The 115,343-nt window shown below is 67.0% G+C and carries 95 protein-coding genes, 2 tRNA genes and 1 riboswitch (1 of these 98 running past the window's edge); of the genes, 39 read left to right on the top strand and 58 right to left on the bottom strand.

Features of this window, described 5'->3' with window-relative positions; translation table 11 throughout:
* On the bottom strand, window positions 1-503 hold the 5' portion of the coding sequence (gene glf / locus RM50_RS05385; protein WP_043450708.1) for a UDP-galactopyranose mutase. It extends 685 nt beyond the left edge of the window; 503 of the gene's 1,188 nt are visible here — the first part of the coding sequence; the start codon lies at window positions 501-503; the stop codon falls past the left edge of the window.
* 210 nt (window positions 504-713) lie between these two features.
* Here glf and RM50_RS21055 point away from each other — a divergent pair, with 210 nt between their 5' ends.
* Window positions 714-2,984, top strand: a complete 2,271-nt coding sequence (locus RM50_RS21055) for an FHA domain-containing protein (RefSeq protein ID WP_240471880.1) — start codon at window positions 714-716, stop codon at window positions 2,982-2,984.
* A 1,468-nt stretch (window positions 2,985-4,452) separates the two neighbouring features.
* Entirely contained in the window at window positions 4,453-4,824 is a 372-nt protein-coding gene (locus RM50_RS21050) for a hypothetical protein (RefSeq protein ID WP_240471879.1), read from the top strand.
* Between the two features lie 98 nt (window positions 4,825-4,922).
* Here the strand turns inward: RM50_RS21050 and RM50_RS05375 are convergent, their stop codons facing one another.
* Window positions 4,923-5,408 (bottom strand): hypothetical protein, encoded by a 486-nt coding sequence (locus tag RM50_RS05375; protein ID WP_043450707.1) that lies wholly within the window; start codon window positions 5,406-5,408, stop codon window positions 4,923-4,925.
* 231 nt (window positions 5,409-5,639) lie between these two features.
* On the opposite strand from RM50_RS05375, the gene RM50_RS05370 reads away from it, so the two are divergent.
* Window positions 5,640-5,888 carry a WhiB family transcriptional regulator gene (locus tag RM50_RS05370; protein ID WP_003804966.1) on the top strand — a complete coding sequence of 83 codons (249 nt, stop codon included), beginning with the start codon at window positions 5,640-5,642 and terminating at the stop codon, window positions 5,886-5,888.
* 171 nt (window positions 5,889-6,059) lie between these two features.
* Here RM50_RS05370 and RM50_RS05365 read toward each other — a convergent pair whose 3' ends face one another.
* The 4 genes from RM50_RS05365 to RM50_RS05350 are packed head-to-tail and all read right to left on the bottom strand — an operon-like array spanning window position 6,060 to window position 14,405.
* Window positions 6,060-7,526, bottom strand: coding sequence for a sensor histidine kinase (locus tag RM50_RS05365; protein WP_043450705.1), 1,467 nt, complete (start codon window positions 7,524-7,526; stop codon window positions 6,060-6,062).
* A 27-nt stretch (window positions 7,527-7,553) separates the two neighbouring features.
* Window positions 7,554-12,407, bottom strand: coding sequence for an NAD-glutamate dehydrogenase (locus RM50_RS05360; protein ID WP_043450703.1), 4,854 nt, complete (start codon window positions 12,405-12,407; stop codon window positions 7,554-7,556).
* Window positions 12,408-12,462: 55 nt separating this feature from the next.
* Entirely contained in the window at window positions 12,463-13,767 is a 1,305-nt protein-coding gene (locus RM50_RS05355) for an AAA family ATPase (protein ID WP_043450701.1), read from the bottom strand.
* Window positions 13,764-14,405 (bottom strand): hypothetical protein, encoded by a 642-nt coding sequence (locus RM50_RS05350; RefSeq protein WP_043450700.1) that lies wholly within the window; start codon window positions 14,403-14,405, stop codon window positions 13,764-13,766. Before RM50_RS05350 ends, RM50_RS05355 begins: the two co-directional genes overlap by 4 nt.
* A gap of 152 nt (window positions 14,406-14,557) precedes the next feature.
* On the opposite strand from RM50_RS05350, the gene RM50_RS05345 reads away from it, so the two are divergent.
* The gene (locus RM50_RS05345; RefSeq protein ID WP_018768505.1) at window positions 14,558-14,773 is read left to right on the top strand and encodes a helix-turn-helix domain-containing protein; all 216 of its coding nucleotides are present in this window, start codon (window positions 14,558-14,560) and stop codon (window positions 14,771-14,773) included.
* Here the strand turns inward: RM50_RS05345 and RM50_RS05340 are convergent.
* Window positions 14,770-15,348 carry a hypothetical protein gene (locus RM50_RS05340; protein WP_043450698.1) on the bottom strand — a complete coding sequence of 193 codons (579 nt, stop codon included), beginning with the start codon at window positions 15,346-15,348 and terminating at the stop codon, window positions 14,770-14,772. The genes RM50_RS05345 and RM50_RS05340 overlap by 4 nt on opposite strands.
* 139 nt (window positions 15,349-15,487) lie before the next feature.
* Here RM50_RS05340 and RM50_RS05335 point away from each other — a divergent pair, with 139 nt between their 5' ends.
* Together RM50_RS05335 and RM50_RS20845 are read left to right on the top strand one after the other, a co-directional pair.
* Entirely contained in the window at window positions 15,488-16,363 is an 876-nt protein-coding gene (locus RM50_RS05335) for a LysM peptidoglycan-binding domain-containing protein (protein WP_052259978.1), read from the top strand.
* Between the two features lie 99 nt (window positions 16,364-16,462).
* Window positions 16,463-16,963, top strand: coding sequence for an Rv3235 family protein (locus RM50_RS20845; RefSeq protein ID WP_043450697.1), 501 nt, complete (start codon window positions 16,463-16,465; stop codon window positions 16,961-16,963).
* Window positions 16,964-17,058: 95 nt separating this feature from the next.
* Here the strand turns inward: RM50_RS20845 and secA are convergent, their stop codons facing one another.
* The 7 genes from secA to mtrA form a co-directional block, all read right to left on the bottom strand.
* Window positions 17,059-19,800: a preprotein translocase subunit SecA gene (gene secA / locus RM50_RS05325; RefSeq protein ID WP_043450694.1), complete on the bottom strand. Its 2,742-nt coding sequence runs from the start codon at window positions 19,798-19,800 to the stop codon at window positions 17,059-17,061.
* A gap of 83 nt (window positions 19,801-19,883) precedes the next feature.
* Window positions 19,884-21,110 (bottom strand): winged helix-turn-helix domain-containing protein, encoded by a 1,227-nt coding sequence (locus RM50_RS05320; RefSeq protein WP_043450693.1) that lies wholly within the window; start codon window positions 21,108-21,110, stop codon window positions 19,884-19,886.
* Between the two features lie 32 nt (window positions 21,111-21,142).
* Window positions 21,143-21,868, bottom strand: coding sequence for a ribosome hibernation-promoting factor, HPF/YfiA family (gene hpf / locus RM50_RS05315; protein ID WP_043450750.1), 726 nt, complete (start codon window positions 21,866-21,868; stop codon window positions 21,143-21,145).
* Between the two features lie 190 nt (window positions 21,869-22,058).
* Window positions 22,059-22,727 carry a ComF family protein gene (locus tag RM50_RS05310; RefSeq protein ID WP_240471878.1) on the bottom strand — a complete coding sequence of 223 codons (669 nt, stop codon included), beginning with the start codon at window positions 22,725-22,727 and terminating at the stop codon, window positions 22,059-22,061.
* A 396-nt stretch (window positions 22,728-23,123) separates the two neighbouring features.
* A complete protein-coding gene (locus RM50_RS05305; RefSeq protein WP_043450691.1) occupies window positions 23,124-24,839 on the bottom strand; it encodes an LpqB family beta-propeller domain-containing protein in 1,716 nt (571 codons plus the stop codon).
* Window positions 24,836-26,608: an MtrAB system histidine kinase MtrB gene (gene mtrB / locus RM50_RS05300; RefSeq protein WP_240471890.1), complete on the bottom strand. Its 1,773-nt coding sequence runs from the start codon at window positions 26,606-26,608 to the stop codon at window positions 24,836-24,838. Before mtrB ends, RM50_RS05305 begins: the two co-directional genes overlap by 4 nt.
* 151 nt (window positions 26,609-26,759) lie before the next feature.
* Window positions 26,760-27,434: an MtrAB system response regulator MtrA gene (mtrA, locus tag RM50_RS05295; protein ID WP_018768515.1), complete on the bottom strand. Its 675-nt coding sequence runs from the start codon at window positions 27,432-27,434 to the stop codon at window positions 26,760-26,762.
* Between the two features lie 705 nt (window positions 27,435-28,139).
* Between mtrA and RM50_RS05290 the strand changes: the two genes are divergently transcribed.
* The 6 genes from RM50_RS05290 to RM50_RS05265 are packed head-to-tail and all read left to right on the top strand — an operon-like array spanning window position 28,140 to window position 34,066.
* Window positions 28,140-29,162, top strand: a complete 1,023-nt coding sequence (locus RM50_RS05290; RefSeq protein ID WP_052259977.1) for a hypothetical protein — start codon at window positions 28,140-28,142, stop codon at window positions 29,160-29,162.
* Window positions 29,152-29,790, top strand: a complete 639-nt coding sequence (locus tag RM50_RS05285) for a DUF4129 domain-containing protein (protein ID WP_043450686.1) — start codon at window positions 29,152-29,154, stop codon at window positions 29,788-29,790. The genes RM50_RS05290 and RM50_RS05285 overlap by 11 nt, the downstream gene beginning before the upstream one ends.
* Window positions 29,787-31,007 (top strand): DUF4350 domain-containing protein, encoded by a 1,221-nt coding sequence (locus tag RM50_RS05280; protein ID WP_156133839.1) that lies wholly within the window; start codon window positions 29,787-29,789, stop codon window positions 31,005-31,007. Before RM50_RS05285 ends, RM50_RS05280 begins: the two co-directional genes overlap by 4 nt.
* A complete protein-coding gene (locus RM50_RS05275; protein ID WP_043450684.1) occupies window positions 31,004-32,014 on the top strand; it encodes an AAA family ATPase in 1,011 nt (336 codons plus the stop codon). The genes RM50_RS05280 and RM50_RS05275 overlap by 4 nt, the downstream gene beginning before the upstream one ends.
* Window positions 32,014-33,306, top strand: coding sequence for a DUF58 domain-containing protein (locus RM50_RS05270; protein ID WP_043450681.1), 1,293 nt, complete (start codon window positions 32,014-32,016; stop codon window positions 33,304-33,306). The genes RM50_RS05275 and RM50_RS05270 overlap by 1 nt, the downstream gene beginning before the upstream one ends.
* 46 nt (window positions 33,307-33,352) lie before the next feature.
* Complete coding sequence (locus tag RM50_RS05265) at window positions 33,353-34,066, top strand: DUF4166 domain-containing protein (RefSeq protein WP_043450679.1); 714 nt, start codon at window positions 33,353-33,355, stop codon at window positions 34,064-34,066.
* A gap of 12 nt (window positions 34,067-34,078) precedes the next feature.
* Here the strand turns inward: RM50_RS05265 and RM50_RS05260 are convergent, their stop codons facing one another.
* The 9 genes from RM50_RS05260 to RM50_RS05220 form a co-directional block, all read right to left on the bottom strand.
* Entirely contained in the window at window positions 34,079-35,071 is a 993-nt protein-coding gene (locus RM50_RS05260; RefSeq protein WP_052259983.1) for a hypothetical protein, read from the bottom strand.
* A 95-nt stretch (window positions 35,072-35,166) separates the two neighbouring features.
* Window positions 35,167-35,574, bottom strand: coding sequence for a chorismate mutase (locus tag RM50_RS05255; RefSeq protein WP_043450675.1), 408 nt, complete (start codon window positions 35,572-35,574; stop codon window positions 35,167-35,169).
* A 102-nt stretch (window positions 35,575-35,676) separates the two neighbouring features.
* Window positions 35,677-37,392, bottom strand: a complete 1,716-nt coding sequence (locus RM50_RS05250; RefSeq protein ID WP_043450673.1) for an ABC transporter ATP-binding protein — start codon at window positions 37,390-37,392, stop codon at window positions 35,677-35,679.
* Window positions 37,389-38,402, bottom strand: coding sequence for an ABC transporter permease (locus RM50_RS05245; RefSeq protein WP_043450672.1), 1,014 nt, complete (start codon window positions 38,400-38,402; stop codon window positions 37,389-37,391). Before RM50_RS05245 ends, RM50_RS05250 begins: the two co-directional genes overlap by 4 nt.
* Window position 38,403: 1 nt before the next feature.
* A complete protein-coding gene (locus RM50_RS05240; RefSeq protein ID WP_043450670.1) occupies window positions 38,404-39,495 on the bottom strand; it encodes an ABC transporter permease in 1,092 nt (363 codons plus the stop codon).
* A 127-nt stretch (window positions 39,496-39,622) separates the two neighbouring features.
* Window positions 39,623-41,263 (bottom strand): ABC transporter substrate-binding protein, encoded by a 1,641-nt coding sequence (locus RM50_RS05235; protein ID WP_043450668.1) that lies wholly within the window; start codon window positions 41,261-41,263, stop codon window positions 39,623-39,625.
* A 253-nt stretch (window positions 41,264-41,516) separates the two neighbouring features.
* A complete protein-coding gene (gene mnmA / locus RM50_RS05230; RefSeq protein WP_082006986.1) occupies window positions 41,517-42,650 on the bottom strand; it encodes a tRNA 2-thiouridine(34) synthase MnmA in 1,134 nt (377 codons plus the stop codon).
* Window positions 42,651-42,772: 122 nt separating this feature from the next.
* Window positions 42,773-44,002 (bottom strand): cysteine desulfurase family protein, encoded by a 1,230-nt coding sequence (locus RM50_RS05225; protein ID WP_043450665.1) that lies wholly within the window; start codon window positions 44,000-44,002, stop codon window positions 42,773-42,775.
* Window positions 44,003-44,047: 45 nt separating this feature from the next.
* A complete protein-coding gene (locus RM50_RS05220) occupies window positions 44,048-44,713 on the bottom strand; it encodes a helix-turn-helix transcriptional regulator (protein ID WP_043450663.1) in 666 nt (221 codons plus the stop codon).
* An 87-nt stretch (window positions 44,714-44,800) separates the two neighbouring features.
* On the opposite strand from RM50_RS05220, the gene RM50_RS05215 reads away from it, so the two are divergent.
* Window positions 44,801-45,223, top strand: a complete 423-nt coding sequence (locus RM50_RS05215; RefSeq protein WP_043450662.1) for a DoxX family membrane protein — start codon at window positions 44,801-44,803, stop codon at window positions 45,221-45,223.
* A 112-nt stretch (window positions 45,224-45,335) separates the two neighbouring features.
* Here the strand turns inward: RM50_RS05215 and RM50_RS05210 are convergent, their stop codons facing one another.
* Window positions 45,336-46,025 carry a hypothetical protein gene (locus RM50_RS05210; protein WP_043450661.1) on the bottom strand — a complete coding sequence of 230 codons (690 nt, stop codon included), beginning with the start codon at window positions 46,023-46,025 and terminating at the stop codon, window positions 45,336-45,338.
* Between the two features lie 220 nt (window positions 46,026-46,245).
* On the opposite strand from RM50_RS05210, the gene RM50_RS05205 reads away from it, so the two are divergent.
* The 4 genes from RM50_RS05205 to RM50_RS05190 all read left to right on the top strand — a co-directional run bounded on the left by RM50_RS05205 (window position 46,246) and on the right by RM50_RS05190 (window position 49,394).
* Window positions 46,246-47,193 (top strand): J domain-containing protein, encoded by a 948-nt coding sequence (locus tag RM50_RS05205; protein WP_043450660.1) that lies wholly within the window; start codon window positions 46,246-46,248, stop codon window positions 47,191-47,193.
* A gap of 22 nt (window positions 47,194-47,215) precedes the next feature.
* Entirely contained in the window at window positions 47,216-47,683 is a 468-nt protein-coding gene (locus tag RM50_RS05200; RefSeq protein WP_043450658.1) for a tRNA (cytidine(34)-2'-O)-methyltransferase, read from the top strand.
* A gap of 219 nt (window positions 47,684-47,902) precedes the next feature.
* Window positions 47,903-48,511, top strand: coding sequence for a sigma-70 family RNA polymerase sigma factor (locus RM50_RS05195; protein WP_043450657.1), 609 nt, complete (start codon window positions 47,903-47,905; stop codon window positions 48,509-48,511).
* A 1-nt stretch (window position 48,512) separates the two neighbouring features.
* The gene (locus tag RM50_RS05190) at window positions 48,513-49,394 is read left to right on the top strand and encodes an anti-sigma factor (RefSeq protein WP_043450656.1); all 882 of its coding nucleotides are present in this window, start codon (window positions 48,513-48,515) and stop codon (window positions 49,392-49,394) included.
* Window positions 49,395-49,469: 75 nt separating this feature from the next.
* Here RM50_RS05190 and RM50_RS05185 read toward each other — a convergent pair whose 3' ends face one another.
* From RM50_RS05185 to RM50_RS05170, 4 genes are all read right to left on the bottom strand, one after another.
* Window positions 49,470-50,249, bottom strand: a complete 780-nt coding sequence (locus RM50_RS05185; protein WP_043450654.1) for a PIG-L deacetylase family protein — start codon at window positions 50,247-50,249, stop codon at window positions 49,470-49,472.
* A 4-nt stretch (window positions 50,250-50,253) separates the two neighbouring features.
* Window positions 50,254-51,201 carry an electron transfer flavoprotein subunit alpha/FixB family protein gene (locus RM50_RS05180; protein WP_043450653.1) on the bottom strand — a complete coding sequence of 316 codons (948 nt, stop codon included), beginning with the start codon at window positions 51,199-51,201 and terminating at the stop codon, window positions 50,254-50,256.
* A gap of 13 nt (window positions 51,202-51,214) precedes the next feature.
* A complete protein-coding gene (locus RM50_RS05175; protein WP_043450652.1) occupies window positions 51,215-52,006 on the bottom strand; it encodes an electron transfer flavoprotein subunit beta/FixA family protein in 792 nt (263 codons plus the stop codon).
* A 236-nt stretch (window positions 52,007-52,242) separates the two neighbouring features.
* Window positions 52,243-53,853, bottom strand: coding sequence for a S1C family serine protease (locus tag RM50_RS05170; protein ID WP_043450650.1), 1,611 nt, complete (start codon window positions 53,851-53,853; stop codon window positions 52,243-52,245).
* 282 nt (window positions 53,854-54,135) lie between these two features.
* On the opposite strand from RM50_RS05170, the gene RM50_RS05165 reads away from it, so the two are divergent.
* The 3 genes from RM50_RS05165 to RM50_RS05155 all read left to right on the top strand — a co-directional run bounded on the left by RM50_RS05165 (window position 54,136) and on the right by RM50_RS05155 (window position 58,606).
* Window positions 54,136-56,196 carry a TPM domain-containing protein gene (locus RM50_RS05165; RefSeq protein ID WP_043450648.1) on the top strand — a complete coding sequence of 687 codons (2,061 nt, stop codon included), beginning with the start codon at window positions 54,136-54,138 and terminating at the stop codon, window positions 56,194-56,196.
* Window positions 56,197-56,301: 105 nt separating this feature from the next.
* On the top strand, window positions 56,302-57,090 hold the full coding sequence (locus tag RM50_RS05160) for a PspA/IM30 family protein (RefSeq protein WP_043450647.1): 789 nt from the start codon (window positions 56,302-56,304) through the stop codon (window positions 57,088-57,090).
* An 88-nt stretch (window positions 57,091-57,178) separates the two neighbouring features.
* Entirely contained in the window at window positions 57,179-58,606 is a 1,428-nt protein-coding gene (locus tag RM50_RS05155) for a cryptochrome/photolyase family protein (RefSeq protein ID WP_043450645.1), read from the top strand.
* A gap of 40 nt (window positions 58,607-58,646) precedes the next feature.
* On the opposite strand, the gene RM50_RS05150 is transcribed toward RM50_RS05155, so the two are convergent.
* From RM50_RS05150 to RM50_RS05130, 5 genes are all read right to left on the bottom strand, one after another.
* On the bottom strand, window positions 58,647-59,579 hold the full coding sequence (locus tag RM50_RS05150) for a cytochrome b/b6 domain-containing protein (protein ID WP_043450644.1): 933 nt from the start codon (window positions 59,577-59,579) through the stop codon (window positions 58,647-58,649).
* Between the two features lie 137 nt (window positions 59,580-59,716).
* Window positions 59,717-59,790: transfer RNA gene (locus tag RM50_RS05145), tRNA-Met, on the bottom strand.
* A 135-nt stretch (window positions 59,791-59,925) separates the two neighbouring features.
* Window positions 59,926-59,999 (bottom strand) — tRNA-Met (locus RM50_RS05140).
* A gap of 120 nt (window positions 60,000-60,119) precedes the next feature.
* Window positions 60,120-63,098, bottom strand: a complete 2,979-nt coding sequence (locus RM50_RS05135) for a UPF0182 family membrane protein (protein ID WP_052259976.1) — start codon at window positions 63,096-63,098, stop codon at window positions 60,120-60,122.
* Between the two features lie 176 nt (window positions 63,099-63,274).
* Window positions 63,275-64,303, bottom strand: a complete 1,029-nt coding sequence (locus RM50_RS05130) for a YlbL family protein (RefSeq protein ID WP_043450742.1) — start codon at window positions 64,301-64,303, stop codon at window positions 63,275-63,277.
* A 274-nt stretch (window positions 64,304-64,577) separates the two neighbouring features.
* On the opposite strand from RM50_RS05130, the gene RM50_RS05125 reads away from it, so the two are divergent.
* Window positions 64,578-66,002, top strand: coding sequence for a zinc-dependent metalloprotease (locus RM50_RS05125; protein WP_043450643.1), 1,425 nt, complete (start codon window positions 64,578-64,580; stop codon window positions 66,000-66,002).
* 95 nt (window positions 66,003-66,097) lie between these two features.
* Here the strand turns inward: RM50_RS05125 and RM50_RS05120 are convergent, their stop codons facing one another.
* Genes RM50_RS05120 through nudC form a run of 3 tightly spaced genes read right to left on the bottom strand, consistent with a single transcriptional unit; the run spans window position 66,098 to window position 69,963 of the window.
* The gene (locus tag RM50_RS05120) at window positions 66,098-66,754 is read right to left on the bottom strand and encodes a M48 family metallopeptidase (RefSeq protein ID WP_052259975.1); all 657 of its coding nucleotides are present in this window, start codon (window positions 66,752-66,754) and stop codon (window positions 66,098-66,100) included.
* Entirely contained in the window at window positions 66,751-68,886 is a 2,136-nt protein-coding gene (locus RM50_RS05115; RefSeq protein ID WP_043450642.1) for an ATP-dependent DNA helicase UvrD2, read from the bottom strand. The genes RM50_RS05120 and RM50_RS05115 overlap by 4 nt, the downstream gene beginning before the upstream one ends.
* Window positions 68,887-68,940: 54 nt before the next feature.
* Window positions 68,941-69,963 (bottom strand): NAD(+) diphosphatase, encoded by a 1,023-nt coding sequence (gene nudC / locus RM50_RS05110; RefSeq protein ID WP_043450641.1) that lies wholly within the window; start codon window positions 69,961-69,963, stop codon window positions 68,941-68,943.
* A 142-nt stretch (window positions 69,964-70,105) separates the two neighbouring features.
* Here nudC and RM50_RS05105 point away from each other — a divergent pair, with 142 nt between their 5' ends.
* Window positions 70,106-71,470: a macrolide 2'-phosphotransferase gene (locus tag RM50_RS05105; RefSeq protein WP_043450640.1), complete on the top strand. Its 1,365-nt coding sequence runs from the start codon at window positions 70,106-70,108 to the stop codon at window positions 71,468-71,470.
* 115 nt (window positions 71,471-71,585) lie between these two features.
* Here the strand turns inward: RM50_RS05105 and RM50_RS05100 are convergent, their stop codons facing one another.
* Genes RM50_RS05100 through RM50_RS05090 form a run of 3 tightly spaced genes read right to left on the bottom strand, consistent with a single transcriptional unit; the run spans window position 71,586 to window position 78,924 of the window.
* Window positions 71,586-75,128 carry an ATP-dependent DNA helicase gene (locus RM50_RS05100; protein ID WP_043450639.1) on the bottom strand — a complete coding sequence of 1,181 codons (3,543 nt, stop codon included), beginning with the start codon at window positions 75,126-75,128 and terminating at the stop codon, window positions 71,586-71,588.
* A complete protein-coding gene (locus RM50_RS05095) occupies window positions 75,125-78,511 on the bottom strand; it encodes an ATP-dependent helicase (RefSeq protein WP_043450638.1) in 3,387 nt (1,128 codons plus the stop codon). The genes RM50_RS05100 and RM50_RS05095 overlap by 4 nt, the downstream gene beginning before the upstream one ends.
* The gene (locus tag RM50_RS05090; protein WP_043450637.1) at window positions 78,508-78,924 is read right to left on the bottom strand and encodes an MGMT family protein; all 417 of its coding nucleotides are present in this window, start codon (window positions 78,922-78,924) and stop codon (window positions 78,508-78,510) included. The genes RM50_RS05095 and RM50_RS05090 overlap by 4 nt, the downstream gene beginning before the upstream one ends.
* Window positions 78,925-78,987: 63 nt before the next feature.
* Here RM50_RS05090 and RM50_RS05085 point away from each other — a divergent pair, with 63 nt between their 5' ends.
* The 4 genes from RM50_RS05085 (at window position 78,988) to RM50_RS05070 (ending at window position 82,497) form a co-directional block, all read left to right on the top strand.
* Window positions 78,988-79,698, top strand: a complete 711-nt coding sequence (locus RM50_RS05085; RefSeq protein WP_043450636.1) for a 3'-5' exonuclease — start codon at window positions 78,988-78,990, stop codon at window positions 79,696-79,698.
* A 334-nt stretch (window positions 79,699-80,032) separates the two neighbouring features.
* Entirely contained in the window at window positions 80,033-80,986 is a 954-nt protein-coding gene (locus tag RM50_RS05080) for an ABC transporter substrate-binding protein (RefSeq protein WP_043450634.1), read from the top strand.
* Between the two features lie 12 nt (window positions 80,987-80,998).
* The gene (locus tag RM50_RS05075) at window positions 80,999-81,763 is read left to right on the top strand and encodes an amino acid ABC transporter permease (protein ID WP_043450633.1); all 765 of its coding nucleotides are present in this window, start codon (window positions 80,999-81,001) and stop codon (window positions 81,761-81,763) included.
* On the top strand, window positions 81,760-82,497 hold the full coding sequence (locus tag RM50_RS05070; RefSeq protein WP_043450631.1) for an amino acid ABC transporter ATP-binding protein: 738 nt from the start codon (window positions 81,760-81,762) through the stop codon (window positions 82,495-82,497). The genes RM50_RS05075 and RM50_RS05070 overlap by 4 nt, the downstream gene beginning before the upstream one ends.
* Before the next feature lie 147 nt (window positions 82,498-82,644).
* Here RM50_RS05070 and hemL read toward each other — a convergent pair whose 3' ends face one another.
* The 10 genes from hemL to hemE all read right to left on the bottom strand — a co-directional run bounded on the left by hemL (window position 82,645) and on the right by hemE (window position 93,668).
* Window positions 82,645-83,976, bottom strand: coding sequence for a glutamate-1-semialdehyde 2,1-aminomutase (hemL, locus tag RM50_RS05065; protein ID WP_043450628.1), 1,332 nt, complete (start codon window positions 83,974-83,976; stop codon window positions 82,645-82,647).
* 34 nt (window positions 83,977-84,010) lie between these two features.
* Complete coding sequence (locus RM50_RS05060; RefSeq protein ID WP_043450626.1) at window positions 84,011-85,087, bottom strand: LLM class flavin-dependent oxidoreductase; 1,077 nt, start codon at window positions 85,085-85,087, stop codon at window positions 84,011-84,013.
* Entirely contained in the window at window positions 85,084-86,067 is a 984-nt protein-coding gene (hemB, locus tag RM50_RS05055; protein ID WP_043450621.1) for a porphobilinogen synthase, read from the bottom strand. The genes RM50_RS05060 and hemB overlap by 4 nt, the downstream gene beginning before the upstream one ends.
* 60 nt (window positions 86,068-86,127) lie before the next feature.
* The gene (locus RM50_RS05050; RefSeq protein WP_043450619.1) at window positions 86,128-86,991 is read right to left on the bottom strand and encodes a uroporphyrinogen-III synthase; all 864 of its coding nucleotides are present in this window, start codon (window positions 86,989-86,991) and stop codon (window positions 86,128-86,130) included.
* Window positions 86,992-87,016: 25 nt separating this feature from the next.
* On the bottom strand, window positions 87,017-88,015 hold the full coding sequence (gene hemC / locus RM50_RS05045) for a hydroxymethylbilane synthase (RefSeq protein ID WP_043450618.1): 999 nt from the start codon (window positions 88,013-88,015) through the stop codon (window positions 87,017-87,019).
* Complete coding sequence (locus RM50_RS05040; RefSeq protein WP_043450616.1) at window positions 88,012-89,256, bottom strand: ferrochelatase; 1,245 nt, start codon at window positions 89,254-89,256, stop codon at window positions 88,012-88,014. The genes hemC and RM50_RS05040 overlap by 4 nt, the downstream gene beginning before the upstream one ends.
* On the bottom strand, window positions 89,253-89,954 hold the full coding sequence (hemQ, locus tag RM50_RS05035) for a hydrogen peroxide-dependent heme synthase (RefSeq protein WP_043450615.1): 702 nt from the start codon (window positions 89,952-89,954) through the stop codon (window positions 89,253-89,255). Before hemQ ends, RM50_RS05040 begins: the two co-directional genes overlap by 4 nt.
* A 110-nt stretch (window positions 89,955-90,064) precedes the next feature.
* Window positions 90,065-91,009 (bottom strand): hypothetical protein, encoded by a 945-nt coding sequence (locus RM50_RS05030; protein WP_156133838.1) that lies wholly within the window; start codon window positions 91,007-91,009, stop codon window positions 90,065-90,067.
* A 112-nt stretch (window positions 91,010-91,121) separates the two neighbouring features.
* Window positions 91,122-92,570, bottom strand: a complete 1,449-nt coding sequence (gene hemG, locus RM50_RS05025) for a protoporphyrinogen oxidase (protein WP_043450611.1) — start codon at window positions 92,568-92,570, stop codon at window positions 91,122-91,124.
* Window positions 92,571-92,573: 3 nt separating this feature from the next.
* The gene (gene hemE, locus RM50_RS05020) at window positions 92,574-93,668 is read right to left on the bottom strand and encodes a uroporphyrinogen decarboxylase (protein WP_043450739.1); all 1,095 of its coding nucleotides are present in this window, start codon (window positions 93,666-93,668) and stop codon (window positions 92,574-92,576) included.
* A gap of 159 nt (window positions 93,669-93,827) precedes the next feature.
* On the opposite strand from hemE, the gene RM50_RS05015 reads away from it, so the two are divergent.
* A complete protein-coding gene (locus RM50_RS05015) occupies window positions 93,828-95,144 on the top strand; it encodes a glutamyl-tRNA reductase (RefSeq protein WP_043450609.1) in 1,317 nt (438 codons plus the stop codon).
* Between the two features lie 121 nt (window positions 95,145-95,265).
* Here the strand turns inward: RM50_RS05015 and moeB are convergent, their stop codons facing one another.
* Window positions 95,266-96,465, bottom strand: coding sequence for a molybdopterin-synthase adenylyltransferase MoeB (gene moeB / locus RM50_RS05010; protein ID WP_043450607.1), 1,200 nt, complete (start codon window positions 96,463-96,465; stop codon window positions 95,266-95,268).
* Between the two features lie 84 nt (window positions 96,466-96,549).
* Between moeB and RM50_RS05005 the strand changes: the two genes are divergently transcribed.
* The 3 genes from RM50_RS05005 (at window position 96,550) to RM50_RS04995 (ending at window position 97,826) form a co-directional block, all read left to right on the top strand.
* Window positions 96,550-97,215 carry a TetR/AcrR family transcriptional regulator gene (locus tag RM50_RS05005; RefSeq protein ID WP_043450605.1) on the top strand — a complete coding sequence of 222 codons (666 nt, stop codon included), beginning with the start codon at window positions 96,550-96,552 and terminating at the stop codon, window positions 97,213-97,215.
* Between the two features lie 62 nt (window positions 97,216-97,277).
* Window positions 97,278-97,502 (top strand): DUF3107 domain-containing protein, encoded by a 225-nt coding sequence (locus RM50_RS05000; protein ID WP_043450603.1) that lies wholly within the window; start codon window positions 97,278-97,280, stop codon window positions 97,500-97,502.
* 21 nt (window positions 97,503-97,523) lie between these two features.
* Complete coding sequence (locus tag RM50_RS04995; RefSeq protein WP_043450601.1) at window positions 97,524-97,826, top strand: hypothetical protein; 303 nt, start codon at window positions 97,524-97,526, stop codon at window positions 97,824-97,826.
* 96 nt (window positions 97,827-97,922) lie between these two features.
* Here RM50_RS04995 and RM50_RS04990 read toward each other — a convergent pair whose 3' ends face one another.
* The 3 genes from RM50_RS04990 to thiO all read right to left on the bottom strand — a co-directional run bounded on the left by RM50_RS04990 (window position 97,923) and on the right by thiO (window position 100,274).
* Window positions 97,923-98,735 (bottom strand): thiazole synthase, encoded by an 813-nt coding sequence (locus RM50_RS04990; RefSeq protein WP_043450600.1) that lies wholly within the window; start codon window positions 98,733-98,735, stop codon window positions 97,923-97,925.
* Between the two features lie 4 nt (window positions 98,736-98,739).
* Window positions 98,740-98,976 carry a sulfur carrier protein ThiS gene (gene thiS, locus RM50_RS04985; RefSeq protein ID WP_043450598.1) on the bottom strand — a complete coding sequence of 79 codons (237 nt, stop codon included), beginning with the start codon at window positions 98,974-98,976 and terminating at the stop codon, window positions 98,740-98,742.
* Complete coding sequence (thiO, locus tag RM50_RS04980) at window positions 98,973-100,274, bottom strand: glycine oxidase ThiO (RefSeq protein ID WP_043450597.1); 1,302 nt, start codon at window positions 100,272-100,274, stop codon at window positions 98,973-98,975. The genes thiS and thiO overlap by 4 nt, the downstream gene beginning before the upstream one ends.
* Window positions 100,267-100,385, bottom strand: a riboswitch (TPP riboswitch). (Overlaps the previous gene by 8 nt.)
* A gap of 27 nt (window positions 100,386-100,412) precedes the next feature.
* Here thiO and thiE point away from each other — a divergent pair.
* The 4 genes from thiE (at window position 100,413) to RM50_RS04960 (ending at window position 105,555) form a co-directional block, all read left to right on the top strand.
* A complete protein-coding gene (gene thiE / locus RM50_RS04975; protein WP_082006980.1) occupies window positions 100,413-101,147 on the top strand; it encodes a thiamine phosphate synthase in 735 nt (244 codons plus the stop codon).
* 36 nt (window positions 101,148-101,183) lie between these two features.
* Complete coding sequence (locus RM50_RS04970; RefSeq protein ID WP_043450595.1) at window positions 101,184-102,701, top strand: RNB domain-containing ribonuclease; 1,518 nt, start codon at window positions 101,184-101,186, stop codon at window positions 102,699-102,701.
* 290 nt (window positions 102,702-102,991) lie between these two features.
* Window positions 102,992-104,674 (top strand): DEAD/DEAH box helicase, encoded by a 1,683-nt coding sequence (locus RM50_RS04965; RefSeq protein WP_043450593.1) that lies wholly within the window; start codon window positions 102,992-102,994, stop codon window positions 104,672-104,674.
* Window positions 104,675-104,682: 8 nt separating this feature from the next.
* Window positions 104,683-105,555 (top strand): DNA-methyltransferase, encoded by an 873-nt coding sequence (locus RM50_RS04960; RefSeq protein ID WP_043450590.1) that lies wholly within the window; start codon window positions 104,683-104,685, stop codon window positions 105,553-105,555.
* A gap of 19 nt (window positions 105,556-105,574) precedes the next feature.
* Here RM50_RS04960 and RM50_RS04955 read toward each other — a convergent pair whose 3' ends face one another.
* Window positions 105,575-106,423 (bottom strand): PHP domain-containing protein, encoded by an 849-nt coding sequence (locus tag RM50_RS04955; RefSeq protein WP_043450589.1) that lies wholly within the window; start codon window positions 106,421-106,423, stop codon window positions 105,575-105,577.
* Between the two features lie 66 nt (window positions 106,424-106,489).
* Between RM50_RS04955 and RM50_RS04950 the strand changes: the two genes are divergently transcribed.
* Entirely contained in the window at window positions 106,490-108,064 is a 1,575-nt protein-coding gene (locus tag RM50_RS04950) for an aminopeptidase P family protein (RefSeq protein WP_043450587.1), read from the top strand.
* Window positions 108,065-108,174: 110 nt separating this feature from the next.
* Here the strand turns inward: RM50_RS04950 and RM50_RS04945 are convergent, their stop codons facing one another.
* On the bottom strand, window positions 108,175-109,185 hold the full coding sequence (locus tag RM50_RS04945; RefSeq protein WP_043450585.1) for a general stress protein: 1,011 nt from the start codon (window positions 109,183-109,185) through the stop codon (window positions 108,175-108,177).
* A 77-nt stretch (window positions 109,186-109,262) separates the two neighbouring features.
* Here RM50_RS04945 and RM50_RS04940 point away from each other — a divergent pair, with 77 nt between their 5' ends.
* The 3 genes from RM50_RS04940 to RM50_RS04930 all read left to right on the top strand — a co-directional run bounded on the left by RM50_RS04940 (window position 109,263) and on the right by RM50_RS04930 (window position 112,443).
* Window positions 109,263-110,546, top strand: coding sequence for a magnesium transporter MgtE N-terminal domain-containing protein (locus RM50_RS04940; protein WP_026265667.1), 1,284 nt, complete (start codon window positions 109,263-109,265; stop codon window positions 110,544-110,546).
* Window positions 110,530-111,222, top strand: coding sequence for a DUF1003 domain-containing protein (locus tag RM50_RS04935; protein WP_043450584.1), 693 nt, complete (start codon window positions 110,530-110,532; stop codon window positions 111,220-111,222). The genes RM50_RS04940 and RM50_RS04935 overlap by 17 nt, the downstream gene beginning before the upstream one ends.
* Window positions 111,223-111,285: 63 nt before the next feature.
* The gene (locus RM50_RS04930; RefSeq protein ID WP_240471869.1) at window positions 111,286-112,443 is read left to right on the top strand and encodes an Mrp/NBP35 family ATP-binding protein; all 1,158 of its coding nucleotides are present in this window, start codon (window positions 111,286-111,288) and stop codon (window positions 112,441-112,443) included.
* 12 nt (window positions 112,444-112,455) lie between these two features.
* Here the strand turns inward: RM50_RS04930 and RM50_RS04925 are convergent, their stop codons facing one another.
* From RM50_RS04925 to sigE, 3 genes are all read right to left on the bottom strand, one after another.
* Complete coding sequence (locus RM50_RS04925; protein WP_043450582.1) at window positions 112,456-112,860, bottom strand: protein translocase TatA; 405 nt, start codon at window positions 112,858-112,860, stop codon at window positions 112,456-112,458.
* Between the two features lie 69 nt (window positions 112,861-112,929).
* Window positions 112,930-113,730: an anti-sigma factor gene (locus RM50_RS04920; RefSeq protein ID WP_240471867.1), complete on the bottom strand. Its 801-nt coding sequence runs from the start codon at window positions 113,728-113,730 to the stop codon at window positions 112,930-112,932.
* A gap of 88 nt (window positions 113,731-113,818) precedes the next feature.
* A complete protein-coding gene (gene sigE, locus RM50_RS04915; protein WP_043450580.1) occupies window positions 113,819-114,433 on the bottom strand; it encodes an RNA polymerase sigma factor SigE in 615 nt (204 codons plus the stop codon).
* Between the two features lie 229 nt (window positions 114,434-114,662).
* On the opposite strand from sigE, the gene RM50_RS04910 reads away from it, so the two are divergent.
* Window positions 114,663-115,295: an O-methyltransferase gene (locus RM50_RS04910; protein WP_043450579.1), complete on the top strand. Its 633-nt coding sequence runs from the start codon at window positions 114,663-114,665 to the stop codon at window positions 115,293-115,295.
* Window positions 115,296-115,343 lie beyond the last annotated feature (48 nt).

Genomic DNA, 115,343 nt, shown 5'->3' with positions numbered 1-115,343 from the left:
AAGTCCTTGGGATCGGTCTGCCACTGCTTGCCCGTGTAGTGCTTGATGAAAGCCTCGTACAGCGGGCGGCCGATCAGCTGGATGCCCTTGTCATTCAGGTTTTGCGGATCGGTGCCTGCCAGTTCCCCGGCCTGTTCCTGGATAAGCTCGCGGGCCTGGCCCGGGGTCATGTTGGCGCGGAAGAACTGGTTAATCGTGGCCAGGTTGATGGGCAGGGAGTAGACCTCGCCCTTGTGTACGCCGTAAACCTTGTGGACGTAGTCGGTGAACGTGGTGAAGCGGTTGACGTACTCCCACACGCGCTCGTTGGAGGTGTGGAAGAGGTGCGCTCCGTAGCGGTGCACCTCAATTCCGGTCTGCTCTTCCTTTTCGCTGTACGCGTTTCCGCCGATGTGATGGCGCCGGTCGAGGACAACGACCTTCAGGCCGAGCTCAGTGGCGGCCTGTTCTGCGATTGTCAGGCCAAAAAAGCCGGACCCTACGATGACAAGGTCAGCGGTCACAAAATCTCCTGGTTCGAATGCGGGCAGCGCAATGGTGCGCATTGTCTGCTGCTCTAGCCTACCCGAGGGACTGTGCGGCCCGTCGAATCAGGCCTCCCCCTGTGATGCTGCACACGACCCTAGCGTTTTATCCACATAGGGCGTGGTTCACCTGGGACGTGCTTTACCCCCTGGCTAGCGTGTGGGGAAACGTACGAAGGACGCCAACACATGACGCTTAATTGCACCTTGGTCGCCGGCCCGGGATCCCGCCTTCAGCAATCCCTGGAATTGTCCATCGATGCTCCCGGCGGCACGCCCGGCCACGCCATTCACGAACAATTGGCGTGCAAGTTCGGCGCGGGCACCGTCAATGTTGGTGGTGAGGACCTTCGTTCCCTCGTCGTCGGCACTCATCCCCTTGTCGAGGCGGCAGTGCTCGTCGACTGCGGGTCGGCGCCCGCCAGCACACGGACGCGGCGCCGGGCTGACGACGTTCCAGCCCAATTGGCCCTCACTGTGGACAGCGGAGCAGCAGCGGGAACCGTCGTACCGCTCCGCCGTGGCAGCTACAGCATCGGCCGCAGCGGTACGCGGGTCGTCATTCCGGACCCTGAACTCTCGCGTGAACATGCACGCGTCGTCGTCACGGAGACGAACATCATCCTGGTCGACCTGGACAGCGCCAACGGCACATTTGTTGACGGTGAAAGGATCCGCAACGCAGTCATCACCACCGATTCCCGCATCAGGTGCGGGCAGTCCTGCTTGTCACTGGTGTTCGCTGATCTGCCGGGAAGAGTTCTTGAAGACGCTGGCAGGTCGGTTGCGGAACCTATCGTGGTGCCAGGCCGCACCGACCCGGGCAACCGCCTGGGCCTGCTTCTGACCGCGATGCTCCCCCTGGCGATCGGAATCCTCCTGGCCGTATTTACAGGGATGTGGATGTTCCTGGTGTTCTCTGCTGCCTCGGTATTTTCCGCCCTGATACCGGCAGCCAACGGACGCCGCCAGCGGCGGCAATTGTCGCTGGCGGTACAGGAAGCCGTCCGGAAGGACAGGGAACGACGACGACGGTCCGCACCGTCCCTACCGCTGGTAGCTCTTGCGGCCGGGCAAGCTGCGGAGGCGCCCAGTCCTGAGTCCAACGAGGGCGTCTGGTTGCGGCTGGGGATGGCAGAACAGGCGGCGAACGTGCGAATTGAAGGCGCAGGCGATGTCAAACCCGTTCCCTCGGCCGGCATGGTGCCAGTCCGCCTCGACCCCGCCCGTCCGCTGACCACTGTGGCTGGCCCGCGCCGTGCAGTCGACGGCGCCATCAGGTCGCTGCTGATGCAACTGGCAGGGTACCCCTCCGGGTGCAGGACGCATGTCCTGATCCATGGACGCCCGGACGACCTGCCACTCGCTGCCCGGTTTCTTCCCCGGGTGACTCTGTTATCGGGAACCCTGGCTGGCGTGGACACAGTTAAGGGCAAACTTCCCCAAGGCTGCGAGCGCGGAGTCCTTCTGCTGTTGGGAGAAGGCCCCACGGTGGCCGGGAACTCCGTGTGTGAAGCCGCCCTTCAACAGGGGTGGGCTGTACTTCACTTCCAGCCGTCGGACGGAGTGTGCCCCGAGGCCGATGTCCTGTTGTCGGGGCGGAATTCAGTCCTCCGTATGGATGGCGACCAAACCCTCTTTGTCGCGGACCTTGCGCCGGAGGACGTGTTCACAAATTTCTGCCGGTCCCTGGCTGGCAGCGCTCGGCGGAAAGAGGAACAGCCGAACGGTGTGCCCACGGCGTGCAGCCTGCACGACGTCCTCCCCTTGACGGCCGCCGCCACGATCGAACGGTGGAACTCCAGTGGACAGGACGACAGCCTGGCGGTCCCCGTGGGTGTCAGCGCGGCGGGAACCCGAATGCTGGATCTCCGGTCGGATGGGCCACACCTACTGGTGGCGGGCACCACCGGCGCGGGAAAGTCCGAGCTCCTCCGGAGCCTCACGCTTGCACTGGCACTGAGCTACCCGCCCGAACGGGTCAACTTCTTCTTCATCGACTTCAAGGGCGGTTCCGGTCTCGGCCCGCTCAGCAGGCTTGTCCACTGCGTCGGGCTGCAGACGGATCTTTCCGTTCCGGAACTGGAGCGGACGCTGACATCACTTCGCGCCGAGGTCCAACTGCGGGAAAGACGCCTTGCTGCGGCGGACGTCCCCGACATCTCCATGTACCGGAACACACCGGGGGCCCACGAACTTGTCCTCCCGCACTTGATCATTGTGATTGATGAGTTCAGGATGCTCGTTGATGAAGCACCGGAGACCCTCCGTGAACTGATGCGCCTGGCATCCATTGGGCGGTCATTGGGCATCCATCTGGTCATGGCAACCCAGAGGCCCCAAGGAGCCTTGACCGCGGACATCCGTGCAAATGTCACCTCCAGCATCGCCCTCCGGGTGCAGTCCGACATGGAATCGGTCGACATCATCAATTCCCGCGGCGGCGGCCATCAGTGTTAACACCCCGGGCCGTGCCTTCCTGGCGCGGGGGACGGAGCCGGCGGAGGAGTTCCAGGCGGCGTCCTCCGCTTCCGGCGGAGGGGAATTCCGGATGCCGGGCATCGCCGTCCACCTGACAACCGATTGCCTCGCCCGGCCTCCGGCCCACCCGGTACCGGAGGCGCCCAGTCCACTGACTCCAGCACAGGCCGTGGAACCACTGGTGGCAATGGTGAGCAGCCTCTGCGCTGCCGGGGGCGTGCCGGATCCGAGGAAACCTGTCGTTCCTCCCCTGCCGATGGACCTGGAGGAAAGTGCTCCGGACTGTTCAGCCGGTTCTGCATTTTTTGAATCCTGGTGCCAAGCGCCCGAGCGCTCAAGTGGCCAGGTAAGGCTTGGCTTGATGGATCTACCTGGCAAACAAAAGGTGGAGTACTTGGTGTGGCGTCCTGAGGTCCATAGCCATGCGGCCTTTATCGGCGGCCCCGCTTCCGGGGCCGCAGGGTCCTTGGCAGCGATGATTGACCGTTTGATGGACAGCCCCAGTGAAACACATTTTTACTTCCTCGACGGGGCGGGAAGCTTCCTGGGGCTCGCCGGCGAAAGTCGGACAGGTGCGCATGCAGGAGTACACGATCTTCGGCGAGGGGTACGCGTGCTTGAGCGGCTTGTCGGGGAACTGGGCCGGCGCCTGGCCCAACCAGCGGCTGAGCACATACCTCTCACTGTCGCCATTTCAGGGTGGGGGTCCTGGGTTTCCGCTTTCCGGTCGGGGCCGTTGGCGTGGGCAGAGGATCTGGTCCATGACCTCGTCCGCGACGGCGCCATGGCGGGAATTACACTGCTGCTGTCGGGAGAGCGGGAGTTGGTTACCGCCAGATTCTTCGCTGCCGTTCCGAACCGCTTTTACTTCCCGGCTGGATCCACGGAGGAAAGCCGGGCACTGTGGCCCAGGATGCCTGCCACTGTGGCAGTCGAAGGCAGGGCAGTGGCCTTCGGTCCCATCGCTGGAGATGGCCCTGCTGTCTGTCAGCTTTACCGACATCCAGGTCGGGAGGGCGGTGACGTGAACGCTTCCAAACACCCGAAGGCCTTGTCACCGCCATTTCGCGTGGATCCCCTCCCCGCCGTCATCACAACAGGCCAGGTGGCAGCCTTGGCGGAACTGACGGTTGCACGCCCTTCGTCGTCGAAGCCGGGCAAGCCGGCACTGCAGCCAGTGGGCGGGAATCCACTTCGTCGGGGTGGGAGCAGCAGTGCGGGGCAGATCCAGGGGGGTGGCAGGCATCAGGAGGTACTCCTCGGAGTGGCCGGGGACGAGGTGGGCGCGGTCTCCGTCCGGCTTCCGCATGCCGGCGTCGTGGCTGTTCTTGGCAACCCCGGAAGCGGCAGGAGCAATACCCTGAAGTCCTTGGTGGCGCTTAACCCTGATCAGCCGTGGTGCCTGCCATCCGGATCTCCTACGTCCACGCAAGACTGCTGGGCGGACGTGCTCCTGCAGTCCGAGGGAGGCGTACTGCCACGGGAGACCGTTCTGCTCGTCGATGACGTCGACCTCCTTGCCCCGCCGGAGTGGAGGGCGCTGGAGCAGTTAAACGCCTTGGGCCATTCGCTCGTGGTTGCCGCCGCCTACAGCCCCGCCCTTATCCAGCGCGTTCCACTCATGATGGGTGCGAGGGCCTCAGGGGTGGGACTGCTGCTGGGCCCCCGATCCTTTGCCGACGGCGACTTCTACGGGGTCCGCTTCGAAGTGGAGCCGCACTCCCCGCCCGGACGTGGTGTCCTCATTTCCGGGGGCATGTCCCTCGCCCTGCAGGTGGCGTGGGGAGGCCCGGGAGAGAAGGCAGCCGGGCCTGGATAAGGGCACACGTCTTGAGAAGACAGGTCCCGGCCGTGGGGCACGGACCCCTAACCAGTGGTCAACGCCGGAAAAGACATCGACCGTCGACCGCGGCCACCTCAGAGGGCGGGAGGTGCGCTACCTGTCCGGGAGGCATGGGTGATCACTGGGGTGGAAAACAGGAGGACAATGGCGACGATCGCCGGAACCAGCATTGCCAGCCCGGGCAGGACCAGCCCGCTGGTCAGCGCCGGCACTCCAATGGTCAGGACGAACAATTGCGCTACCAGCGCAGCGGCCCGGGTCCAGCGGTACCCGCGGTAAAGAAAAACAGCCACAGCAAACAGCCACGCTGAAAAGGCCAGCAGGAGGCCGAGGGTGAAAACAGCTCCCCAGAATGACAGGACAGGGCTTCCAGAGAGCAACTCGTAGGCGTACCAGCCGGCAGCGGCGAGGAGGGCGGTGGCCTCGGCAGCTGCAACAATGGCCACCACTTTTGCCGCGCCGGGGACAGTGCCCGGCAGGTGACCGCCCGGAGGGGTCATCCCGTCGTGGCCGTCGGGAGAAGATGCGCTGCCTGCTGGTTCTGCGGGGGGTCTTGACACACTCGCACCCTACCGGACATAGTCGGACACTGGTGAGGGCCGGAGCCGCCACTGTGATGTATCGCTCAGGGTTTCGAGGGATATCGTGCGTTCTTACCCCTTGTTTACACAGCGTTAACATGACAGGCTTGAATGCAGATGACCAAGGGGGCCCCAAGGGCCCTTTTCCTTTGTAGCCACTAGTGAATAATTTCACAAAGGCTCTTCCCAGAAATGGAGCAACTGATCAGCATGGATTGGCGTAACCGCGCAGCGTGCCTCGACAAGGACCCGGAACTGTTCTTCCCCGTCGGAAATACAGGACCGGCCCTCCTGCAAATCGAGGAAGCCAAGAGCGTCTGCCGCCGCTGCCCGGTCGTAGACACTTGCCTGCAGTGGGCCCTTGAGTCCGGCCAGGACGCCGGTGTCTGGGGTGGTATGAGTGAGGACGAGCGCCGGGCCCTCAAGCGCCGTGCTGCCCGTGCACGCCGCGCTTCCTAGGACGGCCAGCCACACGTAGCCCGTCCGAATATGGCTTAAGCCAATCAGCCTGGCATTGCAAAGACCCCGGGACAATCCACTCTGGATTGTCCCGGGGTCTTTGCTTGGTTCAGCCTCCGGAGGCCCGGCTCGTGTTTCCGGAACTAAGCACCGGCCGTGCCGCGTCGGCGGCTACTTCCCGGCGAGGCTGAGCCGGATCTTAACCTCAGTCCCACCGCCGTCACGGCGTTCCCAAGTAATGGTGCCGCCCAGTTCGCTGGTTACCAAAGTGCGCACAATCTGAAGCCCCAGCCCCTCGACATGCGGGGTCTGCGGCAGTCCCACGCCGTCGTCGGCGATAGTCACTGTCAGTTCTTCACCGTCTTCGCCTTCGGAGCGGTCAGCAAGCAGCCACACTGTTCCTGCCCGGCCCTCGAGGCCATGCTCAACCGCGTTGGTGACCAGTTCGTTGATGACCAGGGCAAGCGGGGTGGCCAAATCGCTGGGAAGCTCTCCGAAGGTTCCCGAACGCTCGGTCCTGACCTGCTGCGACGGGGAAGCCACCTCAGCCGACAACCGGAACTGGCGCCCGATCAGCTCATCGAAATCAACGCTCTGGGTCAGGCCCTGCGACAAGGTTTCGTGGACCAGGGCAATGGTCGCGACCCGGCGCATGGCCTGCTCCAGCCCCTGCTTCGCCTCGTCGCTCACCATGCGCCTGGACTGCATCCGCAGGAGCGCGGCCACAGTCTGGAGATTGTTCTTGACCCGGTGGTGGATCTCCCGGATGGTGGCATCCTTGGTCACCAGCTCCATCTCACGCCGGCGCAGCTCAGAGACGTCCCGGCAAAGAACCAGCGCACCGAACCGCTGCTGTTCGTCCCGGAGCGGAATCGCCCGCAGGGACAGGCTCACGCCACGGGACTCGATCTCGCTGCGCCACGGCATACGCCCGGTAACCACCAGGGGCAGGGTCTCATCAACCATGCGCCGGTCCTTCAGGAGTCCGGCGGTGACCTCTGCAAGCGAGCGCCCTTCCAGGGATTCGCCGTCACCCAGGCGCCGGAAGGCAGAGACGCCATTGGGGCTGGCGTACTGCACGATGCCGTCGGCATCGAGCCGGATCAGCCCGTCCCCCACGCGCGGCGCTCCCCGGCGGGACCCGGTGGGCGAGGCAAAGTCCGGCCACAGCCCCAGCGTTCCCATCCGAAGCAGGTCGTACGCGCACTGGCGGTAGGTCAGCTCAAGCCGGGACGGCATCCGCGAACTGGACAGGTCCATGTGGGTGGTGACCACGGCAAGGGTCCGGCCGTTCCGGACCATGGGGACGGCCTCCACCCGCAGCGCCATTTCGCTGTTCCAGTTCGTTTCACTGGAGCGCTCAATGGACTTGCTGTGCCAGGCCTTGTCCACCAGTGGCTTCAGGTCGGAGCGGATCCCCTCCCCCACGAAGTCGCTGTGGAACGCGGTATGCGTGGTGGAGGGGCGCACATGCGCCAGGGCAATGTACCCAAGCTCGGGGTGGGGGAACCACAGCGCGAGGTCGGCAAACGCAAGGTCCGCGACCATCTGCCAGTCCCCCACCAGGAGGTGCAGCCATTCGGCATCGCCCGGCCCGAAATCAGCATGTTCCCTGATAGGGTCCGTAAAGATTGCCACTGCACCTCCATTTGCGACGCCGCACTGCTAGCGCCGGACGATTGACCTCAAGAGCCTCAATGCTACCGACAGTGAGGCCATGTCGTCGGCCTCAAGCGCATTCACTTCGTCGAACATGCTCTTCGCCCGGCCCAACTGCTCGGCGTTCTGCCCTTCCCAATCCTTGAGCCGCGCCTCGGGTGCATCAGTGGCGGACGTGGCGTCCAGCACCGCCGTCGTCATATCCGAGACGGTGGAGTACAGGTCATCCCGCAGCGCCGCGCGGGCCAAGGCCTGCCAGCGGTCCTGCCGCGGCAGGCTGCTGATACGCTCCAGCAGGGAATCCGCATGGAACCGGTTGAAGACGGTGTAGTAGACGGCCGCAATGTCCTCGACGCGGTCCTTCCGCGTCCGGGCAATCTTGGCGATATCCAGCAGCACGAAGCTTTCGAACAGCTCAGCCCAGCGCAGCGCGAGGTTCTCGGGAAGGTTCCATTCGCGTCCCTTCTCCAGCCACTCGGCCACCCGCTGCCGGTCATCGCCGCGCAGGTAGTCCAGGAGATGGGCACGCATCGGATCCATGAGCGGCTTGAACTCGCCCACAACGTCCGCGATGGGGCGCGAGACGCTTTCCTGGCTCAACAGCCACCGCACTGCCCGGTCGAGAAGCCGGCGGATGTCCAGATGGACCGTGCTCCAGTGCTCGGTGGGGAAGGAAGCAGGCAGGCTGTTCAGTTCAGCCACCATCGCATCCAGCTCATACACCTCCCGCAGTGCCACGAAAGCCTTCGCCACAGCCACTTCGCTGGCAGATGTCTCCTCCATGACCCGGAAGGCAAACGTGATTCCACCGAGGTTGATCATGTCGTTGGCCACCACGGTGGCGATGATTTCGCGGCGCAGCGGGTGGGTATCCAGCTCAGCGTCAAAGCGTTCACGCAGCTGGTGCGGGAAGTAGGAACGCAACGTGTCCTTGAACCAGGGGTCGTCCGCGAGGTCGCTGTCCCGCAGCGCTGAGGCAAGCTCGATCTTGGCGTAGGCGGCCAGCACCGACAGCTCAGGAGAGGTCAGGCCCTGCCCCTGCTGCAGCCGTTCCCGGAGCGCTTCCGTGGTCGGCAGCGCCTCCAGGTCCCGCTTCAGGTCTGCGCTTTTCTCCAGCCAGTCCATGAGCCGTTCATAGCTGGGGCTCCATTCGGCGACCCGCGTCCGGTCGTTCAGCAGCAGGATGTTCTGGTCGATGTTGTCCTCCAGGACCAGGCGGCCCACTTCATCGGTCATTGACGCGAGGAAATCAGCCCGCTCGGCGGCGGGCAGCTTGCCCGCGGCGACCATGCGGTCCACGAAGATCTTGATGTTCACTTCGTGGTCGGAGCAGTCGACGCCGGCCGAGTTGTCGATCGCGTCCGTGTTCAGAATGACCCCCTGAAGGGCGGCTTCAATGCGTCCGCGCTGGGTCATGCCCAGGTTTCCACCTTCGCCCACCACTTTGACCCGCAAGTCCCGGCCGTTGACGCGGATCGCGTCGTTGGCCTTATCGCCTACCGAGGCGTTCGTCTCCGAGCCCGCCTTCACGTACGTTCCGATTCCGCCGTTGTACAGCAGGTCGGCGGGGGCGAGCAGGATGGCGCGCAGGAGCTCGGGCGGGCTCAATTCGGTGGTCTCCGCCGGAAGTCCCAGCGCGGCGCGTACCTGGGGGGACACAGGAATGGACTTGGCCTGGCGGGCAAAGACCCCGCCGCCTTCGCTGATCAGCGACTTGTCATAGTCGTCCCAGGAGGACCTCGGCAGATCGAACAGCCGCTGCCGTTCCACGAATGAGCTTTCCTCGTCCGGGTTGGGGTCCAGGAAGATGTGGCGGTGGTCGAAGGCGGCCAGGAGGCGGATGTGCCGGGACAGCAGCATGCCGTTGCCGAAGACGTCCCCTGACATGTCTCCCACGCCCACCACGGTGAAGGGCTCAGTCTGAGTATCCAGGTCCAGCTCACTGAAGTGCCGCTTGACCGATTCCCAGGCACCCCGGGCGGTAATGCCCATGGCCTTGTGGTCGTACCCTACCGAGCCGCCGGAAGCGAAGGCGTCGCCCAGCCAGAATCCGTACTCCGCGGACAGTCCGTTTGCGATGTCCGAGAACGTCGCGGTTCCCTTGTCCGCCGCGACCACGAGGTACGAGTCGTCATCGTCATGCCTGACAACGTTCGACGGCGGGACAAGCCGCTCGCCGCCGGCTTCAGTGACGAGGTTGTCAGTCAGGTCGAGCAAGCCGCGGATGAAAGTCTTGTAGCTTTCAACCCCTTCCGCCATCCAGGCGGCCCGGTCGGTTGATGGGTCCGGGAGCTGCTTGGCGAAGAAGCCGCCCTTTGCCCCGGTGGGGACGATGACAGCATTCTTGACGGTCTGCGCCTTTACGAGGCCCAGGACTTCGGTCCGGAAGTCCTCTCGCCGGTCGGACCAGCGCAGGCCGCCGCGGGCAACCTTCCCGAAGCGGAGGTGGACACCTTCCACCCGCGGGGAGTAGACCCAGATCTCGAACATGGGCCGCGGGAACGGGAGGCCCTCGATCTGCGCCGGATCCAGCTTAAAGCTCAGGTGTGGCTTGTCCTGGTAAAAGTTGGTGCGGAGGGTGGCCTCGATGAGGTTGACGAAGGTGCGCAGGACGCGGTCGGCGTCGAGGGTGGCGACTTTCTCGATCGACACTGCCAGTTCCTGCCGGACGGTCGTCTGGGCTCCACCGCGGCCGGCTTCGCCAACAGCGGGATCAAAGCGGGCGGCAAAGAGTGCTGTCAGCCCCCGGGTCACATCCGGGTTGGCGAGGAGGGTGTCCGCCATGAAGCCGAAGGAGCTGCTGTTGCCCATCTGGCGCATGTACCGGGCATAGGCCCGAAGCACAGTGATCTGGCGCCAGTGCAGCCCTTCGCGCAGGACCAGCCGGTCAAAGCTGTCCGATTCGGCAGCGCCGGTGACCGCCGCGCCGAATGATTCGGCAAGGAGCTCACCCGTGGACACCGGATCCACCCCGGCCGGGTACTTCAGCCCCAGGTCGTAAAGGAAGAAGTCGCGGTGGTCGGCCGTTTCGATTTCGAAGGGGCGTTCGTCGAGGACTTCCAGTCCCAGGTTGTGGAAATAGGGCAGGATCTGGCTCAGGCTCTTGGGCTCCAGCATGTAGAGCTTGACCCTGGCGTCTTCCTCCAGCGTGGCGCCGGCACCCTCGGGAAGGTATACATGGACGCCGGGCCGGTCCTGACGGGCGCCGGTGTTCCGTTCGGCGGCCGCACCGTACTTCTCGAAACGCGAGATATCCTCCAGCGCGTCTTCGACTTCGTAGTCGACCCGGTAGCTTGCAGGGAACGCCTCGGCCCAGATGGCGGCAAGCTGTTTGGCTTCCGCCGGGTCCCGGCCCTCGCGGAGTACTTCCGCGATGCCTTCGCTCCAGGACCGTGCCGCGCGGACCAGCCGCTTTTCCAGCTCGTCGCTGTTGACGTGGCTGACGTCAGCGTCCTTGGGCAGCCGGATGCGGAAGAACAACCGTGCGAGGGCTGATTCGGTCATGCGGGCTTCGTAGTCGATCGACACCGCCTGGAATGTCTCGCGCAGTTCCTGCTCAATGCGGAGCCTGACGTTTGTGGTGTACCGGTCGCGGGGCAGGTAGACCACAGCGGACATGAACCGACCGTAAATGTCCGGCCTCAGGAACAACCGGGTCCGCCGCCGCTCCTGCAGCTTCTGGATACCAAGCGCTGTTGCCGCAAGATCGGGGATTTCGATCTGGAACAACTCGTCCCGCGGGTAGGTTTCCAGGATCCCCAGGAGGTCCTTGCCGGAGTGCGAGTCCGGCGGGAAGCCTGCGCTCTGCAGCACGGCGTCGACTTTTTCCCGCACGATGGGAATGTCGCGGACAGAACCGGCGTAGGCGCTGGTGGCGAAGAGCCCGATGAAGCGCCGCTCGCCGTTGACGTTGCCTGCCGCATCGAAACTCTTGACGCCGATGTAGTCCAGGTACGCAGAACGGTGCACTGTGGAACGGGAGTTGGCTTTGGTGATCACGAGGGCGCGCTTTTCCCGCGCTTTTTTGCGGCCGGTGTCGGTGAGGTGCTGGATATGCGGGGAGTCGGCGGCCGCCCGAAGCAGCCCCAGGCCGCTGTCCTCACGCAGTTCCAGGACGTCTTCGCCCTCGACGTTGAGCAGGTCGTATTCGCGGTAGCCGAGGAAGGTGAAATTTCCGTCGTCAAGCCAGCGCAGCAGATCCTTGGCCTGCCGCAGTTCCGCGATCTGGGCGGAGTTGGCCACCTGGTCCAGGCTTTCGGCGATTTCCAGTGCCTTCTGGCGCATCCTGGGCCAGTCCTCGACGGCCGCCCGGACGTCCTTCAGCACGCGGGTCAGGCCTGCGAGGAGGGATTGCTTGGCGTCGTCGGACACGCGGGAGATTTCGACGGCGATCCAGGACTCCATGTGCGAGGCGTCCTCGCCCTGCGCGATCAGGTGGGAAAGGTTCGGCATTGCCGCGGTATCTCCGCTGGAGATTCCCAGGTGCGCGGGGACCCTGTTGACCTTGACCAGTTCACCGGTTTCCCGGTTCCGGGTGGCCACGAAAAGCGGGTGGACCACCAGTTTGATGGCCGCGTGCTGACGGACGAGTTCGGCATTGACAGAGTCGACGAGGAACGGCATATCGTCGGTGACGACGAAGATGACGCTGCTGTCCTCTTCGTCGATGATCGAGATCTTTGCCTGTCCGGGCTGCCGGACGGCAGCAGCGGCCCGGTGCTGACTGGCCCGCGTCTCAAGGACATCGCGGGGGTAGCTGCGGGCATCCTCCTCAGCCAGGTGCTGGTAGTAGTCCCCCATGAAGCCTTCAAAGCCTTCAATGGAGAGGGGCTGGTCCTCCACGCTGGATCCAGACGACATCGACAACGCCTCCATATGAGATATTCGCCGCACCTTTGCAGCTCTTATGGCGAGCCTAGTCGTTTGCCCTTCGCCGTGGTGTGGAAGAAAATACAGAGGATTTTGCTTTTCGCTGGCCAGGTGCACAAACCAAACCGCGGATCGCATGTCTCAGGGGAGACTCCGGGGAAGCTTCGAGAAGCAGCGAGCCGCCGAGGAGCGCAGCGTCTGCCGCGGCGGGGTCGTGGGGAATGAAAGCTGCAAGCCCAGCGGCCGGCCCATATCGTTCCCATGCGTCCCGCAGCTGCCGCTCCGGATTCCTGCCCACCGCGGAGGCCCGCATTTTGTTCATGACGACAGTCGGAGACACCTGGGGGACGGCCGCCTCCAGGTCCGCGAGGCCACGAACCATCCGGGGCACACCCACGGGGTCGGCGGCCCCAATGGCATAGACCGTGTCAGCCAGTTCCAGGGGACGCAGGGTCGCCGCATTCCTCCGGGGCGCCATCGTGTCGAAACTGATTTCCTCATCCGCCTCGAGGCAGAAGCCGGTATCCACCACGACCACGTCGACCACCTCACGGGCTCGTTCCAGGACCAGCGACAGGGCGGTGGCCCGCAGCTCGGTCCATCGGTCTGCCCGCGTTATGCCCGTCAACACCCGGAATGTCCCGGATGACATGGCCACGGTGGCCGCCACCTTACGGAGGGCATCGGCGTCCAGCAGGCCTTGGTCGGCAAGCCTGCACGCCTGTGCCAGGCCGGCTGACTCATCCAGCAAGCCCAGCACGGCCGCGACGCTGGCACCGTACGTGTCGGCGTCGACCAGCAGGACGTCCTGCCCGTCCGCCGCCAGCTCGCCGGCGATGTTTACGGCGATCGTGGTTCTTCCCGGGGACCCTGCTGGACCCCAGACGGCCACAACTCGTCCGCCTCCATGACCCTGCGTATCAGGAGCCGGCTCAACAGGTTCCGTGAGCAGGGCAGCTCCAGTGTCAGAACCTGCGCTGAGGCGTGTTGGACGGGTGCCCCCGGTCAACTGCGCCACAGCCTCGGCGATCCGGTCGGAAAGCTGGGCGGACTCAACCCCCGTCTGGGCGGAGGCAACACCGATCTTCCGAAGCCTTGCGGCTTCCTCCGCGCTGTCGGTCAACGCAACCACGACAACACCAACTGCCCCAAGGCGGTCTACCAGGGAGGCTGTCAGCCCCTCGGATCCCTCGGCGACCACTGCCGCCCTCGCCAGGCCGCTCTGGCACGCTGCGAGCAGTTCGGGTAGTTCCGCGCACCTTCGCACCACCGTGACTGGACCATGCAGTCTTTCGAGTCCGCCCACCAGGTCCTCGCGGCTTTGCCCAACGGTGATGACGGGAATACTCACTTGGCTCCGCCCGGATTCCACACAACGGAGATCTTGGCCTCATTGGCCTGGGCACCCAGCAGGGCGGGCATCTGCCTGTCATCCACCAGGACCATCAACACCGTGCTCTTTGAGGATCCAAGTGCAGTCGACCCGCTGGTGACCTCGGCGATTTCAGCCCCGGGGAGAAGGAGTCTGGGTTCATTGAATCCGTTCTTTGCGTCCGGCTGCGCGACCCAGACGTCGACGCGGGCGCCGGCAACTGCCTGCGACGGCAGCGTCTGCTCAATGTTGAGGGCGACGGGTTTCCGGTCCAGCCCGTCAACCTCACCGAGGCTTGCCCGTGGAACCAGCTGGTCCTTGGCGATCCTTTGCAGGGCCACGACGCCCTCTGGCAGGCCCGACTCCACCGTAATGTAGTGCTGTTCGGTGTCGCCAAGCCGGACTTTGGCCCGGACGACGTTTTCCGGCGTCAGACGTTCTCCGACGGCAATTCCGTCCCGCGCCGCATACACCTCCGTGGTGCGGTCTGCGCTGTCAACGAGGTAGATGACTCCAGCGACGGACACCAGGACCAGGAGAACGCCCAAAAGCAGCCGGGGATCCCGCCACGATGGCCGCTTAAGCCGCGCTGCAGTGGCATTTGCTTCTGGAACCATACCGCTCTCCCCCCAGGCCTACCGGACCTCCACCCGGCGGCCGGTTAGCTCATTGTTGCCGCAAGAGCCCGGGAACAAAAGTCATTTTCTTATATGCCGCCAAACTGTGGATAACAGCAACAAAATATGCCACATGATGGCAAAATAGATGCATGCCAAGGTTCCTCACCCTCGCGGATGTCGCGGAGCAGCTCCAGATCAATTCCCCTGCCGCTTACGCCTTGGTCCGCAGCGGCGAACTCAAGGCCATCCAGGTGGGCGGGCGCGGTCAATGGCGCGTTGAGGAGAAGATGCTGGAGCAGTACATCGAGGAACGCTACGCCGAGGCCAGCCGCATGATCCAGGAATCGCGCTCCAAGTCGGTCTAGCCCGCCTGCGGGGCGCCGGAGTTGTTCGACCTGACCATTGCCACCACGGAGAACGGGATGGCTGATACCTGTCCCACGCTGCCGCTTCGTCGCGCCTCGCCCGGCACAACGGCGGCCAGGTCAAGGTAGTCGCTCCCGACCCGGTCGATGACTCCGGCCAGCCGCGTCATTCCAGCCCCACCCCCGATCGTCACCACCAGCTCGGAACGGTCCCGCGCCAGGCTCCGCAGGGAGTGGGCAAAGCCGAGTGACCGGCGGACCCGCGAGTTCTCTGCCCGCATATGCCTGCCCAGCCCCGTATAGCGCGCTGCGGCCCAATAGGGAATCAGGACCTGGTGCCGGCCCGCGTCCAGCACCAGCGCATCCGCTCCCGCGTGCAACAGTTCCCCCTGTATCGAATCACCGCAGAGCAAGTGGACGCCGATCCTGCACCCGATCGTTGCCCGGAGCCGGTCTTCAAGCGGTAGGCCCACCATCTCGGCCCGCGCCCGATCATTGACCTCCGTCTCCAGGGCCAGTCGATCGGCCTCCGCCAACTGGCTCTCCATGTCATTGAACAGTGCATCCCAGCGCATCCCGTCAGCGTAGGGACCCTCTGTCCCCCCGTCAACGCTTCGGAGTTTTTTCTCTCCAACGTATGGACAAACGTCGCATCACAGGATCAGACTAAGCAAACAACATCAAACTGCATCAAAACGTATCTAAGGAGGGGAAATGGCACATTTCGTCGGCGGGAAATGGTCCGATGCGTCCATGGCCCTGGCAGTCCTGGCACTTGGCCTCCTGCTTTGCCTCCTCGGGGTGGGCCTGCTGGCAGAGTGGCAGGAATCATCCGCACGTCATCACGAGGCGTCCGCCGGCGTCCTCCTGGCAGCAGCATCAGCAGCTGCAGGCCTTGGCCTGCTGCTGTGGTGGACAATTTCGATCCTGGGCGCCGCGGCAGCCGTCCTGCTGGAGCATCTGGGGAAGCGCAGCGCCGCCGCGGCCGCGCGCAAGTTCTCCCCCGGCTTCATGCAGCGGGCAGTGATTGCAGGCCTGTCCCTTCAACTCGTAACGGGCGTCGCAGCACATGCTGCACCGGCTCCACCTAGCCCAGAATGGACGCCCAGCCAGGTGCAGTCATCCTCGCCGACGGCCCCTGCGAAAAGCCCGGATATGGCACAGCACGGCGGATACGGCATGTCCGCTGGCACCAGTGGCCGGCCACAGTTCGTCCCGGAATGGAAACCATCAGCCGGCGGGGAGGAACTGCGACTGGAAGGAACAGGGTCCGGCCGACAACAGGCCTCCACGCTTGACCCGGGATGGCAGCCTGCTCCCCCGGTGGTGGAACCGGGCCTGCTGGCCGCGCCCCAGACCAGGACTGTCCCGGGTAGCGGCGGCACCGGCGGTGGCGGCGCAGGGGAAGTGGCAGTTCTCGCCGGCGACACGCTGTGGGACATCGTGGCGCAGTACCTGGGCCCGGACGCGTCGGATGTGGATATCGCCCTCGAATGGCCGCGATGGTACGCCGCCAACCGTGCGCAGATCGGTGGAAATCCCGACGTCCTGCTGCCCGGCCAGGTCCTCCAGGCGCCCGCAGCTCCCTAGCCGCTCAGGACGCCCACCCGTCAACCCACAGCATGCCCAACAACCAGGCAGACCAAGCGCCAGCCGGCTCCACGCAGCCAACCAACCAAGGGGAACACCATGACCGCAGTGACACCTGCCCGGGCCGTCCAGGGGCTGGCCACCGACACCAAAAGCGGCAGGAGGAGCATCGGAAGCAGCAGAACTGTCGCAACGAAGCCGGCTGGACAAGCGGCCGGGACCAACCCGGCGCCGCTGCGGCCTGTCAGTGAGGCAGCGGAAGTCAGGGCGATGACGCGCGGCACGGTCCAGGCCTCAATGGAGGTCCTGGCTGGAATTCGGCCTATCCACCAGTTGGCGCGACGCCTGGACCCGCGCTGCCTGGCAGCGCTGCAGCACCGGGCAGCACTTATCAGGCGCGAACTTACCAGGACCGGCAATCCTGCTTTGGCCCGGCTCCACCGGAATTCGACAGTCCGCTCCGTGCGCGTGTGCGAAGTGGCTGACGGAATCTACGAAGCCAGCGCCGTCGTGGTGGATGACGTCCGCGCCCGCGCCGTTGCTGTCCGGCTTGAGCGCAGCAAGCAGGTCTGGCGGATCGTCGAGCTCGTTATCGGTTGAGCAGTTGAAAGAGCGCCCGGTCCAAGGAAGCACACAGGGCGGGGACGATGCCGTCCCCGCCCTGTTTACTCTTGCCGATGCTGCCGGCGGACCTGCTAGCGCTTCTTCTTCTTGCCGGTCCGCTTCGCTGCGTCCTGGGCGGCCGCCTTGGCTGGGTTTCCTGAACGGCCGGCTCCCTGGCGGGTTTCCACCCGGGTCTGCGTTCCACCGCTCTCGCTGGGGGCGGTGTACTGAAGCTGTGCCGGCTTCTCCGGCGCTTCCAGACCGGCGGCGTGAACCTGAGGATCGACATGCTCGGTGTGTCCGCCGGACGCGTCCTGGACCACCACGTCCTGGGCAGGAGTCACTTCCACTTCAAGGTTGAAGAGGAACCCGACGCTCTCCTCGCGGATGGCCTCCATCATGCTCTGGAACATGGCGAAGCCTTCACGCTGGTACTCCACCAGCGGATCGCGCTGTGCCATGGCGCGCAGCCCGATGCCTTCCTTGAGGTAATCCATTTCGTAGAGGTGTTCCTGCCATTTGCGGCCGATGACCGAAAGCACCACCCGGCGCTCCAGTTCGCGCATGCTCTCGGAGCCGATGGCTTCCTCACGGGCCTGGTACACCAGGCGCGCATCGGAGAGGATCTCTTCCTTGAGCATCTCCACCGTTACCCGGGACTTTCCGCCGGCCTCTTCGATGATCTCTTCAGCCGTCAGGCTGACCGGGTAAAGCGTCTTCAGGTTCGCCCACAGCTGGTGGAAGTCCCAGTCGTCGCCGTTGCCTTCTGCGGTTGCGGCGTCGATGAGGGCGGTGATGGTGTCCTCCACGAAGAACTGCACCTTTTCATGCAGGTCATCGCCCTCCAGGATGCGGCGGCGGTCGCTGTAGATGGCTTCGCGCTGGCGGTTGAGGACGTCGTCGTACTTCAGGACGTTCTTCCGCTGCTCTGCGTTGCGGCCTTCCACCTGTCCCTGGGCGGAGGCGATGGCGCGGGAAACGAGCTTGGACTCAAGCGCGACGTCGTCCGGGACAGAACTGTTCATCAAACGTTCAGCAGCACCGGAATTGAAGAGCCGCATGAGGTCATCGGTCAGGGAAAGGTAGAACCGGGATTCGCCGGGGTCGCCCTGGCGGCCGGAACGGCCGCGGAGCTGGTTGTCGATGCGGCGGGATTCGTGCCGCTCGGTGCCCAGCACATAGAGGCCTCCCAGGTCCAGGACCTCCTCGTGTTCATCCTTCACGGACTGCTTGGCTGCTTCGAAGGCGGCCGGCCAGGCTGCTTCGTACTCTTCGGAGTTTTCCTCCGGGTCCAGGCCGCGCTTGGCCAGTTCTGCCACGGCGGTGAACTCAGCATTGCCGCCCAACATGATGTCGGTGCCGCGGCCGGCCATGTTGGTCGCCACAGTGACCGCGCCCTTCCGGCCTGCCTGGGCGACGATCGCAGCTTCCCGGGCATGGTTCTTGGCGTTCAGGACCTCGTGGCGGATGCCTTCCTTCGCGAGGAGTTTGGAGAGGTACTCGCTCTTCTCCACGCTGGTGGTACCCACGAGGACCGGCTGGCCCTTTTCGTGCCGTTCGGCGATATCCCGCACCACGGCGTCGAATTTCACAACCTCGTTCTTGAACACGAGGTCGGGCTGGTCGATGCGCTGCATGTCCCGGTTCGTGGGGATGGCCACCACCCCAAGCTTGTACGTGCTCATGAATTCGGCCGCCTCAGTCTCGGCGGTGCCGGTCATGCCGGAAAGCTTGCTGTACATGCGGAAGTAGTTCTGGAGCGTCACGGTAGCCAGGGTCTGGTTCTCCGCTTTGATCTCGACGCCTTCCTTGGCCTCGATCGCCTGGTGCATGCCCTCGTTGTAGCGCCGGCCGGCCAGGATGCGGCCCGTGTGCTCATCGACGATCAGTACTTCGCCGTCCAGGATGACGTAGTCCTTGTCCCGCTTGAACAGTTCCTTGGCCTTGATGGCGTTGTTAAGGAACCCAATCAGGGGGGTGTTCGCGGACTCGTAAAGGTTGGAGATGCCCAGGTAGTCCTCGACCTTTTCGATCCCGGTCTCCAGGACGCCGACCGTGCGTTTCTTCTCGTCGACTTCGTAGTCCTTGCCTGCTTCCAGGCGCAGGACAACCTTGGCGAATTCGCTGTACCAGCGGTTGGTGTCTCCCTGCGCCGGGCCGGAGATGATGAGCGGCGTCCGGGCTTCGTCGATGAGGATGGAGTCCACTTCGTCGACGATGGCGAAGTTGTGGCCGCGCTGGACCAGTTCGCTCCGGTCCCAGGCCATGTTGTCGCGCAGGTAGTCGAACCCGAATTCGTTGTTGGTGCCGTAGGTGATGTCGGCGGCGTACTGCTGGCGGCGTACGGACGGATCCTGGTTGGCGAGGATGACGCCGCTGGTCAGGCCGAGGAAGCGGTAAACCCTGCCCATGAGTTCGGACTGGTATTCGGCAAGGTAGTCATTGACCGTGACAACGTGGACGCCCTTGCCGGTCAAGGCATTGAGGTAGGCGGGAGCAGTCGCCACCAGGGTCTTGCCCTCACCGGTTTTCATTTCGGCGATATTGCCCAGGTGCAGGGCGGCGCCGCCCATCAGCTGGACGTCGAAGTGGCGCAGCCCCAGCGTCCGGGATGACGCTTCACGGACGGCGGCAAAGGCCTCTGGAAGCAGGTCGTCCAGCTTCTCGCCGTCCCGGTGGCGTTCGCGGAGGCGGTCTGTCTCCTCGCGGAGCTCAGCGTCGGTAAAGGTCTTGAATGAGTCTTCGAGGGCATTGATGGAATCGGCATAGTTCCGCAGTTGCCGGAGTGTCTTCTTGTCACCCGTACGGAGGATTTTTTCGATAAGTGATGCCACGTGAAGTTGCTCCCAGTTTGATGCCGCCGAATTCTGGCGTGTTCAGTCTACGGGAGAGACACCTTGGCGGTGCCCCTTTTCCCTCAGAGCGATACGCCCTGGAGCCGCAGGAGTTCCTTGGCCAGCCCCGCGGACAGGTCCCCTGCGGACCCCACCTGCACGTCGTGCAGGCCAAGCCACTGCGCCATCAAGGCCACCTCTGCAGCGAGTTCGACGGCGGTGTCCCCCGGCGCGTCCGGCTCGGCAAAGGCCGATCTGACCAACAGCCGGCCGCCAGTCCGGTCCGCTTTGAGGTCCACCCTGGCCACGATGCGGTCACGCAGCAGGAAAGGCAGGACGTAATAGCCGTAGCGGCGTTTGGCTTCCGGCGTGTAGATCTCGATGCGGTAATGGAAGCCGAACAGTTCCAGCAGCCGCCGGCGCTCAAAGACCAGGGAATCGAACGGGCTCACGAGCGCACGTCCAGTGGCCTGCCGCGGCAAGGCTGATTCGACATGCCGGAAGACAGGCCGGCCCCAGCCCGCGACGTTGACCGGTTCCAGCCTGCCTTGCCCCACCAGGTGCTCAACAGCTTCTGCGGTGGCCTTGACAGGCGTCCGGAAGTAGTCGGCGAAGCAGCGGACGGTTCCGATGCCGTGGGCCTGCGCAGCAGCATCGGTCAGCCGCCGAAGCGCAGTAGCCGGGTCCACGTCCGGCGCCGGGACAGGGGCGGACGGGAGGACTTTGGACGTCAGTGTGTACCTGCGTTCAAACTGCCCGGTCCGTGAAGCCGCCGACACGAGGCCCGCCTCGAAAAGGTGCTCCAGAACCCGCTTGACAGCGTTCCAGTTCCACCCCCAATTCTCCGCCTGCTTTTCCTCGACGTGCCCGATGCGCCTGGTCAGTTCAGAGGCCGTCATGGGCCTGGAGCGGGCAAGGACCTCCAGGATCTTGCCCTCCACGTCCCTGCGCAGCGCCGGGTCCAGCCGGGACGCCCCCACCCAGGACCGCTTCTGCCACAACAGGAGGTCCTGGTAGTGCTCCGGCCGGATGTAGCTTGCCTCGTGCGCCCAGTATTCGAGCATGCGGCGGGGGTGGCTGCCGGCCATGCGCTGCAGGATGTCGCGGTCGTAGTTTCCAAGCCGCGAATAGAAGGGCAGGAAGTGGCTGCGGACCAGGACATTCACCGAATCGATCTGGACGAGCTGCAGACGGGCAAAAGTCCGGCCCACCGCCCGTGCTGACACGGGGCCGGTGGGCCGTCCTTTGTGGAGTCCCTGCGCTGCCAGTGCGATCCGCCGTGCCTGGTCAAGGCTCAGCGTTGCTGACAAGTCAGTCCTCTCTGGTGGTGCTGAAGTCCACCCTAGGCGTTGGCGGGGGCGTCGTCCGAACGGTAGGCCAGGACCTTTTCCTCGATGACGGTGTCCCCGGGCTCGCATTCGTGGTCGAGGGTGATCACCCCATAGGTCCAGCCTCGGCGGCGGTACACGACGGAGGGCGTGTTGGTCGCTTTGTCCACGAAGAGATAGAAGTCGTGGCCGACGAGCTCCATGTTGTCCACGGCGTCGTCGAGGGAAAGGGAGGCCGCGGGGAAGACCTTGCGGCGGATCAGGACCGGGGAATTACCGGCGGGGATGTCGTTCTCGACATCGTAAGGGGATGTGTCTTTGGTGGCCTGTGCAGCTTCGTCCCGGTGGTTTGCTTCAAGGTACAGCGGCTCGTGGGCGCTGGCGGGCTCAAGCGACGCGGTTGCTTCGCGGACGGCCTTGGGAGTGTGCCGGCCGTGGTGGACCTTCTTGCGGTCCTTGGCCCGGCGGAGCCGCTCAAGCAGTTTGTTGTAGGCGAGGTCAAAGGCGGCAAATTTGTCTGCGGCGCTGGCTTCGGCACGAATCACGGGCCCGCGGCCCAGGACTGTCACTTCGACGGTCAGCTGGTCGCCGGTTTGCCGGGCATTGGTCTCCTTGGAGACTTTCGCGTCGACCCTCTGGACCTTGTCGCCCAGTGATTCGATCTTTGCGATTTTTTCCCCGGCATATTCGCGGAACCGGTCTGAAACAGTCAGATTTCGTCCGCTGATCATAAACTCCATGGTGCCCTCCAAATGACTTCGGTGACACGACGGCGGCGCTTCCTTGGGCCGGGCTGGCTTGACAGTCGAGCCCCTCTCCGAGCCGCCATCGAAAGGTACATTCTGTTCTTGGTACCCACCACCGACGTTAGTTCATAGCCACCCGTTATTCATCCTTTCCCGGTTTATTTTTTTCTAAGTCATGCGCTGTTTACACCGCCCCGGCGGGCGCTGGTGCCGGATCCTGCGCGTCCGGCGGGCGTGTCGCGGCAAGCACGACGGCGCCCCTCACCCGGGCCCCGGCGTGATGGAGTGCGCGGGCTGCTTCACCGAGGGTGGAACCCGTGGTGAGGACATCGTCGACAATGAGGACGGGCTGTCCTGCGACCTCTGGGCGCGAGCCTCGCCTGGTCCGCATGGACCCCCTCACCCGTTGTGCGCGGGCTCCCCTCCCCAGGCCCTTTTGCCCCGCCGACGTCCGCTGCCGGGCTTGGCCGCTGTTCACTCCGGCGGACAGCCGGCCCCGTCCCGGTGCCCTGTCCAGGACATCCGCAACGTCGAGGCCCGGAAGCTGCCGTGACGCCTCCTTGAGGAGGAGATGGACGGGACTGAACCCCCGCTTTAGATACCCGCCGGTACTGGTGGGTACCGGGACCAGCAGCAATCCGTGGTCGCCCTGGGCGGCGGCCCTGAGGGCGCCGGCCAGGGCCCCGCCAAGGCACCTGCGGAGTTGGTACTGGCCGTGCCGTTTGAAGGACAGCAGCGCCTGGGCAAGCTCGTCCCGGTAGACACCGGCGGCCACCACGGGCAGCAGGGGCGTACCGGTGACGTCCATCAAGGCAGGGGCGCCGGCCTCCGCGCGGAAGGGCCGGCGGGTCAAGTGCCGGACTCTGCCGGCGCAGGACGGACACAGGGTGCGGTCTTCCGCGCCGCAGCACACACAGTCAACGGGAACCGCCAACGCCAGGAAATCTCCTGCCGCATCTGCCAGCCAATCGAGAAGCCGAAGGAGGGCAGCTTGGTGTTCGCCCCGGTGCAGTGCCGCGCGGAGTGGGGGCGGCCGCAGGTCGGGGTCCAATTCCCGGGTCCGCAGGGCAGTCCGCGGAGGCTTTCGCGAAGGCTTTCCTGGACATGTTCCGCGGAGTGCGCTGTTCATGGTCCCACTGTGCCCGCTGGCGTCCTGCATACCGCAGTCCCGGCGGCCCTATGTGGAAAGGGCCGCGTTGACACATCCCTCGGGTCATACATCCGCCGCTGGGGTGCGCCTGCCGTGGCGTCAGCCGGGGAATGCCGGGTCGACTGGACCTTTGATCTGGGGGGACCAGCCGTTGCCCAGCCGCTGGAAGATCCCCTCCCCTGACTGGACGTAGATATCATCGGCACCATTGCCGGCGCTGATGGACACCAGGCCCGGCCACGGAGCCAGCTGCTGGGGCTGTCCGGAGGTAAGGGACAGCAGCTCGGGCGTGACATTGGAACCGGGCGCGCCCTTCATGACGGCGAGGGTGGTTCCGTTCACCCAGACGCCCTGGTCCGGATCGCCGTCGGCCACCAGGGTGATGGGCGCGGTCAGTTCACGGGGCGTGCCGTCGCCCGCGCGGATGACACCGCTGACCTGCACCTTGGTTTTTCCGTTCTGCTCAGAAATGACCAGGGCACGCACGCCGTCGCGCGAGATCCGCAGTTCCTTCACGGCGCGGCCCGCAAGCCAGGGGGGTGCAAGGGTAACGGACGGGACCGTTCCGCCTTCCGCCACCCCGGTGGGGCGGAACGCCACGACTTCGGTGGCCCCGGTGGCCCCGGGCCCCGCCGTCCATACCCAGTCGTTGACGCTGAAGGAGGGCCGGCTGAGGGTACTACGGGTGGTCACGGCACGGGCAGGCTGGCCCGGAGTGATGCTGTACAAGGTGGTGCGGCCGTCGTTGAGGAAGGCGGCTGTCTGGGAGACGGGCGACTCCGCCGGGTAGCGGGGATTGAGCGCGGACACCGGCTGCATGTCCGGCAGGGGCGAGACGCGGTTGTTTTCGTAGCGCACCAATTCGTTGCCGCTCACGGCGATCTGGCGCGACGGAACAGTCTTGTCGAGCACCGGAGGCAGGACGGACCCGTTGTCCTCCACCCGGACCAGGTCCTGGTTGGCACGCAGCTCGACATTGACCACGTCCGGCTGGCTCCGGAAGGTCAGGGTCAGCTGCATCTGCATCCGAAGGCGGTCCTCCGCCGACGTTTCGGTCAGCTCCTTGGCCGACAGGTCCACCTGCGCGGCGCCGGACACCACAGGAACGGATTCGCGGGCAAGCTTGATCCCTGAAGGGAAGGCGCTGGCGACGGCGCCGCGCAGGTAGGGCGCGGGTCCGGCCAGCAGGGCGCTGGTCATGGCTTTGACGGTCTTGTTCTTCAGGAACCAGCGGACGTCAGGGATGGCGTAGGTAAAGGTGGGGTCGTAGAAGTAGATCGGGTAGGCCCCGTAAATCACCTTGAACGTTTCCTCCGCTATGGCAGTTCCGTCAGGGATTCCGGAGATCCGCCACTCGCCGTCCACCTGGGTCACCGTCACGGGGATGCGTTCCACGGTGCCCGGCGGTGACTGGGTGGCGATGCCGTCTGCGTCCACCGTGTAGGAGACATCCAGTTCGTAGTTGAAGACGTTTTCGTTGCCGGTGGGGACAACCCGCGCTTCCCGGTACACCAGTGCGCGTTTATCCGGTTTCCAGGAGACAGCCGAAGCCTGCGTCAAGTACTGGCGGGCAACCGCGTAATCGTCCTCGTAGCCGCTGCCGGCCCGGTAGAAGTAGTCAATGATGGTCTCGGGCGACGCCCCGGGCTGTGGTGCTGCCGGAAGGAACACGGGTGCACTCACGTTGCCGGCGCTGCTTTCGCTGCTCTTTCCCACCGGCCCGGACGTGGGAATCCGGGCACACCCTGCCAGGAGGACGATCAGCAGGGCAAGCAGTGCAGCCGGAAATTGGGTCCGGCGGTTTACAGGCCTCATGGTGTCTCCCCGGAATCACGGGTCGGGACGGGCCTGGCCGCACCCGTCTGCAGCACCAGCATGTTCTTGTAGTCCTGTTCCCCGGGGACGCTTCCCGGTGCGCCTGGATTGGTGACGTCCTTGGGTTCGAGCTGGACGGGAGATTCCGTGATCACACCGTCCTGGCGCAGGGGAAGGGTCAGGCGGAAGTTGGCGCCGTCGCCCTTCCTGCCCCAGGCCTGCAGCCAGCCGTGGTGGAGCTTGGTGTCCTCCATGGCGATGGAGAGCCCCAGGCCGCTGCCTCCGGTGGTGCGTGCGCGGGCGGGGTCGGCGCGCCAGAACCGGTCGAAAACCCGGGCAGCCTGGGCGGGGTCCATTCCGATGCCGTGGTCCCGCACGGCGACGCCCACGGCCGTCTCGTTTGCCGCCACCGTCACGGTCACCGGTTTGCCTTCACCGTGCTCCACGGCGTTCAGTATCAGGTTCCTGAGGATCCGGTCGATCCGCCGGGCGTCCATGTCCACCACCAGGGCACCCTGGGGAGGCGTGAAGATAATCTCCGAGCCGTATTCGGCCGCTACCGGCGCGGCGCCTTCCATGACGTGGGCGATCACCTGGAGGAGGTCTTCCGGTTCGGCGTCGAGCACGGCCACGCCGGCATCGAAGCGGCTGATTTCAAGCAGGTCCGACAAAAGGGACTGGAAGCGCTCCACCTGGTTGTAGAGCAGCTCTGCTGACCGTTTATTGATGGGGTCGAAGTCGTCGCGGGCGTCATAGAGCACCTCCGCCGCCATGCGCACGGTGGTGAGGGGCGTCCGCAGTTCGTGGGAGACGTCGGAGACAAAGCGCTGCTGCATCTGGGAGAGGGTGGCCAGCTGGGTAATCTGCTCCTGCAGGCTGGCGGCCATGTGGTTGAAGGATGCTCCGAGCCGGGCGACTTCGTCCTCTCCCTTGACCACCATTCGTTCCTGCAGCTGGCCGGCGGCCAGTTTCTCCGAGACCATCGCCGCGTGGCTGACCGGGCTGACCACGTTGCGGGTGACGTACCAGGCGACGGCGCCGATCAGGAGGACCAGGACGGCGCCGCCGGCCCAGAGCACGCTTTGGATCTCATTGAGCGTCTGTTGAGCGGTGTTCAGATCGTAGATCAGATAGAGCTCGTAGACGGTGCCGTTGAAGGTCACCTTGTTGCCGACGGCGATTCCGGGCCGGTCCTCGGTGCCCACGGGAATCACGGTGGATGCCCAGTACTGGTCCTTGCCCGACTCCTGCACGGCCTTCCGCAGGTCCGGGGGGATGACACTGACGGTCAGCTGGTCGGAGGCGCGGGACTCCACCCAGCGGTTCCGGGGTTTGGTTTGGTTGGGCATGGCCTCAAAGACGTAGCGCCTCTGGATCACGGAGCCGCGGCCTTCCACAGCGCTGAGGGTGTCTGACACCAGGGTGATAACGCTGGACTGGTCGGTGACCTGGGCGCCGTCGAACGTATCCTGCACCTGCTTGACGTTGTACCGGGTCTCCGATTCCGCCTGGGTCAGCCGCTCCTGGAACAGGTTGTTGGCAATCTGGTTGGACAGGTATGCGCCCACCACGGCAAACGAGGTCACGGCCAGCAACAGGGTGGTGAGGACGGTCCGGAACTGAAGGGAGCGCCGCCAGCGCTTCTGCAGGGCACGGCCGAGGTATTTCAGTCCGGGCAGGAAACGGCTGACCCCGGTCCGGACCAGCCTGGCGACGCGCAGTGCCACGATCAGGGCGCGCCGCTGCCAGATACGTGCCCGGAATGCCACATGCCGAAGGCCCGGAGCCGGGGCGGTGTCCGGACCGGCTCCGTTGTCCCCGGAATCGTCGTTGCCGCTTCCGTCCTGCTTTGCTCCGGCGTCGTCGGGCAGGATGGGCGTGGTGCCGCGCAGGTCCGGTTCCCCGTCCTGCGCGGCGGGGTCAGACCCCTGCTTTATAGCCGACACCACGCACCGTCAATACAACTTCCGGGGCTTCCGGGTCCTGCTCGATCTTGGACCGCAGTCGCTGGACATGGACGTTGACCAGCCGGGTGTCAGCGGCGTGCCGGTAGCCCCAGACCTGTTCCAGCAGCAGCTCCCGCGTGAAGACCTGCCAGGGCTTCCGGGCCAGCGCGACCAGGAGGTCGAATTCCAGCGGCGTCAGGGAAATCCGCTCATTACCCCTGCTGACCGTGTGGCCGGCGACGTCGATGGTGATGTCGGCAATCCGGAGGGTTTCGGGGGCCTTCTGGTCACCGGGACGAAGCCGCGCCCGGACGCGGGCCACCAGCTCGGCAGGCTTGAACGGTTTCGGCACATAGTCGTCGGCACCGGACTCCAGGCCGCGGACGACGTCGGAGGTGTCCGATTTGGCGGTCAGCATGACAATGGGAACGTCGGATTCCCCGCGGATCTGGCGGCACACTTCGATGCCATCCATACCTGGAAGCATGAGGTCGAGCAGGACCAGGTCCGGCCGCGATGACCGGAAAACGTCGAGGGCCTGGGCGCCGTCGGCGCAGAAGACCGGCTCGAAGCCGTCATTACGGAGGACAATCCCAATCATCTCGGCCAGCGCTTCATCATCGTCTACCACCAGAATGCGTGCCTTCATAGCTATATATTCCCTTATCGGGATGCGTTTGTCCTGTTGAGCGGCCCCCGGCATGGCGGGACACTAGGCCGTCCGGCAACGGAACTATAGTCTTGGGCTCATGCTCCGCGTTGCCGCTGCACCCCTATGGCGGGTGGCCCGCGGGGCAGGCGGACTGGTATTGGGGAGGAATCAGTGTCACCACAGGAGCCGGGGCCCGAAGAGCCCACGCGGGAGCAGCGGGGCAACGGGCAGGACGACGGCGGCCCGGCCGGTGCGGATAGGCCCGGCCAGGTGCCACCGCCGGAGCAGCCATGGGCTTCGCCGTCAGGGTCGGCGCAGGATCCCTGGCGGCAGGCGCCAGGGTGGCCACAGGAGTCCCCATGGGAACAAGCGGCCTCCAAGGACCAGGCAAGTCCGTGGGAACAGCGTCCGCCGCAGGCACCCCAGTGGCAGCAATGGTCCGGTCAGGGTGGAAACGGGAACCCTGGATACCCCGGGGGACAGTACCCGGGCGCCCCATACCCGGGCAGCCAGTCCCCCGGCGCCCTGCCTCCCGGTCGACTTCCCTCTGGCGGCCCGGCTTACGGTGGCCCGGCTTACGGCGGGCCGGCATACGGCGGCCAGGCCCCCAGCGGACCCGCCTACGGTGGACAAAGGTTTGCTGGCCCGGGACAACCCTGGCAACCCCGCTACGCCGCACCTCCCAAGCCGGGAATCATCCCTTTGCGGCCCCTGATGTTCGGCGAGATCCTGGACGGGTCGTTCCAGGCCATCAGGCGCAACGCCAAAGCCATGCTCGGCGCCGGCCTCCTGGCACAGTCCCTGTCGGCGATTCTTGCTGCGGTGTTTGCGGGAATGACGGCAACGTCAGCCGGCTCCATCGAAACCTGGGCGGCACGGGCGAGCCGGGCTGACATCGCGGCCGCGGGCATGGGGCTGATGGCAACGGCGGTCGTCGTATCCATCCTCTCTGTCTTTATGTCAGCTGTCCTCCAGGGTGCCATGGTGGTACCTGTTGCCCGCTCGGTCCTGAACCGACCCACCGGCTTCCGCCGGATGCTGTCGCTGGTACGCCCACGGATCGGCGCGCTGCTCAGGCTCGCGGCACTCCTGGTGGCGGGGGCCCTGGCCGCGGCAGTGCTCTTCATCGTCCTGATTGTGCTCCTGTTTTCCAGCGTCCGCGGGGCGGGCGCCCTGCTGTCCATCCCCCTGATGCTGGGCTTCGGTGCCGGATTCGTCTGGGTGGCGGTCAAGCTTCTGGTGGCGCCGGCCGCCGTCGTCATCGAAGAACTCGGCGCCCTCGCCGGGCTGCGGCGCTCATGGGAGCTGACCCGGGCCAACTGGTGGCGGATCCTCGGCATCACCCTCGTGGTGGGGATCCTGGTTGCCGTGGTGACCCAAGTGGTCCTGATCCCGGCGGGCATGCTGCCTGCCGTCCTGTCCCGCGTCGTCTCCCCCCACGGTGGCAGCGGACAGCAGGCGTCCCTGGCCGTGGCCACCGGCATCGTCACGGCAGTGCTCGGGGCATTGGTGGGCGCGGTGGGTTACGCCTTCCAAACCTCCGTCATGGCACTGCTCTACATGGACCTGAGGATGCGCCAGGACGGACTGGATATCGCGCTGCTGCGACAGCTCGAAACCGGTTCCGATCCTGACGGCATCCCGGGCCGTGGCCTCCGCCCGGGCGGCACGCTCCCCTACCCCGGGTACGGGCCCGGCCCGGGGGCATCGCCTTATGGCCGCTGAGCCTCCGGTACTTCCCGATGCCGGGGAGGCCCGGCGCTGGGCGGCGGAGGAGCTTGCCAAACCCGAATACCGCGAGAATGCCCCCTCCTGGCTTGGCACCCTCTGGCGTAACTTCCTGGACTGGCTGCAATCCCTTGACGGGACCGGCGGTGACACCGCGGCCGCGCCCAGCCCCGTCATCGCCCTCGTGATTGCGGCGATCATCGCCGCAGCGGTCATCCTCGCCCGGCCCCGGCTGAACGCCCGCCGCCGCCAGGCCCGGGAGGTCTTCGAGCCGGATGCCACCCTCGGCGCCGCGGACTACCGCAGCCGCGCGGAAGCGGCAGCGGCCGCCGGCAACTGGGGGGACGCCGTCGTCGAACGTTTCCGCGCCATGGTCCGCAGCGCAGAGGACCGCGCCATCCTTGACCCCCAGCCGGGCCGGACGGCGGACGAAGCGGCCGGGGCATTGTCCCTGCACTTCAGCGCCCTGGCCCCGCGTCTGGCAGGAGCGGCTGCGGCCTTTGACGCCATCCGCTACGGGAACAAGACAGCAGGCAACGCCGGCTATCGGGACATAGTGGACCTTGACGCGGCGCTGGAGCAGGCAAAGCCCGCCCCTGCCGGCACCACGGTGTTGCTCCCATGACGGCCGGCGGGCGCGCAGTCGTCGAACATCACGGAGCCGGCAAGGAGGCCGGCGGATCAGCGCCCCGCCCCCGCAAGACGAGGGCTGCAGCCATCCTGGGCTGGCTGAATCTCCACCGCGGCGCGGCCGCAGCGGCAGTGGTGGTGGCCGCCGCGCTGGCACTGGTCATCGGCACCCAGCTTGCGCCCAAGGGCGACACCGTTCCCCTCTCAATCCACAATGCCGGACCGGAAGGAGCCAGGGCGCTGGCCAAAATCCTCGGCCGGCACGGAGTTACCGTCCAGGCGCCGGAACGCTTTGACGCGGCACTGGACGACCTTCGCGCCAGCGACTCCCCCACCCTCCTCCTCTACGACCGGAACGGCATCCTGGCTGAACCGCAACTGGCGGGCCTGCTGGCAGCGGCCGGCCACGTTGTGGTGGTCTCTCCCCGGCTGGAGACCCTTGCGGTCCTTGACAGCGGCATCCGCCAGGCCGGCGTGGTTCCCGATGCGCATCCCGTCCTGGAACCGGGATGCGCCCTGCCCGACGCGGAAGCCGCCGGCCAGGTCAGCGGTGAAGGGGCGTTCGTCTACGAAGGCGGCACCACCTGCTTCCGGGCGGCAGGGACCGCCGGAATGCTTGCCGTCAGCGACGGCGGGCGCTTGGCGGTGCTGGGCAGCACGGCCATCCTCAGCAATGGCGGGCTGGATGAACTGGGCAACGCCGCGTTGGCAACCAGGATGTTGGGAACCTCAAAGGACCTCGTCTGGTACATCCCTTCGCTTCAGGACGTCACCGTCGACGGGGCCGGGAAGACCCTCGACGACCTCGCCCCCGCCTGGGCCCGATTCCTGGGTCCCTGGCTGTTGGTGGTGGCGCTGGCGGCAGTCATGTGGCGCGGCCGCCGTCATGGGCCGCTCGTCTTTGAGCCGTTGCCGGTGGTGGTCAAGGCGGTGGAAACCGCGGAAGGCCGCGCCCGGCTCTACCAGGACTCCCGGGCCGTCAGCCAGGCCCGGGACAACCTGCGGGCCGGACTGCTGGTGCGGCTGTCCGCCAGGCTAAGGCTCGGCCCCGGGGCCACCCCGGAGGACACCATTGCCGCGGCCGCGCGGCTGCTGGGCAGGGACCCGAGGGACGTCCGGGCGATCATCAACGAACATCCCACGTCAGAAGCAGCGTTGGTGGCCTGGTCCCAGGCCCTCGACAAACTGGAGAAAGAGGTCATGACCCGATGAGTGAACAAGGCAGCGGCCAGGGGGTCCTGAATTCGGTAGACCCCAGCAGCCCTTTCGACGACGGCGCGCGGCAGGCACTCCTTGCTGTCCGGCGGGAAGTGGCCAAGGCAGTGGTGGGACAGGACGCCACCGTGACCGGCCTCCTGATTGCCCTGCTCTCGCAGGGCCACGTCCTGCTCGAAGGCGTCCCCGGCGTAGCCAAAACCCTGCTGGTCCGTGCACTGTCCTCGGCGTTGAGCCTGGAGACCAAACGGGTGCAGTTCACCCCAGACCTCATGCCGGGAGACGTCACCGGTTCCCTGGTCTACGACTCGCGCACCTCCGAATTCAGCTTCCGCGAGGGACCTGTCTTCACCAACCTGTTGTTGGCCGACGAGATCAACCGGACCCCGCCGAAGACGCAGGCATCGCTCCTCGAGGCCATGGAAGAGCGCCAGGTATCCGTTGACGGTGTGTCCCGGCGGCTGCCCGCGCCCTTCCTGGTGGCGGCCACCCAGAATCCGGTGGAGTACGAGGGGACCTACCCCCTGCCGGAAGCGCAGCTGGACCGGTTCCTGCTCAAGCTCACCATGCCGCTGCCGGCGCGCGGGGAAGAAATCGAGGTCATCCGCCGCCACGCCGCCGGGTTCGATCCCCGGGACCTGTCAGCGGCCGGTGTCCGGGCGGTGGCCGGGGCCGGGGACCTGGAACGGGCGCGGGATGCCGTGACCCGCGTGGCAGTGGAACCGGAGATCATCGGCTACATCGTTGACCTGGTGCGCGCCACCCGGGCAGCCCCTTCCTTCCAGCTTGGCGTCTCGCCGCGCGGTGCCACCGCCCTGCTCAACACGTCACGGTCCTGGGCGTGGCTCTCCGGCCGTCCCTTCGTGACCCCCGACGACGTCAAGGCGCTGGCGCTGCCCTGCCTGCGGCACCGGGTGGCGCTGCAGCCCGAGGCGCAGATGGATGGAGTCCGGGTGGACGACGTCCTGGGCAGCATCCTGGCCTCCGTCCCCGTTCCGCGCTGATGGCCGTCTCGGGGCGCTTCGTGGCCCTGGTGCTGCTGGGCCTGGTGCCTGTGCTGCTGTTCCCGAATTGGCTGACCGTGCTGGCCACGGCCGCCCTGCTCACTGCCCTGCTGGTCGCGGAGCTGGTGTTCGCCGCATCGCTTCGGAAGGTCAGTGTGGTGCGGGCGGAGCCGGAGAACGTAACGCTCACCAATGCGGTGGATGCCCTGCTCACCATCCGCAACGGCGGTCACAGGATGCTGCGGGGATCGTTCCGGGACGGCTGGCAGCCTTCCGCCGGCGCGCAGGATTCCGTCCAGGACATCACCGTCCCTGCCGGCGAAGGCAGGCGGTTTACGGTGCGGCTCCGGCCCACCCGCCGCGGCGACCTCAAAGCGCCGCACGTGACACTTCGCTCATTCGGCCCGCTGGGTCTGGCGGCCCGCCAGCGGACTGTCGCCTGCGAAGGCTTGGTACGGGTGCTTCCGCCGTTCCGGTCGCGGCGGCATTTGCCCTCAAAGCTGCGGAGGCTGCGGGAACTCGATGGGAAGGCGGCCGCGCAGATCCGCGGCGCCGGTACGGAGTTCGACTCACTGCGGGACTACGTCCGCGGCGACGACGTCCGTTCCATTGACTGGCGCGCCACGGCCAGGCGTTCCGCCGTGGTGGTCCGGACCTGGCGTCCTGAACGGGACCGGCGGGTGGTGATGGTCCTTGATACGTCCCGCACCGCCGCTGCAAGGATCGGTGATGAAACGCGCCTGGATACCGGGATTGAGGCCGCGCTGCTCCTGGGTGTCCTGGCCGAGCGTGGCGGTGACCGGGTGGACTTCCTAGCCTTCGACCGAAGGACCAGGGCGCGGGCCCGTTCCGCCGGCCAGGGCAACATCCTGGGCCGGCTGGTCCAGGCCATGGCTCCCCTTGACGCCGAACTGATCGAGATGGACTGGCCCGCGGTCCCGGGGCAGGTCCGCGCCATGTCCGCGCACCGGTCCCTTGTGGTGCTCTTGACGTCGCTGGACAGCGGAGCGCCGGAGGAGGGACTGCTTCCCGTTGCCGAGCGGCTGGCTGCCGGGCACGTGGTGGTGGTGGCCGCCGTCCGCGACCCCCAACTGGGGGACATGCTGCGGGAGCGCACTGATGCCGCCGGGGTGTACCGTGCCGCCGCAGCCGAACGCGCCCTCCTGCAGCGGGCAGCGGTTACCGCTGAGCTGCGCCGGTACGGAGTGGAAGTGGTGGACGCCGAGCCCCAGGAGCTGCCTCCCCGGCTGGCGGACATGTACATCCGGCTCAAGGCTGCCGGTAGATTGTGAGTCCGGAGGCAAGCAGCGCCGCCACAGGCAACAGGAGGCCATTCCAATGAACGTTCCGATCTACCAGCAGGCCCTGGGCAGCGCGTACTCACGGCTGCAGCCGGAGCTCCAGGAGTACTTCTCGCTGGTGCCGGGGTCCGGCCAGTACGGCGTGGGAGAAGGAACGTTCGACGTCGTGGGGTGCCGCCAGCGGTGGCTGCGCCCCCTGCTCCGGCTCACCGGCGGCGAGGAGGCTTTCTTCCCTGAATACGGCGAAAACATCCCGTTCCGGATCGAGAACCACGCGCACCAGGATCCTTCCGGCCGGTCCAGCCTGACCGCACGGCGCGAAATCCGGTTTCCCGGCCGGACCCGGCTCTTCCAGGACACCACCAGCGTCACGGCCCGGAACGGTGCACCGCAGCTGGTGGACTACGTCGGGCGGTACCGGCGCCTGGTGACGGACCTGAACCTGAGCGTCACGGCGGAGGGCCGGCTCCGCGGCGTATCAGAGGCGTCGCGGCTCTTCCTGGGCCCGCTCCGGATACCGCTGCCGGCCGCACTGGACGCCAAAGCCTACGCCGAACAATGGTGGGAGCCGGCCGAGGGCAGCAACGGCCGGCACCGCATCCAGGTAAAGGTCATCCAGCCGCAGATCGGCCTGGTGCTGGTCTACGCGGGAGCCTTCGATTACCGCCTGCGCCCGTACGCCGGCGGCAGTTCCGCCCAGAGCTACCTCCCCCGCTACGCCCAGCCGGACCGCTGGGAGAACAGGGTGTGACGGCTGGCCCTGCTAACCGAGCGCCAGCTGGTTCAGGCCGTCGGCCACCTGGGTGAGCCTGCCCAGGACCTCGGTGGCCTGAGCGGGCGTTTGCCCGGCCAGTCCGGCTGAGGGCGTTACCCGGATGGAGCCGAGGAGCGACGCCGGCAGGCCAAGCTGGTGCCAGGGGCGCCACACGGAGTCCACGCAGTCAGCCACCTTCGGCAAGGGGCGTCCTGACGACACGTCCAGGACGCCGGCCCAGAACTGCTTTCCTGCCTCGACAGCGCCGGCCAGCTGCTCCCACTGCCGGTTGGTCAGTGCCTTCAGCGGCAGCGCAACACCGTCGGCCCCGGCGGCCAGGGCCAGCTCGATCGGCGCCTCGATCTCGGGGAAACTGAGCACCACCTCGGCTGCACCGGCTGCGCGCAGGGCCTCGAGGACCAGCCGCAGTGACTCGCGGGCTTCCGAAGCGGCCCCGGCGCGAAGAGTGCGGTATCCGCTGGCGGTGGGAATGGTTCCAGCCAGCACGGCTGCAATGTCGGGCTCGTCCACTTGCACAACGAGGCGGGTGCCGGGAACGGCGGCGGCAACCCTGCGGAGATAGCCTCCGACGCCGGCTGCGAGGGAGGCGGCCAGGTCCCGGCGCGCGCCGTGGTCCAGCAGGGCGCGTTCACCATTGTGCAGGTGCAGCCCGGCGGCCAGGCTGAGCGGGCCCACCAACTGCACCTTCAGGTCTGTGGCGGAGAGATCTTCGGCCCCCGCAACGTCCGCGAGGACATTCAGGTCGGTGGACAGCGCCGATGCCGCGCGGCGCATTTCCTTGCCGGGCCGGTCGACGAGCCGCCATCCGTAGGGCTGGACATCCACCGCGAGTTCCTCCAGGAGCGCAGCGGTACGTCCCAGTGCATCGGAGCCGACGCCGCGGTCCGGCAGTTCGGCGAGGAACGGCAGGTGCGGACTGCCAAGCTCACCCCGGATGATCCGGGCGGCTTCCAGCGGGTCCTCGCCAGGCCACGGGCCCAATCCGGTGGCGGTGGCTTCCTGCGGTGAGGCTGCCGTGGAAGGGCCTGGTTTGGCGGCCGGCTCGGCGCCTGGATCCGGGTGGTGCTGTTCCCGGCTCACGCCAGCGCGGAGGTCTGCGGCTGCTGCCCCGACGATGCCTGGTGGTCCTCCGCGATGGCCTCGTGGTGGCGGATGACCTCGCCGATGATGAAGTTGAGGAACTTCTCGGCGAAGGCGGGGTCGAGATGGGCGTCCTCGGCGAGCCGCCGCAGCCGTGCGATCTGGGCTGCCTCACGGCCGGGGTCGCCGGCGGGGAGCCGGTGCGTTGCCTTCAGGAAGCCCACTTTCTGTGTGGCTTTGAAACGCTCAGCCAGGAGGTAGACCAGCGTGGCATCGATGTTGTCAATGCTGGAGCGGATGGACAGCAGTTCAGCCATCACCGAATCGTCCACGTGGCCTGCCAGGGAGCTGGCGGAGGGGTCGAAATCGTCGGAGCCAGGAGAGCTGGGGTTGTGCTGCGTCATGGCTCCAGTCTATGGGAGCCGGGGGAATGACCGCGGCTGTGAAGCGCCGGCACCAGCCCGTTGCCGGCACCGGCGCTTCACACCCGGAAACATCCGCCTGGATCAGATGCCCAGCAAGGCCCGGTGCTCTTCCCGGCGTTTGGCCTGTTCGGCCGGGTCCGGCACCGGCAGGGAGGCGATCAGCCGCCGCGTGTAGTCATGCTGGGGATTGCCCATGACCTGGCTGCCGATCCCCTGCTCCACCAGCCTGCCCTTGTACAGCACGCCCACCCACGATGAAAGGATGTCCACAACCGCCAGGTCGTGGCTGATGAAGAGGCAGCCGAATCCGAACTCCTCCTGGATGTCCCGAAACAGTTCCAGGACCTTTGCCTGCACCGAAACGTCCAGGGCCGACGTCGGCTCGTCCGCGATCAGCAGCCGCGGGTTCAGGCTCAGAGCCCGCGCCAGTGATGCCCGCTGCCGCTGGCCGCCGGACAGTTCGTGAGGGTAACGTCCCGCGTACGACGCCGGCAGCTGGACTGATTCGAGGAGCTCACCGACGCGTTTGCGGGCCTGGGCAGCGCTGGGCCGGGTGTGGATCAGCATGGGCTCGGCGATGCACTCGCCGATGGTCAGCTGCGGGTTGAAGGACGCGGCCGGGTCCTGGAATACGAAGCCGATGTCCTTGCGCAGGGGTTTGAAGGTGCGTTCGCGCAGGTTCAGCATCTCGTACCCGAGCACCTTGAGGCTGCCACCGGTGGTCCGGTTGAGGCCCGCGATGGCACGGCCAATGGTTGTCTTCCCGGAACCCGACTCGCCCACCAGGCCGAACACCTCGCCCCTGGACAGCGTGAAACTGACGCCGTCCACGGCTTTGAAGGCCGGGGTGCCGAGCCGTCCCGGGTATTCGATGACCAGGTTGTCGGCAGCTACCAGCACCTCCTCATCCTGGTAGCGCCGTTCCGTAAGGCCGGCCGACGCCGAATTCCGGCCCAGGTGCGGCACTGCGGCGAGGAGGTTGCGGGTGTAGTCCTGGCGGGGTTCAGCGAAGAGCTTTTTCGCCGGGGCTTCCTCCACGATGTCGCCCTGGTACATCACCACCACCCGGTCGGCCAGGTCGGCCACGACGCCCATGTTGTGCGTGATCAGCACGATGGCCGTGCCGTACTTGTCCCGCAGGTCCCGGAGGAGCTCCAGGATTTCCGCCTGGACCGTGACGTCCAGCGCCGTGGTGGGTTCGTCCGCCACGATCAGTCCGGGGTTCAGTGCCAAAGCCGCTGCAATGACCACGCGCTGCTTCTGCCCGCCGGAAAACTGGTGCGGGTAGTAGTTCACGCGCTGCTCGGGGTCGGGGATGCCCACCTTCCGGAGCGCGTCGATGGCCCGCTCCTTGGCGTCCTTCCGGGAGACGCGGCGGCCGCCTTCGCTTGCCGCATGGGCCCGGATGCCTTCGGCGATCTGCCATCCCACCGTAAACACGGGGTTCAGGGCAGTGGAAGGCTCCTGGAAAACCATGGCGACATCCCGCCCGCGGATCTGGCGGAGTTTGCCTGGACTGAGGCTGATGACGTTGGCGCCGTTGATCACCACGGCGCCCGAACTCACAGCGGTCTCGGGGAGCAGGCCCAGGATCGTTTTGGCCGTCACCGTCTTCCCCGAACCGGACTCCCCCACGATGGCCAGCACTTCGCCTTTCCAGACGTCGAGGCTGACGTCCTTTACTGCCTGGACGTCGCCGGCGTCGCTGGCGAAGGTGACCTTAAGGTGGTCGATACCGAGAACCGGTTTGCCTGACTGGCCGGCGGGTTCCGGTGCCGGGTCGATGTTGACGCTCATGGGGTCCTCACTTCTGCGGTGATGGCCGCGTTGTCGACGGGTGCCGGGGAATTGCCGCCGCCCGCGCGTTTCCGGCCGCGGAGCCGGGGATCGTTCAGGTCGTTGATGCTTTCGCCCACCAGGGTGAGTCCGAGGACCGTCCACACGATGGCGAGACCGGGGAAGAGGCCGGTCCACCAGATGCCCGACGTGGTGTCGGCCAGGGCCTTGTTCAGGTCAAAACCCCACTCGGCGGCCGAGCTCGGCTCGATGCCGAAGCCCAGGAAGCCCAGCCCTGCCAGGGTCAGGATTGCCTCCGAGGCATTGAGGGTGAAGATCAGGGGCAGCGTGCGGGTGGCGTTGCGGTAGATGTGCCGGGTCATGATGCGGATGTTGGACGCGCCAACCACCTTGGCCGACTCAACGAAGGGTTCTGCTTTGAGCCTGATCGTCTCGGCCCGGATCACCCGGAAGTACTGCGGGATGAACACCACAGTGATGGAAATGGCAGCCGCAAGGATGCCGCCCAGCAGGCTGGACTGCCCGCCGCTGATGACGATGGCCATCACGATGGCCACCAGCAATGACGGGAAGGCATACACAGCATCGGCCACGACGACGAGGACGCGGTCCAGCCACCCTCCAATGTATCCGCTCACCAGGCCTAGGATGACGCCGGCGAAAATGGACAGGACAACGGCCACGATGATGACCAGCAGCGCTGTCTGGGTACCCCAGATCATCCGTGACAGGACGTCGTAACCGCCCACGGTAGTGCCCAGGAGGTGCTTTCCGCCGGGCGCCTGTTGGGTGGGGAAGTTGCCGTCGGCATCCGACAGCTGCGCAAAACCGTAGGGTGCCAACAGCGGTGCGGCCAACGCCGTGAGCAGGAAGATGCCGGTGAGGACAAGCCCCACCACCAGCATGAAGCGCTGCAGGCCGACGCTCTTGTTGAAATGGGAAACAACCGGCAGCCGCCGGAAGAGGGGTGCCCGGGGGTTGGCGACGGGTTCGATCGTGTTGGCGGTCATGTCAGTACCTCACGCGGGGGTCGATCAGCGCGGCAATGATGTCCACGATGAAGTTGGTGACGGCGACGATGACGGCCAGCAGCACCACGATGCCCTGGACGGCTACGAAGTCGCGCGCCGTGAGGTAATTGGCCAGCTGGAATCCAAGGCCTTTCCACTCGAAGGTCGTTTCAGTCAGCACGGCGCCGCCGAGCAGCACCGCAATCTGCAGGCCCATGACCGTGATGATGGGGATCAGCGCCGGTTTGTAGGCGTGCTTGGTGACGAGCCTGAACTCGCTGACGCCACGGGATCGGCCGGCCTCGACATAGTCCTTGCCGAGCGTGCCAATGACATTGGTCCGGACCAGGCGCAGGAAGACTCCCGCTGTCAGGAAGCCCAACGCCACCGCCGGGAGGACAGCGTGCGACATCACGTCACTGAGTGCTGCCATGTTTCCGCTGCGCAGGGCATCCAGCCAGTAGATACCGGTGGGGGCCTCCAAACCGGTCAGGGACAGTTCGGTCCTGGTGCCGGCACGGCCGGCAACCGGCAACCAGCCAAGCCACACGGAGAATACGAGTTTGAGCAGCATGCCCGCGAAGAAGACCGGGGTGGCATAGAACAGGATGGCCAGGATGCGAAGCACTGCGTCCGGCAGGTGGTCGCGCCGATGCGCGGCGACCATGCCCAGCGGGATCCCCACCAGCAACGCAACGATGAGCGCGTTGATGGCCAGCTCCAGAGTGGCGGAGCCGTAGGTGGTGAGCATCTCGGTGACCTTGCGGTTGTCCGAAAGGGTGGTGCCGAAGTTGCCCGTGGCCAGCTGGCCGAGGTATTCGAAGTACTGCACGATCAGTGGCCGGTCGTAGCCGGCCGCATGGATGCGTTCCTGCAGCTGCTCGGGGGGCAGCCGGCCGCCCATGGCAGCGGTAATGGGGTCACCGGTGATCCGCATGAGGAAGAACACCATGGTGACGAGGATAAGGATGGTGGGGAAGATCAGCAGGAAACGGACCAGGATGTACTGGCCCAGCCCTCCCCCTGCCGACTTTTTCTTGCTGGGAAGGAGTCCGTCCGCGTCATTTGGCGGCGCGTCAATCAAAGTTGTCATCGGTACCTGTATTCGTGGTGACCGGGAGCCAGCATTCCCCTCGGTGCTGGCTGATGACCGGCAAAAGGCGGGACACCGTTGCGGTGTCCCGCCTCCGGCCTGTCAGAGCCCGATGGGCGTGGAGTGCTTACTTGGACAGGACGCCAAGGCGTGTCTTGAAGGAGGGGTCAAGGGTCTTTTCGACGCCCTTGACGTCTTTCCCGGCCACGAGGAGCTGGGAACCCTGCAGGAGCGGCAGGGTGGAAAGATCCTTGGCCACCGCCGTCTGGACGTCACCGATCAGCTTCTGCCGCTCGGTCTTGTCCGGGGTGGTCAGCTGCTTCTGGACCAGGTCCGTAACCGTGGGGTTCTCGTAGTGGTTCTTGAGGAAGTTGCCCGGGATAAAGAACGGCGTGAGGTAGTTGTCCGCATCCGAGTAGTCCGGGAACCAGCCGAGCTGGTAGACGGGGTAGGCGTCGGCGGTCCTCGCCTTGGAGTAGGTCACCCATTCGGTGGATTGCAGGTCCACCGTGAAGAGGCCTGACTTTTCCAGCTGTTCCTTGACCATGGCGTATTCGTCGCCGGAGGACTTGCCGTAGTGGTCCGGGTTGTACTGCAGCTTCACGTTGACCGGACCGGTGATCCCGGCGTCGCCCAGGACCTTCTTGGCCTTGTCCAGGCTCGGTTTGCCGTTGCCGTCGCCGTACAGCTCCTTCATCGGCTGGGTTGCGCCGGGCAGTCCGTCCGGAACCACCGAGTAGGCGGGGACGTAGGTGCCCTTGTAGACCTGGTCGGAGATGGCCTGGCGGTCCACGATGTCAGCCATGGCCTGCCGGACCGCGAGGGCCTTGGCCGGGTTAGCCTCGGGAGTCTTGGCGCCGTACGGCATGGTGTCGAAGTTGAAGACGATGTAGCGCAGCTCGCCGCCCGGGCCCTTGTAGACCTTGACCTTGGAGTCCTTGTCCAGGTCTGCTGCGTCGGTTGCGGTCAGGCTGCGGCCGGCAACGTCGATGTTGCCACCCTGGACATCCAGCTTCAGGTTGTTTGAGTCTGCGTAGTACTTGATGACAGCGCTGTCATTGGCCGGCTTGCCCAGCAGGCCGCTGTAGTCCGGGTTGCTCTTGAGGCTGACGAGCTCGTTCTTCTTGTAGGAATCGATGGTGTAGGGGCCGGCGAACGGCTTGCCGGCAACGATGTCCTCATCGCTCATGACTTTGTCGGCCGGGAAGACTTCCTCGTCAATGATCGGCCCGGTGTTGGTGCCAAGCACGCTGGGGAACACCTGGTCATTGCCGGCCTTGAGGTTGAACACCACTGTGGTGTCGTCCTTGGCGTCAACCGACTTGAGGTTGGACAGCAGGGACGCCGGACCGTTGGGGTCGTTGATCTTGACTACCCGGTCGTAGGAGAACTTCACGTCCGAGGCAGTCAGCGCATGGCCGTTGGCAAATTTCAGGCCGGGTTTCAGTTTCACCGTGAACTCGGTGGGTGCGGTGAAGGAGGCCGACTCCGCAATGTCCGGGCTGACCTCCGCGGAACCGGGCTTGGAGTTCATCAGAAAGGGGTAGACCTGGTTCATCACCAGGAAGGAGCCTGCGTCGTAGGAGCCGGCGGGGTCGAGGGTGACGACCTTGTCGGTCGTTCCGAAGGTAATGGCACCGCCGCCGGCGCTGCCGCCGGTGGACGTTCCGCCGCCGCCACCCGATGGCCCGGTGCAGGCTGTCAGGGCCAGGGCGGAGATGCCTGCCAGCGCGATGGCGCGGTGCAGGGCAGTTGTGCTCTTGATCATCTGTGAACTTTCTGTCCGATGAGTACGAGCGCGCCGAGTACAGGGGTGCATGTGCCCTTGCCTCCGGCGCGCAGTGCTGATCCCTAGATTCAATCAGAGAGTCTGCCCTCAGGACGGCCAATTCTGTGAGTTGAAACACAAAATTTATCTCATTGGCCCCCTGCTGCGGTGGCGCGGCCTGCAGGACAGGATTTCCGCGGCACAGCAAAGCACCGCGCCGGCAACAGCCGGTGCGGTGCGGGAATTGGGAAGCTTAGAGCGCGGCGCGCTGAAGCGAGCGGGCAGCATCGATGGTTGCCTGGCCCAGCACGCGCGTCCCCTGGTACAACACCACCGTCTGCCCGGGCGCCACGCCCCGGAGTGGAGCCACCAGCCGGACCACCAACTGGCTTCCGGCGGCGGCGTCGGGGGCGTGCTCCACCCAGGCGGTGGCCGGGACCGGATCCCCATGGGCCCGGACCTGTGCGTAGCAATCGAATTCGGCGCCGGTTTCCACCTCGGCGATGGGAAGGCCCGCCCAGGAAACCTTGATGCCGCGGATCTCGTCAATCGCCAGCAGCGCCTGCGGACCCACCACCACCTTGTTTTCCTTGGGCCGGATCTCCAGGACGAAACGGGGCTTGCCGTCGGCTGCCGGGGTTCCCAGCTTGAGCCCGCGGCGCTGGCCGACCGTGAAAGCGTTGGCGCCGGGGTGCTCCCCCACCTTTGCGCCCGTCTCGTCCACGATGTCACCGCTGGTCATCTCGATCTTTTCGGCAAGCCAGCCCGCGGTGTCGCCGTCGGGAATGAAGCAGATGTCATGGCTGTCCGGCTTGTTGGCAACGGAGAGTCCACGCCGCTCGGCTTCGGCGCGAACCTCCGCCTTGGAGGGGGTGTCTGCCAGCGGGAACATGGAGTGCTTGAGCTGTTCGTGGGTAAGGACGCCCAGGACGTAGCTCTGGTCCTTGGCCCAGTCGGCGGCGCGGTGCAGTTCGCGGTTGCCGTCGGCGTCTTCGATCACCTTGGCGTAGTGCCCCGTGCACACGGCATCGAAGCCCAGTGCCATGGCCTTCTCCAGCAGCGCGGCGAACTTGATGCGCTCGTTGCAGCGCATGCAGGGGTTGGGGGTCCTGCCGGCCGCGTATTCGTCGATGAAATCCTGGACGACGTCTTCCTTGAACCGCTCGGAGAAGTCCCATACGTAGTAGGGAATCCCCAGCACGTCACAGGCGCGCCAGGCGTCCCTGGAGTCCTCGATGGTGCAGCAGCCGCGGCTGCCCGTGCGCAGGGTGCCGGGCATGCGCGAAAGGGCCAGGTGGACGCCGACGACGTCGTGCCCGGCCTCCACCGCGCGGGCGGCGGCAACGGCGGAATCAACTCCGCCGCTCATGGCTGCTAGTACTCGCATGCTGGCTTTCTGTTGGCGTGGGTGTATGTGGGGGCCGGCCTGGACCTGCCGGCAGCGAAAACGATCTTCGCCTATCCATTCTACGGCGGCAGGCAAATCAGCCCGCCGGACCGCATGGAGCGCTACAGTCCCCCGCGCCCCGGCCGGCCCACGGTCCCCGCCGTCTGGATCGAGGACTCGTGTCCCGCCATGCCTGCCTGGCGCGCCCGGGCATAGGCCTCGGGCAGCGCCTTCAGCAGGGCATCGACGTCGGCCTCGGTGGAAGCGTGCCCCAGGCTGAACCGCTGGGCGCCACGGGCGGTTTCCTCGTCCAGGCCCATGGCCAGGAGCACATGGGAAGGCCTAGGCACGCCGGCCGTGCAGGCAGATCCTGTGGACGATTCGACGCCGGCGAGGTCGAGAAGGAACAGCAGCGAATCGCCTTCGCAGCCGGGGAAGGTGAAATGGGCATTGCCCGGGAGCCGGCCATCGCCGGGGGCGCCGCGCAGGACGGCGTCGGGTATGAGGTCGCGCACGCCGTCGATCAGGCGGTCGCGAAGGGCAGCAATCCGTGCCGCTTCCGCCGGCAGTGCAGCCGTGGCAGCCTCCGCCGCGGCGGCGAAGGCGGCGATCGAGGCCGTGTCCAGCGTGCCGGACCGGACATCGCGCTCCTGCCCGCCGCCATGCTGCACCGGTGTCAGTTTGACCGCGCGCCCCAGAAGCAGGGCACCCACCCCCACGGGACCGCCGATCTTATGGCCGGATATGGACATGGCGTCCAGGCCGGATTCCTTGAAGTGCACTGGAACCGACCCGAAGGCCTGGACGGCGTCCGAGTGCACGGGAACGCCTGCGGCATGGGCCAGCTCAACAATGCGGGCGACGGGCTGGATGGTGCCGACCTCGTTGTTGGCCCACATGACGGTCACCAGCGCCACGGTGCCGGGATCGCGGGAAAGCTCGGCTTCCAGGACGGCGACGTCCAGCACGCCCCCGGAGTCCACCGGCAGCCAGGTCACCTCGGCGCCCTCGTGGCGTTCGAGCCATTCAACGGTGTCCAGGACAGCGTGGTGTTCGACGGCGGAACACAGGATGCGGCGCCGCTTCGGGTCTTCTGCCACGCGGGACCAGTACAGGCCCTTGACGGCGAGGTTGTCCGCCTCGGTGCCGCCGGAGGTGAAGATTACCTCCGACGGGTGGGCTCCCGCGGCGGAGGCAATCGCCTCCCGTGCGTCTTCGACCGCCCGGCGCGCCCGGCGTCCCGATCCATGCAGTGAGGAGGGGTTTCCCGTCCGCGCCAACTCGCGTGTCAGGGCGGCGAGCGCCGCATCGGAAAGCGGCGTGGTGGCGGCATGGTCGAGGTAGGCGGGCATCCTCCAATTCTATCGCGGCGCCGAACGGCGGACCGGGGCCGGTCCTTAGCGTCCCGCCGTGATCCTGGCGCAGCAGTGTCCGGGTCCGGAGACCGCGGCAACACACCCTTCATCACTGCCGCACCCGGCGGCTGCGCCCCGGAGGAAGGCGCCATTCATGTCGCAGACCACCGCCGCGTGGGACCGTGAGAGCCGGTGGAAGGGGCAGTTTGTGAGCAGGAACCCACCGTCACCATCAGGCTGCGGCTGGTAGCCGGCTTCCGTCAGGAACTCCTCCAGTCCACCGGCTCGTTCCGCCAGTTCCCGGCCCTTGGCAAACGCGCCGGCGCGCAGGGACTCCCCCACGGGAGACCCCTCCCCCTGCGACGCTTCGATGGCGGCCGCCATCAATTCGCCGGCGAGGTCGTAGTTCCGGTCGGGCACGGACGCTCCGACTTCGCCCCCTACGGTCCGGTACATCTTGGCCGGGCGGCCGGAGCCGGGTCCCACCCTGCCTGCCGGTTTGTGGAACTCCACAGCCAGCAGGCCGTCCTGCACCAGCCTGTCGAGGTGGAAGGAAGCCGTACTCCTTGCCATGCCCGCAGACTCGGCCACTTCGTCACGTCCCACGGGCCGCGGGGATGCTGCAACCAGTTCGAAGAGCTGCAGCCGCTTCGCGTCCGTCAGGGACGCAACGGCCGCAAGCCTGTCCGCCCAGGAAAGTCGGTACATGGTTCCACCAATCCAAAGTCAAGATCTATTGATTATAGAACGCTTGCTTTCTAAAATTGGCATACCTACTTTTAGAAGGAGCAAGCCATGAAACCAGCATCGGCAGTACGGGCCCAGCACTCTCCCACCGCGGCGCCGGCCGCCTGGCAGGCCTTCGTACTGTTGCGGACCGTCTTCACCGTTGCACCCATCCTGTTCGGCCTGGACAAGTTCACGAACATCCTCACGGACTGGACCGTCTACCTCGCACCCCAGGCCACGGCCGTGGTGCCGCTGCCGCCGCAGACCTTCATGTATGTGGTGGGAGTCGTGGAGATCATCGCGGGCGTGGCTGTGGCCGTGCGTCCAAAGTTCGGTTCATTGCTGGTGGCCGCCTGGCTGGCCGGGATCATCATCAACCTCCTGCTGCTGGGAAGCTTCTATGACGTGGCCCTGCGGGACTTTGGGCTCCTGGTGGGCGCGCTGGCCCTGAACCGGCTGTCCATCGGGACATCCCGGATCACTGCATGACGCTTTGACCATCCCAAGCGGGCGATGCGTCCAACAAGACCCGCCGGCAGCTGAGCCCTCCAGCCGCCGGCGGTTTTGGCCTGCGGAGCCTGGCAGGCGGGAACCCGTGGGCTCAGGCAGACGGGGGCAGCAACGGCAGGTAATGGCGAACGTCAGCCCGCGCGGACGCAAGGGTTGCCGCATCCGGGCAGGATACCGATATATAGGCCGAGGAACCGGCCGTGCCAAACATCCTTGCCAGGATGGCGGTGGACCTTCCGCCTGGAGCCGCCTGCTCCAGTGCCAACACTTCCACGCTCTTTCCGGGATTCTCCGCAGTGCCGCCCCACTGCAGGGTTTCCGGCTTCAGGTAGGAGGGCTGGATGGTGGCATCCAGATACTGGAAGAGGGCAACGGTGGACTCCCTGTCCCCTTCCCGGACCAGCGGGCCCTGGCCGGTACTGACCCTGGCGGCAACTTTGCAGCCATCCGCTTTGGCGTACTGGCTGGCGCCGGCCACGTTGTCTTTTTCGAGCTTCCAGCCCGGTGCGCCCTTAAGCTCGTCGGATACGCCCACGGGCACACCGGGGGCAAGGGTGGCGCCTGCGGCAAAGGGCATGTCCTGCGCCGCCACGGCGGCAGCGTCGTGCCCCGGGGTGATGGTCGGCGTGGACAGGGCGGCGGTACTGGGCGGCGCAGCCGGCACGGAGGGGTCCCGGACGTCCACGCTGCAGCCGCCGAGCAACATTGCCAGGGCGCCGGCCATGGTGAGCTGCACTCCGCGGTTGGTTGCCTTGCCGGCCCGGCCCGTCGTCGTCGGCATATGCATCTCTCCTCCATGGCATCCCTGCCGGCCGGTGTTCAGCCGCGCACGTAGAGTCTAGACGCCGGCCACGGCGTCGCAGGGAACCGCGGACCCCGGGACGATCGTTGTCAGGGCAGGCGCAGGGTCCACGGCGGCGGGCCCGTGCTGGCTAGACTGGGCGGCACGTTGCTTTCCCCGCCGGAACCAGGAATCCGCGCAACAAGAGAAGGAAGATTGGTTGACCGACGGCAGAAGCTCCCATTACCAAGTCCTTCGCGTGGCCGTCACGGCCACCGAGAAGGAAATCAAGGCGGCATACCGCCGCGCCGCCCGGACGGCCCATCCGGACCACGGCGGTGATGCCGCGACATTCCGCCGCGTGACGGCTGCCTACGAGACGCTGATCGACCCCGCGCGCCGGCGCGCCTACGACCGCACCTACGGTGCCGGTGAGTCCCGGGACTCTGCGTCCGACGGCGGCGCGCACTTTGACGCACCCGCTGCCGGTAGCCGGGCGTCCGCCACTGTCCGCCGGCCGGGCAACAGCCGGAACACGGCAGGCGACCCGCCGGTCTACGTCCCGCCCTACGGCGAAGGCGGCACCGCAGTTCCCCTCATCCCATTCGGCCAGGCCCGGCAGCAGGTGCACGGCATGCCGAGGAAACGGGGGATCTTCGGTGCTGAAGCGCGGATCCAGCGCGAGATGCGCACGGTCCAGCTGCTGACGCGCCAGGTACTGCCCGCCATTCCGGCGGCGCGGCTCATCAATGGGCTGCAATCGCCGGCGGATAACAGCCACATCGACCACGCGGTCCTGGCCGGTTACCGGCTGGCCCTCGTGAACTCCATGCTCCTGCCGAAAGGCGCCTACGCCTGGGACGGCCGGACCCTCAACCACGGAGGGCGCTCGGTGGCGCCTCCGCAGCTTGCCCGGGTGGTGTGGGCCATGCAGGAGATCTTCCCCGAGCTCAACGTCACCGGGTGGACCGTGGTGCACAGCCCGGACGGAAATCTCCATGAACCCGTGATCGACCACCACCGCCGGCCCGCGGGCGCCCTGGAAACGGTGCAGATCGTCAACGCCGCGGGGATGGTGCGGGGGCTGAAGGAATTTTTGGCCTCGGGACCCGCACCCAATACCGTGAACGTCCCCGTCCTTGCCAGGCTGCTGCGCGGCATGCACTGACGGCGGTGGCTAGGATGGGGTGGTGTTCCGCATCCTCTTCCATGCCCCAGAAATCCCCGGCAATACCGGAAACGCCATCCGCCTTGCCGCCATCACCGGCGCTGAACTGCACCTCGTGGAACCCCTGGGATTCGACTTTTCCGATGCCAAGCTGCGCCGGGCGGGGCTCGACTACCACGACCTCGCCGTGGTCACCGTGCATAAGAGCATTGAGGACGCCTGGGAGCACCTCCAGCCGGAGCGCGTCTATGCCTTCACCTCCGACGGCAGCACCAGCTACACCGACATCAGCTACCGGCCCGGCGACGTCCTGATGTTCGGCCGCGAATCGGTGGGCCTGCCGGCGGAGCTCAAGGACGACCCCCACGTCACCGCCACCGTCCGCCTGCCCATGCTGCCCGCCCTGCGTTCCCTGAACCTCGCCAACGCAGCCTCCATCGCCGTGTACGAGGCGTGGCGCCAGCAGGGATTCGCCGGCGCCAAGCTCTAAGGCGGCCGGCACCCGGCTGCGGCGGCCTTCCGCCGTCCCGGCAAATAGATTTGCCTTCTTCCCATCCGCCGGGCGTCCGGCCCCGAATGCCTTTTGAAGACATTCGAGCGGAGCAAGGAGCTGCAGGTGACACTACTGGAGGCAGGATCCAGGCAGGACAGCCGCAGCCGGCACGGCACTGCTGAGGATTCGCCGCACAGAGACTTATGCTTGGACGTAATGGAAACTCCCAACGCGCCCAATTCAGAAGGCTCGGCCGCGGTGACTGACCCACCTGCAGACCTCAGCCAGCGCCTCTCGGTCCTGCTGGCGCGCATTGCCCGCGGGGACCAGGCGGCCTTTGCCGAGTTCTACCAGCTGACGTCCCGCAGGGTCTTTGGCATGGCACGGCGGGTCCTGATCGATCCCGAGCTCAGCGAGGACACCACCCAGGAAGTCTTCCTGCAGGTCTGGCAAAACGCGGCCAAGTTCGATCCGCAGGCGGGCAGCCCGCTCTCCTGGCTGATGACCATCTCGCACCGGCGGGCGGTGGACAAGGTCCGCTCCTCGCAGTCCTCCACCGACAGGGAGGCACGGTACGGGGCGAGCACGCAGGACATCGACCACGACAGCGTGTCAGATGAAGTCGGCAGCCGGCTTGAGGCTGAGGCGGTGGTCCGCTGCCTGGGGACGCTGACCGAAACCCAGCAGGAATCCGTTCGCCTGGCCTACTACGGCGGCCTCACCTACCGGGAGGTCGCGGAACGCCTGAATGCAGCAGTGCCCACTATCAAGTCCCGCATCCGCGATGGACTGATCCGATTGAAGACCTGTTTGGGGGTGAGTTGAGATGAGCGGCACGGACCACGGACACAACGGACGTTCCAGCGCCTTCGGCGACACCGTCGCCATGGACCTCGCGTCAGGACGGGCCGTCGACCTCGCGGAACTTTACGCCCTTGACGCGGTGACGGACCAGGAACGCGATGCCATCGACCACTACATCTCCTCAGCTCCGGAAGCGGAGCGGCTGGCCTTCCTGGAACGGGTGCGGCAGTCACGGGAGGCGCTCGCCCGCACCTTCCGTGCCGAGGCGGAGCCGCCGTCGGACCTGTTCGACCGGATCGTCGCCCAGCTTCCCGCCCAACTCCCGGCACAACCAGGACAGGACGGCGGAGCTGCCGCAGCAGCAGCGGGAAGCCCCGGCTTCCAGCCCGGCCTCCACAGCGGAACCGGCCCGCTCGACGAGCTGGCGCAGGCCCGGAAACGCCGGGAGGAACGGCGTGGACCGTCCGGTGCCCGGCGTTGGCTGGTGGGCGTGGCGGCCGCCGCAGCCATAGCGCTCGGCGGTGTGGGCGTTGGCGCCTACCTTGCCGACCAGAACGATCCCGTCAACATGGTGGCCCGCGCCTCGGACCTGCGGGAGGCATCCGTGAACGTGGCCGGCGGCGGAAAGGCCACCGTGCTGATTTCCGAGTCCAAGGACTCGGTGGTGGTGAAGATGAGCGGCGTACCCGCTCCCCCGGCGGGCAAGGTGTACCAGATGTGGCTGATCCCCAAGGACGGGTCGGCGCCGGTATCGCAAGGGCTGATGGACGAACAGGCCCTGTCCAAGCCCGCAGTGGTCCAGGGCATCCACTCGGCTGCCGCCCTCGGGATCACGGTTGAGCCGGCCGGCGGCTCCACGTCGCCCACCCTGCCCACCGTGGCCGCGGCTCCGCTCGGCGCCTGACGACGCACGTGAAAGGCGCGCCCCGGTTCCTGTTGAAGGAACCGGGGCGCGCCTTTGCTGTCGAAGGCCGTTGACCTAGAAACCGGCGATAGTGCCGGGTCCATTGACTGCCACCACATGGAAGGCTTCCGCGGAGCGGCCCGCGGGCAGGCCGGCCCGGGCGGCGTTAACCTGCATCCCCTGGCGGACGGTGGCCTCCATGGCGGCAACATCCGGGTGCTGGCTGACATGCACGTGGATGGCGGCGAGCTTGGCGTCCACGTGCCCCGAGACGTCCACGAAGTGGTTTTCCCGCTCCTCCGGCCCGGCATACAGCCAGAGCCACGGCAGCTTGTAGGCTTCCAGGCCTGCCGCTGCCAGTTCCGGGTAGGCAAAGGGATTTTCCAGCGCCGGATAGACCGCCCGGGTCACCGCTTCACCCACGGCCAGGTGGTCGGGGTGGCTTTTCTGGATCCGCTGCCAGTTCCGCTCCGGATGCATGGCAAGGACGACGTCGGGCCGGATTTTCCGGATCAGGCGCACCACGTCCCGCATCACCTCGTGTGACGGTTCCAGGTACCCGTCCCGCTGGTGGAGATAGTGGATGTCGGTGACGCCTACGAGTTCGGCGGCGCGGCGCTGTTCGGCGTCGCGCATGGCGATGATGTCGGCACGGTGCGCGGGGTCGAAGCCGCCCGCGTCGCCGTCAGTCATGATGCAGTAGCTGACTTCGACGCCTGCCGCAGTCCAGCCGGCGACGGTGCCCGCGGCGCCAAAATCGATATCGTCAGGGTGGGCCGCGAAACAGAGCACCCGCCCAACCCGGTGCGTCTCCGGGTTGAACGGGCTCCGTGCCTTCGGGAGGGAGGCTGTCAAGGAGTCAGCCTTTTCGCTTCTTGATTTCGGCCGTGGCCTGCGGCAGGACCTCAAAGACGTCACCAACGATGCCGAAATCCGCGATCTCGAAGACCGGGGACTCAGCGTCCTTGTTGATGGCGACGATGACCTTGGACGTCTGCATTCCGGCCTTCTGCTGGATGGCGCCTGAGATGCCTGCGGAGATGTACAGCTGCGGCGACACCGTCTTGCCGGTCTGCCCCACCTGCGCGTCGTGGCTGATCCAGCCGGCGTCCGTGGCGGCGCGGGACGCGCCGACCGCTGCGCCGAGGGCATCGGCCAGTTCTTCGACGGGACCAAAGTCGCCGTCCATGCCGCGTCCGCCGGCCACGACGATCCGGGCATCGGTCAGGTCCGGGCGGCCGCTGGCCACCTTCTGCTCCCGCGCGGTGATGCGGGCCGCCGCGGCCACGGCGGGGACCTCCACGGTGCCGGTCGCCGGGGTGCTGGCTGCCGGAGCAGGTTCCGGGGTGATGTTGTTGGCCTTGAGGGTCAGCACGGAAACCGGCGTCGTGGCCTTGCAGGACGTGGTGTAGGAGCCGGCCAGGACGGACTTGTGCGCCGTGCCGTCCGCGTCCACCGCGACGACATCGGTGATGACGCCGGCATTCAACCGGATGCCCAGCCGCGCGGCGATTTCCTTGCCCTCCGGTGAGTTGTCCAGCAGCACGATGCCGGCGCCGGTGCTTTCCGCCGCTGCGGCCAGGTAGGCTGCCTTCGGCGCCACCAGGAAGTCATCCAGGTCCTGGCCCGACGGACGCAGGATGCCGGCCACTCCGTACTCGGCGAAGGTGGCCGCGACGGCGTCGGACAGGTCCCCGTTAAGGGCGACGGTGCTCTCGCCCAGGGAACGGGCCAGTGTCAGCAGCTCCAGGCTGCTCTTCTTCAGTGCTGCGCCGGGGTTGTCGATGAATACGAGTACTTTTGCCATGTCGGTGTCCCTCTTAGAGCAGCTTCTGGGCGGCCAGGAAGTCAACCAGCTTGATGCCTGCGTCGCCTTCGTCGGTGATGATGGTGCCTGCAGTCCTGGGCGGTCGCTGTTCCGCGCTGGTCACGGTGGTCCAGGAACCGGCGAAGCCCACGTGGGAAGGGTCCACACCGATGTCGGCCAGCGACAGGGTGGTGATGCTCTTCCGCTTGGCAGCAATGATGCCCTTGAAATTGGGGTACCGGGGCTCGTTGATCTGGTCCGTGACGGACACAACGGCGGGCAGCGGGGCCTCCACCGTCTCCGAGTAAGTATCGGCGTCGCGGCGGGCCGTCAGCCGGCCGCCGTCCACCTGCAGGGTGGAAGCGAAGGTCACCTGCGGCAGTCCCAGCCGCTCCGCCAGCTGCGCGGGGACGAGCGAGGTTTCACCATCCGTGGACGCCATGCCGGTGATGACCAGGTCCACATCCCCCAGGTGCCGGACGGCTGCCGCAAGGGCCAGGGAGGTGGCCGCGGCGTCCGAACCGGCCAGGGCGTCGTCGGTCAGGTGGACTCCCTCGGTGGCCCCCATCTGCAGCGACTTCTTCACGGCGTTCACGGCGCCGGCGGGGCCCATGCTGAGGGCGATGACCTGGTTGCCCGCCTTGCCTCCGCCCCGTGCCTCTGCCAGCTGGAGGGCAGCCTCCAGGGCGTATTCGTCAAGCTCGGACAGAATGCTCTCGTCGCGGTCCGTGGTATGGCCCTCGCCGTTGAGGTGGCGGTCGAACTGGGCGTCCGGTACATGTTTGACCAGGACTACGATCTTCAATGTCTCTTCCACTGTGTTTACAGCAGCCTTCCATGCTTGTGGACAGCCAGCCGGGTGGGCATGGCCGCGGAATGCCCGGCAGGCGGGTAGCTCCTAGCTAACCATATCGGCGAGCGCCTGCGCCCTCTTCCGTTAACGCCTGTTTCAGGGCCGCCCGGAATGCGTGACGACGGCGGTGCCCCCTTGGGTGGGGACACCGCCGTCGTCAAGCGTTGCAGGCTGCTTGTCCGGTCGCGTCAGCTGGCAGCGGCACCCAGCGTGACGTCGAAGGTCTGCTCCTTGCCGCCGCGCTGCACCGTGATCTTGACGCTGGAGCCTGCGGGCTGTTCGCGGACGGCAGCGGTCAGCTGGTTGGGTTCGCCGATGGTGAGGTCGTTGAACTTGGTGATGACGTCACCGACCTTGATTCCAGCTTTTCCGGCAGCAGAGTTGGGGTCAACCGTCGCCACGTCGGCGCCCACCGAGAACTCGGAGGAGGCTCCCGACGAGGCCTTGGCCTTGACGCTGACGCCCAGCTGGCCGTGCGAGGCCTTGCCGCTGTTGATCAGTTCCTGGGCCACCCGTTTGGCGTTGTTGATGGGGATACTGAAGCCGACGCCGATGTTGCCGCTCTGCGACGTTGATGTCCCGGAACCGGCGGAAGCGATCGCAACGTTGACGCCGATGATCTCGCCCTTGGTGTTCACCAGGGCGCCGCCGGAGTTGCCGGGGTTGATGGCCGCGTCAGTCTGGATCACGTTGATGGCGATGGACCCCTCGCCCGTGTTCTGCTGGCTCTGCCCGCCGCCGGGAGGGGCGAACTGGAAGCCCTGGTCACCGCCCTGGCTGTTGTCGCCGCCCTTCGGCGCGGCGGAGGAGGCCACGCTGATGGTCCTGTTGAGGGTGGAGACGATGCCGTCGGTGACCGTACCGGTGAGGCCCAGCGGGGACCCGATGGCGATGGCTGTATCCCCGACGTTGAGCTTGGAGGAGTCTCCAAGGGTGGCAGGGGTCAGGCCCGAGGTGTCGTCCACCTTGATGACCGCGAGGTCTGACAACGGGTCGGTGCCCACCAGTTTTGCGGGCAGGACCTTTCCGTCGCTGGTGCGGATTTCAAGGGTGGCGTTGGCGGTCTGGCCGTCGAGGGTCACCACGTGCGTGTTGGTCAGGATGTGTCCCTGGTCATCGAGGACAATGCCTGAGCCCGTACCGCCGGAGCTGCCGCTGGTGGCGCTGATGGTCACGACGCTCGGCGAAGCCTTCACGGCGGCCGCGGTGATTGAATTGACGTCGTCCTTGTTGTTGACGATGACCGTGCCCGGCTGGCTGTTGCTGCCCACGGTGGATGCGCTGGACCCGGTGTTCCCGAACAGTTCGCCGGCGCCAACGGTTGCCACTCCGCCGCCCACCAGGCCTGCTGCCAGGATGCTCGCCACCAGGGTTCCGACGCCGAAGCTTGCCTTCCGGCGCGGCGCATCCTTGGGGTTGGGGGCCAGGCCGACGTTGCCGGTGGGGGTGCCGTGGCCGGCACCGCCGTAGATGGATTGGCCGTTCTGGTGCTGCTGGCCGTAGTTCCCGGACTGGCCGTAGAACGGCTGGCGCTGCGGATACTCGGGACGCGGGGAGCCCGGCATTTCCCGGGTATGGTCCTGGTCATGGGGCTGCGGGCGGTCCAGCCGCTCCGTGGGGTTGTGTGGCTGGTCGCCGGCAGTGCCGCCGCGTCCCTGTTCCGGGCTGCGGACGCCGTTCCCAAACTGAGATGCCGCCTGGCGGTCTCCGGGCTGCTGCGGGTCCTGCTGCTGCCAGGGGTTCCGGCTGCCCGCGTGGTTGTCCTCCGGGACCGGTCCTGGGGTTTGATTCTCAGTCATGGGACTTCCTTTCATCCTCGTCTGCCTTTAACTATGACCGGTCCCGCTGGAACAAGCTCGGATGTTTGCTGAGAGCTTCCTGAACGCTTTGGGAACGCCGGGGCGCCGGGCGGACCGTTTCGCTGGGGGCATATTCGGCGCCGTGGACGGCCCGTGGGGTGCACCATAGAATCAAGATGAATTGCCACAGCGACCTGCGGCTTCACACCAAGCGTGGGGGCGCTGCTGGATTCGACGACTGATTCGTCCCGAATCGGTGTCAGGCGTGCTGAAGGGTTGCACATGCGGTCAAAGTTCAAACGTATCCTCGCCGTGATCGGCCTTGCCGGGCTGCTGGCGGTACCCGCCGGCGCGGCCTGGGCCGAAGACCCGGTCACCATTCCCTCCGGGACCAACATTGTTGACAACGCAAACGTGTTGGGCAGCCGGAAGGGCGAAGTCCAGGATGCCATCCAGAAGCTGTTGAAGGACCACAAGTACAACCTGTACGTGGTAACGGTGAAGTCGTTCGAGAACCCCAGCGATCCCGCCGCCTGGTCCAATGCCGTCGCGCAGGCAAAGGGCATGGGCAAGGCAGACGTGATCCTGGCAATCGCGACGGACCAGGGCAAGTACTACTTCTCCCCCAACTCCGCCAGTGCCATCTATTCCAAGCGCAGCAACATCACGCAGAACGCCATCGTGGCCAATCTTGCCGGCGGCAAGAAGGACTTCGCGCAAGCTGCCATCGATACCGCGTCAGCCGTTGGTGACGCCGCGGGTGGAGGCAGTGGCAATGTGTCATCGGGTGCCGGGGCAGGGGCCGGAGTCCTGGTTGGTGCCGGCGTGGTGGTGGCCGGCGGCGGTGCATACCTGTACTACCGGAACCGGCGGAAGAAGGCTGCTGCCGGCCAGGCCGCTTCCAGTGGAAGCTACGGTCCCCAGGGCGCCGAACTGGACCCGCTGGCATCGCTCAGCGTCGAGGAGCTCCGCCGGAAGAGCGGTTCCCTGCTGATCGAGGCCGATGACGCCATCAAATCCAGCGAACAGGAACTTGGTTTCGCGCAGGCACAGTACGGTGACGCCGCCGTCGGGAATTTCACCAAGGCACTGGCCGAAGCGAAGGCCCATATGACCGAGTCCTTCAAGCTGCAGCAGCAACTGGACGACCATATTCCGGACACCGAAGAGCAGCAGCGCACCTGGCTCGGCGAGATCATCCGCCGGTCCGAGGCCGCATTGGCATCCCTCCAGGAGCAGAAGGCGGACTTCGACTCCCTCCGTGAACTGGAGAAGAACGCTCCGCAGGCCCTTGCGGCGGTCAACGCCGGGGCCCGCGAAGCCGATGCCAAGATTGCCAGTGCCGAGCAGTCGCTGGCCGGGATGCGCTCCAAGTACGCGGACAGCGCCCTGAGCCAGGTCGCTGACAACATCGTCCAGGCCAAGGAACGGCTTGCCTTTGTGCAGAACGCTTCCCAGACGGCCCAACAGAAGCTTGGCGAGGGCGAGGCAAGCCTTGCCGCCGTTGCCGTGCGCGCCGCTGAGGAGAGCCTGCACCAGACCAACGTCCTCCTCGACGCCATCTCCAAAGTGGCAGCCAACCTCGATGAAGCCCGGAACGGCCTGGAAACGGCAGTCGTGGACACGTCGCAGGACCTGGCCCAGGCAAAAGCCATGATCCAGTCCGGGGCACACGCCGAGCTTGCCGGGCCGGTCGCGGCGGTGGAAGCCGCCCTGGCACAGGTCAAATCCGAAATCCAGGGTGGAAAGATCGACCCCATCGCCACGCTCCAACGGGTTGAAACAGCCCACCAGTCACTGGACCAGGCTTTGACCGGGATCCGCGACCAGCAGGAGCAGGCCCGGCGCGCGCAGGCGTCCCTGCAGCAAACCATCATGTCGGCACAGGCACAGATCAGCGCGACGTCCGACTACATCACGGCCCGCCGTGGCGGGGTGGGCACGGAGGCACGGACCCGGCTGGCCGAGTCCCAGCGCAACCTCGACTATGCCCTGTCGATCGCCCGCACCGATCCTGTCACCGCGCTCACCTATGCGCAGCAGGCCCATGCCCTGGCGGCGCAGGCGGCACAGCTGGCGCAGGCCGATGTGGAGCACTTCGACGGCTATGCCAACCAGGGCTTCGACCGGGGCGGCATGTTTGGCGGAGGCGGGGGTGGCGGCCTTGGTGGAGCCATCCTCGGCGGCATCCTGATCAACTCGATCCTCAACGGCGGCCACGGCGGCTGGGGCGGCGGAGGCGGCGGAGGCGGCTGGGGCGACGGCGGCGGCGGAGGCTTCGGCGGCGGGGACGGCGGCTTCGGAGGCGGGGACTTCGGCGGCGGAGACTCCGGCAGCTTCTAGAGACTTCCGCCGGACGCCGGCAGATCCCGGCGGGCGGACAGACGCAGTACACCACTGTGCACCGGTTCCAGTGGTCAACACAGAGCAGGACGAAAGGCAAACACCATGGTTAAGCAGTCCATTTTCGGCCGCATCGCGCAGCTGGCAAAGGCGAACATCAACTCCTTGCTGGACAACGCGGAGGACCCGCAGAAGATGCTGGACCAGATGGTCCGCGACTACACCAACAACATCGCCGAAGCGGAATCCGCCGTGGCGCAGACCATCGGCAACCTCCGGATGCTGGAAGACGACTACAACGAAGACGTCAAGAATGCCCGGGACTGGGGAAACAAGGCTCTTGCCGCGTCCCGAAAGGCTGACGAGTTCCGTGCGGCCGGCGATGTAGCGGACGCCGAGAAATTCGACAACCTGGCAAAGGTGGCGCTGCAGCGCCAGATGGCTGCCGAAAACGAAGCCAAGGGTGCCGAGCCGAGCATTGCCTCCCAGCGCGAAGTGGTCGAAAAGCTGAAATCCGGCCTGGACCAGATGAAGAACAAGCTCAACCAGCTCACCAGCAAGCGCAACGAACTGGTGGCCCGGTCCAAGACGGCGGCGGCACAGTCCCAGGTGCACGATGCCATCAAGAGCATCGACATCATGGACCCCACCAGCGAAGTGGGCCGCTTCGAGGAAAAGATCCGCCGCGAGGAAGCCAAGGTCCGCGGCCAGCAGGAACTGGCAGCATCCAGCCTGGATGCCCAGTTCAACCAGTTGGAAGACCTGGGCGAGCAGACGGAAATCGAGGCCCGGCTGGCAGCCCTGAAGGCAGGAAACTCCAAGCCGGCGCTTGGCGCAGCCAACCCGGCAGGCGCCGAATCAACGGTTGAAGAAGCCGACTTCGACAAACTCTAAGGGCAACCCCGATCGCAGGGGGCAAAACGGCAATGGCCGGGACCGTGGTCCCGGCCATTGGCGTTTCCACAGTGTGTAGCGTGGTGCCATGACGTCTTCCGAAGGAACTTCCCTGGTCTGGCTGCGAGATGATTTGCGGCTGGATGACAACCCGGCCCTTGCCGAGGCCGCCCACCGCGGGGAGCCGGTGACCGTGGTCTACGTCCTGGACGAGGAGTCCGACGGCGTGCGGCCGCTCGGCGGGGCCGCCCGCTGGTGGCTGCACCATTCGCTGGCCGCGCTGTCCGCGGACCTCGAAAGCAAGGGATCACGGCTCGTGCTCCGCCGGGGGCCCGCCGACGAGACCATCAGGAAGCTTGCCCGCCAGACCAACGCCAGCCACATCTTCTGGAACCGGCGGTATGCCCAGCCGGAGCGGACCATAGACGCCGGCCTCAAGGATTGGGCCGGCAGCAACGGGATCCAGGCCTCCAGTTTCCAGGCGAACCTCCTGTTTGAGCCCTGGACAATCCGCACCGGCGCGGGTGGCCCCTACAAGGTGTACTCCCCCTTCTGGCGGGCCTGCCTTGCCTCCCATGAGATCCGGGACCCCCTGGAGGCCCCAACGGAACTGCCGGAACCTGCACATTCGGGCCGGGGGCTACCCGCCACCGACACACTCGGCGGCTGGAACCTGCTGCCCAGTTCCCCCGACTGGAGCGGCGGCCTGGCCGAAGCCTGGGAACCGGGGGAACACGGCGCTGCCCGCCGCCTCGAGGACTTCCTGGACGGACCCATTGAGGAATACGGCACCGGCCGGAACCTGCCGGGCACGGAGGGAACCAGCAGGCTGTCGCCGCACCTGCGCTTCGGCGAGGTCAGTCCGTTCCGGGTGTGGCGCGAGATCCGGCGGCGCCACCCGGGAAAGATTCCCGCCGACGTCGGTACCTTCCAGTCCGAACTGGGCTGGCGCGAATTCAACTGGCACCTCCTCTACCACAACCCCGATTTGGCTACCCGAAACTTCCGGCCCGCCTTCGATAACTTCCCCTGGGCCTCATTAAGCCGGAAGGAACTGGCGGCATGGCAGCAGGGAAACACCGGATACCCCCTGGTGGATGCAGGCATGCGGCAACTGTGGCAGACAGGCTGGATGCACAACCGGGTCCGGATGGCCGCAGCCTCGTTCCTTGTGAAGAACCTGCTGGCTGACTGGCGGATCGGGGAGGAATGGTTCTGGGACACGCTGGTGGATGCAGACGCCGCCAACAACCCGGCGAACTGGCAGTGGGTGGCCGGGTCCGGGGCGGACGCCTCCCCCTACTACCGGATCTTCAACCCGGTGACCCAGAGCAGGAAGTTCGACGCCGGCGGCAGCTACCTGAAGGCCTTCATTCCGGAGCTCAGAACTCTTCAGGGCAAGCAGATCCATGAGCCCTGGGAGGCCACGACGGATGGCTACCCGAAGCCGCTCGTGGACCTGCCGGAGTCCCGGGAACGGGCACTTGAGGCGTACCAGAAGATCAAGGAAGCCTAAGCATCCCTTGCCGGCCCGAAAGCCGCCTGCACCCCTTCGGTCAGCGGCTGACCTTGCCCATCAGGGACGCAATGGGCCGCAGGAAGATCGGACGGGCAAGGAACCAGGCTGCCACCATGACCGCCACGGAGGCGAGGAACACCCAGAAGCCAAACCAGCCGTCGTCGTCCCGGACACCGTACATGTGGTTAAGGTTCCGCAGCGCACCGGTGGTGAGCACCAGGAAGACGTGGACCGCGATGAAGGCCACAAAGTAGATCATCACCGGGAAGTGGACGGCGCGGGCCCATTCGATCGGGTAGGCCTTGTTCAGTCCTGCGGCCTTTTTCGGCCAGGCGGAGGACATCCTCACCCCCGTGATGAAGGCAAGCGGGGCAGCGATGAAGACGGTGACGAAGTATGCCAGGAGCTGCAGCGCGTTGTAGTTGATCCAGCCATCCTCCGTGGGCCAGTCCAGCGAGGCGTACTGGAGGGCGGCCGACAGTGCGTTGGGGAAGATGTCCCAGCTGGTGGGGACAATGCGCATCCACTGTCCGGTGGCAAAGATCAGGACCGCGAAGACGAGCCCGTTGATAATCCAGAGGGCGTCAAGGGTCAGGTGGAACCAGAGCTCAAGGGTAATCTTCGTAGGCGGATTTTTGGTCTTGACCAAGCCTTTGTTGTTCCTGGTCCAGTGTCCGCTGGGCTTTGTGGTGGTGCGCACCTGCCACCCCGTGCGGATGATCAGGAGCAGGAAGAAGGCGTTCAGGAAGTGCTGCCAGGCCAGCCAGGCGGGGAATCCGACCGGAGCGTTGTCCGGCAGTTCGGATTGTCCCGGGTAGTCAGCGACAAAGGATGCCACGGCCGGGAGCCCCATGAGGAGCTTCGCAAGCAGGACCACCAGGACCACTGCCACGAGGACGGCCGGAACCACCCAGTAGAGCCGTGACCGCTTACCCGTCGCGGCGGCGGGCTTTTTCGTGGGTGTGGCCATGGGACAACGTACCTCTCAGGAATGACGGGGGCTCACCGCACATCGCGGACCCTTCGAAAGAGAATACTAGGAACACCGGTCATCCAAGGAAAAACAAAACCCCGGCCGGCGTAACTGCCGGTCGGGGCCTTCATAAGTTGCGGGGACAGGATTTGAACCTGTGACCTCTGGGTTATGAGCCCAGCGAGCTACCGAACTGCTCCACCCCGCGTCGCTTGATCAACACTACCCTATTTTCCCGACTCCCCCGACCAGTCCCCGGGCGCGGCGGCGGTGGCACGGCCGGCCGCTGCCGGGCAAAGCAAAAGGCCCGGACACTGTTTCCAGTGTCCGGGCCTTTCCTCAGTTGCGGGGACAGGATTTGAACCTGTGACCTCTGGGTTATGAGCCCAGCGAGCTACCGAACTGCTCCACCCCGCGTCGCAAGAACTACTTTACCGGGAGGTGAACCACAGGCCAAATCGGAGCGGCGTGACGTCCGTTACGCCGGCCCGGCACCCGGTCCACGAAGGGTCCGGATGCCGGGCCGCCGCCGTCGTCCTACTTGCCTTCCGAGGGCGACGGCGAAGCCGACGGGGAGGACGATGCCGCCGGGGCCGGGCTGGCCTCCGGAGCGGTGACCGGAATCTTGGCCTCCGCGTCCATGGCCTTCTTCAGCGCCGCCGCAACCCTCTTCTGCGCGTCACCGTACGCGGCGAAATCGCCGGCGGAAAGCGCCGTCTGGCCTGCCTGGATGGCCGAGTTTGCCTCGTCCAGGGCTGCTTTCAGCTGTGCCTTGGCATCCGCTTCCGCAGGTGTTGCCGGCGCTGCCGGACCGGCCGGCGTCTGTCCGTTGTTGGCCGAGTCACCTGCCGCTGCACCCGAATCCCCGCCAAAGAGCTGCTTGAGGGCGGCATCGAGCGTCGGCGCGAAGCCCACCTTGTCACCGAAGGCCACCAGTACGCGCTGCAGGGTGGGGTACGACGTCTCACCGGTGGACTTGAGGTAGACCGGCTGGACGTAGAGGATGCCGCCGCCCACGGGCAACGTGAGCAGGTTGCCGTTCAGGACGTCCGAGGCGCCCTGCCGCAGCAGGTTGAGCGCCTGCGACACGGTGGGGTCGGAGTTGAACTTGTTCTGCGCCTGGCCAGGGCCGGGAACCTGGGTTTCCGGCGGAATCTGGAGCAGCCGGAGCTTGCCGTAGCCGTCGGCCTTCACGCCTGCCTGGCTCCCGGCGTCCGAATCCGCGGCCAGGAAGCCGTAAAGGACGTTGCGGGCGTTTCCATTGACGATCTGCGGGATGAACGACGAGGTCAGCTGGAATGCCGGTTTCTCCTGGTCGGGCATCTGCAGTGACATGTAGAACGGCGGCTGCTTCACGTCGGTGTCCACGGTGGGATCGGCGGGCACGCTCCACGCGTCGTTGTTCTTGTAGAAGCTGATGGGGTCGGTCACGTGGTACTGGCCCAGCAGCTCACGCTGTACCTTGAACAGGTCCTCCGGGTAGCGCACGTGGCTCATCACGGCACCGGACATCTCAGAGTACGGCTTCAGCGATGACGGGAAGACCTTCTGCCAGGCCTTCAGGACGGGGTCGGTGTCGTCCCAGGCGTACAGCGTGACGGAACCGTCGTAGGCATCCACCGTCGCCTTGACCGAGTTGCGGATGTAGTTCACGGTGCTGTTGGGCAGGGCCACTGCCCGGCCGGAACTCGTTTGGGAGTCGGTGGTGGCATCCGAGAGCTGCTTCTGCTGCGAGTACGGGTAGTACTGGCTGGTGGTGTAGCCGTCCACGATCCACTTGACCCGCCCGTCCACCAGCGCGGGGTAGGCTCCGCCGTCAACCGTCAGGTACGGGGCCACTTTCTGGACACGCTCCCGGGGACTGCGGTCGTACAGGATCTGCGACTCCGGGTTCACGCCGTCCGAGAGCAACAGATCCGAGGACTGGAACTTGATGGCGTAAAGGACCTTGTTGAAGAAGGAGCCGACGTTCGGGCCGCCGTTGCCCTTGAACGTGTACTGGGTTTCACCCTCCCCTTCCTTGCCGGAGGGGCGGTCCTGCTCACGGGGGGTGGCGCCGTCGGGGGCACCCACGATGGAATACTCGGGCGAGGATTCGCCGAAGTAGATCCGGGGTTCGTAGGTGGTGTCGTTGCCGAGCACGCCGGTGGACGGGATACCGGACTGCAGGAACTCCGGCTTGCCGTCCACGGTGAACTTGTTGCCCTTGGCGGCGACAACACCGTAGCCGTGGGTGTACACCACGTGCTGGTTCAGCCAGCCCTGCTGGTTGGTTGCCACGTTGGTGGGGTTCAGCTCGCGGACCGCGATCACGGTGTCCTGGATCTTGCCGTCCACCTCGTAGCGGTCAACATTGAGTGCCTTGGGGAACTGGTAGTACGGCCTGTACTGTTCCAGCTGCGCAAAGGCGTCGGAAATCAGGTTCGGGTCCAGGAGCCGGATGTTGGCCGTGGTCTGCGCGTCCGGTGCGAGGGCGCCGGTGTTGGCCGTGTTGGTGGCGTCATACCGGGTCTCCTGGACGCCGTCCAGGCCGTACGCCCGGCGGGTGTTGTCGATGTTGCGCTGGATGTACTCCTTTTCCAGCGTCTGCTCGGACGGGCGGACCTGGAACTGCTGGATCACCCAGGGATACACTCCCCCGGCCAGGATGGAGGTGATGATCAGCATGGCCGTGCCGATGACGGGCAGGCGCCAGCGGCCGATGACGGCGGCAACGATGAACAGGATCGCCACCAGGACGGCGGCGACGGCGAGGATGGCCTTGGTGGGGATGACCGCGTTGACGTCGGTGTACAGCGCACCGGCCCAGCGGCCGCCGTTGCTTTGCACGGAGGAGTAGCGGTCAAGCCAGAAGTTGATGCCGAGCAGGACCAGGAAGGCCGCGCCCGTCACTGCGATGTGGATCTGCGCTGCGCGGCTGGTGAAGACGCCGCGTTCCATCAGCCGGATGCTGCCGTACAGGTAGTGCGTGAGGATGCCGGCGATGCCTGCGATCACCACCACGCTGATCAGGAACCCGGTGACAAACCCCAGGAAGGGCAGGGTCATCAGGTAGAAGCTGATGTCCATGTTGAACTGCGGATCGGTTTGCCCGAAGCCCACCTGGTTGAAGAAAAGCAGGACCTTCTGCCACTGGCTGGCTGCCGCGCTGCCCGCGAACAGGCCGAAGAGGACCGGCAGGCCCACCATGACGATCCGGCGGACAGGCTCCAGCTGTGCCTGGTAGCGGTTGAGGTTGTCCCGGATCTCAGAGTCCGGGGCGTAGACCGGACGGGAGTTGTAGGCGATGCGGATGGAAAAGAAGACCGCCGCGAACATGAGCGCGAAGCCTGCAACGAACGTGGCGATCTTGGCCAGGTTTTCGGTGACGAAGACCTCGATGAAGCCCAGCTGCCGGTACCAGAGGACGTCGGTCCAGACGTTCGCGAAGAAGATGAAGCCCACAACCACCAGGGCCACGACGATCAGGGTTGGCGTCAGGGCGCCGCGTCGTGATGGTGGTCTGCCGGTGGACATGGTGCTGGCGGGTCGGGACAAACTGGGTACCTCATAGCTGGTCGTCGAGATTCGAAGCATGCGAGCGACGTACGGTACCGGTCAAACGGCTGGTTTCGTCCGTCATCTGTGCCACGACTGGCGGTAAAGCTTAGTTCCTGTCGAGTCTAGTTGGGCCCAGTCTAGTTGGGCCCGGCTTAGTTGCCCGCGCAGGCCGGAAGTCCGGAAGTGTCCTGTCCGCTGCCGGCCAGTTCCACCGCGTGCCGGGCCTCCGACAGGTTCTGCACCCGGACCACCTGCAGGCCGTCGGGAACGTGGCCCGCCACCTCATCGCAGTTGGCGGCTGGCGCCAGGAAGAGGGTGGCTCCTGACGAACGGGCGCCGCGCATCTTCTGGCCTATGCCGCCAATGGGCCCCACCGAACCGTCCGGGGAGATGGTGCCGGTGCCCGCAATATGCTTGCCGCCGGTGAGGTCCCCCGGAGTGACGGTGTCGATAATCCCCAGCGAAAACATCAGCCCGGCGCTGGGGCCGCCCACCTTGTCCAGCGAGATTTGCACCTGGAAAGGGAAACTGAAGAGGTACTTCAGCATGACGCCGAGGATGAAGCGGCCCTGGCCGTTGTCCTTGGGCGTGATCTCCACCGTGACCGGCTGGCCCGCGCGTTCAACCGTCACGGAAACCGGGGCACCCTTGCCCGCGGCAAGTTCATCCTGGATCACGCTAAGCGCGGTGATCTCCTTGCCGTTGATGGATTTGAGGATGTCGCCCTGCTGGATCTTCCCGGCGGACGCGGAGTCCTTGGACAGGTCCGCCGCCTGGAGCTGCTGCCCGAAGGGAATCCGAAGTTCATTCAGGGCGGAGGCCACCGCGTTCTCCTGGGACGTGGCCATGGCCACGGCGCTCTGTTCCTGCGCCTCTTCCTTGGTGGTGCCCGTGGGATAGATCAGTTCCACGGGGTACACGGCCTTGGACCCGTCCAGCCAGGCGGAGAAGGCGTTGAGGATACTGACCTGGCCGGTAGGGCCGCCGTCGACATACACCGTGGTCAGGTCGAGGTTCCCCTTAGCCGGATACGTCTCGTGGCCGCTCACGTTGATAACGGGATGGCCTTGGCTGTCCCCCAGCGTGTTGTAGGTGGGCCCCGGCGATTCAATGACGTACGGCACCGGCAGGGTGCCGACGGCGATTCCCAGCCCGAGCGCCGCCAGCCCGGCAACCATCATGGTGGAAAGCCGCCTTCCCCGGCGGCCGCCGTCGTCCGTTGCGAAGCTGCTGTCTGCACCGTACGCAACGGCGTTGGGGACGGGGGAAAGATCGGGAACGTGGTCCTCGGAGGGATGGCCGCCACGGGTTGTAGTCACCCCACCAACAGTACGCGCTGGCGGCGCGGCGGGCCGCTTTGCCTAGAGCGAACGACGGCGGCGGACGGCAGACAGCCGACCCCTGCCGGGGTACCGTGAAGGTTGATCACCAGTCACACCAGCGATCGGCGGGACCATGACCTCCAACCCACTCAATCCGTCCAACGGCGACGACACCCCCAAGGACCCGTTGGCCGAAATGCTGCAGAACCTGATGGGCGGCAAGGGGATGGAAAACTTCGACCCCGCCGAACTCGCCAAGGCTGCCGGCCTCCCGGACGACCCCAATGTACTGGCCCAGATGTTCTCCCAGGTGCAGGCCATGATGAGCGCACCGTCCGAAGGGCCCGTCAACTGGACGCTGGCCCACGACAATGCCCGCAGGGTGGCCGCCGGCAGCTCCGACCCGTCCGTCACTGCCCAGCAGTCCCGCGACGTGGACGAGGCCCTCCGCCTCGCCGAACTGTGGCTGGACCCGGTCACGGACCTGCCGGCAACCGGCCTGATCGGCAAGGCGTGGTCCCGCGCGGAGTGGGTGGAGGCAACCCTTGGCACCTGGAAGCGGCTGACCGAACCCGTGGCCAACAGCATCGCCAACGCGCTGTCCTCCGCCATGACGGAGCAGATGCCCGAGGAAATGAAGTCCATGATGGGCGGCGCCTCCTCCATGCTGCAGAACATGGGCGGAGCCATCTTCGGGATGCAGCTGGGGCAGGCCATCGGCGCCCTTTCCAAAGACGTTGTGAGCTCCACCGACATCGGCGTCCCGCTTGCCGACCTTGAGATGGCGCTCCTGCCCGCCAACGTTGCGGCGTTCGGCGAGGGCCTGTCCCTCCCCGAAAACGACATCCGGCTGTTCCTCGCCGTCCGGGAAGCCGCGCACGCCCGGCTGTTCGTGCAGGTTCCGTGGCTGCGCGGACACCTGCTGGGCGCCATCGAGGCCTACGCCCGCGGGATCCATATCGATACGTCGCGTATCGAGGAGCTGGCCCGCGACCTTGATCCCAGCAATCCGGAGGGCATCCAGGAGGCGTTGTCGCAGGGCGTTTTCATGCCCCAGCGGACGCCCGCCCAGGAGCAGGCACTGGAGAAGCTCGAGACGGCGCTGGCCCTCGTCGAGGGCTGGGTGGACGAGCTGACTGCGGCTGCAACGGAAAAGGTCCTCCCTTCTGCCGGCGCCTTGCGCGAGACGGTGCGGCGCCGCCGGGCGACCGGCGGCCCCGCCGAACACGCCTTCGCATCCCTGGTGGGACTGGAACTGCGGCCCCGCAGGCTGCGTGACGCCGCTACCCTGTGGGCCACGCTCAAGGAGGAACGCGGCATCGAGGGCCGGGACGCCATCTGGCACCACCCCGACCTGCTGCCCACCGCCGAAGACCTCGACGATCCGAAGGGCTTCAGCTCGCGCCGCAAGCTCGCCGAGGCGAGCGACAGCGAGGTGGACGACGCCCTGCAGAAACTGCTCAGTGGCGGCTTCGACGAAACGCCCGGTGATGAGGGCGGTGCCGGGGACGCCGGCGGCAAGGACGACGACGGCGGCGGCCGGCCGTCAACGAACTGACACAGCAGTGGCGGGCCAGGACTTCCTGGCCCGCCACTTTTTAAGGCAACTCTTTTGACCAGCTCTTCTGATCCCGCGGCAGGGGTTCTGCGCGCCTAGTCGGCGTCGCCGGACCAGCTGCCCGCAGGCTCCATGCCGTCCCCGGCGTTGTCGGCCGGTTGACCGGCCTTCGTGAGGCCACGGGACGTGGCGAACGAGACGCCCTCGAGGAAGGCCTTGGCCCGCTGGGTTTCGGGATACGCCTCCAGCAGCTTCCAGAACGCCGCGTTGTGGGAGGCCACCAGAAGGTGGGCCAGTTCGTGCAGCAGGACGTAGTCAATGACCCACTGCGGCATGGGCCGGAGCTTGTCCGACAACCGGATGGTGCCCTCCGCCGGCGTGGCGGAACCCCACCTGGAGTTTTGGTTCGTGACCCAGCGGACGGAGGTGGGCACTGACCGGCCGCCGAGGTAGTCGGCGGACAGCCGGGCCGCGTGGGCGGCCAGGGCTTCGTCCGTGGCGGGACGCCGCCGGCCGGCCGCGGCCTGCCGCTCCCCCTGTTTATGGAGTTTGGCCAGCATGCGGTGGACCCATTCCCGCTCCTGGGCGGCCGTAAAGCGGGCCGGGATGGCAACCACCGCCGTTCCGTCCTCCCAGAATGCGGCAACGGTACGGGTGCGCCGCGCAGACCGCCGTACTTCAACGGGAGAGCCGTCGGAGGTGGTCAGGGCGGGGGCAGGCTGGCGGGGGCCGGTGCCGGCGCCGCGCCTCACAGGACGGAGCTTTCGGCGAGCACCCGGAGGACGTCTTCCCCGTACCGTTCAAGCTTGGACGGGCCGACGCCGGCGAGTCCCGCGAGCTGTTCGAGCGACTCCGGCCTTGCTTCGGCGATGGCGGTGAGGGTGGCATCGGTAAAGACCACGAATGCAGGGACGTCCGCGGACTGCGCAACGTCCCGGCGCCAGTTGCGCAAGGCGTCGAACGTCTGTTCCTCGTACGTGGGAGGGCAGGCATTGCATCGGCCCACCTTGCGTTCGGCGCCGGTAGCGAGCATGCTGCCGCAGACCCGGCACACGGCAGGGGCCGCAGCCTTGCGGCGCGGAGCGCTTCCCTTCCCCTTGGTGCTCGAGGTGGCAACAGAGTTTGGCCGCAATCCGTCAAGAAAGCGCGAGGGCTTGCGGTTGGCCCGGCCGCCGGGTGTCCGTGCGGTGCTCCAGGAGAGGGACAGGTGTTCGCGGGCACGGGTGATGCCCACGTAGAGGAGCCTGCGTTCCTCGTCCACCGATTCCGGTGAGTCGGCGAAGGAGATGGGCATCAAGCCTTCGCTGAGGCCCACGAGGAAGACGGCGTCCCATTCCAGGCCCTTGGCGGCGTGCAGGGACGCGAGCGTTACGCCCTGCACGGTGGGGGCGTGCTGGGCGAGGGAGCGTTCCTGGAGTTCGTTGACGAAGTCCGCCAGCCCGAATCCAGGCCCCCGGTTCTGCACAAGTTCGTCGGCGAGCGCCACCAGCGCGGCCAGGGATTCCCAGCGTTCGCGCAGCGCTCCACCACTGTGCGGAGCCGAATCGGTGTAGCCGAGCGAGGAGACGATGTCGCGGACGAGCTGCCCGAGGGGTTCGGCGGAGTCCGCTTCTGACACGGCCCGGGTGGCGGCGCGGAGCTGGAGGATGGCATCACGGACCTCCTTGCGGGCGAAGAAGCGCTCGCCTCCCCGCAGCTGGTATCCGATGCCTGCCGCCGCCAGTGCCTGTTCGTACGCCTCGGACTGGCCGTTGGTGCGGAAAAGGACTGCCACCTCGCTGGCCGGCGTGCCGGCGTCGAGCAGTGCCTTGATCTTCTGCGCCACGGTGGCTGCTTCGGCCTCGTCATCCGTGCACTCCGTGAACTGGGGTTCGGGCCCGGCGGGCCGCTGCGCCACGAGCTTCAGGGGCGCAGCCCAGGCGGCGTCGGCGGCGGGGCCGCCGCTGCGGCGGGCCCCCAGGAGGTCGTTGGCCAGCTTCACCACCTGGGGAGTGGAGCGGTAGTCCCGGATCAGCTTGACCACGTTCGCCTGCGGGTAGCGGGCCTTGAAGTCCAGGAGGTGCCGGGGCGACGCGCCGGTAAACGAGTAGATGGTCTGGCTGGCGTCACCCACCACGCACAGTTCGTCCCGTCCGCCGAGCCAGAGCTCCAGCAGCCGCTGCTGCAGCGGGGAGACGTCCTGGTACTCGTCCACCACGAAGTGCCGGTACTGTTCCCGGACCGTGGCGGCCACCCTTTCATCCTCCTGCAGGATGCCCACGGTGATCAGCAGGACGTCTTCGAAGTCGATGACATTGCGGTCGGTCTTGACGTCCTCGTAGGACTGGAAGACCCGTGCCACAGTGGTGAGGTCGAAACCGCCGGGCGCCCCCCTCCCCTGCGCGTTTTCGAGGTAGTTGGCCGGCGTCAGCATGGACACTTTGGCCCATTCGATTTCAGAGGCAAGGTCCCGGATGGAGGCACGGTCGGTGCTGAGCCGCAGCCGCCGCGCGGCCTCGGCAAGCATCTGGGCTTTGTGGTCCAGCAGGTTGGGCAGCGTGCCGCCCACGGCCTGCGGCCAGAAGAACTGCAACTGGCGCAGGGCCGCGGCGTGGAAGGTGCGGGCCTGCACGTTTCCGGCGCCCAGGTCGCGCAGACGGCTGCGCATTTCCGCCGCTGCCCGTGCGGTGAACGTGACGGCCAGCAGGCGCTGCGGCGTGTAGACGCCCGAGTGCACGCCGTACGCAATGCGGTGGGTGATGGCGCGGGTCTTCCCGGTCCCTGCGCCTGCGAGGACGCACAGTGGGCCGTTCAGGGTGCTGGCCACCTCACGCTGTTCCGCGTCAAGCCCTCCAAGGATGCGGTCCTCGAGGGAGGCTGCTCCGTCAAATTGTTCTGTAGTCACTTCTGCTGCTTTGTTTCTCGACTACCGCGTGCTGGAGTCTGGTGGATGGAATGCTTAGGCTTCGCCGTGGTCCAGGATCCGGCCGCCGTACCAGTGCTCAATCAGGGAACGGGCGATGGACAGCCTGCTGGAAATGGTGATCTCTCCGCTGAGTACCGCGTCCTGGAGTTCCTCGCGGCTGAACCAACGTGCCCTGGTGACCTCCACGCCGTCGGGCGTTGCCTGGGTGTCTTCGGTGGCGGCGGTGAATCCAAGCATAAGGGAGGCCGGGAACGGCCACGACTGGGAGCCCAGGTATTGGCAGGCGCTGACCCTGACCCCTACTTCCTCCTGGATCTCGCGTACGACGGCCTCTTCGAGGGATTCCCCGGGCTCCACGAATCCGGCCAGGGTGGAGTAGTTCCGGGCGTCGAGGGGGCCGCCTCCGCCCAGGAGCAGCCGGCCGTCGGGGCCGACCACCGTGACGATGATGGCGGGATCGGTCCGCGGAAAGTGTTCTGAATTGTCAGCGGGGCATCGTCGCACCCAGCCGCCGGACTGGACCACGGTAGGTGTGCCGCAGCGCGGACAGTGCGTGTGGGCGGCGTGCCAGTTGGCGATGGCGCTGGCTTCCACGAACAAGGCTGTGGAGGTGGCCGTCAGGCCGGCCGCCACCTCCCGGAACCCCGCCCAGGCCGCATCCGAGGGAATGCCGCCGGTGCCCGGTTCCTGCGGCTGGGGCAGGACGAACAGCAGCAGTTCCGTTCCGGCCGGAAGATCGCTGGCCGGCAGCGCCGAGCCCAGGTACACCACGAGGTCCGGTGCGGATCCGGCCGCGGTCAGCGCGGCGAGGAGTTCCCTGGCCCCGGTCAGCACCAGGTCGCTGCCCCGCACCAGCCCCTGCCGCCCCGACAGGACGGCGGCCACGGCATCCGGTCCGGCGAGCAGGTCCTCGACCATTCCTGGCCTGGCGCGTGCGACGGATCCGCGGTCCACCAAGGCGGGCCGTACCGGGAGGAGGGTATCCACCAAATGGTTTGCCGGCAGCCGTGCCGGCGCAGCCTGGTGGACGGGTGTTACTGACTCCGCATGGCTCATGGTTCCACCGTACTGACTGCCACGGACATTTCACATTTCCAGCGGATGGATGTGATGGCCGGAACTCCACGATCGGCAGCTATCTGGAGACTCGCCGCGACCGGACCGCCGTCTGGGACTGCGGGCGATCTACCGTGGAACGGTGAGAAGAAAACCGATTGAACTGGCGGCAATTGCAACCGCGGCAGTCCCAGGACTGACCCCGACGGCCGTTAGCTCTGCGCCGGATGACCCCGCGGACTTCGACTCGGCACTGCTCCTTGATTCCGAAGGCAAGCGGTGGCGGGTCCGGTCGCCGCGGCATGCCGAAGCCAGTGCCAGGCTGGAAACGGAGTTCCTGGTTCTGCGGGCTTTCGCTCCCGGCGTCCGGGCCGAACTGCCGTTCCTGATGCCGACAGTGGCCGGGAGCGTACGGCTCGGAAGCCTCACTACATTCGTTTATTCCCACCTGTCCGGCAGCACCCGCAGCGTCGAGGAACTGACCTCAGGGCCGGCTGGACTGGCGCGCGAGATCGGCTCGGCACTCGCGGCGGTCCACGACCTTCCCCGGTCGCTGGTCAACAATGCCGACCTGCCCAGTTACACCCCGAACGAGTTCCGCCAGCGGAGGCTCAACGAGTTGGACCAGGCAGCCACCACCGGCAAGATTCCGGCCGGGCTGCTGCGCCGTTGGGAACACGCGATGGAGGATGTTTCGCTCTGGCGTTTCAACCCCTGCGTGGTGCACGGCGACCTGCACGAAGACAACCTGCTGGTGGAGCAGGGACGGGTCACCGCTGTCACCGGCTGGACGGACCTGCGCATCGGCGACCCCGCGGACGACTTCGCCTGGCTGGTCGCTTCCAATGAACAGGACTTCATCGATGCCGTGCTGAAGGCGTACACCTCCAGCCGGCGGGACGCCCCGGACCAGCACCTGCTGCGCCGTGCTGCCCTGTCCGCTGAATTCGCGCTGGCGCAGTACCTGGTCAAGGGCCTCGCGGCCGGTGACCAGGACATGGTCACCGAGGCTGAGGGCATGCTGGCGAGCCTGGCGAGCGATATCGCCGAGTACGGGGGCCAGCCGATCAGCGTCGAGCCGCTCCCGGCCCCCGGCGCCGCAGCGGCGCCCGGTCCCGCCTCGAGCCCCGGTCCCGCGTCGAGCCCTGGTCCCGCGTCGAGCCCTGGTCCCGCAGCGACCCCCGGTCCTGCCGCAGGGCCGGGAACGGGCGCAGCCGGCGGTCCTGCCTCAACGGCCAGCGCGGCCGCAACGCCGCCGATTCAGGCTATGGTGAACCCCGCCACCGGTAGCGGCAGTTCCGCGGTCACTCCTGCCGTGACGGTCATTCCTGTACCAGCGCAGCCTGCGGTGCACGTGGCGCCCATCCCAGTGGAACCACCGGCGGCAAGTGTGCAGCCCTCGGACGTGCCCCACGCCGGGCCGGCCGGGGTATCGGACGAAAGGGCCGGCGATCCGGACGATACATCGACGGCAGCCATCTCGGTCATCAACGTCAAACAAGGCTGAACCAGCGGCCCGGCATCCGGAACATCCCGCCGTCCAACGTGCCCGCCACCGCGCAGGGAGAGGCCCGGGCAAGGGGGCTGGTCGGGTTGAAGGCCTGGTCAGGATGAACGCCTGGTCAGGATGATGGCCGATTCAGGGCAGCGGCAATGATTCCCTCCAGTTCAGCCGCCGAGCCAAGATCGTGCGGCCGCACGATCGCGTTGTCCGCAACGTAGAAGAAAGCAGCCCGCACCTCCTCCAGTGGAACGTCTTTAAGGCGCGCCCACGCGAGCCGGTACACGGCCAGCTGGATCGAGCGTGTCCTCAGTTCTGCGGCGGACGGGCGGCGGCCGGTCTTCCAGTCCACCAGGTCCCAGCGACCGTCCGCGTCGCGGAACACCGCATCCACCCGGCCGCGCACCACCACCTCCCCCACCCTGGTTTCCACCGGGACTTCAACGAACGCCGGGGACCTGTGGGCCCACGGGGAAGCTTTGAAGGTAGCCACCATCTCATCGAGATCGTAGGCGGCGTCGATGTGGTCGTCTGAACCCGGGGCTTCGCCGAGGTCGAGCATTCCGGCATTTCCGAAGTACTCCTCCACCCACGCATGGAAAGCTGTTCCCTTCCGTGCTGACATCCCCGGTTCGCGCGGAACGGGCCGCCGCAACCGGCCCAGCACCGCCGACGGATCGTCCCCCAGGTCAACCAGGGTGGAGGCGGAGATATGGGTGGGCAGGTGTACATCGTGGCCATCCCGCCGCCGTGACCGGCGCTCCAGCAGCAGCGCTGCTTCCCGCGCCCAGCCCGCGGCCGCGCCGCTGAGGCCAGGCCGTCCCTGCGCCAAGGTCCCGCGCCCCTGCCCGGGGCTGCCCGCCGGCGGGACGTTGCCTTCCTGCGGGGCTTCCGCGGGCTGCCACCCGCTTCCGCCGTCCTCCAGGGTTGCGAGTACTCTTCGCGCGGCCGCTTCCATGGCCGTCCGGCGGCCCGGGACCAGCCTCAACCGTGCGCCATCCCGCGGATCAACGGGTCCTTCGAGGGGATCGTAGGGCCAGCACGCTTCTTCCGTTCCAAGTGTCAGCGGACTCGAATCCGGCAGCGCTGCCTCGGCAAGCGACAACTGATGAACACGGACGCCAGCAGCGGCAGCACCACCGGCGGCCGGGGCCAAGGATTCGAGTTCGGCCAGGAAGGGGGACATTTCCGCGCGGCCGGCCCGTGAACCCACCCAGGCGGAACTGGAGACCCACAGGACATGCTTCGCCCGTGTGTAGGCGACGTAGGCCAGCCGCCGCTCCTCCGATTCACCGTGTGCCTGTACGTCGGATTTGAAGATCTTCTCGGCGTCCAGCCAGCCTTTCTGGTCGGGCTGGTCGAGATCCCACTGCGGGAGGTCGGCCCGGTCGCCGCGAAGGGGCCACGGCAGTGCAGCCGCTCCGCTGCTCCAGCGCGAGTCCCGGTCGCTGGGAAAGGCACCTGCATTCAATCCGGGGACAAAAACAACGTCCCATTCCAGGCCTTTGGAAGCATGGACAGTCAACAGCTGGACGGCTTCGCGGTTGACATCGCTCGCCGGGGCTTCCAATCCGTTCTCTTCCGCCGCTGCGGCTTCCAGCCAAGCCAGGAAAGCCAGGATGTCCACCCGCTGTGAGGTGCGGAGGAATCCCGCGGCTGCGTCGTGGAAGGCATCAAGGTTGCGCCGGGCCTGGTGAATGCTGATCCCCGGCCGCGCCGCCACTTCAATGTCAAGCAACATGGCCCGTTCCACTTCGCCCAAAAGCGTAATGAGGTCGTCACCCAGGTAACCCCGCAATTGACGCAGCTCCGTGGACAACCGGGCCAGCCTGCTGCGCGCCTCGAACGTGAGGGTGCGGCCGTTGGACGATGTCCACCCCTCCCGGGGCAGGAAATCCAAGGCCTCCACCAGGCTGGCGCCGTCGGTCAGGTCCCCTTCGAGGACCGGAGCGTCAGCTTCATCGGTGTCGCTGTCAGGGTTATCGCCGTCGAAACTGTTGACCACCTTTCCACGCCTGCGGGCAAGCTGGCTGGACCAGTCGCGCAAAGCCATGAGGTCGGCGGGACCGATCCGCCACCGGGCGCCCGCAAGCAGCCGCATGAGGGCGTCCGACCTGCCGGGATCGGCGAGGACGCGCAACGTAGCCACCAGGTCCACGATTTCCGGCGTGTCCAGGAGCCCCCCAAGACCCACGATCTCGTAGGGAATCCCCCTCGCCTCGAACTGGCGCCGGACGGGCTCCATTTGGGCCCGCCTGCGGCACAGGACTGCCAGCGCCGGCGGTTCGGTGGTGCCGTCAGCCTTCCGCTCAAAGTCGGTCACCCGGTATTTCAGGACGTCGTCTGCCAGTGCGGCAGCTTCATCGACGTCACTGGCAAAGCGGCCAAGCACCACAGTGCCCTCCACGGCGTGCGGGCTGGGTTGGAGCGGCGGTACTTCAGCTGTAGTTGCCTTGCCTCCGGCAGGGGCATTCTGCGCCGCGGTACGGCTCAGGGACTGTGACATCACGTTGGCCGCGGCAAGGATTGACCGGCCGTTCCGCCATGCTGTTGTCAGGTATGAGGTGGGAGCCGGCGCCCAGCCGTTGCTCCCGTCCGTCGCATCGGTTCGGACGGGAAACTCGCGGACGAAATGGAACAGTTGGCCTGCCGAGGCGCCACGGAAACCATAGATTGACTGGTTTGGGTCCCCTACCGCCGTCACTGCATGGCCTTCGCCGAAGAGCCGTGAAAAGAGGACCAACTGCGCATGCGACGTGTCCTGGAACTCGTCGAGGAGGACTACTTTGTACCGTTGTCGTTCCATCCGGGCGGCCAGCGGAACGTCCTGCGCCACCTTCGCGGCGAGCGCCACCAGGTCGCCGAAATCGAGCGCACCACGGCCCCGCTTGGCTGCTGCATACCGCCCCACCATGTCCGCGACGCTTGCCCTGGTCCGGAGCATTGCCCCGAGATCCAGGGCGGCCTTGGAAGCGTTCCGTTTCTTGCCGGCCACGTACGGCAGGGACTCGAACTCCGAAAGGCGCCCCATGAGCCACGCTTCAACGTCCTCGGGTTCCTGGAGGTGTTCGGCGCACTCACCCGCCAACTGGATGACGGCCTTCACCAGGGTGGACTTTGCGGCCCGGAAGTGGGCGTACTCGCCGTCGTAGGCCTCCACCACCTCGCTGGCCAGCTGCCAGGCCTGCGCGCCGCCCAGCAGGACCACGTCGCGCTCCACCCCCAGCCGCAGTCCGTAGTCGGAGACGATGCCGCTGGCGAACGAGTGGTACGTGGATACTTTGGGTTCGAGGGCGTCGCTGCTGAGCAGGCCGTCCGGGAAGACGCCGCGTGCGGTCTCCCTGGCGGCCAGTCGCTGCAAAGCCAGGAGCTTGGACCGGATCCTGCTGGCGAGTTCTCCGGCTGCCTTCCGGGTAAAGGTGACGCCCAGGACTTGTTCGGGGGTGACCCATCCATTGGCCACCAGCCACACCACCCGGTCTGCCATGGTGGCCGTCTTTCCAGAACCGGCCCCGGCAATGACCAGCCTGGGTGCAAGGGGGGACGAAATGATGGCGGATTGCTCGGGTGTGGGCATGTTGCTTCCGCCGAGCATCGCGGTCAATTCTTCGGGACTGAAGCGAACCGCGGGGGTGGTGTCCTCCGCTGCCAGGGCCTCGCTCATTCGGTGACCTGCCTTCCACGCACACATAATGGGCAAACCTCCGGGAGCCTGCAGCCGTGGCCGCCGTGGCTTCCCTTGGCCGGATCGTGACGGGCGGTGAATTCGTTTCCGCCCATCACCGCAGCCGCCTCCGTCACCATGTCCAGTGCCCAGTTCTCAACGGGATCGAGTGGTTCCTGCTGCTGGACTGCCGGGTTGACGGCACTGGTGCCGAGCTGGGCCAGCACCGCGCCGCCCGACGAACTCCGGGCTTCACCCAGGCCGGCGTCGAAGCCGCCGGCAAGCACGGCAGCCTGGTAGGCGCCAAGCTGTGGATGGCGGGACAGCTCATCCTTGCCTGGCTGGCGCTTGCCTGTCTTGAGGTCGACCACCACCAGACGGCCTTCGCCGTCGATTTCCAACCTGTCCACCTGGCCACGCAGCACCGCTTCACGCGGGGCCGCTTCGTCCACGGTCACCTTGCCCAGGGCCACTTCAAAGTCCTGCTCGACTGCCAGCAGGCTCCGGCCTTCACTCCTCATGGTCAGCACATACTGCGCCAGTTTGCGGACCATGGCCTCGGCGCGCTGGAAGTCCAGCCTGCCCTCCCAGTTGTCCTTCATGCCCAGGGCCGGCCAGCGCCGCACCAGTTCGGCAACGTACTCGGAGCCGGAGGCATCGGGCATGTCCTGCGCAATCGCATGCACCAACGTGCCAAGGCTCCGGGCGAAGTCCGTGGCCGGTTCCCCGCCCGCTGCCTGGACGAACCAATCCAGGGGCGATTTCTGCACGGTCTCCACCTTGGACGGGGATACCGACACTGTTCCTCCCGGGGGGACCACTGCTTCGGCGGACGTCAGCGGGGCAAGCCCCCACCAGGTGTTGGGGTGCGCCCCGGGGACAGGCGGCTCCACCGACGCGAGGTGTGCCAGGACCCGTGCAGCTTCCTCCGCCTGCGCGGTTCCGTCCTTCAGATTGCCGGCCCCGTCTCCGGAGTGCTTCCCGGCCAGCTGGGCGTGCTGCCGAAGCTCAGCGACCAGGGCGCGCAGCGTCATGGGCCGTTCCACCTTGGTGAAGGTCCGGTCCTCCTCCCCCGGTTCCAAGGGTGCAACAAAGTCCAGGAAAGACGACGGTTGGTCGTCTTCGGATGAGACCGCCGTGCAGAGCAGCAGTTCCCGCGCCCTGGATACCGCCGTGGAAAAACTGCGGAGTTCGTCGTAACGGATGTCGCGCAGCCGGCTTAGCGGGTCGCGCCGGAGGGCGTACTCCGGACCATGTTCCACCGCGTCCGCGTACAGTGTGCTGCCCAGCAGTTCACCGCGGAGCCTGGTGTTGGGCCATACTCCCTCCTGCAGTCCCGCGATGATGACGACGGGCCATTGCCGGCCCGCCGCGCTGGCCGGCGTCATGAGTTCCACGGCATCATCAACCTGCGCCCGGGCGGCGAGGGTGTCCATGGGAAGCTCCTGGTTGAGGAGGTATTCCAGGAACTGCTCCGGACCGGCGCCGGGCATCTGGTCCACGTAGCGTTCCGCCGTGTGGAAGAGCGCCATCATCGCGTCAAGGTCGCGGTCGGCACGCGCCCCGTGGGGTCCCCCCGCCAACGCGGTGGCTGTCCAGGCAGTGGACAACCCGGTGGAATTCCAGATGGCCCACAGGACGGATTCGGCATTGGCGCCGGCCAGTCCGGCTGCCTCGCGTCCGGCCTGGATCATCCGGGCCGTACGCCGCGCGGCCCGGCCTTCGATGCCCAGGGCACCCAGCGCGCCGGGTTCCAGCAGTGCCTCAACCAGCAGCGCGTCGCTGGCGCGGCCGCCGCCGCCCAGGAGTTCCTCACGCCGCAGGGACTGCCGGAGCCTGCGCAGCTCAATGGAGGTGGCGCCTCCGATCCGGGATGTAAGCAGCGAGACCGCAGCCTCCGGCGTCAGCAGCCCAGGATCGAGGGCGATGGCGAAAGCATCCAGCAGCGGGCGCACGGCTACCTCGTCCCGGACGGCTGACTCGGCCACGGGCACCTGGACGGGAATGCCCTGCCCGGACAAGTAGCGCTGCAGCTCGCTGACCTGGCCGCCGTTGCGTACGATCACGGCAATGTCCGCCAGGTCGCGGTTGTGGTTGATGTGCTGGTCCAGGATCCGTTGCGCAACGTACCGCAGTTCGTGCACAGGTGTGGGTACCAGATGTGCCTCAACGTTGCCGGAGCCGCCACCGGAGTCCGGCTGCCCGGACCGGACGGGAGGCTCCAGGCGCCGTGCCAGCTGTCCGCCCGCACGCTGCGAAATGCGGCCGGCCACACTCATCCATGCCTTTGCCACTGCCGGCGCCAGGCCATGGGCGTGCCACAGGGGCCGCTCAAGGACAGGGCCCTGGGCTGACAGCAGCCGGGGCAGCTCGGCGACAAGGTCGGGCCGGGCTCCGCGGAAACCCTGGACGACCGTGTCCGGGGAGGAAGTGATGTAACTGTCCTTGCCGGCCGCGATATCTGCGAGCAGCTCGAAGATGGCCGGGTTGGCCTCCTGGATATCGTCCACCAGGACGACCTGCAGCCGGGAGCGTTCCGCGGCGAGGAAATCCGGTGCGTCCTGGAAGATTTGCCGGGCCGCGGTGATGATCCCTGCGGGGTCGAAGGCTTCCGGCATCCGCAGGTCAAGGACATCGCGGTATTCGGCGTACAGGGCGGCTGCGGCCTTCCAGTCCGGGCGGCCGCATTCATCCGCCAGCCGCGCGAGGTCCCCGGCAGTACGGCCCGACTCGATGATGCGGTCGAAGAGCTGCCGCACCTCCTGGCGGAAGCCGCGGGTTTCCAACGCACCGTGCAAATCTGCAGGCCAGGGCAGTTCGAGTCCCGGAATCCTGTGGCCTTCCAGGAGCTCCTTGATGATGAGGTCCTGTTCCGGGCCGGACAGCAGCCGGGGCGGACGGGGAAGCGGGATGACGCCTTCGGCTTTGGCGCGGCGGATCAGATCAAACGCGTAGGAGGCCCACGTCCTGGCCGGAGTGGTGCTGAGGCTCCGGTCCAGCCGGGCAGTGAAACGGTCGCGGAGGAAATCCGCTGCAAGGCGGGTGGGCGCGAGGATCAGCATGCGTTCCGGGTCGACGCCGTCCCGGACCACCCGCTGGACGGCTGCCTCAACGAGGACGGTGGTCTTTCCGGTGCCGGGGGCCCCCGGCACCAGGACCGGCCCGGAACCCTGGACGACGTCGACCGCCGCCTGCTGGTCGGGGGTGAGCGGAAGGGCGGCAGCGTGCACCCGCCGTGGCGGCAGCAGGCGAAGGACCGGGCTGGCTTGCGGTGCCGGGCTGCCGGCCGGGGATCCAGCCCCGGTATAGCCCTGCCCCTGGCCTTCGTCCGGCTCCTGCCGGCGCGGTCCCCGGGGGCCGGTCAAAGGAATTGTTACTGTCACACAATCATTCCATCATCAGGCACCGACAATTTATGGAGCCGGCGCTCCAGGTCCTCGGCCAGGGCGTCAATGCGGTCAAAATCACTGTCCGTCGGCGCCCAGCGCGCTGCCGCCAGGTCCACCCGCCACCGGCCCTCCCCCGTTTTCAGGAAGGAGCTGTAGCTGCCTGCAAGGGGTGTGCCCTCGTCAAGGTAGCGGAGCAGTGCCTCCGCCTCGTGGCCCTCGGGTGCATGGCCGCTGGCCTTGAGGACCCGCCACCAGGGAACACTGCCCCCGTGGTGGCTCATGACCCAGCCCACCTGGCGCGGGCCGCCCGATCCCAGGAGCTCGGCAACGTCTCCGTACGCCACTGCCGACCCCGCCGGCACCAGCCGGACAATGGCCGGGACCGCCTGGACGTACTCGTTGCGCATTGATCCAATGTAGCCGCAGTGGCGTTCCCCGGAATTGTCGGTGGGTCCCCGTAGCGTTGAAGCATGAGTTCCTGGAATACCCTCCCGCGCGCAGCCTTCGACCTTGAAACCACCGGCCGCAATTCAAGGGCGGCACGAATTGTTACCGCGTCCATCACCGTGGTGGACCACGAAGGCGGCGTCATCAAGGAGCACGAGTGGCTGGCTGATCCGGGGGTGGAGATTCCCACCGAGGCAAGCGATGTGCACGGCATCACCACGGAGCAGGCCAGGCGGGACGGCAGGCCCGCGCATGAGGTCACGCGCGAGGTCGCCGCCGTACTGCAGGAGCTCTTTGATGCCGGTACACCGGTGATTGCTTTCAACGCCAGCTACGATTTCACCGTCCTCGCGGCGGAATCCGCCCGCTACGGTATCCCGCAGCTCACCCGCTTCCCGGTCCTGGACCCTTACATCATGAACAAGCAGGTGGACCGGTACCGCAAGGGCAAGCGGACCCTCAGCGCGCTGTGCGAGGAGTACGGCGTGGTCCTGGACAACGCCCACACCTCGGCAGCTGATGCCCTGGCCACCCTCCGGGTCCTGGATGCGATGGCGGGCAAATTCCCCACGCTGATGATGCCGGCCAGCCAGCTGCACCAGCTGCAGGTGGACTGGGCCACCAGCCAGGCATCGGACTTCCAGGAGTACCTCCGGAAAACGAAGCCGGCCGCCGTCATCGAGGGTGACTGGCCGGTCTTGCCGCCCCGGGATGCCACAGCGGGTGGCTTCTAGTGGTCCCGGCGCACGCCGCCAACTATATGGGAGGCAAGTCACAGTCACGCTCGTTAATAAAACCCCTGCCCGCTGGCGTGCACGGATTCGCTATTCACGCCGGGCAGGACCCGCACTGCACCTGGACTCCAGGAATAGCAGAACATCATTCGGACCACGTCTCCTGCAGGAGCCGGTTCTTCGGGAAGCACCCCGAATTCATCGTAGTGAGACAATAAAGTTTTGCGGTCACCCCTGCCCCGGATGGCCGGACCGGCTTCGGGCAGGTGCCAGGCGCCACAGCGCTGCCTGGCGGCCCGGTCGACTTTATGACTCATACGAAAGTGACAACCCGATGAAAATCAAAGCGATGAAGTGGCTCACTACCGCTCCCGTTGCACTTGCCCTCGCGGTTTCCCTCGCAGCCTGCGGCGGCGGCTCCTCCCAGCCCAGCGGCACCCCCACAGATGCACTCGCCGGCAGCGACCAGCAGACGCTGGACAAGTACACCACCGCCGACGTCACCCCGATCGACAAGATCGACAAGACCAAGCTCGGCCTCATCACCGAGGGCACCCTGCGTGTCGGAACCCTTTCCGATGCCCCGCCGAACATCTTCATCGACCCGTCCGGCAAGTTCACCGGCTACGACAACGAACTGCTGCGCGCCATCGGCGACAAGCTCGGGCTCAAGGTTGAGTTCGCTTCCACGGACTTCTCCGCCCTGCTGTCCCAGGTGGCCAACAAGCAGTTCGACGTCGGATCCTCCTCGATCTCCACCACGGACGCCCGCCGCAAGACCGTTGGCTTCACCAACGGCTACGACTTCGGCTACATGGCTGTCGTCACCAAGAACGGCTCCAAGGTCAACGGCTTCGCCGACCTGAAGGAAGGCGTCCGGATCGGCGTCGTCCAGGGAACCGTCCAGGACGACTACGTCACCAACACCCTCAAGCTGGAGCCTGTGCGCTTCCCGGACTACAACACCGTCTACGGCAACGTGAAGAACGGCCAGATCGACGCATGGGTCGCGCCGTCCCAGCAGGCAACCGGCCAGGTCAAGGAAGGCGACAACACCAAGATCGCCGAGAAGGTTGTGAACACCCAGAACTTCACCGCCTATGCAGTGAACAAGGACAACCAGCCGCTGATCGACGCCCTGAACTCCGGACTGGACGCAGTGATTGCTGACGGCACCTGGACCAAGCTGACCTCGGAATGGTACAAGGACCGTCCCACGGCCGCCGAGCAGACCCCGCAGGGCTGGAAGCCGGGCAGCAAGGCCGTCAAGATCCCCGCGGCCAAGTAACCAGGGCGTTCCATGGATATCCTCAAGCAACTCGCGGACACCTTCCTTGACTGGAAGGCGATGGGCGAAGTCATCCCCAAGATGTTCGCTGTCGGTTTGCCGAACACCCTGGTGCTTGCCATCATTTCGGGCATCATCGGCACAGCTCTCGGAATGCTGCTCGCCCTGATGGGGATCTCCCGGAACGCAGCGGCACGCTGGGTCGCCCGCGTCTACACGGACATCCTGCGCGGCCTTCCGCCGGTGCTGACCATCCTGGTCATCGGGTTCGGGTTCGGGCCCATCGTGCGGGAACTGACAGGATCCACCAGCCCGTACCCGATGGCGGTCGCGGCGCTGTCCCTGATGTCCGGTGCCTACATCGGCGAGATCTTCCGCTCCGGCATCCAGAGCGTGGACAAGGGACAGCTCGAGGCCTCCCGGGCCCTGGGGTTCGGCTACGGTGCATCCATGCGCCTGGTAGTGGTTCCCCAGGGCATCCGGCGCGTCCTGCCTGCCCTTGTCAACCAGTTCATTGCGCTGATCAAGGAATCATCTCTGGTCTTCCTCCTCGGCCTGTTGGCCAGCGAGCGGGAAATCTTCCAGATCGGCAAGGATGCGGCGTCCACCACCGGCAACCTGTCGCCCTACGTGGCGGCGGCCGTGTTCTACCTGGTGCTCACCATCCCGCTGACCCATTTCGTGAACTGGATCGATGCCCGGCTGCGCACCGGCCGGCCGGAAAAGAAAGAGCCGGATGACGCTGCAGCCGTCGTCGGGAAGGGAGCGCAGGCATGAGCGGGTTCACGTCCGGAACACTGAGCGCCAAGAACATCCACCTGTCCTTCGGCAGCAACCATGTCCTCCGGGGCATCGACCTGCACGTTCCGCAGGGCACCACGGCCTCCGTGATCGGGCCGTCCGGCTCGGGCAAGTCCACGCTGCTGCGGGTCATGAACCGCCTGATCGAACCGGACCAGGGCGATATCCTGCTCGATGGCCGCTCGGTGCTGAAGGACAACCCGGACGAACTCCGGCGCCGGATCGGCATGGTGTTCCAGCAGTTCAACCTGTTCCCGCACAAGACGGTGGAGGAGAACATCTCGCTCGCCCTGAGGAAGCTGCGCAAGCTTTCCAAGGAGGAGGCGCGCAGCCAGGCCCTGGAGCAGCTGGACCTGGTGGGGCTGAAGCACAAAGCGGACTCGCGTCCGGCGAACCTGTCCGGCGGCCAGCAGCAGCGCGTGGCCATTGCCCGTGCGCTGGCCATGAAGCCGGAGGTCATGTTCTTCGATGAGGCCACGTCCGCGCTGGATCCCGAGCTGGTAAAGGGTGTCCTCTCCCTGATGGCGGACCTGGCCAAGGGCGGCATGACCATGGTGGTGGTGACCCACGAGATGGGCTTCTCGCGCAACGTGTCGGACACCGTGACCTTCATGGACGCCGGCGTGGTGGTGGAATCCGGGCCCCCGGAGCAGATCTTCACGGCGCCCCGCACGGACAGGCTCAAGGGTTTCCTCTCTGACGTCCTCTAGCCACCCGGCCACGACGCAGGAAAACCCCGGTTGCACATGCAAACCGGGGTTTTCCTGTATTCCAGGCCCTGCGACGTGGCACTTAACGGCAATGCGGCGGGGCAACATTGCCGCGAATGTGCCATGTCGCGCACGGCGACGGCGGTTCTAGCCTTGGGCGGCTGCGGCCGCCTTCGCCGCGGCGGGCAGGGCGTCGTAGATCCGGTTCATGGCGTCGTCGTCGTGCGCGGCGGACAGGAACCAGGCCTCGAAGACCGACGGCGGCAGGTAGACGCCCGATTCCAGCATCGAGTGGAAGAACGGTGCGTAGCGGAAGGCTTCCTGCGCCTGGGCGTCGGCGTAGTTGTGGACGCCGTGGGCGGAGGTGCCGAAGGCAACCGAGAAGAGGTTCCCGGCGAACTGGATGGAGTGGTCCACCCCGGCGGCGTCCAGTGCGGTGGACAATGCGGAGGACAACTCCAGCGAACGGACATCAATGAACGAGTAGACGTCGCGGGTGGCATGGGTCAGCGTGGCGACGCCCGCGGCCATGGCCACCGGGTTCCCGGACAGCGTGCCCGCCTGGTACACCGGGCCGGTGGGGGCCAGGTGGTCCATGACGTCGGCACGGCCGCCAAGGGCCGCCGTCGGCATGCCGCCGCCGATAACCTTGCCGAACGTCAGCAGGTCAGGCGTCCACGGATCCTCGGCGTCCGCCGCGCCGCCGGTCAGGCCCCAGTAGCCGGAGTAGCCGGTGCGGAAGCCGGTCAGGACCTCGTCAACGATGAGCAGCGCCCCGTGCTCGCGGGTGATCCGCGAAAGCCCTGCATTGAACCCTTCAGCCGGGGTGACGACGCCCATGTTGGCCGGTGCGGCTTCGGTGATGACTGCCGCGATGTTGGGTCCGTGGGTGGCGAAGGCTTCCTTGACGGCCTGGAGGTCGTTGTAGGGCAGCACCAGGGTTTCGGCCGCGGTGGCTTCGGTGACGCCCGCGGAGCCGGGCAGCGCCAGGGTGGCCACCCCGGAACCGGCGGCGGCGAGGAGACCGTCCAGGTGTCCGTGGTAGCAGCCGGCGAACTTGATGATCAGGTTGCGGCCGGTGAATCCGCGGGCCAGCCGGACCGCCGTCATGGTGGCCTCGGTGCCGGTGGAGACCATCCGGAGGCGTTCGACAGCCGGGACGCGCTCCTTGACGATTTCCGCGAGGTTGGCCTCGTCCGGGGTGGAGGCACCAAAGGACAGGCCGCGGTCAACGGCAGCGTGCACGGCCTCCAGCACGGCGGGGTGGGCATGGCCGAGCAGCGCGGGACCCCACGAGCAGACCAGGTCCACGTATTCCTTGCCGTCGGCGTCGGTGAGGTACGGTCCCTTCGCGGAGACCATGAAGCGCGGGGTGCCGCCCACTGACCCGAAGGCGCGCACCGGTGAGTTGACCCCGCCCGGCATCAGCTGGCGGGCGCGGTCGAAGAGTGCCTCGTTGCGAGGATTGCTGGAAGTCATGGTTCCTATTCTCTCAGTTGGCCGGCAAGCTCAGTTAGCCGGCGAGCAGTTCAGCCACGCGGGGAGCCACGGCCGTGCCCATCAGTTCGATGGAACGCATCATGGCGGCGTGCGGCAGCGGCCCGTTGCTGTATTTGAGGTCGAAGCGGTCCACGCCGAGATTCCGTTTCAGCCGGACGATTTTTTGCGCCACCGTCTCGGGCGATCCCACGTAGAGGGCACCTTCGGACGAACACAGGGCGTCGAACTCGCCGCGGCCGGCCGGACCCCAGCCGCGCTCCGCCCCGAGTTTGTTGCGCAGGGCCAGCCAGTGCGGGTACAACTCCTCGCGGGCCTGCTCATCGGTGTCGGCGACGTGGCCGGGTGAATGGGTAGCCATCTGCTGCATGGGGTGGCCGTACTTGGCCATCGCTTCACGGTAGAGGTCGGCCAGGGGACGGAAGCCCCGCGGCTGGCCGCCGATAATGGCGAAAATAATCGGATAACCATACTGCGCGCAGCGGAGCACCGATTCCGGCGTTCCGCCCACCCCGATCCAGGTGGGCAGCAGGTGGTGCTCCAGGGGCGGGAAGACGCTGAGGCCGTGGAGGGCCGGCCGGGTGCGGCCCTCCCAGTGCACGGGCTTGTGGGTCCGGACCTTGCTGAACAGCTCAAGCTTCTCTTCGAAGAGCATCTCGTAATCGGCGAGGTCCAGTCCGAACAGGGGGAAGGATTCCACGAAGGATCCCCGGCCCAGCATGACCTCTGCCCGGCCGTTCGAGATGGCATCCACCGTGGAGAACCGCTGGAACACCCGGATGGGGTCATCCGAGCTCAGCACGGTGACGGCGGAGCCCAGCCGGATGTGTGTGGTGCGGGCTGCGGCGGCGGCAAGGAAGACTTCCGGCGCAGAGACTGCGTAGTCCTTGCGGTGGTGCTCCCCCACGCCGAAGGCATGGAGTCCGACGGCGTCTGCCAGCTCGGCCTGTTCGAGCAGCTGCCGCAGCACCTGGGCGTGCGGCTGGGGACTGCCGTCCGGTTCGACACCGACGTCGCCGAAGGTGTTCAGGCCGAGGAGGATGCGGTCCTCCCCCACGGGCGTGGTGGGTCCGGCGGACGGTTGTTCCGTCACCGGGACTCCTTCAGCCAGCCGGCAAGCTCCGCCGCCCAGTAGGTGAGGACCATGTGGGCGCCGGCCCGGCGGATGCCCAGGACTGATTCGGTGATGGCTGCGCGGCGGTCGATCCAGCCGTTGGCTGCGGCGGCTTCGATCATGGCGTACTCGCCGGAGATCTGGTAGGCCGCCACCGGCACCGGGCTCATGGCGGCAGTGTCCGCCACGATGTCCAGGTAGCTCATGGCCGGCTTGACCATGATGATGTCAGCCCCCTCGGCCAGGTCCAGTTCCACCTCGCGGAGGGCTTCGGTGCGGTTGCCGGCATCCATCTGGTAGGTCCGCCGGTCGCCCTTGAGCTGGGAATCCACCGCTTCCCGGAACGGCCCATAAAACGCCGAGGCGTACTTGGCGGCGTAGGCGATGACGGAGGTATTGGCATGGCCGGCGTCGTCCAGTGCCGAGCGGATGGCGGCGATCTGGCCGTCCATCATGCCGGAAGGACCCAGCATGTGGGCGCCGGCTTTCGCCTGCGCCACGGCCATCCGGGCGTAGATTTCCACGGTGCGGTCGTTGTCCACGTACCCGTCGGCGTCGAGCACTCCGCAGTGGCCGTGGTCGGTGAACTCGTCCAGGCACACATCGCTCATGATCACCAGGTCATCGCCCACCTCCGCGCGGACGTCGCGGATGGCCTTGTTCAGCACGCCGTCCGGGTCCAGGGATGCCGAACCTTCGGCGTCACGGGTCTCGGGGATGCCGAACAGCATGATGCCGCCCAAGCCCAGTTCAACAGCCTCCGCGGCGGCCCGTTTCAGGGTGTCGGTGGTGTGCTGGACCACGCCGGGCATGGACGTGATGGGGTTGGGCTCGGTCAGTCCTTCCCGGATGAAGGCCGGAAGGATGAGTTCGGCCGGGGACAACCGGGTTTCGGCGGTCAGGCGGCGCATGGCGGGGGTGGTGCGCAGGCGGCGGGGGCGCTGGTTGGGGAAAGTCATGGATCCTGTCTTCGCGTTGTCTGGAGAAGCGTGCTCGAACGGGGGTTTACACCGGGCCGGTCAGGGCGGGTTGAGGGCCTTGGCAACGGCTGCCACCAGCCCCTCCGGCGTGGGTTCCGCGGCCACGCCGGCCACGGTGAGGCCCACCGTGGTGGCCTGATCCGCCGTCGAACGGCCAATCACCACCAGCCGGCAGCCCGCCAGGGGGCCCAGCGCCGCGATCCGGCGCACGGCACTGGGAGAAGCCGCGATCACCGCGGCGATCCGGCCCTGGGCAATTTCTGCCGCGGCAGTTTCCGGCGTGAGGAGGGCGTACGACGGCGGCTGCGGGCCGCCGTCGCCGTCTTCCGGCGCCACGGCGAGCCTGCGCTCCGCTGCCGCTGGATAGTCGACGGTGCGGTATGCCGTCACGGCGGTGACAGCGGCGCCCGCTGCCGCCAGGCCTTCGGACAGGGCGGGGGCGGCGATGTCCGCCTGCGGGAGGAGTACCCTGCCGCTCCCGTCCCAGGCCGTCAGCAGGCCGGCGGCGGATTGTTCTTCAGGCGGGGTGAGGGCAACGGCCAGTCCGCCGGCCTCGAGCAGCCTCCGTGTTGCCGGGCCGATGGCCGCGACGCGCGTGCCGGCGGGGACCAGGTTGGCCAGCCCAAGGCCCCGCTCGGCCGCCTTTTCGATCAGGACGTGCACCGCGGTGGCGCTGCTGAGCACCAGCCAGTCGAAGGCCCCCGCTGCCAGGGCATCGCAGGCGACGTCGAGGGCGTGCTGGTCGGGTGCCCGTTCGAAGTCGATGAGCGGCAGCAGGACGGGTTCGGCGCCGGCCTTGGCGAGGGCCGATACGAGGGCGGCCGACCGTTCCGGGCTGCGCGTGACCAGGACCCTGGCTCCGCCCAGCGGTGTGTCGCTGGGCGGCTGGCGGGATCCGGACATGCGGGATGGCTCCGTCATCGCCAGGTCAGGACGCCTGCAGATCTGCGATGCCGGCGGCGCCGGCGGCGAGGAGCGCCTCGGCCAGCTCGATGCCGAGCAGGGTGGCGCCGACTTCCGTCAGGCCGTCCGTGGCACGTTTGTCCCTGACCGTCGCGGTGCCGTCAACGGCGCACACCACGGCTTCCAGGTGCAGCATGCTGCCTTTCCGATAGGCGTAGGCGCCCACCGGGGCTGCGCAGCCGGCTTCCAGCCGGGCGAGCAGGGCGCGCTCGGCGGTAACCGCCAGGCGCGTGTCGGGATCATCAAGGGCGGTTAGGGCCTGGGCCAAAACCTCCCGGGAGCCTTCGGCGGAGCCGGGCTTCGGCGGCGCGTCGGCGGTCCGGCATTCGATCGCCAGGGATCCCTGGCCGGCGGCGGGAAGCATGACGTCGGTTTCGAGGTACTCGGTCACGGCGTCCAGCCTGCCGATGCGTTCCAGTCCGGCGGCAGCCAGCACCACTGCGTCCAGGTCGCATGACTTCCCGGGCACCACCTGGTCCGTGGCGTTGCCGGGCAGTCCGGGAACGCGGCCCAGCCGGGTGTCCACATTGCCGCGGATGTCCACGATCTCCAGGTCCTGCCGTGCGGCGCGCAGTTGCGCGGCACGCCGGGGGGAACCGGTGCCGACGCGGGCTCCGGCGGGCAGGTCCGCCAGCTTCAGCCCGTCACGGGCACACAGCACGTCCCGGACGTCCACCCGGCGCGGCGTGGCGGCAAGGCTGAGCCCTACGGCCGCGCCGGTGGGCAGGTCCTTGAGGGAGTGGACGGCAACGTCGCATTCATTGCGCAGCAGCGCGTCACGCAGGGCAGCGACGAAGACGCCGGTGCCGCCCATCTGGGAGAGCGAGCCGGTGAGGACATCGCCGTCCGTGCGGATATGCACCAGTTCCACCGGAAATCCTCCGACCGCGGCAAGCTGGTCCGCGGTCTGCTGGGTCTGCGTGAGTGCCAGCTTGCTGGCACGGGTTCCGATGCGGACGGTCACGGCTGGGCCGTTTCGCCGGCAGTTGCCGGGTACGGGTCGTGGCCGGTGCCAACGGTGGTGTCGGCGCCTGCGATGGTGGGCTTTTCGCCGCGGAAGTTCGCGCAGCAGCCCGGCCGGCAGACGTCGTACCAGGGGCCGAGATCCGTCAGTGCAGGCCGGTCGCTGATGTTGTTGGCCTCGGTCCGCTCGCAGATGAGGTCCACGAGCCCGTTGACGAACTTCCGGTGGGTGCCGGGCGTGGGGACCCGGGTGGCGGCAAGGCCGAGGTTCGCGCAGGTTTCCATGGCTTCGGTGTCAAGGTCCCAAACGACTTCCATGTGGTCGCTGACGAAGCCGAGGGGAACGATGACGATGCCCTTGACTCCCTGGCCCGCCAGTTCCTCGATGGCGTCATTGATGTCCGGCTCAAGCCACGGCACGTGCGGGGCGCCGGAGCGGGACTGGTACACCAGGGACCACGGCGCGGCCTGGCCGGATTCGGCTTCGACCCTGCCCATGACGGCGGCGGCGTTGGCGAGGTGCTGGGCGACGTAGGCGGAGCCTTCCTCGAACCCGCGCGGCTCACCCTCGGACCGGCCGGCGGCCTCGGCGTCGCGGGTGGGGATGGAGTGGGTGGCGAACAGCACGTGCACCGGGGCATCGGGCGTCCCGGCAGCGGCGAGCTTGGCGCGGACCTCGGCCAGGCCGGCGGCCGTGCCCTCCACGAAGGGTTCCACGAAACCGGGGTGGTCGAAGTACTGGCGGACCTTGTCCACTTCCAGCCGGCCGTCCAGGCCGGTCTCCGTGAGCGCCATGCCGATGTCCTCGCGGTACTGGCGGCAGCTGGAGTAGCAGGAGTAGGCACTCGTGGTGAGCATCAGCACCCGGCGGTGGCCGGCGTCGTACGCTGCCTGCAGGGTCTCGGGGATGTACGGCGCCCAGTTGCGGTTGCCCCACAGCACAGGAAGGTCGATGCCGCGGGCAGCAAGTTCGGCTTCCAGCGCTGCCTTGAGCTCGCGGTTCTGCTGGTTGATGGGGCTGATGCCGCCGTTGGCGCGGTAGTGGTGCGAAACTTCCTCGAGCCGCTCGTCCGGGATGCCCCTGCCGCGGGTGACGTTGCGGAGGAACGGGATGACGTCGTCCTGCCCTTCCGGGCCGCCGAAGGAGGCGAGCAGGACGGCGTCGTAGTTCTTGGGCGCCATGCGGCCGGCCTCGGTGACGGGGTTGACGGCGGTGGAGAGTGTGGGGTCGAGCGGATTCATGCGAGCACCTCTGCTACTTCATCGGCGGTGATCCGCCGTCCGGTATAGAACGGGACTTCCTCACGGACGTGGTTGCGTGCCTCCGTGGCGCGCAGGTGGCGCATCAGGTCAACCAGGTCAACAAGTTCGGGTGCCTCCAGGCCCAGGATCCACTCCCAGTCGCCCAGCGCAAAGGATGAGACGGTGTTGGAGATGACCTGGGGGAAGTCGCGGCCCAGGAGGCCGTGGTCGCGGAGCATCTTGCCGCGCTCAGCTTCGGGCAGGATGTACCACTCGTAGGAGCGGACGAAGGGGTAGACGCACAGCCACTCGGCCGGGGCGACGCCGCGGGAGTAGGCGGGCGTGTGGTTCTTGGCGAACTCCGCCTCGCGGTGGACGCCCATGGCGGACCAGACGATCTCGGTCCCGGCAAACAGGGTGCTGCGGCGGATGTCGCGGATGGCCTGCTGGAGCGCCTCCGGCTTGGGCCCGTGGAGCCACACCATGACGTCGGCGTCGGCGCGCATGGCCGAGACGTCGTAGCTGCCCCGGTGCGTGACGCCGGCGGCGGTCAGGCGTTCCAGCAGTGCTTCGAAGTCGGCCGCAGCATCAGCGCTGCGGACCACTGCCTCCGACCGCTTGAAAACCGTCCAAAGGGTAAAGAACTGCTCGGCTGATTCTTCGGTTTTAGTGACAGATTCGGCAGAAGTGTGGCTCATGGTTACAAGTTTGCCCCTTCGCCGCCCCCAAGGCGAAACCGAAGAGTTCTACAACTCGTAGAAGTGAGCAATGTCACATTTCCCGGTGCAGCGGGCCACGCGCCGCAGCCTTAGAAGGGCCTGCGCATGCGCAGGAAAACCAGCCCCGCCGCCGCTCCCACGCCTACCAGTCCAGCACCCAGCCAGACCATGGGCGCCTGCAGATCCGGCAGCGGCCGGGTGGAGGACACTGCGCGTGTGGGGCCGGCAGAAGCCGCGGCAGCCTGCGGCGCCCGGGTGGGTTGGGAGTTCCGTGCGTTGATGGACAACGCCGTCGGGAGGGCTGAAGCCGATGGGGCGGCTGCAGCCGCGCCGGTTGTTCCCGCCAGCGCGTCCTGGCTCACTGCGGGCCCGCCTGCGCCCGCAGGGCCTGCATCGCCTTCAGTACCGGCTGCGGGCGCGCCTGCAGCACTGTTTACGCCGGCGGCATTGCCTGCGCCCGCGGCATTGCCAGGGCCGGCGGCAGGTGCTGTGCCGGGCGGCGGGGCCGCTGCGGGTCCCGGCTGGGAAGCAGACCCGGACGCTGCGCCGGTCCCTGCCTTTGTGCCGGAACCTGGCGCAGCAGGCGCCGGGGACGAAGGACTGCCGGCGGCCGCGGATGCGGTTGACGGCACTCCGGGCGCCAGGGGCGTCACCGGGACCGTGGGAAGCGTCAGGTCGGGAAGGGGCTGTGCGCTGGCGGACGCATCGGCGGTGGCACCGGCCGTGGCCGTCGGTGAACCGGTGGACAGGGTTGCCTTCACCGCCGGCACGAGGGCGCCGGGAACGGCAAGGATGGACGGGGCTTTGGCGCCGGGAGTGCGGCCGGCAGGGGCGGGTGCGCCGCCTGTGGTGTCCTGGGCCCGGGCTTCCGCGGCGGGGTCCTGGGGAGGGGGTGCGGAATCGTCGGCCAGGGACGCCTGGACGCCGGTGGATAGAACCAGTACCGCTCCGACGGCCGCGGCTGCGGCTCCGCGTCGGATTCCCCCATGGATACCGGTCCGGGACATGGAAAGCTCGGACCTGTGTTGAACCATAGTCATCGACCCTAACCAGAACGCCGTCCCGATTGGAAACCGGGAAGGGCGCCGCCGCGGGCAACCCGGGCGGGGTTCACCCTCGACCCGGGCCGCTGACCTGCGGCGATGTTCAGGCGGCGGCCAGTTGGCCGATTTGCTCACGTGTGTCGGCCACCACGGCTGCCAGGCCGTTCCCCGCCACCCAGCCGCCCACGACGGCCAGGCCGCCGGCGGCGGTGCATGCCTGGCGGATCTCCGCTGCCCGCGCGCGGTGTCCCACCGCGGCGAACGGCAGGGAGCCCCGCCACCGCACGACGTCCCAGCCCCGTACGTCCCCTTCCGTGATGCGGACGCCAAGCAGGGATGACGCGTCCCGCAGCGCGGCCGCGAAGAGTTCCTGGTCGGTTTCCGGGCCTGCCGGTTGCGCCGGGGCACCGTCCACCCGCCCATAGGAGAGGCGGACCACATGGCGTCCCGGGCCGGCAGCGGCTTCAAGCCAGTCCCATTTGCCCGTCGCATGCGTCAGCGCCTTTGCCTCGACGCCCGGCGTCTGGGGTGCCACCAGGATGCCGGTTCCGCGGGGGCGGCGGTCCAGGTCCGGGTTGTCCAGGACCAGGGTGACGAGCTTGACGTCGGGCCCGGCTGCCGGCTTCTTTCCGGCGATTGCCGGCACTGCGCCTTCCAGGAGCCCGACGGCGGCCGGACCGTCCACGGCCACCACCAGCAGGGCCGAGTGGAAGGTGCTCCCTGCCGCTTCGATCTCCCAGCCGTCGGGAGTGCGGGAGACCGCATCGGCGGCGGTGTTCGCCATAAGGGTGACGCCGCGGCCGCGGAGGTCCGCCACCAGGGCGTCCACGAGGGTGTGCATGCCGCCTTCGAGGCCCGCGACGGCGGAACCGGCTTTGGCCTGCCGGGCAGCAGGAGACGTGGCGGAGGTGCCGGGGCCTCGCCGTTGCGCTGCCACCGCGGCAGCGAGCGAACCGTGCTTCCGCAGCCCGGCGCGCAGGCCCGGGGCCACCATGTCGACGTCGAGCAGGCCGGGATCGGCGGAATGGACGCCGCCCACCACCGGCGAGACCAGGCGTTCCAGGACGCGCGATCCCATTCGGGCGCGAACCAGGGCGGCGACGCTGGTGACATCCCCGCCTGCCCCCACGGAGGCAGGCAGCAGGCGGTCCAGGGATGCCCGAAGTGAGCCCAGGACGCCAAGGGTGCGGCGCACCTCCGGGTCCCAGGGGTTGGCGGGGATGCCGAGGACGCCGGTCCTGGGGAGTTCGCGGGGTCCGCTGGGGAGCTGAACCCAGGCACCGCCCGGCCGCGGGGGTACGATCCTGCCGGCAAGGCCCAGTTCGGTGCAGAGGCGGGCGACGGCGTCCGAGCGGGTGGCGAAGGATTCGGCGCCGCTGTCCAGCGTGAGTCCGGCGACCTTGTGGCTGCCCACGCAGCCGCCCCAGGCGGGTCCCGCCTCCAGCACGGTCACCGTGCAGCCGGTTGCGGCGAGGTCCCGTGCGGCCAGCAGCCCGGAGATTCCACCGCCCACCACCAGCGCCGTTCGGGGGCCGCCCGGAGCACTGCCCACCGGTTACTCCGGCGAGATGGAGTGGATGAGCTCCACCACCCGGGTCAGGACATCAGGGTCCGTTTCCGGCGGCACGCCGTGCCCGAGGTTCAGGACGTGGCCGGGAGCGGCGGAACCGGCGGCGATGACCTCGCGAACATGGGCTTCGAGAATGTCCCACGGTGCGGCCAGCAGTGCGGGGTCGATGTTGCCCTGCAGCGGCACGCTTCCGCCCAGCCGGCGGTTGGCCTCGTCGAGGGGCAGCCGGTAGTCAACACCCACCACGTCCACGCCCACGTCGCGCATGGCAACGAGGAGTTCGGAGGTTCCGGTGCCGAAGTGGATCAGCGGGGCACCAAGGTGGCGGACATGGTCCAGGGCGCGGGCCGACGCCGGTGCGACGTACCTGGTGTAATCGGCCAGTCCCAGCGAGCCCGCCCAGGAGTCGAAGAGCTGGGCGGCAGAGGCGCCGGCCTCCAGCTGCGCCTGGAGGAACATTCCCGAGGCGTCGGCTGCCCAGTTGGCCAGCGCGTTCCACGTTTCCGGGTCGGCGTGCATCATGGTCCGCGGACCGAGGTGGTCGCGCGAGGGTTTTCCTTCGACCATGTAGGCGGCAAGGGTGAACGGGGCGCCGGCAAAACCAATCAGCGGCGTCTTCCCCAGCTCCCCCACGGTAAGGCGGACAGCTTCGCGGATCGGCTCCAGGGCCTCCCACGTGAGCTGGGGCAGTGCGGCAACGTCCGCCGCCGTCCGGACGGGCTGATCGAGGACCGGGCCGACCCCGGGCACGATGTCCACGCCGACGCCGGCGAGCTTGAGCGGTATGACGATGTCCGAGAAGAAGATGCCGGCGTCCACGTCATGGCGGCGGACGGGCTGCAGCGTGATCTCGGAGGCCAGCTCGGGACGCAGGCAGGAGTCCAGCATGGCAATGCCCTCGCGGACTTTGAGGTATTCCGGCAGCGACCGGCCTGCCTGCCGCATGAACCAGACGGGACGGCGGGACGGCTTGCCCCCGCGGTAGGCCGTGATCAGCGGTGAGTCCGCTGTGCGGCCGTCCATCAGTGGATGGTCTGCGGCAAGGGCGCCGGCAGCGGAGACGGCAGGGCTAGGAGTCATGCTCTTGATTGTGCCGAAAAAGAGCCCCAAAAGATAACGACAACCTGTCTCCCGCCGCCACCTGCAGGGTGAAGGTGGCGGGGATCACGGGCGCATGTGGCGACTATCCTTTCCGGAGGTTGTTCTACCAGGCAACGAAAAAGCTATGATTGGTCTGCTGTGGTTCTTTTCTCATTGGTGGCTACACACGCCGACATCGACCTTGAAACCGTTGCTCAGTTGAGCAACGGTTCCTCCGGGATTGCCGCATCCGCCCTCACCGAATCCCCCGCCGTGGCCGGGGCAGTGGTCCTTGCCACCTGCAACCGCTACGAGATTTACGGCGAGGCACGCGATCCCGACGACGTCGAAGCCGCCCGCGCCGCCGTCGTGGCCCGGATCAGCGAGGCCAGCGGACTTCCCGAACCCCTCGTCTCACGCTCGTTCAGCACCCGCACCGGGCCTGAAGTGACCCAGCACCTGTTCGCCGTCAGCGCCGGACTGGACTCCGCCGTCGTGGGCGAACGCGAAATCGCCGGCCAGGTACGCCGTGCCCTGATCACGGCCCAGCACGACGGCACCGCCAGCGCCGGCCTGGTCCGCCTCTTCCAGGCGGCTTCCAAGACGGCCAAGGAAGTGGGCGCGCAGACGGCCCTCGGCTCCCGTGGCCTGTCCATCGTCTCGGTGGCCCTGGACCTGGCCACCGATCTTTCCGAAAATCCCGACTGGTCAACCAAGAAGGTTGTGCTGTTCGGAACCGGCGCCTACGCCGGCGCCACCATGGCCCTGCTGCGGGAACGCGGCTGCACCGACATTTCCGTCTTCTCCTCCTCCGGCCGGGCCGAAGGTTTCGTGGCCTCGCGCGGCGGCACGGCCCTGGACGCCGACTCACTGCGGGACGCCGTGGCTTCCGCCGACGTCATGATCGGCTGCAGCGGATCCGACAGCCGCGTCGAGGCCGACGAACTCGCCCAGGTCCGGGCCAACTCGCCCCAGCCCCTGATCGCCATCGACCTGGCCCTCACCCACGACTTCGACCCCGCGGTCGGCGAACTGGACGGCGTGGAACTGCTGACCCTTGAGTCGGTGCGCCTGGCCGCGCCGCAGGAACAGTCCGAGTCCCTCGCCCAGGCCAGCGGCATCGTCAAGGGCGCCGCCAAGGCTTTCGAGCAGGAGCGCCAGGCCCGCTCGGTCGATTCAGCCATCGTTGCCCTGCGCCGGCACACCATGAACGTGCTGGATGCCGAAATGGAAAAGGTCCGCGCCCGCCACGGCTGCACCGCCGCCGCGGAGGAGGTCGAGTTCGCGCTCCGCCGCATGGTCAAGCAGCTGCTGCATGTCCCCACCGTCCGCGCCCGCGAGCTTGCCGCGAACGGCCAGCAGGACGACTACGTTGCCGCGCTGGAGGCCTTGTACGGCATCACCGTGGAGCAGCCCGCCGAGGCTGCGCCGGCCGCCGAGTGCCCGGTGGACCACAAGGGCCGCGAAACCGCCTGAGGTTCTCCCTCCCCAACGCCCCATCAGCATTTGCCCCTAAACCGGAAACGCCCCATCACTTTCTTCAGGGAAGTGATGGGGCGTTTGTCAAAAAGCCGCTAAAGGTGATGGGGCGTTCCGGTCAGTAGACGGGCTTGCCGGGCTCCACGTCCCGCACCCAGGCCAGGATTCCGCCGTCGAGATGGCTGACCCGCTGGTAGCCTGCCTGCCGCGCTGCCGCCAGTACATTGGCCGAGCGCGTCCCGGCCTTGCAGTGGAACACAATCTCCCGGTCCTGCGGAAGTTCGTCCCAGGCCTCGCCGGCGAGGATCCGTCCCTGCGGGATCAGTTTGGCACCCTCGATCCGGACGATGTCGTATTCCCCCGCCTCACGCACGTCCACCAGCTCGAAGTCCTTGAGCCCGGCCTTCCGCGACGCCAGCATGGTGGCCAGCTGGGTGGCGGTGACCGTATGTTCCGTGTCCGCCTGTGTTTCCGGGAGGATCCCGCAGAAGGCCTCGTAGTCCGTGAGCTGGGTAATGGGTTCCGCTGCCGGGTCCTTCGACACCCGGATTTCCCGCCAGCTGCCGCCCAGCGCGTCGAAGAGGGCCACACGGCCCAGCAGGGAACGTCCGACGCCGGTAATCAGCTTCACTGCTTCGGTCACCATCAGCGATCCCACGGCAGCGCACAGCATGCCGAATACGCCGCCCTCGCCGCAGGACGGGACGGAGCCGGCAGGCGGCGCCTCCGGATACAGGTCACGGTAGGTGGGCCCGTGCTTTTCCCAGAAGACGCTGACCTGGCCGTCGAACCGGAAGATCGAACCCCAGACGTAGGGCTTGCCCAGGATGGCTGCGGCGTCATTCACGAGGTACCTGGTGGCGAAGTTGTCCGCGCCGTCCAGGATGAGGTCGTACCCGCCGAACAGCTCCAGGGCGTTGGACGAGTCCAGGCGTACGTTGTGCAGCCGGACGTCCACCAGCGGATTCAGCTCCGTGATGGCGTCGCGCGCCGATTCGATCTTGGGCCGGCCTACGTCGCTGACGCCATGGATCACCTGCCGCTGCAGGTTGCTCAGGTCCACCACGTCGTCATCGACGATGCCGATGGTGCCCACTCCGGCTGCGGCCAGATACAGCAATGCGGGGGCGCCCAGCCCGCCGGCACCGATCACCAGCACCTTGGCGTTCTTCAGCCGCCGCTGTCCCAGGGCTCCGATCTCCGGAATGATCAGGTGCCGGGAGTACCGTTCCACCTCGTCGGAGGTGAGTCCGGCCGCCGGTTCCACCAGCGGCTCCAGCGAAATAGTCGAAACATTTGCGGTGAAAGACGAAGCCATACTTCAATGTATGCCCCGGGATACCGCCGGGTCATATTACCCCGCAGTAAAGTGAAGGTAACTGCAATGGAAAGAAGGACAACTGTGGTCCCTGAAGCACGGGCCGACCGCCCGGCCGCCGCTGAACCGCACGCTGCCTCCCGCCCGGCAGGCCAGCGGTCCGCCCGGATGCCACGGGATGAGCGCCGCGCACAGCTGCTTGCCGCGGCCCAGGAGGTGTTCGTAGCCAACGGCTACCACGGTGCGGCGATGGATGAAATTGCGGAAACGGCGCATGTGAGCAAGCCGGTGCTGTACCAGCACTTCCCTTCCAAGCGGGATCTTTACCTCGCCCTGCTGGAGAGCCATCTCGCGTCGCTGACTGAGCTGATGCTCGGCGCCCTGAACTCCACCACCGACAACGATGAACGCGTCCAGGCCGTCATGCGCGCGTACTTCCATTTCATCGCCAACGATGACCAGGCCCACCGGCTGGTGTTCGAGTCCGACCTGATCAACGATCCCGATGTCAGCTCCCGGCTGGAGACCTTCAACCGGACCTTCGCTGATGCCATTGCCCGGGTGATCGCCGAGGACACCAAGCTTCCCCACCTCGAGGCGGAGCTCTTGGGCCGCGGCCTGGCAGGCATGGCGCAGGTCAGTGCCAGGTACTGGCTGGAAACAGACGGCAACCTCGACCTCGATGTGGCCAGCGACCTCATCTACCGTTTAGCTTGGCGCGGAATCAGTCGCTTCCCTAAAGAGTCCTAGACTACAAATAAGACAACACCTCGTAGAGATACACGAGTACTTTCACAGGCTGGGAGGCCCCCTTGGAAATTAAGATCGGCGTTCAAAACGTTGGCCGCGAGATCGTGCTGGAATCGAACCAGGACGCAGAGACGGTGGCCAAGGTCGTTGGCGAAGCCATCAATGGAGGCAACGAGCTCCGCCTGAAGGATGACAAGGGACGCCTGATCATTGTTCCCGGCAGCGCGCTGGCCTACGTCGAGATCGGCGCCGAAGAGGTCCGGCGCGTAGGGTTCGGCCAGTTCTAGTCCGCATTTCCAAGGAGATCCATGCTTTCGCTGACCATCGTGGTGCTCGCCACCGTCGCCGCGGGCTTTATCGTCTGGGCCAATGACAAGCGGCACGCCAAGTACGGTGCGGCACTGCCGGCCGGGGTCGCCGTGGGTGTTGCGGCGCTGGCATGGATCATCCTGATGGCAGCAGGCTTCGGCTACCTGCCGGGCCTGACCTGGCTTCCGTGGGTCCTGCCCGTCGTCCTCGGCGTCGCCGCGGCGGTCCTCGCCGTGGTCTTCCTGGGCCGCACGCGCGCCCGCCACGACACCGAGCGGCTCACGGCGATCCTGCGGCGCTGAGCCGGCCCGCTCCCGGCGTCGCCGGACGACAGATTAGAAAGGCTGTGGCCACCACCCCCGCGGGTGGCGGCCACAGCCTTTTAACGACAGCCCGGTCTAGAGGAACTCGGCCCGCCCCTCCATGGCGGACGACGCCAGGGCGTGCTCCCTGCGGGGTATGCGGCCCGCCGCCCTGGCCATCCTGCCGGCCATCACGGCGTGCTTGAACGCCTCGCCCATGAGCACGGGGTTCTGGGCGCGCGTCACGGCGGTGGCCAGCAGCACGGCGTCGCAGCCGAGTTCCATGGCCAGGGCGGCGTCCGAGGCCGTGCCAATACCGGCGTCCAGGACCACGGGCACGGAGGCGCGGGAGACGATGAGTTCGATGTTGTGCGGGTTCAGGATGCCCAGCCCGGTGCCGATGGGGGCTCCCAGCGGCATGACGGCGGTGGCGCCCAGGTTCTCCAGCCGCAGCGCGAGTACGGGATCGTCGTTCGTGTAGGCGAAAACCTTGAAGCCGCGGTTCACCAGCTGTTCGGTAGCGTCCACGAGCTCCACGGCGTCCGGCAGGAGGGTTTGTTCGTCGGCGATGACTTCCAGCTTCACCCAGTCCGTTTCCAGGGCCTCCCGCGCCAGTTCCGCCGTGAGGACGGCGTCCCGGGCCGTGAAGCAGGCAGCGGTGTTGGGCAGCACCCGGATTCCGTGGTCCACCAGCAGCTGGAACAGTGAGCCGGTCTCGGCCGTGGAGTAGCGGCGCATGGCCACGGTGGTCAGCGCGGTGCCGGAGGCCAGGAGCGCGGCGCCCAGGCCGTCCAGGCTGGGCGCCCCGCCGGTGCCCATGATGAGCCTGGATTCGAGGGCGACGCCGTCGATCACCAGGGCGTCACCGGCGCCGGTGCCGGTGGAGTGGATAGTGTTGGTTTCGGTCATGGCGTCAGCCTCCCTGTACTGCTGTGACGAGTTCGATGTCGTCGCCCTCGGCGAGCGCCGTGGCGAACCATTGGCTGCGCGGGACCACCTGGGCGTTGTGTGCGACGGCGACCCCCAGCTTGCCGCCGTCCGTCGCCTGGCCGCTCTCGGCAAGCGGGCGACCGGTGACCTGGCTGACGAGGGTGGTGATGGACGCGCCATCGGCCACCTGGTGCGGTTCTCCGTTGAGGGTGATGTTCACGCTGTCTCCTTGATGTGCGGGCTTGTGCCGGCCGTCACCGGCCTGGAAAACCGGTCCGGGCTGAAGGGTGCCCAGCGTGGATCGGTCCTTCCATCCAGCAGTCCGGTGCAGATGGCTGCGGCGGCAGGGGTGAGCAGGACGCCGTGCCGGAAGAACCCGGTGGCGATGATGAGCCCGTGGACGTGGCCAGCGGTGGTGGCGTCCTGGCCGGAGCCCACCGGTACCCGGCCCAGCAGAGGGGCGTTGTCGGGGGTGCCGGGACGGGCGCGGGCCGTGGATTCGAGCAGTTCAAGTTCGGCGACGGCGGGCACCAGCGCCTGGGCGTCGCGCAGCAGCTGGTAGACGCCGCCGGCGCTGACGGCGTCGGAAAGGGCATCTTCCCGCTGGGTGGCCCCGATGACCACGGTGCCGTCTTGCCGGGGAACGATGTACACCGGCACGCCGTGGACCAGGCCGCGCACCGTGGACGTCACCAGGGGCCGAAGGTGTCCGGGAACGGCCAGCCGGAGGATGTCCCCGTGGACGGGGCGCAGCGGCAGCTCAAGCCCGTCCGGCAGGCCGCCAAGCTCCGCCGCGTGCAGCCCGTTGGCCACCACGGTTTCCTTGGCCAGGACCGTGCCGCCGCCGGCCAGGCTGACGCCGGCAACACTCGGGCCCTCCCACAACAGCCCGGCGGCCCGGTCCGGCACGGCAAAGCACCGCTCCGCCCCGGCGGCGGACAGCTCCGGGTTCCTTTCGGCGGCGCCGCCGAGGGCCAGCCGCAGTGCCAGGACCAGCCGCCGCGGATCCACCTGGTGGTCCGACGGGGTATCCATGGCGCAGGCGATGGCCGGGCTGAGGAGCGGCTCGCGCGTCCGGGCCTCCCGCACCGCCAGCGGCTCCACCGCCAGGCCGTTGGCCTGCTGGACCGTCCGCAGGTCCATCAGGGCACGCCGGTCGGCGGCGTCGGCACCCACGGCCAGCGTCGGCGTCGTCAGGTATCCGCAGTCCTCGCCCGTTGCAGCGGCAACGCGGGCAGCGAAGGCAGGCCAGCGGGACGCCGAATCGAGCATGAGTTCCAGGAGATCCTCCTCCTGGTAGTGCAGTTCGCTGACCGGCGCCAGCATGCCCGCTGCGGCCCAACTGGCTCCGGTACCCGGGGCGTCGTCTATGACGACGACCGATCGCCCGGACCGCTGCACTTCCCACGCGATCCCGTGCCCCACCACTCCCCCGCCGATGACGGCGACGTCGGCCCGCACGGTGGAGTTAGCGCTGGCGCCTTCGGGGCCGGGGAGACTGTCAACGGGGTTGCGCATGTGGTTCCTTCCCTACGCCGGCATTAACCGGATCAGGTCAAGCGGTCGGCTCTGACGCCCTCTCAGCCCGGCGCTTTATGACAGCTGCCGCGGGCTCCCGCAGTACCAGCCCAGTTTAGAGGAACTAGGCTTGCAGGCATGAATGTGTCCACCTCATCCTTCCCTGCCGGCCCGCATGCCCCGGCCACCGAAGTTGTCAACGCACGGGACACCGACGCGCTCAAGGCGGCCCGCCTGTACCTCTGCACCGATGCCCGCCGGGACCGCGGCGACTTCGCCGGGTTCGTGGACGCAGCGTTCGCGGGCGGCGTGGACATCATCCAGCTGCGGGACAAGGCCATCGAGGCTGCCGAGGAGCTGGACTTGCTGGCCGTCCTGAAGGAGACGGCAGTCAGGCACGGCAAGCTGTGGGCAGTCAACGACCGGGCGGACATCGCGGTGCTGTCCGGGGCGCCGGTATTCCACATCGGCCAGAAGGACCTGCCCCTGGCGGCGGCGCGCACGCTGGTCAACGGCAACGCAGCCATCGGGCTTTCCAGCCACACCACGCAGCAGGTGGACGCTGCCCTGGCCGCCACCGCCGGCCCGGCAGGCCTGGACTACTTCTGCGTGGGGCCGGTCTGGGCCACGCCCACCAAACCCGGCAGGTCCGCCGTCGGGACCGGACTGGTGGAGTATGCCGCCGAAGCCTCCCGGCAGGCCGGGGAGCCGGTGCCGTGGTTCGCCATCGGCGGGATCGACCACGGCAACGTCCGGCAGGTGGCAGAGGCAGGTGCACGCAGGATCGTTGTGGTCCGGGCCATCACCGGGGCCGCCGATCCCGCAGCCGCTGCGGCATCCCTCCTCGACGCGCTGGACGGCGCCGCCTCCTGATGCCATATCCGTGGACTTGGAGCTAGGCTGATTTTTGTGTCACACCATCGGCTGGCCCCCAACGTTCATGACCACAGGAACGCCCTGGAAGAGGCGTTGGGCCAGCTGCGCACGGAGCTGGAACTTCCGGGTCCGTATCCGGCCGATGCCGTTGCGGACGCCCGCGCTGCCGTGGCGGCGCTGGAGCTGCCGTCCTACGACCTGACCGCCGTCGAATTCATCACCATCGATCCCGCCTCATCCACGGACCTGGACCAGGCGGTGTTCATCGAGCCGGACGGGACGGGCTACCGCGTGCTGTACGCGATTGCCGACGTCCCGGCATTCGTGGTGCCGGGCGGGCCCCTGGACGCGGAAACGCGGCGTCGGGGCCAGACGTTCTACGCGCCGGACGGCCGGATTCCGCTGCACCCGGAAGTCATCAGCGAGGGGGCCGGAAGCCTGTTGCCAGGGCAGGACTGTTCGGCCTTCGTCTGGGACTTCACGCTCGACGGCGACGCAGCCGTGCTGTCCGTAGGTGTCCGGCGTGCCAGGATCCGCAGCCGCGACAAGCTCAGCTACAAGGGCGCCCAGGCGGACCTTGATGCCGGGACCGCCTCCCCCGTGCTGACACTGCTGCGCGAAGTGGGCCTCAAACGGGTGGCGCTGGAACGGGCGCGTGAAGGGGCCAGCCTCAACATGCCTGAGCAGGAGATCGTCCAGCTGCCCGACGGCGGCTACCGCATCGATGCCGTACCGCAGCTTCCGGTGGAGGACTGGAACGCGCAGATTTCACTGATGACGGGAATGGCTGCCGCGCAGCTGATGCTGGAGGGCAAGGTGGGCATCCTGCGCACCATGCCGGCTCCGGACGAGCGGAGCCTGAAGCACTTCCGGCTCCAGACCGAAGCGCTGGGCAAGCCCTGGGACGGCCAGGTCAGCTACGGCGAGTACCTGCGGTCCCTGGATCCCACCGATCCCCGTCAGCTGGCTATCATGCATTCGGCCGGCATGCTGTTCCGCGGCGCGTCCTACACCGCCTTCGACGGCAACGTACCCGAGGACGGCATCCAATCCGCCATCGGTGCTGCCTACGCCCACACCACTGCCCCGCTCCGCCGGCTGGTGGACCGCTTCGTGCTGGTCATCTGCGAGGCCCTGAGCAACGGCGGGGATGTTCCCGGCTGGGCGCGCGAAGCCCTTCCGCTGCTGCCAGGCATAATGGCCGGTTCGGACCAGCTGGCCTCCCGCATGGAGCGCCTCGCCCTGGACACCGTGGAGGCGGCACTGCTGCTGAACCACATTGGGCAGGAGTTCGATGCAATCGTCATTTCCGGCTCCAAACCCCAGAACGGCAACGGCAACGGAAATGGTTCCGGGAACGGGAACGGCAACGGGAAGGGCAGCAACGGCAGGAACGGGAACGGCAACGGAAGCTCCGGCATCATCCAGATTGCCGAACCCGCAGTAACCGCGCGCTGCGCCGGCGAACTGGAATCCGGCACCAAGGTCCGCGTGCGGCTGGTTTCGTCGGACATCACCACCCGCCAGATCCATTTCGAGCTGGTTTCCTGAGGCTCCAACGGGTGCAGCGTGCGGGGCGAAAACTGTTTCCGCGCCCGTGCGGCTAGACTGGGAGGGTAGAAACTGGATGCCCGGTCGTTGATTTCCTCAATTTGAAACCAACAAGCCCGCCCCTACGCGATCTTGAGATTTGCCCGCTGGTCACCAGTGCCAGCATTAGATAGCCCGCGATCGGCTTCCACTGGAATTGCTTGTGCGCCTGAGCGTGCTCCGGAACGGCCAGCCTGGCCGCCCCGTTGAGCAGGCGGCGCCATTGCCTAAATGAATAAGGAAACTCCCCTGTGAGTGAATTGCATACCCACCAGCTTCTGAGCGACGCGTCCGGCACGGAGACCATTGAGCCGGAAGAAACCATCATCTCCGACGAAAAGCCGCATGAGATCGCGGAAAAGTCCTTCGCGGACTTCAACGTCCGCCAGGACATCGTCGAGTCCCTGGCTGACGCCGGGATCACCCACCCCTTCCCCATCCAGGCCATGACCCTGCCGGTGGCGCTGAGCGGCCACGACATCATCGGCCAGGCCAAGACCGGCACCGGCAAGACCCTGGGCTTCGGCATTCCCGCCCTGCAGCGCGTCATCGGACAGGACGATCCCGGCTACGCCAAACTCGCCGTCCCGGGAGCCCCGCAGGCCCTGGTCATCGTTCCCACCCGTGAACTGGCGGTGCAGGTGGCCGGCGACCTGGTGACGGCATCACGGAAGCGCAACGCCAGGATCGCCACCATCTACGGCGGCCGCGCCTACGAGCCGCAGGTCGAAGCCCTCAAGCAGGGCGTCGAGGTAGTGGTGGGCACCCCCGGGCGCCTGATCGACCTGTACAAGCAGAAGCACCTGAGCCTGAAGAACGTCAAGATCGTGGTGCTGGACGAGGCCGACGAGATGCTGGACCTGGGCTTCCTGCCGGACGTGGAGACCCTCATTGCGGCGACTCCCGCAGTGCGCCAGACGCTCCTCTTCTCCGCCACCATGCCCGGGCCGGTCATCGCCATGGCCCGCCGCTACATGACTCAGCCCACCCACATCCGCGCCGCGGATCCCGAGGACGAGGGCCTGACCAAGCGCGATATCCGCCAGCTGATCTACCGCGCGCACAGCATGGACAAGACCGAAGTGGTGGCCCGCATCCTGCAGGCCCGCGGCCGCGGCCGGACCATCATCTTCACCAAGACCAAGCGCACCGCCGCCAAGGTGGCCGAAGAACTCGTTGACCGCGGCTTCGCGGCCGCCGCCATCCACGGCGACCTGGGCCAGGGCGCCCGTGAGCAGGCGCTGCGGGCCTTCCGCAACAACAAGGTGGACGTCCTGGTGGCCACGGACGTCGCCGCCCGCGGCATCGACGTTGAGGACGTCACCCATGTGATCAACTACCAGTGCGTGGAAGACGAGAAGATCTACCTGCACCGCGTAGGCCGTACGGGCCGTGCGGGCAACAAGGGCACCGCCGTCACGTTCGTGGACTGGGACGATGTTCCCCGCTGGGCCCTGATCAACAAGGCCCTGGGCCTCAACGTGCCCGAGCCCGTTGAAACCTACTCCTCCTCGCCGCACCTCTTCACGGACCTCGACATCCCCGAGGGCACCAAGGGCCGCCTGCCCCGCGACAAGCGGACCCTGGCCGGTGTCGACGCCGAAGTGCTTGAGGACCTTGGCGAAACCGGCAAGAAGAACAGCCGTGGCGGCAGCCGCGACGGCGGCCGGTCCCGGGACAGGGACGGCCGTGGACGCGAAGGACGCAGCGGAAACCGCGAAAGCGGCCGCAGCGCCGGCGACACCAAGCGCACCGGCGAGCGCCGCCGTCGTACGCCTGACTCCGCCGCGCCTGCCGGCGAGGCCGCCGCTCCCGCAACCGAGGGCGAACAGCCCTCACGCGCCCGCCGGACCCGGACCCGCACCCGCCGCCGCAACGGCGAAGTGGTGGCCGGCGCCGACACGGGCACGCAGCCTGGCAACTCCGAGGGCTAACTGCCCCGATGACTGACACTGTTTGGGCGCCGGACGGCGGCAGCCTGGTGGTGCACGCGGACAACGCCGAGTACCTCCCCACGCTGCCGGACGGCGCCTTCACACTGATCTACGTGGACCCGCCCTTCAACACGGGCAGGCCGCAGCAGCGCCAGGAAACCCGGATGGTGGTTAACGCCGATGGCAGCGGGGACCGCGTGGGCTTCAAGGGCCGCTCCTACGACACCATCAAGGGCGCCCTCCACCGCTACGACGACGCGTTCAGCGACTATTGGTCATTCCTGGAACCCCGGCTGGTGGAGGCGTGGCGGCTGCTGGCCGATGACGGGACGCTCTACCTGCACCTGGACTACCGTGAGGTGCACTACGCCAAGGTCATGCTGGATGCCATCTTTGGCCGGGAATGCTTCCTGAACGAGATCATCTGGGCCTATGACTACGGCGCCCGGGCCAAAAACCGCTGGCCCACCAAGCACGACAACATTTTGGTGTACGTGAAGAACCCCGCGAAGTACCACTTCGACAGCGCCGAAGTGGACCGGGAGCCGTACATGGCGCCCGGGCTGGTGACGCCTGCCAAGCGGGAACTGGGAAAGCTGCCCACCGACGTTTGGTGGCACACCATCGTTTCGCCCACCGGCAAGGAAAAGACGGGGTACCCCACCCAGAAGCCCGAGGGACTGGTCCGGCGGGTGGTGGCCGCCTCGAGCCGCCCCGGTGACTGGTGCCTGGACTTCTTTGCCGGCTCCGGCACGCTCGGCGCGGTGGCCGCCAAGCTGGGCCGGAAATTCGTGTGCGTGGACCAGAACCAGCCGGCCATCGACATCATGGCAAAACGGCTCGGTGCGCACGCCACCTTGACGTCGTTCCAGCCCAACTGAGCCGCACCGGGGTCCCCGGTCAAGGACGGACGACGGCGGCTCCCGTGCCGAGTGCCTCGATCCGTGCCAGCATCTCGGGAGCGGTGAGGTTTTCCCCGAGCAGGTTGGGTTTGCCCGTGCCGTGGTAGTCCGAGGAGCCGGTGACCAGCAGGTGGTGCGTGGCTGCGAGCTTGCGGAGGAATCCGCGGCCCTCTTCAGGGTTGTCCCGGTGGTCGATCTCCAGGCCCGCCAGGCCGGCGTCGATCATGTCATGGTAGGTCCGCTCCCCCACAATGCGTCCCCGCGCGGACGCCACGGGGTGGGCGAAGACGGGGACGCCGCCGGCGGCTCGGACCAGTTCGACGGCGGTGGCGGGGTCCGGTGCGTAGTGCGGGATGAAGTACCGGGAGCGCGAGGTGAGGATGGAGGCGAAGGCCTCGGAGCGGTCCTCCACGACGCCTGCGGCGACCAGGGCGTCGGCGATGTGCGGCCGCCCGAGGGTGGCACCGGGTGCCACGTGGTGGATTACGTCGTCCCAGGTGAGGGGATAGTCCTCGGCCAGGATGGTGACCATCCGTTCCGCCCGGGTCAGGCGGGAATCCTTGGCCTTGGTGATTTCCTCCAGGAGGCCCGGATGGGTGGGATCATGCAGGTAGCTCAGCAAATGGACGCTGATGCCTTCCTCTGTCCGGCAGGAGACCTCCATGCCCGGCACCAGGGCCACGCCGTACTGCACGGCGGCGGCCGCGGCCTCGTCCCACCCTGCAGTGGAATCGTGGTCGGTCAGGGCAACCACGTCCAGCCCGGCCCGGGCGGCGGACGCCATGACATCGGCCGGGGTCTCGGTGCCGTCGGAGACGTTGGAGTGGGCATGCAGGTCAATCCTCACTTATCCAGCGTAGTGGACGGGACTGTCCCGTTCGCTTAGCCGGGACGCTGGTGAGACGATGGTGCCGTGAACGATGCCGAAAACACCCACAACTCTGCTTCCCAGCCGCTGGAGGAGCGCGTCAACAACCGCTCGCAGCGGCCCAGTTCCAACGCCTTCAAGGCCTTCATGGCCAGCAACTGGGCGCCGGCCGGCACTGAACTTCCGCAGCGGGATGCGGTCGCCGGTTATGCCGCGAACCGGCGCAAGGCGATCTCCGCCCTGTTCAAGGGCGAACGCCTGGTCATCCCGGCGGGGCCGTTGAAGGTCCGCTCGAACGACTGCGACTACCGCTTCCGCCCGCACTCAGGCTTTGCGCACCTGACCGGGCTGGGCCTGGACCACGAGCCGGACGCCGTGCTGATCCTGGAACCGGTCCAGGAAGGAACGGGCGACGACGGCGCGCACCACCGGGCGACGCTCTACTTCCGCCCGCTGGCCGGCAGGGACACGGAACAGTTCTACGCGGACTCCCGCTCGGGCGAATTCTGGATTGGCGCCCGGCCCACCCTGGCGGAGTTCCAGGCCCGGCTGGGACTCGCCACTGCGCACATTGACGAGCTGGAAACGGCCCTCACCAAGGACGTGGGTGCCCCGGAAATCGGCGGCATCTCCATCCGCCTGGTCCGCAAGGTGGACGAGAACATCGACGCCCTGGTGGACACCGCCCGCTACAACACGGCACGGGATCCGGAGAACCTGGACCTTGCCGTCCTGGATGCCCTGGACGAGAAGCTCAGCGAGGCTCTTTCCGAACTGCGCCTGCTCAAGGATGAGTGGGAGATCGAACAGATGAAGATTGCCGTGGCCGCCACGGTCGAAGGGTTCGAGGAAGTGGTCAAGGCCTTGCCGCGGGCCCTTACCCACGCCCGCGGCGAGCGGGTGGTGGAGGGCGCTTTCTTCGCCCGTGCCCGCGAGGTAGGGAACGAGCTGGGGTATGACACCATCGCTGCGTCCGGCAACAACGCCACCGTGCTGCACTGGACCCGCAATACCGGCCGCATCCACGCCGGCGAACTGCTGCTGCTTGACGCCGGTGTGGAGGCGGACTCGCTCTACACGGCTGACATCACGCGGACGCTTCCGGCCAGCGGCACCTTCAGCGACACCCAGCGCAAGGTCTACCAGGCCGTCCTTGACGCCGCCGACGCCGGCTTTGCGGCCGCCCGGCCGGGAACCAAGTTCCGCGACATCCACACGGCGGCCACCACGGTCCTGGCCGAGCGGTTGTCGGAATGGGGCATCCTGCCGGTCAGCGTGGAGGAAGCGATCAGCCCGGAGGGGCAGCAGCACCGCCGCTGGATGCCGCACGGGACCAGCCACCACCTGGGCCTGGACGTCCATGACTGCGCGCAGGCCAAGCGCGAGCTCTACCTGGACGGCGTCCTCACCGAGGGCATGGTGTTCACCATCGAGCCCGGCCTGTACTTCAAGAAAGAGGACCTGGCGATTCCGGAGGAATACCGGGGCATCGGCGTCCGGATCGAAGACGACGTCCTGATGACAGCGGACGGCCCCGTCAACCTCAGCGCGGCACTGCCGCGCGGGGCTGACGACGTGGAGGACTGGATGGCCGGAATCTACCGGACCGAAGAAGCCTAAGTCCAGCCAGGCAAGAAAGAGCGGGACCGCCGGAATACATTCCGGCGGTCCCGCTCTTTTGTCTTTGGTGCCGGTGCCCGGCGTCCTGGACCCGGCCGGCCCAGGCCGGGCTACTGCCGGTGTTCCCCCTGGTGCTGATCGGCGTCGGGACCACGGTGATCCTCCGGCTGGTGTTCCGCGCTGTCCACCGCGTGCTGCTCACCAGTGTGCCCCGCGGCCTGCCCCGCGCCTGCCTGCCCGGCCTGCCCGGCCTGCCCGGCCTGCCCGGCCTGCCCGGCAGGACCCTGGGGCAGCCGGACGCCGTACTGCGGCCGGCCATCCGGCAGGTCCGGGTAGCGGACGGAACGGACCGGCTGCGCCGGGTGCTGGTGCTCGCCGCCGTCGTAATGGCCGCCCTGCTGCTGGCCGGCTTCGCCGGAGTAACCCGGGCCCTCCTGGACCGGCCCGTCCTGGCCAGGCCCGTTGTGGCCGGGCGTGCCGGAAGACCGCTGGCCGTAGGGGGCGTTCCAGCCGGCGGGACGGGCCGGGCCCTGCTCCTGCCCCGGCTGGTGCTGGTAGGGCTGGTTGTAGTAGTCCTGCTGCGCGTACGGGCCGTGGGCGGCGGCCGCATCGGACCGGGACATGGGAAGCTGCTGCAGCAGCCGCCGCGCCTCGTGGGCGGCCTCCGGCGCCACGATCACGTCGTAGCTGGTGGCCACCACCTGGCTGGTGGAGGTAAAGTCCCGCTTTCCGCGCTGCATGGCGTAGGTGACGATGCCGAACAGCATGAAGAACGCCGCACCCATCAGTACGGAGGTCATGATGGAGAAGTACCCCGGCGACGGCGCGAAGAAGGAGAGCATGACGCCCACGAACAGGCCGAACCACATGCCGCTCAGCGCGCCGGAGAGTGCCACCCTGGGGTAGCTCAGGCGCCCCGTAACCCGCTCCACCATCTTCAGTTCGTTGCCCACGATGGACACCATCTGGACCGGGAACTGCTGGTCCGCCAGGTAGTCGACCGCCTTCTGGGCATCGAGGTAGGAAGTGTAGGAGCCAACGGTGTCACCGGTGGGCACTGCACGGGCGTCATCCGTCCCGCTGGGGCCACCGGCCTTGGGAGCACCAAAAATGTTAGACATAAACCCATTCTTGCCCATCAAGGTGGGTGCTGCCTGTAAATTCAGCTAAAAGAGAGCAGACTCGGTAGCCTGTAGTGGTGAGCACAACACCTACCCGCGTCTTCGTGGCACGCCTGCTGGGCCTGGACGTCTTCGACCCGCTGGGCGACCGTCTGGGCCGGCTGCGTGACGTTGTGGTGCTGTCCAGGGGAACCCAGGGAGCCCCGCACGTGGTGGGCATCGTGGTGGAAGTTCCGGGGAAGAAACGGGTCTTCGTGCCCATGACGCGCATTACCTCGATCGACCAGACCCAGATCATCTGCACGGGCCTGGTCAACCTGCGCCGCTTCGAGCAGCGCGGGGCGGAAACCCTGGTGGTGGCCGAGATGTTCGACCGCCGGGTCACCCTCCGCGACGGCAGCGGGGACGCCACCATCGAGGACATCGCCATCGACCAGCACCGGTCGCGGGACTGGTTCGTGAGCAAGCTCTTTGTCCGGCGCGGCCATTCCCTGTCCCCCTTGAGCAGGCTCCGGCGCAATGAAACGCTGATCATCGACTGGGCCGATGCCCAGCAGGGACCCCGAACCGAGCCCCAGGCCGCCACCCAGTTCGTCGCCAACCACGAGGACCTCAAGCCTGCCGACTTTGCCGAAGCGCTGCAGGAGATGAGCGACAAGCGCCGGTTCGAGGTAGCCAGCGAACTGCAGGACGAACGGCTCGCCGACGTGCTCCAGGAACTGCCCGAGGACGACCAGGTGGAGATCCTCTCCGCACTGGACGTCCAGCGCGCCGCCGACGTCCTGGAGGAGATGGATCCCGACGACGCCGCCGACCTCCTCGGTGAGCTCCCCTCCGCCCAGGCCGAGGAACTCCTCCAGCTGATGGAGCCCGAAGGCGCCGAAGACGTCCGCCGGCTGCTTGAGTACGACGAAGACACCGCCGGTGGCCTGATGACCCCGGTGCCGGTCATCCTTCCCCCGGAGGCCACCGTCGCCGAGGCCCTGGCCCACGTCCGCAGGGAAGAGCTTTCCCCCGCCCTGGCATCGTCGATCTTCATCGCCCGGCCCCCGCTGGAGACGCCCACCGGGCGCTTCCTGGGCGTGGTGCACATCCAGCAGCTGCTGCGGTTCCCTCCCTTCGAGGCACTGGGAAACCTGGTGGACAAGAATCTTGAGCCGTTGTCCGACCAGGCCCACATCAGCGAAGTGGCACGGACCCTTGCCACCTACAACCTGAATTCCCTCCCCGTCGTCAATGACGCCGGCCGGCTTGTGGGGGCGGTGACTGTTGATGACGTATTGGATCACTTGTTGCCGGACGACTGGCGCGCCCATGATGGCGAAGCCCCGATAAGAAAGCTCGGTGGCCGCATTGGCTGATAACAGCGCTCCGAAGACCACGAACCAGCGGAACCTGGCACATGCGGAGTCGAAAGGCAGCCTCGACACCCCACTGAGCGCCCGCCAACGGATCCTGCCCAAATTCTCACCGGACCCGGACGCCTTCGGCCACGCCACCGAGGCCTTTGCCCGGTTCATGGGCACGCCGCAGTTCCTGGTCTACATGACCATCTTCTGCATCTTCTGGCTGGGCTGGAACACCTGGGCCCCGGTGGAGTGGCAGTTCGACTCACGGGACCTCGGCTTCACGCTGCTGACCCTGATGCTGTCGCTGCAGGCCTCCTACGCGGCCCCCCTGCTGCTGCTCGCGCAGAACCGGCAGGACGACCGTGACCGCGTCTCGCTCCAGCAGGACCGCCAGCGCGCCGAGCGCAACCTGTCCGACACCGAATACCTGACACGTGAGCTGGCCTCGCTGCGGATCGCGCTGCGCGAGGTAGCCACGCGCGACTATGTGCGCGCGGAGCTGCGCTCGCTCCTCGAGGACCTGCTCGAGGCCCAGGAGGAACTGCGGACCCATGACGACACGGGCCCGGGCTCGCACGAATCACCCCGGGACAAGGTAAAGGACAAACTGCGTGAGCAGCGGGACCGGCAACGCGGCCCGCGCACGCAGCAGATTCCCCGGGTCAAGCCCGGCCACTCTGCCCAATAACCGCCAGGCCGCCTTCACCGGCCGGCCTGCCGCCGCAACTGCACGAAAGCCGAGGCTCCTCCCATGAGCGCCCCCATGGATCCCGCCACCGCCAGCGCCGCCCCACGGCCCGAGGCCGTCAACGGCGCACTGGCCACCGTCATCGACCCCGAACTCCGCCGCCCCATCACGGAACTGGGCATGGTGGACTCCGTGCACATCGCCGCGGACGGCAAAGTCACTGTGGCAGTCCTGCTGACCATTGCAGGCTGTCCGCTGCGGGACACCATTACCGCCGATGCGCAGAAGGCCCTCTCCGCTGTACCCGGCGTCACCGCCGTCGACGTGGAACTCAAGGTAATGAACCAGGCCCAGCGCGATGCCCTGAAGGAAAAGCTGCGCGGCTCCGGCGGCCAGCGGAAGATCCCGTTCAACGAGCCCGGGTCGCTGACCAAGGTCTATGCCGTGGCGAGCGGCAAGGGGGGCGTGGGCAAGTCCTCGGTCACGGTCAACCTGGCCACGGCCCTGGCCGCCCAGGGCCTGCGGGTGGGCATTGTCGACGCCGACGTGTACGGCTTCTCGGTTCCTGCCCTGATGGGCATCACGCAGTCGCCCACCCAGGTTGACGACATGATCCTGCCGCCCGTCGCCTTCGGGGTCAAAGTCATCTCCATCGGCATGTTCGTGACCGGCAACAAGCCGGTCGCGTGGCGTGGGCCCATGCTCCACCGGGCCCTTGAGCAGTTTCTCACCGACGTCTACTTCGGCGACCTGGACGCACTGTTCCTTGACCTGCCGCCGGGTACCGGCGACATCGCCATCTCCGTCGCGCAACTGCTGCCCAAAGCCGAAATCCTGGTGGTCACCACCCCCCAGGCCGCAGCAGCCGACGTCGCAGAACGGGCGGGTGCGATTGCCACCCAGACGGGCCAGAGCATCGCCGGCGTCATCGAAAACATGTCCTACCTGGAGATGCCCGACGGCGGCAGGATGGAATTGTTTGGCAGTGGCGGCGGTGCGGTGCTCACCGAACGGCTGGGCAGCACGGTCGGCACGGAGATACCGCTGCTGGGCCAGATTCCGCTGGACATCCGGCTGCGGGAGGGCGGGGACGCCGGTCTCCCGATAGTCCTGGGGCAGCCCGATTCCCCGGCGGCCGCCGCCCTGGTTGGGATTGCCGGGCAGTTGGCGGCCAGGCCGCGGGGCCTGCCGGGAATGAAGCTGGACCTGCAGCCGCGCTGAGGTCGTCCGGGATTAGGTGGCTTCGGTGTCGAAGGGGGCTGTTTCGCCCGGGGCAAGCCGTTCCACGATTCTCTCGGGCCGCTTGGGCGCCGTGTCAGCCACCGCTGCGGCACCTGAAACGGCTGCCACGGCGGCCGGCGCGCCGGAACTGACGGGCTTGGTGTCGTCGTCGAGCAGGGCTTCCTTGATGATGCGGCGCGGATCGTATTGGCGGGGGTCGTACTTCTTCCAGTCGACATCGTCGATATCGATGCCCACTTCTTCCTTGATCTGTTCACGCGCGCCGGAAGCCATGCGCCGGAGTTCCTTGACCAGGTTTGCCAGTTTCTGGGTATATTCCGGCAGCCTCTGGGGGCCGATCACCAGGACGCCAATGATCAGCAGAAGTATGAACTCCGGGCCGTTGATTCCAAACACTTTAGGAAGATTACCCTCTCCGGGCTGAGAGTGACGATTCCCGTCCGGCGGACGGGGAAACAGTCCGTGTCACCGGCTGAACAGGGCTGCGATCTTGCTGATGCCGCGCTCCAGCCGCGCCTCCAGCGGCTCCGCGGACTGATTCCCGCCGGCGTCCGGCACCGCCGCGGCAACGCCCTCCGAGGCGGTTTCGGCAAGCTGCTGCAAGATGGGCAGCGCATCATCAGCCTGCTCCGCCGGCAGGTCTGACCGGTACGTGATGGTGAGGCCGGCCGTCCGGTACGTGGCGGCACCGGGCGACGTTCCCCACATGTGCAGCGGCGCGCCCTCCCCTCCCGTTTGGCCGGTGGCGGCCGGGGATGGATCCGCCACTTCCGCGGCCGGCGCATGCTGTTCAGTGACAGTGGCGTGGTGGGCTCCGTCAGTGAACCGCAGCTCCACCGCGGGCTGCCCGTCAACCATCACCGCGCGGGCCGCCTGCAGGCGGAACCCCATCGCCTGCAGCTCAGGACAGGCCCATCCCTCGGAGCGCAGGGTGGACAGCTGCGCGGCAGTAAGCGTGCGGCCGTCGGCGGGGGTTTGGGCCGAGGCGTGGGAAAAGGCGGCTTCGGTTCCGGCCGGCCCGCCCGTTCCAGGATCACCGGCCGCCGTGAACGCGCCGACCGCCAGGACTCCGGCGGCAGCCATGGTTCCGCCGGCTGTGAAGGCGAGGGCCCGGGCTGCCATGCGGGATGTGCCCTGGTGGGCAGGCGCCGGAGGTTGCGCGGCCAGCTCGTGGGTGCGCGTGAGCAGCCGGGCGGTCAGGTCGTCGCTGGCCGGCGGGATGGGGGCTTCCCGGAGCCGCTCAAGATACTGGCGTTCCCGGCGCATGGCGGAAGCGCACTCGTGGCATGCTTCCAAGTGCCTGCCGGTGCGTTGATGCCTGCCGCCGAAAGGAAACTGTGACTTCATGCGCCGTTCAGAGAATGCCGGCGATGCGGGGCATCGAAAGCTTGCGGCGGGACTGCTGCGGGCGCGGGTCACGGTGGGCCAGCTTTTCCCGAAGCATGGTCCGGCCCCGGTGGATGCGGGAGCGGACGGTGCCCAGCTTCACCCCCAGGGCTTCTGCGACTTCGTCGTAGGACAGCCCCTCCAGGTCGCACAGGACCACGGCGGCGCGGAAGTCCGGCGGAAGCTCCTCCAGCGCGGCCTGCACGTCCAGGTCGAGGTTGTTCAGCTCGAAGCTCTGCTCGGGACCCGGCTCGCGGCCGGGAAGGCGGGACTCGGCGTCCTCCGCCAGGGCGTCGAAGCGGATGCGGGTCTTCCGGCGTGCCTGGTCGAGGAACAGGTTGGTGGTGATGCGGTGCAGCCAGCCGTCCAGTGTTCCCGGTTTGAAGTTGTCCAGTGAGCGGAAGACGCGCACGAACACCTCCTGGGTGAGGTCCTCGGCGTCGAACTTGTTGCCGGTCAGGCGGTATGCCAGCCGGTAGACCTTCGCCGAGTGGTTGGTCACCACTTCTTCCCAGGTGGGACGGACCCACTCATCGTCGGGATGGCTTACTGCAGGGACAGGTGCCACAACTGAAGATGACATCGTCCACTCCCCTCGTGGAATGCTAACGCCCGGATACTGTTGACATCTCTGATTCGGCGCCGGTCACCTTTTGGATGAGCGGATATTAATCATGTCAAACTTGGCTGGGAATTTCCTGACCGGGAGCCAACTTCAGCCTTGGGCGCAACGGCGGCTTCCCGGACCAGCCGGGCCGGACCCAGTAGGCTTGAGGAGACATTCCCCCCTTACGCCCAGAAAGCGATAATTCATGAGCGCCGACAAGTCCAGCAGCTGGTCCTATGCAGAAGATCTGCCCGCTGAGGATGAGGTTATGCTTCGGGCACGGGAGCGCTCTTTTGAACTGGGCGTCAGCGCCATCAGCCCCGGCGTGGGTGCCGTCCTTACCGTTCTGGCTGCCGCGTCCAAAGCCCAGACCGCCGTGGAGATCGGCACCGGCGCCGGTGTTTCCGGCGTCTGCCTGCTCCGCGGCCTCGGCCCGCAGGCAGTCCTGACCACCATCGATGTGGACGTCGAGCACCTCCGTGCCGCGCGCGAAGCGTTTGCTGAGGCCGGCAGTCCCGCCAACCGCACCCGCACCATTTCCGGGCGTGCCGGCGACGTCCTGCCGCGGCTCACGGACGGCGCCTACGACCTTGTGTTCATCGACGCGGACAAGCCCGGCCTGCCAGGTTACGTGGAACAGGCCATTCGGCTGCTCAAGCGGGCGGGCCTGCTGATCATCAACGACGCACTGGACAAGGACAAGGTTGCCAATCCCGCGGGGCGGGAGGCCACCACCGTGGTGCTGCGCCAGGTGGGCCGGGCAATCCGCGACGACGACAGGCTGGCTTCGGCGATGCTTCCCACCGGGGACGGGCTGCTGGTGGCCGTCAAGAAATAGCTGCCCCAAAAGGTCAGGGTGCGCAGCCCGCGGGCTGCGCACCCTGAC

The organism is Pseudarthrobacter phenanthrenivorans, assembly GCF_000813845.1.
Taxonomy (GTDB): domain Bacteria; phylum Actinomycetota; class Actinomycetes; order Actinomycetales; family Micrococcaceae; genus Arthrobacter; species Arthrobacter phenanthrenivorans_B.
The sequence above is the reverse complement of the archived record's forward strand: the minus strand, read 5'-3'. Positions and strand labels throughout refer to the sequence as shown.

What these genes read in the sequence shown, in the direction of transcription:
- RM50_RS05180 (WP_043450653.1), bottom strand. Translation starts at nt 51,201, where the DNA reads ATGGCAAAAGTACTCGTATTCATCGACAACCCCGGCGCAGCACTGAAG.
- RM50_RS05040 (WP_043450616.1), bottom strand. Translation starts at nt 89,256, where the DNA reads ATGAATCCGCTCGACCCCACACTCTCCACCGCCGTCAACCCCGTCACC.
- RM50_RS05125 (WP_043450643.1), top strand. Translation starts at nt 64,578, where the DNA reads ATGACCTCCAACCCACTCAATCCGTCCAACGGCGACGACACCCCCAAG.
- RM50_RS05250 (WP_043450673.1), bottom strand. Translation starts at nt 37,392, where the DNA reads ATGAGCGTCAACATCGACCCGGCACCGGAACCCGCCGGCCAGTCAGGC.
- nudC (WP_043450641.1), bottom strand. Translation starts at nt 69,963, where the DNA reads ATGAGCCATGCGGAGTCAGTAACACCCGTCCACCAGGCTGCGCCGGCA.
- RM50_RS05255 (WP_043450675.1), bottom strand. Translation starts at nt 35,574, where the DNA reads ATGACGCAGCACAACCCCAGCTCTCCTGGCTCCGACGATTTCGACCCC.
- RM50_RS05210 (WP_043450661.1), bottom strand. Translation starts at nt 46,025, where the DNA reads ATGCCGACGACGACGGGCCGGGCCGGCAAGGCAACCAACCGCGGAGTG.
- sigE (WP_043450580.1), bottom strand. Translation starts at nt 114,433, where the DNA reads ATGTCATCTTCAGTTGTGGCACCTGTCCCTGCAGTAAGCCATCCCGAC.
- RM50_RS05245 (WP_043450672.1), bottom strand. Translation starts at nt 38,402, where the DNA reads ATGACCGCCAACACGATCGAACCCGTCGCCAACCCCCGGGCACCCCTC.
- RM50_RS05135 (WP_052259976.1), bottom strand. Translation starts at nt 63,098, where the DNA reads ATGTCCACCGGCAGACCACCATCACGACGCGGCGCCCTGACGCCAACC.
- RM50_RS05285 (WP_043450686.1), top strand. Translation starts at nt 29,152, where the DNA reads ATGGCCGCTGAGCCTCCGGTACTTCCCGATGCCGGGGAGGCCCGGCGC.
- hemB (WP_043450621.1), bottom strand. Translation starts at nt 86,067, where the DNA reads ATGACTTTCCCCAACCAGCGCCCCCGCCGCCTGCGCACCACCCCCGCC.
- RM50_RS05225 (WP_043450665.1), bottom strand. Translation starts at nt 44,002, where the DNA reads ATGCCCGCCTACCTCGACCATGCCGCCACCACGCCGCTTTCCGATGCG.
- RM50_RS04990 (WP_043450600.1), bottom strand. Translation starts at nt 98,735, where the DNA reads ATGACCGAAACCAACACTATCCACTCCACCGGCACCGGCGCCGGTGAC.
- RM50_RS20845 (WP_043450697.1), top strand. Translation starts at nt 16,463, where the DNA reads ATGACCGCAGTGACACCTGCCCGGGCCGTCCAGGGGCTGGCCACCGAC.
- RM50_RS21055 (WP_240471880.1), top strand. Translation starts at nt 714, where the DNA reads ATGACGCTTAATTGCACCTTGGTCGCCGGCCCGGGATCCCGCCTTCAG.
- hemE (WP_043450739.1), bottom strand. Translation starts at nt 93,668, where the DNA reads ATGACTCCTAGCCCTGCCGTCTCCGCTGCCGGCGCCCTTGCCGCAGAC.
- thiE (WP_082006980.1), top strand. Translation starts at nt 100,413, where the DNA reads ATGAATGTGTCCACCTCATCCTTCCCTGCCGGCCCGCATGCCCCGGCC.
- mnmA (WP_082006986.1), bottom strand. Translation starts at nt 42,650, where the DNA reads ATGCGAGTACTAGCAGCCATGAGCGGCGGAGTTGATTCCGCCGTTGCC.
- mtrA (WP_018768515.1), bottom strand. Translation starts at nt 27,434, where the DNA reads ATGAAGGCACGCATTCTGGTGGTAGACGATGATGAAGCGCTGGCCGAG.
- RM50_RS05275 (WP_043450684.1), top strand. Translation starts at nt 31,004, where the DNA reads ATGAGTGAACAAGGCAGCGGCCAGGGGGTCCTGAATTCGGTAGACCCC.
- RM50_RS05270 (WP_043450681.1), top strand. Translation starts at nt 32,014, where the DNA reads ATGGCCGTCTCGGGGCGCTTCGTGGCCCTGGTGCTGCTGGGCCTGGTG.
- RM50_RS05265 (WP_043450679.1), top strand. Translation starts at nt 33,353, where the DNA reads ATGAACGTTCCGATCTACCAGCAGGCCCTGGGCAGCGCGTACTCACGG.
- RM50_RS05305 (WP_043450691.1), bottom strand. Translation starts at nt 24,839, where the DNA reads ATGAGGCCTGTAAACCGCCGGACCCAATTTCCGGCTGCACTGCTTGCC.
- RM50_RS05340 (WP_043450698.1), bottom strand. Translation starts at nt 15,348, where the DNA reads ATGCGCTGGGATGCACTGTTCAATGACATGGAGAGCCAGTTGGCGGAG.
- RM50_RS05190 (WP_043450656.1), top strand. Translation starts at nt 48,513, where the DNA reads ATGAGCGGCACGGACCACGGACACAACGGACGTTCCAGCGCCTTCGGC.
- RM50_RS05195 (WP_043450657.1), top strand. Translation starts at nt 47,903, where the DNA reads ATGGAAACTCCCAACGCGCCCAATTCAGAAGGCTCGGCCGCGGTGACT.
- thiO (WP_043450597.1), bottom strand. Translation starts at nt 100,274, where the DNA reads ATGCGCAACCCCGTTGACAGTCTCCCCGGCCCCGAAGGCGCCAGCGCT.
- RM50_RS05280 (WP_156133839.1), top strand. Translation starts at nt 29,787, where the DNA reads ATGACGGCCGGCGGGCGCGCAGTCGTCGAACATCACGGAGCCGGCAAG.
- RM50_RS05075 (WP_043450633.1), top strand. Translation starts at nt 80,999, where the DNA reads ATGGATATCCTCAAGCAACTCGCGGACACCTTCCTTGACTGGAAGGCG.
- RM50_RS05345 (WP_018768505.1), top strand. Translation starts at nt 14,558, where the DNA reads ATGCCAAGGTTCCTCACCCTCGCGGATGTCGCGGAGCAGCTCCAGATC.
- RM50_RS05150 (WP_043450644.1), bottom strand. Translation starts at nt 59,579, where the DNA reads ATGGCCACACCCACGAAAAAGCCCGCCGCCGCGACGGGTAAGCGGTCA.
- RM50_RS05155 (WP_043450645.1), top strand. Translation starts at nt 57,179, where the DNA reads ATGACGTCTTCCGAAGGAACTTCCCTGGTCTGGCTGCGAGATGATTTG.
- RM50_RS05360 (WP_043450703.1), bottom strand. Translation starts at nt 12,407, where the DNA reads ATGTCGTCTGGATCCAGCGTGGAGGACCAGCCCCTCTCCATTGAAGGC.
- RM50_RS05100 (WP_043450639.1), bottom strand. Translation starts at nt 75,128, where the DNA reads ATGAGCGAGGCCCTGGCAGCGGAGGACACCACCCCCGCGGTTCGCTTC.
- RM50_RS05220 (WP_043450663.1), bottom strand. Translation starts at nt 44,713, where the DNA reads ATGTACCGACTTTCCTGGGCGGACAGGCTTGCGGCCGTTGCGTCCCTG.
- RM50_RS05235 (WP_043450668.1), bottom strand. Translation starts at nt 41,263, where the DNA reads ATGATCAAGAGCACAACTGCCCTGCACCGCGCCATCGCGCTGGCAGGC.
- hpf (WP_043450750.1), bottom strand. Translation starts at nt 21,868, where the DNA reads ATGGAGTTTATGATCAGCGGACGAAATCTGACTGTTTCAGACCGGTTC.
- RM50_RS05170 (WP_043450650.1), bottom strand. Translation starts at nt 53,853, where the DNA reads ATGACTGAGAATCAAACCCCAGGACCGGTCCCGGAGGACAACCACGCG.
- RM50_RS05030 (WP_156133838.1), bottom strand. Translation starts at nt 91,009, where the DNA reads ATGGTTCAACACAGGTCCGAGCTTTCCATGTCCCGGACCGGTATCCAT.
- RM50_RS04920 (WP_240471867.1), bottom strand. Translation starts at nt 113,730, where the DNA reads ATGCGCCGGGAACGCCAGTATCTTGAGCGGCTCCGGGAAGCCCCCATC.
- hemQ (WP_043450615.1), bottom strand. Translation starts at nt 89,954, where the DNA reads ATGAGCCACACTTCTGCCGAATCTGTCACTAAAACCGAAGAATCAGCC.
- RM50_RS04930 (WP_240471869.1), top strand. Translation starts at nt 111,286, where the DNA reads ATGAGCGCCCCCATGGATCCCGCCACCGCCAGCGCCGCCCCACGGCCC.
- hemL (WP_043450628.1), bottom strand. Translation starts at nt 83,976, where the DNA reads ATGACTTCCAGCAATCCTCGCAACGAGGCACTCTTCGACCGCGCCCGC.
- RM50_RS05240 (WP_043450670.1), bottom strand. Translation starts at nt 39,495, where the DNA reads ATGACAACTTTGATTGACGCGCCGCCAAATGACGCGGACGGACTCCTT.
- RM50_RS05160 (WP_043450647.1), top strand. Translation starts at nt 56,302, where the DNA reads ATGGTTAAGCAGTCCATTTTCGGCCGCATCGCGCAGCTGGCAAAGGCG.
- RM50_RS05215 (WP_043450662.1), top strand. Translation starts at nt 44,801, where the DNA reads ATGAAACCAGCATCGGCAGTACGGGCCCAGCACTCTCCCACCGCGGCG.
- RM50_RS05050 (WP_043450619.1), bottom strand. Translation starts at nt 86,991, where the DNA reads ATGTCCGGATCCCGCCAGCCGCCCAGCGACACACCGCTGGGCGGAGCC.
- RM50_RS04910 (WP_043450579.1), top strand. Translation starts at nt 114,663, where the DNA reads ATGAGCGCCGACAAGTCCAGCAGCTGGTCCTATGCAGAAGATCTGCCC.
- moeB (WP_043450607.1), bottom strand. Translation starts at nt 96,465, where the DNA reads ATGGCTTCGTCTTTCACCGCAAATGTTTCGACTATTTCGCTGGAGCCG.
- RM50_RS05085 (WP_043450636.1), top strand. Translation starts at nt 78,988, where the DNA reads ATGAGTTCCTGGAATACCCTCCCGCGCGCAGCCTTCGACCTTGAAACC.
- RM50_RS05090 (WP_043450637.1), bottom strand. Translation starts at nt 78,924, where the DNA reads ATGCGCAACGAGTACGTCCAGGCGGTCCCGGCCATTGTCCGGCTGGTG.
- RM50_RS05130 (WP_043450742.1), bottom strand. Translation starts at nt 64,303, where the DNA reads ATGATGGTTGCCGGGCTGGCGGCGCTCGGGCTGGGAATCGCCGTCGGC.
- RM50_RS04945 (WP_043450585.1), bottom strand. Translation starts at nt 109,185, where the DNA reads ATGTCTAACATTTTTGGTGCTCCCAAGGCCGGTGGCCCCAGCGGGACG.
- RM50_RS05335 (WP_052259978.1), top strand. Translation starts at nt 15,488, where the DNA reads ATGGCACATTTCGTCGGCGGGAAATGGTCCGATGCGTCCATGGCCCTG.
- RM50_RS05165 (WP_043450648.1), top strand. Translation starts at nt 54,136, where the DNA reads ATGCGGTCAAAGTTCAAACGTATCCTCGCCGTGATCGGCCTTGCCGGG.
- RM50_RS05370 (WP_003804966.1), top strand. Translation starts at nt 5,640, where the DNA reads ATGGATTGGCGTAACCGCGCAGCGTGCCTCGACAAGGACCCGGAACTG.
- RM50_RS05070 (WP_043450631.1), top strand. Translation starts at nt 81,760, where the DNA reads ATGAGCGGGTTCACGTCCGGAACACTGAGCGCCAAGAACATCCACCTG.
- RM50_RS05080 (WP_043450634.1), top strand. Translation starts at nt 80,033, where the DNA reads ATGAAAATCAAAGCGATGAAGTGGCTCACTACCGCTCCCGTTGCACTT.
- RM50_RS04960 (WP_043450590.1), top strand. Translation starts at nt 104,683, where the DNA reads ATGACTGACACTGTTTGGGCGCCGGACGGCGGCAGCCTGGTGGTGCAC.
- RM50_RS04995 (WP_043450601.1), top strand. Translation starts at nt 97,524, where the DNA reads ATGCTTTCGCTGACCATCGTGGTGCTCGCCACCGTCGCCGCGGGCTTT.
- RM50_RS05350 (WP_043450700.1), bottom strand. Translation starts at nt 14,405, where the DNA reads ATGGTTCCAGAAGCAAATGCCACTGCAGCGCGGCTTAAGCGGCCATCG.